Origin of the sequence: Streptomyces sp. NPDC007872 (assembly GCF_042868165.1) — a bacterium.
Lineage (GTDB): Bacteria > Actinomycetota > Actinomycetes > Streptomycetales > Streptomycetaceae > Streptomyces.
On sequence record NZ_JBIAEA010000005.1, the window covers coordinates 562,025 to 675,816 of the forward strand.

A 113,792-nucleotide genomic window follows, 5' to 3' on the forward strand; every position below is an offset into this window, starting at 1 on the left:
CATCCTCGCCGTCTCGCCCCGGCGGACCGACCGCGGCGGGATGAGCGCGATCAACCGCGGCTTCCTCGTCTCGGCGGTGGTCTCCCTCGCGCTCGTCGCCGTCGCCGCCTTCACGTACCTGCCGTCCACCTACGCCGGCCTGGAGGGCGTCACCGAGCCCGGCCTGCGCGAGCACGGGGGCGACCCGCGCGTCCTCGCCCTGGTCGCCGTCGCCCTCGGCATCGTCCTGGCCGCGCTCATCCAGCAGCTCACCGGCTACTTCACCGAGACGAGCCGGCGGCCCGTGCGGGACGTCGGCAGGTCCTCGCTCACCGGCCCCGCGACCGTCGTCCTCGCGGGCGTGGCCCTCGGCATGGAGTCCGCCGTCTACACGGCGCTCCTGATCGGGCTCACCGTCTACGGGGCGTTCCTGCTCGGCGGGACCTCGGTCGTGCTGGCGCTCTTCGCGGTCGCGCTGGCCGGGACGGGCCTGCTCACCACCGTCGGCGTGATCGTCGCGATGGACACCTTCGGACCGGTCGCGGACAACGCCCAGGGCATCGCGGAGATGTCCGGGGACGTCCGGGGCGCGGGCGCGCGGGTCCTGACCGACCTGGACGCGGTCGGCAACACGACCAAGGCCGTCACCAAGGGCATCGCCATCGCCACCGCCGTCCTGGCGGCCTCGGCGCTCTTCGGCTCGTACCGGGACGCCATCGCCACCTCGGTCGCGGAGGTGGGCGCGCGGGCGGGTGGGCTCACCCTCTCCATGGACATCTCGCAGCCGAACAACCTCTTCGGCCTGATCCTCGGCTCCGCGGTCGTCTTCCTCTTCTCGGGGCTCGCGATCAACGCCGTGTCCCGGTCGGCGGGATCGGTGGTGTACGAGGTGCGGCGGCAGTTCCGCGACCACCCCGGGATCATGGACCACACCGAGAAGCCGGAGTACGGGCGGGTCGTCGACATCTGCACCAAGGACGCGCTGCGCGAACTCGCCACGCCCGGGCTGCTCGCCGTGACGGCCCCGATCGCGGTGGGCTTCGCGCTCGGCGTCGGCCCGCTCGGCGCGTACCTCGCCGGGGCGATCGGCACGGGGGCGCTGATGGCGGTCTTCCTCGCCAACTCCGGCGGCGCCTGGGACAACGCGAAGAAGCTGGTCGAGGACGGGAACCACGGCGGCAAGGGCAGTGAGGCGCACGCGGCGACCGTCATCGGGGACACCGTCGGCGACCCGTTCAAGGACACGGCGGGGCCGGCGATCAACCCCCTCCTGAAGGTGATGAACCTGGTCGCGCTCCTCATCGCCCCGGCCGTCGTGCGGTTCGGGCACGGGGACGACGCGAATCCCTGGGTACGGGCGGCCGTCGCCGCGGTCGCGCTGCTCGTGGTCGTCCTCGCCGTGCTCCTCTCCAAGAGGCGCTCCGTGGAAGCCGCCTGACCGGGTGGCCGCTTGACGGGGCGTCCTCCTGACGGGGCGTCCGTCTGACGTGGCATCCGTCTCATTCACGGAGACGGCGGGGTACGTGAGCGGTCTCTCCCTTGGTTCAAAAGACTTCAATACGGGACGAATCAGTCGTACGAAAGGTGGAAGTAGCCCGTTCGGCGTGTATGTTCCGGGGCCGAGAGCCTTGGAAGGGACCGATCCGGTGAACAAGAAGCTTGCGGCCGCACTGTCCGGCGGCGCGGTACTGGTGCTCGCGCTGTCGGGTTGCAGCGACGACGAGGGCAACAAGGTGGAGGACTGGGCGAAGACGTTCTGCGACCAGGCCAAGCCCCAGATCCAGAAGCGGGCCGACGCCCACCAGATCATCATCTCGACGGCGGCCGACAGCAAGCCCGCCGAGATCCAGGCCGCGGACTCGAAGGCGTTCCAGGACATCGCCGACGCCGACCGCGCCCTCGCCAAGGCCGTCGAGAGCGCCGGCGCCCCGCCCGTGGAGAACGGCGAGAAGATCAAGCAGGACGCGGTCAAGGAGCTCAACGAGACCGCGGTGGCCTACGAGGGCCTCAAGAAGCAGGTCGACGCGCTGGACCCGTCGAACCAGCAGAAGTTCGCGGACGGCCTCCAGAACGTCGCCAACGGGCTGACCAGGATCGAGAAGATGGACCAGAACGCCCTGGCCAAGCTGGAGGGGGGCGAGATCGGGCAGGCGATGGCCAAGCAGCCCGGCTGCCAGAAGCCCACCGCCTCGACCCCGCCGAAGCCCTCGGGCTCCGCCTCCCCGGGGGCCGGCTCCACCGCGGACGCGGGCGGCGCCGCCGAACCCACGGGGAAGGCCTCCGCGGAGCCGGACGGCAAGGCGCCCGCCGGGCCGAGCGACAAGGCGTCCGCGAAGCCGAGCGCGAAGGCCACGGCCACCAAGAGCGAGGAGTAGGCCTCCCGGCTGTTTCGACGGGGCGGTCGTCCGACGGGGCGGTCGTCCGATGGGGCGGTCGTCTGACGGGGCGGCCGTTCCGATGTCGGTAACCGCCGTCGTCCCGACGCCGGTGGCCGTCGTCCCGACGCCGGTGGCCGCCGTCCCGATGTCGGTGGCCGCCGATGTCGGTGGTGGCCGTCACAATGGGCGGGTGAGTACGACCAGCCTGACTTCCCGCCTCCCGGCGCCCGCGCACGCCGCCCGTCTGCGCGAGGCGCTGCTCGCCGCCGACTTCACCGCCGACGGCCTGCTCGACCTGCTCGGCGCCCCCGCCTACGCGGCGCTCGCCCGCAGCGAGACCGTGCCCGCCCTGCGCGCCACCGGCGGCGGCACCCCGCTGGAGACCCTCGTCCGGCTCTTCCTGCTCCAGGAGCCCGTCGAGCACGCCCGGGCCGCCGCCGCGCTCCCGCTGGACGAGGCCGTCGCCGACGGCTGGGTGGTCCGCGAGGACGACACCGTGCACGCCACCGTCGACGTCCGGCCCTACGGCGGGCCCGACGGCGAGGACTGGTTCATCGTCTCCGACCTGGGCTGCGCGGTCGGCGGCGCCGGAGGCATCGGCAAGAAGGACGAGGGGGTCGTCCTCGGCGTCGGCGGGGCCTCCACCACCCTGGCCGGCATCACCGTCCGCACGCCGGTCTCCGCCGCGCTCGACCTCGGCACCGGCTCCGGCATCCAGGCGCTGCACGCCGCCCAGCACGCCACCCGGGTCACCGCCACCGACCTCAACCCACGCGCCCTGGACTTCACCCGGCTCACCCTCGCCCTCTCCGGGGCCGCGGAGGCCGAGCTGGTCGCGGGCTCGCTCTTCGAGCCGGTCGGGGACGACACGTACGACCTGATCGTCTCCAACCCGCCGTTCGTGATCTCCCCCGGTGCCGGACTCACCTACCGGGACGGCGGAATGGGCGGCGACGACCTGTGCCGCACGCTCGTGCAGCAGGCGGGCGAGCGGCTCGACGACGGCGGGTACGCCCAGTTCCTCGCCAACTGGCAGCACGTGGACGGCGAGGAGTGGCAGGAGCGGCTGCGGTCCTGGGTGCCGCGCGGCTGCGACGCCTGGATCGTGCAGCGGGAGGTCCAGGACGTCACCCAGTACACCGAGCTGTGGCTGCGGGACAGCGGCGACCACCGGGGCGACCCGGCCGCCTACCGGGCCGCGTACGCCCGCTGGCTCGACGAGTTCGAGGCCCGCAAGACGCGGGCGATCGGCTTCGGCTGGATCACGATCCGGCGGAACGGAGCGGTGGCCTCCGGCGCGGTCGAGCCCTCGATCGTGATCGAGGAGTGGCCGCACCCGGTCGAGCAGCCCCTCGGGCCCGCCGTCCGCGCCCACTTCGAGCGCCAGGACTACCTGCGGACCCACGACGACGCGGCCCTCCTCGCCGACCGGTTCGCGCTCGCGCCCGAGGTGGTCCAGGAGCAGGTCGGCCTGCCCGGCGCCGAGGACCCGGAGCACGTGGTGCTCCGGCAGAACCGGGGGATGCGCCGCGCGACCCGGGTGGACCACGTCGGCGCCGGGTTCGCCGGCGTCTGCGACGGCACCCTCAGCGCGGGCCGCATCCTCGACGCCATCGGCCAGTTGACGGGCGAGGACCCGGTCCTGCTGCGGGACCGCACCCCGCAGGCGATCCGCCTCCTCGTCGAGGAGGGCTTCCTGCTGCCCGTCGGCGAAGGGGCGGCGCAGGAGGGCGTCTGACGCGGAAGGAGGGCGTCTGACGCGGATCGAGCCGGGTCGACACCGGCCGACCCCGCGCCGGCTCGTCGAGGACGAAGTGCTGCTCCGGGCCGGGCCGTTCCCGCCGAGGGCGTCGACGCGCTGTTCGCGGGGCTGGAGAGCCGGGACCGCCGTCCTCGTCCTCGGCCGGGTGGAGCGCCGGGTCCGTGCCGTCGCCCCCCTCGCCCCCGCCTGAGGGCCCTCCTCCGAAGGACCGGGCAGACACGTTCCGTTTCCTCGGTACCGCCCGGCCCGCGGCCGTCGGCGGAGCGCTCTCCCACCGGGCGCCGTCCGACCGGGCCGCCCCGCCGGTGTCCGTCGGAACACTGCCGGTCGGACCGCTCCTCCAGGTTCTCCGCTTCGTCTGCCCGGACAGGAACCGGGTGTCGCCGACGACTGCTTCCACTTCGTCGGAAACGCCGTCCCCGCGGCTTCCGCCTCCCGCGGGTACGGCGGCACGACGGCCGTCGCCGACGAGGGCCGGTACGACCCCTTCGGCGCCGTCCTGCTCCCGCCCCGGCACAGGACCCGCTCCGGGCCGGACGAGCCCTCCCGTACGTCCTCGACGCGATGCGAGGAGGGAAGGGAGTGACATGAGTGACAGGAGAGGGGGCAGGTGGGGGAGCGGCAGGTCGAAGGAGGGGCGAGGGGCAGGTCACTACCGGCCATCTTCGTGAAACCCGGCCGGGTGGCCCACGGCGTTCACCCGGAGTTCGCGCCCGCGTCTTCCGGGGGTGCGAGCCTCCCCTCCGGGAGACGAACACCGCAGGCGAACGGGGTGGGGTACGGGTATGGAGAGCGGGCCGGCGATCTTCGCGGGAGCGGCGTTCACGCTGTTCGGAGGCGCGCTGCTGCTGTGGACCACCGTGCGCGTGCTGCACCGCGAGCCCGTCGCCCTCGGCGTCCCCCCGCGCGCCGCCGTCGCGCTGACGAGCCTCTCCGGCGCCGCCTCCCTCGCCCTCGGCGTCTGGTGCTTCGGCCGCCTCTGAGCACCCTCCGGGCACTCCGCTCCGGTACCGTCGCCGATCCCCGGCGCGCATCCCTCGCCCCGCCGGTCCGGGAGTCCGGGCGGCAGGAATGCCAGGACTCGGGTTACCGTTCGAGTGGCCGTTGCGGGCTTTCGCCGTTTGACACGGGGGCGGGTTGTACCGTCACACTCCGCAGCGACGGGAGCGTCACCGTCCGTGCCGCTGCCGTGCGTGCCGGCGCCGTACGGGCCCGGTGCGCGTCCCGTACGTGCGCCCCGTACGTGTCCAGAGAGTGCCGAACCGGAGAGAAGAGCGAAGTTGTCCCCGACCAGCGAGACCGCACACGGCGGCCGCCGACTCGTCATCGTCGAGTCGCCTGCCAAGGCGAAGACGATCAAGGGCTACCTCGGCCCCGGCTACGTCGTCGAGGCGAGCGTCGGGCACATCCGCGACCTCCCCAGCGGCGCCGCCGAGGTGCCCGAGAAGTACACCGGCGAGGTGCGCCGCCTCGGGGTCGACGTCGAGCACGACTTCCAGCCCGTCTACGTCGTCAACGCCGACAAGAAGGCGCAGGTCAGGAAGCTCAAGGAGCTGCTCGCCGAGTCCGACGAGCTCTACCTCGCCACCGATGAGGACCGCGAGGGCGAGGCCATCGCGTGGCACCTCCAGGAGGTCCTGAAGCCCAAGGTCCCGGTCCACCGGATGGTCTTCCACGAGATCACCAAGGACGCGATCCAGGCCGCCGTCGCCAACCCGCGCGAGCTCAACCAGCGCATGGTCGACGCCCAGGAGACCCGCCGCATCCTCGACCGCCTCTACGGCTACGAGGTCTCGCCGGTCCTGTGGAAGAAGGTCATGCCCCGGCTCTCCGCCGGCCGCGTGCAGTCCGTCGCCACCCGGCTCGTCGTCGAGCGCGAGCGCGAGCGCATCGCCTTCCGCTCCGCCGAGTACTGGGACCTCACCGGCACCTTCGGCACCGGCCGCACCGGTGACGCCTCCGACCCGTCCTCGCTGGTCGCGCGCCTCGCGTCGGTCGACGGCCGGCGCGTCGCGCAGGGCCGCGACTTCGGCCCCGACGGACGCCTGAAGACCGCGAACGTGCTCCACCTGGACGAGCAGAACGCGCGGGCGCTCGCCGCCGCGCTGGCCGACACGGCGTTCGCCGTGCGCTCGGTCGAGTCGAAGCCGTACCGCCGCTCCCCGTACGCCCCCTTCCGGACCACGACCCTCCAGCAGGAGGCGAGCCGCAAGCTGGGCTTCGGCGCGAAGGCGACCATGCAGGTGGCGCAGAAGCTGTACGAGAACGGCTTCATCACCTACATGCGTACGGACTCCACGATCCTCTCCGACACCGCCGTCTCGGCGGCCCGGGCGCAGGTCACGCACCTGTACGGCGCCGACTACCTGCCGGAGAAGCCGCGCGTCTACGCCGGCAAGGTCAAGAACGCGCAGGAGGCGCACGAGGCGATCCGGCCTTCGGGTGATCGTTTCCGCACTCCGGCGGAGACCGGTCTGACCGGCGACCAGTTCAAGCTGTACGAGCTGATCTGGAAGCGGACCGTCGCCTCCCAGATGAAGGACGCGACCGGCAACTCGGTCACCGTGAGGATCGGCGGCCGGTCCTCCGACGGCCGCGACGCCGAGTTCAGCGCGTCCGGCAAGACCATCACCTTCCACGGCTTCATGAAGGCGTACGTGGAGGGGGCCGACGACCCGAACGCCGAGCTCGACGACCGCGAGCGGCGCCTGCCGCAGGTCGCCGAGGGCGACCCGTTGACCGCCGAGGAGATCACGGCGGACGGCCACGCGACCAAGCCGCCGGCCCGCTACACCGAGGCCTCGCTGGTCAAGGAGCTGGAAGAGCGCGAGATCGGCCGCCCGTCGACGTACGCCTCGATCATCGGCACCATCCTCGACCGCGGCTACGTCTTCAAGAAGGGCACGGCGCTCGTGCCGTCCTTCCTGAGCTTCGCCGTCGTCAACCTCCTGGAGAAGCACTTCGGGCGGCTCGTCGACTACGACTTCACCGCCCGCATGGAGGACGACCTCGACCGCATCGCGCGCGGCGAGGCCCAGGCCGTGCCGTGGCTGAAGCGCTTCTACTTCGGCGAGGGCGCGACCTCCGGCGAGGGCGGCGCGGCGGACGCCGGGAACGGCGACGGCGACCACCTCGGCGGCCTCAAGGAGCTCGTCACCGACCTCGGCGCCATCGACGCGCGGGAGATCTCCTCCTTCCCCGTCGGCAACGGCATCGTGCTCCGCGTCGGCCGCTACGGCCCGTACGTCGAGCGCGGCGAGAAGGACGCCGAGGGCCACCAGCGCGCCGACGTCCCCGACGACCTCGCGCCCGACGAGCTGACCGTCGAGCTCGCCGAGGAACTGCTCGCCAAGCCGAGCGGCGACTTCGAGCTGGGCACCGACCCCGCCAGCGGCCACCAGATCGTCGCGAAGGACGGCCGCTACGGCCCGTACGTCACCGAGATCCTGCCCGAGGGCACTCCGAAGACCGGCAAGAACGCGGTCAAGCCGCGCACGGCCTCGCTCTTCAAGTCGATGTCCCTCGACACGGTGACCCTGGAGGACGCGCTCAGGCTGATGTCCCTGCCCCGGGTCGTCGGCGCGGACGCCGAGGGCGTCGAGATCACCGCGCAGAACGGCCGCTACGGCCCGTACCTGAAGAAGGGCACGGACTCGCGGTCGCTCACCGACGAGGAGCAGCTCTTCACGATCACGCTCGACGAGGCCCTCGCGATCTACGCCCAGCCGAAGCAGCGGGGCCGGGCCGCGGCCAAGCCGCCGCTGAAGGAGCTGGGTACCGACCCGGTCAGCGAGAAGCCCGTGGTCGTCAAGGACGGGCGCTTCGGCCCGTACGTGACGGACGGCGAGACGAACGCGACGCTGCGGACCGGCGACAGCGTGGAGACGATCACGCCCGAGCGCGGTTACGAGCTGCTCGCGGAGAAGCGGGCCAAGGCGCCGGCGAAGAAGGCCGCCAAGAAGGCGCCGGCGAAGAAGACCGCCGCGAAGAAGACCGCCGCCAAGAAGACCGCGGCGAAGACGGCCACCACCGCCAAGAAGACGGCGGCGAAGAAGACGACGGCCACGAAGAAGACGGCGGCGGCTTCGGCCGCGGAGAAGGCCGAGTAGGCGGAACGGGCGCCGCGTCGGGCGTCTCGTGACGACGGTGAAGGGGCGGAGACCACCGGTCTCCGCCCCTTCACCGTTCCTCCCGCATTCCTCCTGTCACAGCCTCGTCCGGATGTTCGGGCGCAGGCCGCGGGGAGGAAGTGCGTCCGGATAGGGTGGACGGATGACGCGAGCAGAGCAGCCAGACCGTCTCGGCGATTCCGACGCCGCACTCGTCGCGGATTCCCGGGAGCGCGCCGTACGCGCCCTCTTGCGCCACCAGCCGCTGCGCCGGCTGTGGAGCGCCCACCTGCTCGGCAGTACCGGCGACGCCCTCGCCCTCCTCGTCCTGGTCCTCCTCGGTTTCCAGGCGGCCGTGACGGAGGACGCGCTCGGGGGCGGCTACCGGGGGGCCGCGTTCGCCGTGGCCGCCGTCGTCGGCGCGCGCCTCGTCGCCTCCGTCCTCTTCGGGGCCGTCCTCCTCGGACCGCTGATCGCGCTCACCGGTCCCGGCGGGAAGCTCGACCGGCGCTGGACCATGATCGGCGCCGACGGCGTGCGGGTCGCGCTCCTCGTCGTCGCGCCCCTGTGGATCGACTGGACCCCCGGCAGCGCCCTCTGGTACCTGCTCGGCACCGTCTTCGTCACCGGCGCGGCCGAACGGCTCTGGACGATCAGCCGCGAGGGCGCCGCGCCCGCGCTGCTGCCCGCCCCGCCCCTGGAGGGCGCCGCCGTACGGCCGCTGCCCGACCACCTCGGCGCGCTGCGCCGGCTGTCCCAGCGCACCGGCTTCCTCGCCGTCCCGGCCGCCGCCGTCGTCCTGCTCGCCGCCACGCTGGTCGGCGAGCTGCTCGGCGTCGGGCTCGACTGGTTCTCGCTGCACCGGGCCGCCCTCGGCTCGTACGTCGCTGCCGGCCTGTTCGCCGCCTCCGTCACCGTCCTGTACGCGATGGCGCTGCCCGGCGGGGAGACGCCCCGGCCCCGTTCGCCCCTGGAGGGCCTGCGTCGGCCGTCCGTGAAGAAGGGCGACCCGAGGAAGGGCGATCCGAAGGACGGTGGCCCGAAGGATGGTGGCCCGAAGAACAGTGGTGCGGACAAGGGCGGCGCGGACAAGGGCGGCAAGGGCGGTGCCGCCGGGAAGGCCGGCCGCACCGGGATCCTGACCCCCCTCGTCCTGGCCTGCGCCACCGTCGCCGGGGCGATCGCCGCGGCCGCGTCCGTCGCCGTGCTCCACGCGGACGACCTGGGCGGCGGCCCCGTCACGTACGCCCTCCTGATCCTGGCCCTCAGCGGCGCCACCGCCGTCGGCATCCGCACCGCGGGCTCCGTGCTGCCCGTCCTGTCCCGGCGCCGGCTGCTCGCCCTCGCGATCACCGTCACCGGGGTCGCCCTGATCGCCGCGGGCCTGGTCCCGGACACGGCGACCGTCCTCTTCCTCGCCGTCCTCGCCGGATACGCGGCCGGGGTCGCCGCGAACACCGGCCACGTCCTGATCGACCAGGAGGCCGAGGAGCCCCGCCGGGCCCGGACCACCGAGCACCTCCAGGCCACCGCCCGCCTCGCGATGGGCATCGGCGCGCTCGCCGCCCCGCTGCTCGCCGCCGCGATCGGACCGCACCGGATCGGCTCCGGCAGCTCCGTCCTCGCGCACGGCGGCGCCGCCTTCACGCTCGCGCTCGTCGGCGCCCTGCTGCTCCCGGTCGCCGCGCTCGTCCTCGCGAAGACCGACGACCGGGCGGGCGTGCCGCTCCGCCGCGACCTGCGCGACGCGCTGCGCGGCTCCGACCCGGCCCAGGCGCCGTCCCCGACCGGCTTCTTCCTCGCCCTGGAGGGCGGCGACGGCGCCGGGAAGTCCACCCAGGTCCAGGCGCTCGCCGACTGGATCCGCGCCAAGGGCCACGAGGTCGTCGTCACCCGCGAGCCCGGCGCCACCCCGATCGGCAAGCGGCTCCGCTCGATCCTCCTCGACGTCTCGTCGGCGGGACTCTCGAACCGGGCCGAGGCCCTGCTGTACGCGGCCGACCGCGCCGAACACGTCGACTCCCTGGTCCGGCCGGCCCTGGAACGGGGCGCGATCGTCCTCTCCGACCGGTACATCGACTCCTCCGTCGCCTACCAGGGCGCGGGCCGCGACCTGTCCCCGACCGAGATCGCCCGCATCTCCCGCTGGGCGACCGACGGCCTCGTCCCGCACCTGACCGTCGTGCTCGACGTCTCCCCGGAGACGGCGCGGGAACGATTCACCGAGGCGCCCGACCGGCTGGAGTCCGAACCGCCGGAGTTCCACGCGCGCGTACGGGCCGGTTTCCTCGCCCTCGCCGCCGCCGACCCCGCCCGCTACCTCGTCGTCGACGCCGGCCAGGAGCCGGAGGCCGTCACCACCGTCGTGCGCCACCGGCTCGACCGGATGCTCCCGCTCTCCGAGGCCGAGGTGAAGGCCGCCGAGGAGGCCCGCCGGAAGGCCGAGGAGGAGGCGCGGCGCAAGGCCGAGGAGGAGGCCGCCCGCAAGGCCGAGGAGGAGCGCCTGGAGCGCGAGCGCCAGGCCCAGCTCGCCAAGCTGCGCGCCGAGGAGGAGGAGCGCAAGCGGCGCGAGGAGGAAGAGGCGCGCCGCCTGGAGGCCGAACGGAAGGCGGAGGAGGCCCGCCGGAAGGCCGAGGAGGAGCGGATCGCCGCCGAGCGTGCCGCCGAGGAGGAGCGCAGGCGCCTCGCGGCCGAGGAGAAGGCCCGCAAGGAAGAGGAGGAGCGGCTCCGCAAGGAGGCCGAGGAGGAGGCCCGGCTGCGGGCCGAGGCCGAGGCGCGCCGCCTGGAGAAGCAGCGCAAGGCCGAGGAGGCGCTGCTCCGCGCCGAGGAGGCCCGCCGCGCCGCCGAGGCCGCCGCCGCGGCGAAGGCGGCGGAGGAGGCCGCGGCGAAGGCGGCGGCGGAGCGGCTCGCGGCCGAGGCGGCGGCGAAGGCAGCGGCCGAGCGTGCCGCCGCCGAGCGCGCCGCGGCGGAGCAGGCGGCGGCCCGGCGGGCGGCCGAGGCGAAGGAGGCCCGGGAGAAGGCCGCCCGCGAGCAGGAGGCCCGGGAGAAGGCGGCCGCGGAGAAGGCGGCCGCCGAGGCCGAGGCGGCGGCCGAGCGCGAGGCCCGCGCGAAGGCCGCGGAGACGGCGGAGAAGGCGGAGCGGAAGAAGGCCGAGGCTGCGGCGAAGGCCGCCGCCGAGCGTGCCGCCCGCGCCGCCGAGGTGTCGGCGAACGAGGTCACCGTGCCGACGCCGGTCGTGAAGCCGGATGTGAAGTCGGACGTGAAGCCGGACGGGGGCCGTCCGGGTGCCGGGCGCTCCCCGGAGAAGGACGCCTCGAACGCTTCTTCGGCCGCCACGACTGCCTCGGACGCCCCGACCGTCTCGCCCGAAGAGGTCACCGTGGCCACGCCGATCGTGCGGCCGGAGGCGGAGACGCGGCCGGAGGCGGAGACCCGTCCCGAGGCGGAGACCGCCGTGCTGCCGCAGATCCGCGAGGACCGGGGCGCGGACGAGACGGCGGTGCTGCCGCAGATCCGCGAGGACCGGGGCGCGGACGAGACGGCGGTGCTGCCTCCCGTACGGGATTCCCGGAACACCCGGAGCCCTCGGAGCACCCGGGCCCCGCGGGATCCCCGGACGCCCGGTCCCGCCGCCGACGACCGGCTGCCGAAGGACTTCTTCCGCGACGAGCGGGCGGGCGGTTCCGCCGGCGCGTCCCAGGAGGAGCCGTACGGGGCGGACGACCGCACCAGGGAGCTGCCCCAGCTCGACGAGAACGGCCGGCCGCGCCGCTCCGACTGGGCCGAGGAGACCCCGCTCGACGACCTGCCGACGCTGGCGGACGAGCTGTTCGGCCCGCACGAGGACGAGGAGGAGGGGCCCCGGCGGCGCCGCTGACGCCGCCCGGTCCTTCCGGACCTTCCGAGCCCTCCGGCCGGGGACCTTCGGGTTCCCGGCCGGAGGGCTCTGCGCGGGGCCGACGGAGGTCGGCAGGGCCGGCGCGGGGACTGACGGGGGCCGACGGGGCTGACGACGGAGGCCGGCCGAGGCCGTCGGGGCCTGTCGGGAGGCTGTCAGGGCCTGTCGGGGTCTGTCGGGGTCTGTCAGAGGGCTGCCCCACAATGGAGGGCGTACCTGAGGAGGGGCAGACATGGCCGTATGGGACGACCTGGTCGGACAGACCCGGGTCGAGGAGCAGCTCTCCGCCGCCGCGCGCGACGCCGACGCGTTCGTGACCGCCCACGAGGCCGGCGAGTCCGTCCCCGAGGCCTCGAAGATGACCCACGCCTGGCTCTTCACCGGTCCGCCGGGGGCCGGCCGGGTCGACGCCGCGCGGGCCTTCGCGGCGGCCCTCCAGTGCGTGAGTCCCGACCGGGCCCTCGGCGGAACGCCGGGCTGCGGCTTCTGCACCGGCTGCCACACGACGCTGGTCGGCACCCACGCCGACGTCACGACGGTCTCCGCCGTCGGTACGGAGATCCTCGTCCGCGACATGCGCGACACCGTCCGCAAGTCCTTCACCGCACCGGCCAACGGCCGCTGGCAGATCATCCTGGTCGCCGACGCCGAGCGGCTCAACGAGCGGTCGGGCAACGCCGTCCTGAAGGCGGTGGAGGAGCCCGCCCCCCGCACCGTCTGGCTGCTCTGCTCCCCTTCCCTGGACGACGTGCTGCCCACGATCCGCTCCCGCTGCCGCCACTTGAACCTGCGCACCCCCTCGGTGGAGGCCGTGGCCGACGTACTGGTGCGGCGCGACGGCATTGAGCCCGGGGTCGCCCTGGCCGCCGCCCGCGCCGGGCAGGGGCACGTCGGCCGGGCCCGCCGGCTCGCCACGGACGAGCGGGCCCGCGCGCGCCGCGCCGTCGTCCTCAAGCTGCCGATGCGGGTCGCGGACATCGGCGGCTGCTTCAAGGCCGCCCAGGAGCTGATCGACACGGCGGCCGAGGACGCGAAGCAGGTCGCGGAGGAGATCGACACGAAGGAGACCGAGGAGCTGAGGGCGGCGCTCGGGGCGGTGCAGGGCGGGCGGATGCCGCGCGGCACGGCCGGGATGATGAAGGAGCTGGAGGAGAACCAGAAGCGGCGCGGCCGCCGGACCCAGCTCGACACCCTGGACCTCGCCCTCACCGACCTGACCGGCTTCTACCGGGACGTGCTCGCCCTCCAGCTCCGCTCCCGCACGCCCCTGACGAACGAGGACGTGCGGGACGCCCTGGAGACCGTCGCCCGCGACACCACCCCGGAGCGGACCCTCCGCCGCATCGAGGCCGTCCTCGCCTGCCGCGAGGCCCTCGACCGGAACGTGGCGCCGCTGCTCGCGGTGGAGGCGATGACGATGGCGCTGCGGTAGCGGTACGCGGACGGGTACGGGAACGGGTACGGGGGCAGGGGCGCGGTGACGGGCGTCCGGGAACGGCCCCTGTGCGGCCCGTGCGCGACCCGTCACGATTGGACACGTTCCGTACCGGTCCGGATACGCTCCGGGGATGGACTCCAGGCGCTTGCTCCGTACGTCCGCCGTGGCCCTCGCCGCGGCCGGTCTGATCCTCTCCGGCTGCTCGGGCGGGAGCGACGCCGCCGCGCCCCGCGGGACGGCCCAGGGCCGGTCGGCGCCCTCGGCCGCGCCCGAGGCGCTGAAGGAGTTCTACGCCCAGAAGCCGAAGTGGCGCGACTGCGGCGTGACCGGCTTCCAGTGCGCGACCCTGAGGGCCCCGCTCGACTACGCGAAGCCGGAGGCCGGGGAGATCGAGCTGGCGGTCTCCCGGGTGCGGGCCACGGGCCCGGGGAAGCGGCTCGGCTCGCTCCTGGTCAACCCCGGCGGGCCGGGCGGCTCCGCCGTCGGCTACCTCCAGGGGTACGCGGGCGTCGGCTACCCGGCGCCCGTCCGCGCCCGCTACGACATGGTGGCCGTCGACCCGCGCGGAGTGGCCCGCAGCGAGCCGGTCGAGTGCCTGACGGGCCCGCAGATGGACGCGTACACGCAGGTCGACCAGACCCCCGACGACGCGGCCGAGACCGACGCGCTCGGCGCGGCCTTCAAGGACTTCGCAGCCGGCTGCGCGAAGCGCTCGGAGAAGATCCTGCCGCACGTCTCCACCGTCGAGACGGCCCGCGACATGGACGTCCTGCGGGCGGTCCTCGGCGACGAGAGGCTCCACTACGTGGGGGCGTCGTACGGCACCTTCCTGGGCGCCACCTACGCCGAGCTCTTCCCCGGCCGGGTCGGCCGGCTCGTCCTCGACGGGGCGATGGACCCCTCGCTCTCCGCGCTCGACCTCAACCGCGACCAGACCGCCGGCTTCGAGACCGCCTTCCGCGCCTTCGCCGCCGACTGCGTCGGCAAGCCGGACTGCCCGCTGGGCACCGGGTCGGTCCCGGAGGCCGGCGAGGCGCTGAAGAAGTTCTTCCGCGACGTGGACGCCGAGCCGCTGCCCACGGGGGAGAGCCGGAAGCTGGGCGAGTCCCTCGCCACCACGGGCGTGATCGCGGCGATGTACGACGAGGGCGCCTGGCCCCAGCTCCGCGAGGCCCTCACGCAGGCGAAGGGCGGCCAGGGGGCGGGTCTCCTCGCGCTCGCGGACAGCTACTACGAGCGCGAGCCGAACGGCGAGTACGCCAACCTCATGGCCGCCAACGCCGCCGTGAACTGCCTCGACCTGCCGGCCGCCTACCGCGGCCCGGCCGACGCGGCGAAGGCCGTCCCCTCCTTCGAGAAGGCCTCCCCGGTCTTCGGCGCGGGCCTCGCCTGGGCGGCCCTCAACTGCACCTACTGGCCGTCCCCGGCCACCGGCCGCCCCCACCGCATCGCCGCCGAGGGCGCCGCCCCGATCCTGGTCGTCGGCACCACCCGCGACCCGGCCACCCCGTACAAGTGGGCCGAGTCCCTCGCCGGCCAGCTCTCCTCCGGCACCCTCCTGACCTACGAGGGCGACGGCCACACCGCGTACGGCCGGGGCAGCGACTGCGTCGACACGGCGATCAACACCTACCTCCTCGAAGGCACCCCTCCGAAGGACGGAAAGCGCTGCTCGTAGGCCCTCCCCGGGGGTGGTCGGACCATCCCCGGAAACTGTGTAGACTTGGCGACGCCGCTGCACCCACCATGGGACCGCACGGCTTGCCGCCTTAGCTCAGTTGGCCAGAGCAACGCACTCGTAATGCGTAGGTCTCGGGTTCGAATCCCGAAGGCGGCTCGGATCAACCCCAGGACTCACTCGCCGTGACCTGGGGTTTTTTCATGCTGTGATCGTGGTTCCGTCGGCGTGCCAGGTCAGAGGTGGGCCCCTGGTGGCCGGCCGGGTGAGACGTGCGGGACCCGGGCTACGCCTTGAAGACGCCCCGGTTGAGGCGCAGTGTCGCCACGACGGCGGTGATGGCGGTTGCCGTGATGACGGCCGTGCCCATGATCGAGTCGGTGGCGGCGAGGATGCCGCCGAAGCCGGCCACGCCCAGTGCCGCGCCCACCGCGAGGGACGTCTCCTGGAGGGCCGCGGCGCGTGCGACGTCCTTCGGTGGGACGCTGCCCAGGAGGTAGGCGTCGCCGGAGGCCATGGAGACGCCGACGCCGAGGCCGATCAGGAAGCTGGCGGGCCACAGGCCGACGAAGGCGGCCACGACGAGGCCGGCGGCGCAGGTGGCCAGGCTGACCTGGAGCATGTGCACCGCGGTGAAGCGGGCCTGGAGCTTGTGGAACGCGAATCCGCCGAGGGAGACCCACAGGGCCAGGACCGACACCGGCAGGATCGACAGGAGCGAGTCGGCCTCCGCGCTGAACAGGAAGACCGATCCCGTGTAGGCGGCGGAACTCACGACGAGCGCCAGCGAGGGTGCGCCGAGCCGGGAGAAGCTGAGCATGCGCACGTCGATCAGCGGGTCGTGCGAGCGGAGCTGCCGGAGGCAGAAGACCGCCAGGACCAGGCAGCCCGCGACCGTCGCGAGGACGCGTCCGAACGCGGCGCCGTGGCTCTGCAGACCGGCCACGAAGAGTCCGAAGCCCACGAAGGCGAGGGCGGAGGAGGCGATGTCGACCTTGGCCGACGAGGCCTGTCCCAGGGTGACGCCGCGCAGCAGCGCGGTGGCGAGCACCCCGCACACCAGGGCGACGGCGGCGGGCAGCCAGAAGAGCGTCGCGTAGGCGTCCATGCCGACGAACGCCCGGCCGATCAGGGGACCCGTACCGGCTCCGACGCTGTACGTGGTGATCCACAGGGAGTAGCCGAGGGTGCGCTCCGACGTCTCGGGCAGTCCGCCGATGACCGAGGCGACGCTGGAGACGATCAGCGCGTAGCCGAAGCCCTGGACGAACCGGCTCGCCGTCCACGTCGCCGCCGAGTCCAGTAGTGCGGGGCTCGCCCCCGCGAGGGCGAAGACGAAGAGGCCGGTCGCCAGCGTCACGCCGGGGCCCAGGCGCGCGCCCAGGCGCGAGCCGAGGACGACGCTGGAGGCGAGGGCGATCGTGTACCCGTCGATGAACCACAGGCGCCACGAGTCGGTCAGGACCGGCAGGTCGTGGGCGACGGAGTTGAACAGCGTGGAGTCCACGCCGCCCAGGAACATGGGGACCAGCAGCAGCGGGAAGAGGACCTTCTTCGACACGGCGGTGGACCGTGCCGGGGCAAGGACGGTTCCGGTCAAGGCAGACCTCGTCTCAGTGGGCTTTCCCGGGCGGGTGCGGCAGGAGGACTCCTGCGGCGACGCCCGGCAGGACTGTGGGATCCGCCGTCGGTCTTCTCCCTCCGGGGCCGGTGGGGCGTGTGCGCGCCGCAGGGCGCTCGGGGCCGGTTCTCGAGGGCGCCATGAAGTCTCCGGGTCGATGGGGAACCGCCTTGGGTGGTTCTACCAGTCCGTGATCCTCGCGGCAACCGGCCGAGCCGGTTCCATCGCCTGCCCGGGGCGTCGCGTGCGGGACGTGCCGGGGCCGGCCCCGCGGATACGGCCGGGGCCGGCGTGGCCTCACCTGTGCGGCGACGGGTGCGGGTGCCCTACATGCCCCGGGGGGAGGGGAATTCGCGGTTGCTGAGGTACTGCGGGCGCGGCGCGTCCGCGGCGTAGGGGGCTCCCAGCGTGTTCTCCACGCTGTTGTAGACGATGAAGACGTTCGAGCGCGCGAACGGCGAGAGGTTGCCGTTGGAGCCGTGCAGCAGGTTGGAGTCGAACATCACCGCGGAGCCGGCGGGGCCCGTGATCTGCTCGATCCCGTGCTCCTCCGCCATGCGCGTCAGGTGCGCGCGGTCCGGGGAGCCGACGCTGGGGGCGGCCACGCGGAGCGACTCCTTGTGGTAGTCCTGCGGGGTGGCCCCGACCGTGGGGACGAACGTCTTGTGGGTGCCGGGCATGACCATGAGCGGGCCGTTGAACGGGTGGTTCTCGGTGAGGGAGATCGAGACGCTGAACGCGCGCGGCCGGGGCATGCCGTCCTCGGAGTGCCAGGTCTCGAAGTCGGAGTGCCAGTGGAACGGGGCGCCGCCGAACCCCGGCTTGTAGTTGACCCGGCTCTGGTGGACGTAGACCTCGGAGTCGAGCACCTGGCGGGCGATGTTCGTGAGCCGGGGCGACCGGAGCAGCTCGGCGAAGATCTCGCTGACCTTCTCGACCTCGAAGACGGAACGGACCTCGTCGGAATCCGGTTCCAGGATGACGCGTTCGCTCGCGCGCAGCTCCGGGTCCTCGCCCAGGCGCCGGAGTTCGGAGAGGTAGAGGTCCACCTCCTGCGGGGAGAGCAGGTCGTCGAGGACCAGATAGCCGTCGGACTCGTACCGGTCGAGCTGCTCGCCGTCGAGCGGGCCAGGAGCCCCTCCCCACACCGACGGGTCCGTCCGCGGCCGGGGAACGGCCTCGCCGAGGACTCGGGTCGGATACAGGTCGGGGCGCTGAGCGACAGTCATGTGCTGTTCTCCTTTTCAGGGGAGCGGCGGCCTTTTCTGCCCGCACGGGGGCGCAATCGGGGGCGCGATTCGGCTCGCGGGCGAGGTGCCGGAATTCCAGGGCCCTTCTGTCCCGCGGCTCACCGGTTCGTCCCCCGGTCCTTCGATACTGCAAGCCCGCGGAGGGCGAAGGAAGGGTTCCCGAGTGTCCTGAATCGTCCTTGACCCAATCAGGACCGCGCATCGCGCCGTCCGTTCACGGGGCGTGGACGCGGGAGTGCCGTGCCCCCGAACAGCGCGGAACCGCCCCGAGCGGTTCTCTTGCTTGTCCTCCGCAGAGGAACTGGCTAGGGTGGTTCCATGTCCGGCAGACGTTTCCCCGAGTTCCGTCTCGGCAAGGTGCTGGCGACCAGCTTCACGGCGACCCTCACGGAACGCCGCGGCGAACCCGTCGAGCGCGTTCCCGTTCCCGAGCGACTGGTCGACTGGCTGGCGGTCCACGGGCTCCGGGTCGACGCGTGCAGCGAATCCCAGTGGGAGCGTGCCCGGCAACTGCGGGAAGCGATCCACGAGGCCGCCACCGCCGTCGCGACGCGGGCTCCCCTTCCCGCCGCGGCCGTGCGGATCATCAACGACCGCAGTACGGGCGGCCGGGCCTCGGCGGTCCTCTCGCCCCGCGGCGGGCAGGAGTGGCACCTGGATTCCGCCTCCGTCGAGGACGCCCTCAGCGTGATCGCCGCCGACGCGGTCGACATCGTCTCGGGCGCGCGCGAGGGGAGGATGGCGCTGTGCGCGTCCCCGACGTGCCGGGCCGCCTTCTTCGACACCAGCCGGGGCGCCACGCGCAGGTGGTGCGAGATGAACACCTGCGGGAACCGCGAGAAGAAGGCGCGTTTCCTCGCCAACAAGCGCCAGGCCCCGAGCCGCGCCGACTGAGGCCGAGCCGGCCGCGGTTCCGCCCCCACACCCCTGCCACCTGGCCGTTTCCTCCTGTCGGGGGAGGCGACCGACGCGGTCCCACGGTGGCCGGAACGCTCCGTGTAGAGCCATTGCGAACGGGTAGCCGCACCCTCGTCGCTCACCGCGACCGCGTCCAACGCCGGGCCCTGACCTGCGCGTTGGAGGCGGCCCGCGCTGCGGAGTGCTGCTCGCGAGTTCGGAAAGCCGCCGCTCGACGGCCGTCGGGCGCTGTTGACGACGAGGGCAGGGCGTCGTCGCCACCAGACTCCCGCATCCCCTCGTCCCGTCACCGTACGCAGGTGCAGAGGGGGAGACATGCTGGACGTCCTGGGAATCGACGCCACGTCGGAAGTGGTCTACCGCGAGATGCTGGCGCATCCGCAGGAGGGCGTGGCCGAACTGGTGCGCAGGCTGGAACTGACCGAACGGGAGGTGCGGACGGCACTCGACACCCTCGGCGAGCTGGCCCTGGTGTGGCACTCGCCCGAAGACCCCCAGAGCTTCCACGTCGTGGATCCCCACCTCGCCGCGGAGATCCTGCTCGCCAGGGAGCGGGCCGAGCTCGCGGCGCAGCAGCAGCGCGTGCAGGAGGCCCAGGCCGCCGCCGTACAGCTCAAGTCGGAGTTCACCCAGGAGGGTCCCAAGGACGAGGTGCACCGCCTGACCGGGGTCGACTCCGTACGCGACTACCTGACGGCGCTGCACGACAAGGTCCAGGACGAGCTGCTGACCCTGGCGCCGGGCGGGGCGCAGACGGAGGACAACCTGCGCAGCTCGCGCCCGATCGCGGACGCCCTGCTCGCGCGCGGGGTGCGGATGCGCACCGTCTACCTGGACAGCGTCCGCAACGATCCCCCCACGGTCGCGCACGCGGACTGGCTCGCCGAACGCGGCGGCCGCATACGCACCGTGCCCGCGCTGCCGAACCGCCTGATCATCTGCGACAAGAAGATCGCCATCGTCGCCGTCGACCCGGACGACACCTCGGCCGGGGCGGTGGTCCTCCAGACGGCCGGCGTGGTGGCGTCCCTGTACGCCCTCTTCGAGAACGTCTGGCAGACCGCCCGGCCCATGACGGAGGCCGCCCGGCCGAGTGACGGACAGGACCTCAGCCCGCAACAACTGGAAGTCCTGCGGCTGTTGTCCCTCGGCCACACCGACGACTACGTCGCGGCGCGTCTGGGCGTGTCGGGCCGCACGGCGCGCCGGATCGCCACGAAGCTCATGGACCACCTCGGCGCCCGAAGCCGGTTCCAGGCCGGTCTGCACGCGGCTGCCAGGGGCCTCATCCGGCCGTGACGGCCCGTACGTCACCGATCGACGAGCAGCCGGAGGGGAACGGCCAGACGAACAGGACGTCCCACTCATGTACCTCGTACAGCTCACCCTCGCGCCCCCGGGCGACGCCCACCCGCCCGCCGAGCTCGCGCGGGCGCTCCACGACGCGGCGCCGGACGTCGTCGAACACGCCGGCGTTCACACCCCGACGCGGTCCCGCCTCGTCGTCAGCCTCTTTCTCCGCGCCGCCTCCCTGGACGAGGCCGAGGCGGCGGCGCAGCGGATCTGGCAGCGCGCGACCGCCAGTCGCCCCCTCCTGGCCGCCTGGTCGCTGCGGCGGGCCGAAGTGCCCCTCCATCCCTACGACGCGGGGTGAGGCTACGACGCGGGGTGAGGCCTGCTCCTCCCGGCGTCCTTGCCGCGCGCCGCCGCCGCCCGTGCCGCGCGCCGCCCCCGTCCGTGCCCGAGCGGTGCGGTGCGGTGCGGTGCGATGTGGGGAACTCGTATACGCATTTTCGAGTTTCCCAAACGTCCACACCGGAGAATGTCGCGATCGCCGTGGCCCTGTGACCGGATGACCAATCCGATCGCCGTCCTGAACAGGTCAGGACCGATTTAGGTCAGCCGTCCGCCCTTCCCTCTCCGCTCCGCACCTCGCAGACTCGTTATTGCCGGACAGCAAACCAGCGAGAAGGGCGAGTCATGAAAGAGCGCGTGTTCGTCTCCGACAGTTCTCCGGTGGAGAGGTTAATTCCCTGCCTCTCACCCGAGGACGACGGCGGGTGGCAGTGACCGTATGACGACCTCGAAGAACAGTGTCCAGGGACATTCGATGGCGGACCTCGCCGAGGAGTACGGCACCCCGCTCTTCGTCTACGACGCGGACGTCCTCGCGGACACGTACCGCACGTTGCGCGGCCTGCTCCCCGGTGCCGCCGACATCTTCTACTCGCTCAAGGCGAACCCGAACGTCAGCGTCTGCGCCCTGTTGAACTCGTTCGGCGCGGGAGCCGAGGTCTCCTCCCACGCCGAGCTGGCCACCGCCCTGCGGGCGGGGGTCGACCCCGGCGACATCATCTTCCTCGGCCCCGGCAAGGACGAGCGGGAACTCACCGCGTGCGTCGAGGCCGGCATCCACGCGATCGTCTGCGAGTCGCTGGACGAACTCGAACTGCTCGACTCGCTCCTGGCGGCGGCGGGACGCGACGGCTTCCCGGTGCTCCTGCGGGTCAACCCGGCCTTCGGCAGCAAGGGGTCCGGGCTCGCCATGGGCGGCAAGCCCCGGCAGTTCGGCATCGACGAAGCCGAACTGCGCGGTTCCGGGCACCGCCTCGCGGCCCTCCGCAACATCCGGGTGAAGGGCGTGCACGCGTACATGGGGACGCGGTTCCTCGACCACGAGGACGTCGTCGAGAACACCCGGCGCATCCTCGCCACCGCGGAGGACCTGTCCGAAGAGCTCGGCTTCCCCCTGGAGACGGTCGACTTCGGCGGCGGACTCGGCGTCGCCTACTTCGACAACGAGAAGGACCTGGACCTCGACGCGCTGGGCGCCGGCCTCACGGAGGTCATCACCCCCTTCTCGGCGCGCCACCCGGGCTGCCGGATGATCATGGAGCTGGGCCGCTTCCTCACCGCCACGGCCGGTACGTACGTCGTCCGCGCCCGCTACGTGAAGGAGTCCATGGGGGAGAGCTTCGTGGTCGCCGACGGCGGCACGAACCACCACATGGCGGCCGTCGGCGTCGGCAGCTTCGTCAAGCGCAACTTCCCGGTCCGCCACCTGGAGGACCGGGCCGGGGGAGCGCCGCGCCCCTACAGCGTGACCGGGCCCCTGTGCACGCCCAACGACGTGGTGGCCAAGAAGGTCCCCCTGCCGGAAGTGCGGCCGGGAGACCTGCTCGCGGTGGAGCGGTCCGGGGCCTACGGGCCGACCGCCTCGCCCGGCCTCTTCCTGAGCCACGGCTTCCCGGCCGAGGTGCTCGTCCGCGACGGGCGCGCCCACCTCATCCGGGAGCGCGACACGACGGAGGACCTGCTGGCGAAGCAGCACCTCGTCGACCTCCGGTCCACGTCCGCCTGAACGCGTGGTCCGTGCGGGCACGTGGTCCGTGCGGGCACGTGGTCCGTACGGATATCCGGTCCGAATGAACACCCGGCCCGAATGAACACCCGATCCCGATGAGAAATCGATGCGAATGAAAACCGCAGCGAAGCAGGTCGCGCGAGTCGGACTGGACGTACTCGACCGCTCCGAACTCCGCCGCCTCGTCGAACGGCCCTGGTTCTTGCGCTTCAGTTTCGCCCCGGAGGAAATGGCCCACGCCGACACCCTCGGCGAAGACCGCCGCCTGGAATTCCTGGCCGGGCGGTTCGCCGCCAAAGAGGCCCTCTTCAAAGCCCTGGGAATCGGTTTCCTGCAAGGTGTGGCGCCACGGGAGATCTGTGTGGAGCACACCGCACACGGCGCCCCCGTCGTCCACCTCCGCGGACGAGCCGCGCACCTGACCCCGTCATCCGTCTCGGTCTCCATCACCCACAAGCAGAACGTCGTGGCCGCCGTCGCCATCAGCCTCCCCGAGGCCATGGGCGCGACCGCCGACGACGCCACCGGCGAAGCCGCCGGGAACGGACGAACCGAACCCCCCGTACCGAAGGAGCCCGACGCCGTGCCGCCACCCGACACCTCCGCGACCCGTACCCGCGACGAGCGGGAAGAGCGGACCACCGCCTTCCTCCGCGTACGCGTCGGCCAGGAAGAGGCCCACTACGGGGGCAACCTCGTCGACGGCGCGCGCATCCTGCGCCTGTTCGGCGACCTCGTCACCGAGATCACCGTCCGCACGGACGGCGACGAGGGGCTGCTGGCCCAGTACAGCGACATCCGCTTCTCCGCGCCCGTGCGGCCCGGCGACTACATCGAGGCGCGCGCACGGCTGGTGCACCGGACCCGGCTGCGCCGCGTGGTCGAGCTGGAGGCGCACAAGGTCCTCCGCGCCAGCCCCGAAGGGGCCGACAGCGCCTGCGAGCTCCTCGACGAGCCCCAACTCGTGTGCGCCGCGACCGCCACCACCGTCGTGCCCCACCACCGGGCGCGCACGGCGACCGCCCGCACCCCCGCGGCCGAGGAGGCCTGATGCCCCGCACTCCGCAGCTCCTGCACGAGATACTGGACCGAGCCGCCGACCGCGCTCCGGAGTCGGCCGCGCTGAGCTCGCGCGACCGCGGCCTCACCTACCGGGAACTCGCGAACGCCACCACCGCCCTGGCCGCCCGCCTGCGGCGCGAGGGCCTGCGGCGCGGCGACCGGATCATCGTCACCGCCTCCGACGGCATCGGCATCGCCGTCCTGGTCTACGCCGCCTCACGCGTCGGCGCCGTCTTCAGCGTGCTCCACGAGCAGGTCCGCGGCGGGCCGCTGGAGCACGTCCTGCGCGACTGCGAGCCCGCGCTCCTGGTCTCCGACGACCCCGGTGCCGGACGGACCGCCGCCGAGCACGGCGTCCGCTCCCTCGCGCTCGACGAGCTCGTGCGCACGGCACTCGACGCGGACGCCGCCGAGGCCGCCGCCCCCGCCGGCCCGGGCGCCCCGAGCGTGGACCCCGTCAGCCTGATCTACACCTCGGGCACCACCTCCCTGCCCAAGGCCGTGGTCAGCACCCACCAGCAGGTGCTCTTCGCCGCCACCGCGATCCAGGAGTGCCTGGAGTACCGCAGCGACGACGTCGTCTACTGCCCGCTCCCGCTCTCCTTCGACTACGGCCTCTACCAGGTCTACCTCGCGGCCCTCGCCGGCGCCCGGCTCCACCTGGCCACGGTCGCCGAGGTCGGCCCCCCGCTGCTGCGCAGCCTGGAGGAGGCGGGCGCCACCGTCCTGCCCTCCATGCCCTCCGTCTCGGACCGGCTCGCCTGGCTGCTCGGCCGCAGCAGCGGGGGCCCGAGCCGCCTGCGCCTGCTCACCAACACGGGTGCGGCGCTCTCCGAGCCCACCATGACCGCGCTGCGCGCCGCCCTGCCCCACCTGCGGATCCAGGTGATGTACGGCCTCACCGAGTGCAAGCGCACGGCGATCATGCCCCCCGACGGGGACCTGGACCACCCGGGCTCCTGCGGGCTGCCGCTGCCGGGCACCGAGGTGTTCGTCATCGACGACGACGGCGGCCGGCTGCCCGCGGGAGAGGTCGGCCAGATCGTCGTCCGCGGACCCCACGTCATGGCCGGGTACTGGCGCCGCCCCGAGCTGACCGCCGAGCGCTTCCCGCGCACGGAGGGGCTGTTCCCCGAGCTGCGCACCGGCGACTACGGCTGGCAGGACAAGGACGGCTACCTCTACTTCTCCGGCCGCCGGGACGACCTCTACAAGGAGCGCGGGTTCCGCCTCAGCACCACCGAGGTCGAGGCCGCCGCGACCCGGGTCGACGGAGTGACCTCCGCCGCCGTGCTGCCTCCCGAGGGCAAGCGGAACGCTCTCCTCGCCGTCGTCGCGGACATCACCGCCGACCAGGTGCGCGAGGGCATGCGGGACCACATCGAGCCCTTCAAGATCCCGCGCCGCTGCGTCCGCCTCGACGCCCTGCCCACCAACGGCAACGGCAAGGTCGACCGCAAGAAGCTGGCCGCCCTGGTCGCACAGGACCCGCCCGCGTCGGCCACCACCGAGGCCCTCCAGGCGCGCCTGTCCCACTGACCCCCTCGTACGCCCCGCCGGGGCGACGCCCGAGAACCACGATCATCCGACCCACGTGAGGAACCGACCATGGACCGCCAGCACGTCGTCACCGCCCTCGAGAACGCCCTCACCGACGTCCTGGAGCGCCCCGTCACCGGTCTCACCGGCGACGTGAAGCTCTTCGCCGACCTGCACCTGGACTCCACCACCATGCTCGAGATGCTCATGTTCCTGGAGGACTCCATCGGCCTGGTCGTCGACCCGGAGGAGCTGGACGCGGACGACTTCGTCTCCGTGGACACCTTCACCGACTTCGTCCTCGCCACGCGGGGCGAGCAGGTCGCGGCATGACGCTGACCCAGCCCGACCTCGACGTCTTCACGACCCTGGAGTCCGAGGTACGCAGCTACTGCCGCAACTGGCCCACCGTGTTCGACCGCGCGCACGGCAGCCGGATGTACGACGAGGCCGGGCGCGAGTACCTCGACTTCTTCGCCGGGGCCGGCTCCCTCAACTACGGCCACAACAACCCCGTGCTCAAGCGCGCCCTGCTCGACTACCTGGAGCGCGACGGCGTCACCCACGGCCTGGACATGTCCACCACGGCCAAGCGCGCGTTCCTGGAGAGCTTCCAGAACACGGTGCTGCGCCCGCGGGACCTGCCCTACAAGGTGATGTTCCCGGGCCCGACCGGCACCAACGCCGTCGAGGCCGCCCTCAAGCTGGTGCGCAAGGTGAAGGGGCGCGAGACGGTCGTCTCCTTCACCAACGCCTTCCACGGCATGTCCCTGGGCTCCCTGGCCGTGAGCGGCAACGCCGCCAAACGGGCGGGCGCGGGCGTCCCGCTCGTCCACACCGTCCGGATGCCCTTCGACCGGTACGCGGAAGGGGCGACGCCCGACTTCCGGTGGTTCGAGCAGATGCTCGTGGACCGCGGGTCGGGGCTCGACCGGCCGGCGGCGGTGATCGTCGAGACGGTCCAGGGCGAGGGCGGCGTCAACGTGGCGCGTCCCGAGTGGCTGCGCGCCCTCGCCGGGCTCTGCCGCCGGCACGACATGCTGCTGATCGTCGACGACGTCCAGATGGGCTGCGGCCGCACCGGCGCCTTCTTCTCCTTCGAGGAGTCGGGCATCGTGCCGGACGTCGTCACCGTCTCCAAGTCCATCAGCGGCTACGGACTGCCCATGTCGCTCTGCCTCTTCCGGCCGGAGCTCGACGTGTGGGAGCCGGGCGAGCACAACGGCACCTTCCGCGGCAACAACCCGGCCTTCGTCACCGCGGCCGCCGCCCTCGCCACCTACTGGGGCGACGACGCGCTGGAGCGGCGGACCCTGGCGCACGCCCGGACCATCGAGGCCGCGCTCCGCGAGACCGCCGCGCACCACAGCGGGTCGGTCTGCCGCGGCCGCGGGATGGCCTGGGGCCTGGAGCTCGCCGACTCCGGGCACGCGGGGCGCGCCGCGCGCCGCGCCTTCGAGCTCGGGCTCCTCGTGGAGACCGCCGGGGCCCGCGACGAGGTCGTGAAGCTGCTGCCCCCGCTCACCGTCACCCCCGACGACCTCGACGAGGGACTGCGCACCGTGCAGCGCGCGGTCCACGAGACGGCGTGACCGGCGCTTGCCGCTGATTCGGCAGACACCCCGACAGACGACCCGAGAGACGCCCCGAGAGAAAGGCTCCGAACCGGCATGACGACCACCACGCCCTCCGCGACCGCCACGGAGCGGGACACCGCCGAGAAGAAGCGGACCGTCTTCCGCGCACCGGTCCCCCAGGACGCACCCGCCGTGTGGAAGATGGTGGAGGACACCCCCGGCCTGGACTCCAACAGCATCTACTACTACTCGCTGTGGTTCCGGGACTTCGCCGACGGCTCGCTGGTCGCGACCGTGGACGACGAACTCGTCGGCTTCCTCACCGGCTACCGCCGCCCCCAGGAGCCCGACACCTACTTCGTGTGGCAGACCGCCGTCAACCCGCGCCACGGCATCCCGTTCCTCGGCGTCAAGCTCTTCCAGGAGGCGGCCGACCAGCAGGTGGCCGACGGCGCCCGGTACGTCGAGGCCACCGTCTCCGCCGAGAACAAGGCGATCATCATGGTGCTGAAGCAGTACGCGAAGAAGCACTCGGCCTCCGTCGAGACCCGCGTGCTCTTCCCCGGCTCCCTCTTCGCCGACGGCGAGGACCACCACGACGAGGTCCTGTACCGCATCGGTCCGCTGACCGCCGGCTGAACCGGGCCGCCCGTCACCGGCCCGAGCAGCACCGCATCCGACGACCGGGAGCCGACCACCATGACCACGCACCCCACGACGACCACGCGACCCACGACACCACACCCCACGACACCGGACCTCACGACACCGCACCTCGACATCGGCGACACCCGCTTCCGCATGGACTCCGAGGAGGTGCGGAAGGCACGGGACGCCCACTGGTACGCGCGTACGGACTGGGGCATCGCCGTCCTGCGGTACGAGGACAGCACCGCCCTCCTGAAGAGCCCCCTGCTGACGCAGGGGTCGGCCAAGTGGCCCGCCCAGCACGGAGTCGTCGAAGGCCACTTCGACGAGTGGTGGCGGAAGACCCTGCTGGTGCTGGAGGGCGACGAGCACCACCGGATCCGCCGCCTGGTGAACCCCGCCTTCTCGGCGCGCCGCGTGGCGCCCCTGCACGCGAAGTTCCAGGCCCTGGCGAACGGCCTGGTGGACGAGTGGATCGACGACGGGCGCACCGAGTTCGCGAGCCGGTTCACCGCGCCGTACGCGACCCGGATCCTGTGCGTGATGCTGGGCATCGACGAGAACGACTGGAAGGAGATCCACGAACTCGCCTCCACGATCGGCCTCGGCCTCGGCGTCACCATCCAGGAGAACATCGCCCGGATCGACCGGGCCGTCGTCGAGCTGACCGAGTACGCCGAGTCCCTGGTCCGCAGCCGCAGGGAGTCCCCCAGGGGCGACATCCTGAGCACCCTCGTGGAGACGAGGGACGAGGACGCGGGCAAGCTCTCCGACGAGGAGCTCATCAACCTCGTCATCCTGCTGATCTTCGCGGGCATCGACACGACCCGGAACCAGCTCTCCCTGGCCGTGCAGGCCTTCGCCAAGCAGCCCGACCAGTGGGAGAAGCTGGCGTCTGACCCCGAGCGCTACGCCGTCGCGGCGACCGAGGAGGCGCTGCGCGTCAACCCGATCGGCCGCTGGATCTCGCGCGAAGCGGCGGAGACGTTCCAGTACAAGGAGCGCACGATCGAGAAGGGGACCACGCTCCACCTCTTCACCAAGACGTCGGGCACCGACCCGGCCGCGTTCGACGACCCCGACCGCATCGACCTCGACGCCGAGCGCCCCCCGCACTTCGCGTTCGGCGGCGGACTGCACCACTGCCTGGGGCACTTCGTCGCCCGCGCGGACATCGGGGTGGCCCTCTCGACGCTGGCCACGCGCCTGACCGACCTGCGCGTGGAGGAGGACGCCGAGTGGCTGCCCGACTCCGGCAACACGGGGGCGGTCGTGCTGCCCCTCACGTTCACCCCGCGTTCCCGCACCGCGTTCCCGAACCGCGCTTCCGATCGGAGGAATCCATGAAGATCATCGTTGACGAGGGCAAGTGCCAGAACCACGGCCTGTGCGCCATCTCGGCGCCGGACCACTTCGAGCTCGACGCCGAGGGGAAGCTGACGTACCGGGAGACGTTCGGCGAGGAGGACCTCGACGCGGTCGAGGACGCCGTCGACTCGTGCCCCCTCCAGGCGATCGTCGCGGACCGTGACGCCGCATGACCGGCGCGGCACTGCGCATCGGCATCGTCGGCTCCGGCATAGCCGGCCTGCGGGCGGCCCAATCGGTCCTCGCCCGTGAAACCGGTGCCAGGATCACCGTCTTCGGGGACGAGGCCCACCGCACGTACAACCGGCCGGGACTCACGAAGAAGCGGTACCCGCCGTCGGCCGGCCTCGGGGCGGCCCTCACCGAGGACCTGAGGGTCGGAGGGGCCGAGACCGGCGCGCTCGACTGGCGCCTCGGCACCCGCGTCGAGGCGGCGGACCTGCGCGACGGGGTCCTGCACCTGAGCACCGGCGAGACCTTCGCCTACGACGGCCTGGTGGTCGCCTCCGGGGTGCGCCCGCGGACCACCGCCGCCGGCGGCGAGGAGTGCGCCCGGCACGTGCACAGGACGCTGCGCGGCCTGGACGACGCGCACTCCGTCCACCGGGAGCTCCACAGGAGGGAGGCGGTGACGATCGCGGGCGCCGGGTTCGTCGCGTGCGAACTGGCCTCGCTCGCCGCCGAGTACGGCTGCGACGTCGTCATGCTCGAGGCGAGGGGGCACGGACCCTTCGAGGGCGTCCTGGGCGAGGACGTCGCCCGCGCGCTCGCGCGGTGGGTCACCGCGCACGGCGTCACCCTGCTGACGGGCGGGGACGCGGAGGAACTCCTCTGCGACCGCTCGGGGAGGCCGTCCGGAGGCGGGCGCCCGGCGTCGCCCCCCGGGGTGGCGTCCGAACGGCCGCTCTTCATCGAGGCCATCGGCAGCGTCCCCAACGTGGAATGGCTGGACGGGAACGGCCTGGACCTGTCCGACGGGGTGCGGGTCGACGCGTACATGCGCGTACCGGGGCACGAGGGCGTCTTCGCGGCCGGTGACGTCGCCCGCTATCCCGATCCGTGGGGCGCGGAGAACCCGACCCGCATGGAGTTCTGGAAGAACGCGATCGACACCGGCAACATCGCCGGAAAGGCGCTGGCGTCGTCCCTGGGACACGAAGCGGGGACGTCCGGGATCGCGTACTTCCCGAGCACGGCCACCGAGATGTTCGGACTGCGCCTCCAGATCGCGGGAAACCCCAGGAACGCGGACTCCGTGGAGATCGTCCGCGGCGACCTCGAACGCCCCGGTGACGGCGTCCTCGTCGCGTACCTGCGGGAGGGCGTGACCGTCGGGGCGGCCTACCTGGACGAGGGGGCCCGGTTCAACCGCCTCTACATCGAGCTCCTGAAGTCGCTGAGAACGCGCTAGCCCGTCGCTTTCGCCCCGTCCGTCACCACACCGTCACCACCACACCGTCACCACACCAGGAATCCGAGAAGGATCAGGAGGAACATCATGCAGGTTCGCAGGATTTCGGAGATCGAAGGCACCGACCGCGATGTCACGGCGGCGAGCGGCGCGTGGCGCAGCAAGCGCATCCTGCTGGCTTCGGACGGATTCGGGTACTCGGTCTCCGAGACCGTCGTGTACGCCGGAACCGAGACCGACATCTGCTACGCGAACCACGTGGAAGCGGTCTTCTGCATCTCCGGGAAGATGATCCTGGTCGACCGCGACGAGGGCGAGGAACACGTCATCACGCCCGGCACCCTCCACATCCTCGACGACGCCGACAACCACACGATCAAGCCCGTCGAGGACAGCACGTTCCTGTGCATCTTCACCCCGCCCCTCACCGGCCGTGAGGACCACGACGAGAACGGGGTCTATCCGCTGATGACGGACGAGATGGTGGAGGTCTAGCAGGCCGCGTCGCGGCCCCCGCGCGTCACCGGAGTGCCCGCCGGTCCACCGGCGGGCACTCCGGTGACGCGCGTCCGGGACGATGCCCGGGAGGCGCGCCCCGGCCCCCGCCGCCCTGCCCGGCGAGGCCACCGCCACGCGTCCCGCCGTCGTCGCCCTGCCCCCGGGCGCTTCCGGCCACCTCCCCGAGGACGCCGACGCCGACGCCGACGCACTCCCGCACGCCGCGCACACCTCCGCACGCCGCGCACACTCCCGCCCCCGGGCACCGTGACGTCGTACATCAGCGCCGTCCACACGAAGTGCGGCGTCGACAACCGCGTGCGGGCCGCGCTGTTCGCGTACGGGACAGAGGTCCTGGCGGCCTGAACCGGCGAACCCCTTCCGCGCGCACGCGCAGGACGGGCACGGGCCCGCCCGCTCCGTGAGCACCCCATCTCCTCGCGCACGCGCGCACGCGCGCGGAAGGGGTTCGCCCTTGCCGGAGGCATTGGTCTAGTCCAAACTGATCATCGACGAAGCCTCTGCAGAGTCGGCCGTGCACGGCCCGCCGGGCCGCCGCCGGTCATGATCGACAGGACGCGGTCATCGATGAGGGGGATGCCATGTCGGAGCGGGCGTCGGCCACGGGGGTTCCCGGGGGTGATCCGGACGACGGGCCGGGACCGTTCGGCGCGCGGCTCCGGGCGCTGCGCAGACGGGCCGGGCTGAGTCAGGAGACGGCCGCCGCGCGGGCCGGGATCAGCACCCGGGCACTGCGCGACATCGAGTGCGGGCGGGTCCGGCGGCCCCAGGCGCGCACCCTCCAGCGGCTCGCCGGGGCGCTCGGCCTCACCGGCGACGAGCCGGCGGACCTGCTGGCCGCCGCCCGCGCCGGGGCGCCGCGCGGTGCCGGGCGGCCGCGGCTCCTCATCCTCGGCCCGCTCTCGCTCCGGCGCGGCCGGACCCCCGTCCCCGTCACCAGCCCCATGCTGCGCCGCCTCCTCGGGCTGCTCGCGCTCAAGCACCCCGAGCCCGCCACCCAGCGGGAGATCACCGACGTCCTCTGGCCGTCCGGGCCGCCCAGCTCCCACCAGAGCCTCGTCCACACCTACGTCAGCCAGGTCCGCCGGCTCCTCGAACAGGACGGCCCGTCGCCCGGCGTCGTCCGGACCCCCGTCGGCTACCTCCTCGAAGCACCCCGGAACCAGATCGACCTCGGCCACTTCGACGAACTCCTCGACCAGGCCGAGCGCCTGCACCGTACGCCCGACCCGGCGTCCGCCCACGAGGCGCTGACCCAGGCCCTGCGCTGGTGGCGGGGCCCGGTCCTCGCGGACGCCGACCCCGTGCTGCGCCAGCACCCCGCCGCGGTGGTCGCCAACGAGCGGCGGGTCAGGGCCGTCCTGCTCCACGCCGACACCGCCCTGCTGCTGCGCCGGCCCGAGGAGGCCGTCCCGGTGCTGTGGGACATGGTCAACGCCGAGCCCCTCCACGAGGGCCTGCACGCCCGGCTGATCCTCGCCCTCGCCAGCCGCGGCGAACAGGCCGCCGCGCTCGGCGTCTTCAGCCGGCTGCGCGACCGCCTCGACGACGAGCTGGGCATCGCGCCCGGCGCCGAGGTCCGCGACGCCCACCTGCGGGTCCTGCGCCAGCAACTGCCCCTCGCCCGCCGCCCCGGCCGCCCCGGCCCGCGCCCCGACCGCCCCGCGCCCTCCGGCCGCACCGACCCCGCCGGACCCCTCCCGGCCCAACTGCCCGCCACGGCCGGGCCCTACGTCGGACGGCGGCGGCAGATGCGGGAGCTGGACGCCCTCGTCTCACCCGACCCGGCGGCCCGCGCGCACGTGATGGCGGTGGTCGGCGCGCCCGGGGTCGGCAAGACCGCCCTCGCCAAGCACTGGGCGCACGCCCGGCGCGAACACTTCGAGGACGGGCAGCTCTTCGTCGACCTGCGCGGCCACTCCCCGCTCCCGACGCTGCGCCCCGGCGACGTCCTCGCGCAGTTCCTCCGCGCCCTGGGCGCCCCGCCCGGCGGGCTGCCCGCCGACGAGGACGAGGCCGCCGCGCTGTACCGCACGCTGCTCGCCGACCGGCGGATGCTGATCGTCCTCGACAACGCGCGCGACGCCGAACAGGTCAGGCCGCTCATCCCCGGCGCCCGGGGCTGCGCCGTGGTGATCACCAGCCGCAGCCGGCTCGCGGGCCTCGTCGCCAGCGACGGCGCCCACCAGCTCGTCCTGGACGTCCTCGACCCGGAGGAGGGCCGCGGGCTGCTCGCCGCCACCATCGGCGAGAGCCGGGTCGCGGCCGAGGAGGAGGCGGCCCGCAGGCTCGTGCGGGTCTGCGGCGGCCTGCCCCTCGCCATCCGGATCGCCGGGGCCAACCTGCTCGCCCGCGACGTCCGCATCGCCGACCACTGCGCCGCCTTACCCGGCGACGACATGCTCAGCCGCCTGCGCGTCGAGGGCGACCGGCGCTCGACCGTACGGGCCGCCTTCGACCTCTCGTACCGCGCGCTCCCGGCGGCGGGCCGGCGGATGTTCCGGCTGCTCGGCCTGATGCCGGGACCCGACCTCACCGTGGACGGCGCCGCGGCCCTCGCGGACACCACCTCGGCCGAGGCGGCCGGACTCCTCGCGGTCCTGACCGACGCCCACCTCGTACGGGAACGGGCGGCCGGCCGGTTCGGACTCCACGACCTGCTGCGCTCGTACGCCCGCGAGCTGGCCGGCCGGGACGAGGCGCACGCCGCCCGGCAGCGGCTCTTCGACTGGTACCTCTACCACGCCGACGCGGCGGCCCGGCTGCTCCACCCGGCGGAGGCGGCCGCGTCCGCCGGCGCGGCCGGGCCCTCGGCCGCGCTGGTCTTCTCGGACCACGGCGGGGCCTCGGAGTGGCTGGACGACGAGCGGGAGAACCTGGCCGGAGCCGTCCTCCAGGCGTCCGGAACCGGCTTCACCACCGTCGCCTGGCGCCTGGCCGAAAGTCTCCACCCCTACCTCTCGACGAGGATGTACACGGGCGACTGCCTCAAGGTCGCGACCGCCAGCCTGTTCGCCGCCGTCGCCGACGGCGAGCCGCGGGCCCAGGCCTCCGCCCAACTGCGGCGCGCCGAGTGCCACCGGGCGCTGGGGAACGACGCGCAGGCCCTGGAGCTGTTCGGCAGCGCCCTGGACCTCGCGCGGCAGGCCGACTGGACCGAGGGGCAGGTCCTCGCCCTGCGCCGCATCGGCGCCGCGCACCAGGAGAACGGCTCCGCGCGCCTGGCCTCCGGCTACCTCTCCCGGGCCCGCGAACTCGCCCGGTGCGGGACCGGCGCCGGCGCCGCCGAGGGCCTCGACCTGCCCGGGTGACGGTCCGCCGGTGCGGCGGCTTTCGGCCAACTACCGTTTTGTTGCGGGAAGTTGAACGTGCGGAAGGACAAGTACTCCGGCAGTTGCCACAGTTCTGCCGGTTGCCACGGGCATACCTGCGGCGGGCGCCGGAAGCACAGGTGGGCACCGGTGCGCCCGTCCCCGGGCGGGCCTCCGGAGGCCGCCGGTCCTCTGGTCCGGCTGTAGGGGGTCGCCCAGTCCGGGGCCATACGGTGTGGCCGCACCGCAAAGCCGTTGCCCGAAGCGATCCCCACGTCATACCGAAGCGATCCACACGCCATACCGAAGCGATCCACACGCCATACCGAAGCGTTCCGGAGCCGCCGCCCCCCCGGACGGGCTCCCGCACCGTTCCCGCACCCTCCCCTGCCGACCACATCCGTGCGACCAGAACGAGGTGACGATGGAAACCGCGACACAGATCCCACGCCAGGAAGCCCGCAGGGCCGCCCCCGTGGACGATTTCGTGGTCACGTTCTACGAGCGGGCCGTCGGGCGCGCCGACTTCAGCCCCGCCGGGATCGCCGAGGAGCTGGGCGTCCCGCGCCACCGGGCCGAGCAGGCGGTCGCCGTGCTGCGCGAACTGCGCCTGGTCAAGCCCGCCGAGGACGGCACGGGCCGGCTGGTCGCGGTCAGCCCGGAGGCCGCCCAGATGGAGCTGCTCGTCCCCCTGGAGCGGGAGATCCTCGACGGACGCCGCCGCCTCGCCGGGTTCAAGGGGCAGCTCAGCTCCTTCGCGGCCGCGTTCGAGAAACAGTCCCGGGCCCGCGCCGAGTCGGTGGTGATCACCGACGACCGGGAGGAGATTGAACTGCGCCTCCTCGAAGCCGCCCAGGCCTGCACCACCGAGGTCCTGGTGATGCAGCCCTGCGTGGCCCGCGAGACCCCCGAGCTGCGCCTGGCCCGCCCCCTCGTCCTCGACGTGCTGCGGCGCGGCGCGCAGGGGCGGATCCTCTACCCCCACACCGCCCGCGGCGACTCCGACACCCGCGCGCACCTCGGCGAGATCCTGCCCGCGGGCGGCCGGGTGCGCACCACCAAGGAGGTGCGCGACCGCTTCCTGGTCTTCGACCGGAAGACGGCCTTCATCCCGGCCGGCGAGGGCGAGGCCATCGCCGTCGTCTACGACGGCGCGGTCGCGTCCTTCCTCGCCGGGCTGCACGCCCGGGTCTGGGAGTCCGCGTTCGACTTCGACTCCGGGGCGTCCGGCTACGCCGGGACGATGGGGGACCTGAAGGCGACCCTGCTCGCCCTGCTCGCCTCCGGCGCCAAGGACGAGGCCATCGCCCGCCGGGTGGGCATGTCCGAGCGGACCCTCCGCCGCCACGTGGCCGCGATCATGCAGGAGCTGTCGGCCGGCAGCCGCTTCCAGGCCGGCGTCCTCGCCGCCCGGGCCGGCCTGGTCGACCTGACCCTGGAGAGCGCCGCGTGAGCCGCTACGACCACGTCGACCTGACCCCGGGGAGCCCCGCGTGAGCCGCTACGACCACGTCGACCTGACCCCGGGGAGCCCCGCGTGAGCCGCTACGACCACATCGCGTACACCCCGTCCGTACGCAAGGCCCAGGAGGAGATGGGCAGTGCCACGGCGGCCGGCCGGCGCCTGCGGGAGCCGGACGGGGGGCCCGAGCCGCTCACCGCCGACGCGGCCGGCTTCATCCGGGGCCTGGACGGCTTCCTGTTCTCCAGCGTGAGCGAGAGCGGCTGGCCGTACATCCAGTTCCGGGGCGGCCCGCCGGGCTTCGTCCACGTCCTGGACCCGCGCACCCTCGCCTACCTGGACGTCCGGGGCAACCGGCAGTACATCACCACCGGCAACCTGCGCGGCGACGACCGGGTCGCCCTCTTCTTCATCGACCACGCCCGCCGGACCCGCCTCAAGCTGTTCGGCCGCGCCACCGCCGTGCCGGCCGGCGAGGACCCCGCGCTCGCCGCGCGCCTGGACGCGACGCGTACCGAGGGAACGGTCGAACAGCTCGTCACCGTCCGGGTCGAGGCCTTCGCCTGGAACTGCCCCAACCACATCACCCCCCGCTTCAGCCAGGAGGAGCTCTCCGAGGTCCTGGCGCCGGTCCGCGGCCGCCTCGCCGCCCTGGAGGACGAGAACGCGGCCCTGCGCGCGGAGCTCGCCGCGCTGCGGGGGGACGGCGGTCCGCCTTCTCCCTGAGGCCCGGGGGATCGTTGCGCCGCTCCGTCCACTGACCGAATTCGGCAGCCGGTTCCGGGCATTGAGGGAACCCCTCCCCGGGGGTCAGTCTGGAAACAGCGAAGAACCCTCGAAGCGAACGGAGAAATCGCGCGATGGTCAGCGACGTGATCGACCGCAACGACCGGTTCCGGGGAATCCTGGACCGGCTCGCCACCAAGTCGATCGACGACTACTACAACCCGTACCGGCTGTTCGAGTGGCCGGACCGGCTCCCCGAGGACATGTGGTGGATGAGCCCCGAGCTCACCACCACGTACGGTACGGAATGGGCCGAGAAGCTCACTCCGCAGCAGCTCCACGCGCTTTCCAAGCACGAGAGCATCAATTTCTACAGCCTCAATGTGCACGGCATCCGGGAACTGCTCATCGAGGTGGTCAACCGGATCCACACCGCCGGTTTCGAAACGCCGTCGGAGTTCTTCCACCACTTCATCGGTGAGGAGAACGAGCACATGTGGTTCTTCGCCGAATTCTGCCTCCGCTACGGCGGGAAGATCTACCGGCAGCCGGCCGGCGGCGCGGAGGCGGCCGCCCCCTCGGACAAGATCCAGAGCCTGCTGGTCTTCGCCCGCATCCTGATCTTCGAGGAGCTGGTCGACCACTTCAACTCGGCGATGGCCGAGGACGAGCGGCTGCACGAGACGATCCGCGGCATCAACCGCATCCACCACCAGGACGAGTCCCGGCACATCGCCTTCGGCCGCGAACTGGTCAACCTGCTCTACCTCGACCTCAAGCAGACCGCCACCGAGCAGGAGCTCGACGAGGTCTCCACCTATCTGCGCCGCTACATGAGGCACAGCTTCGAATCGCTCTACCACCCCCAGGTCTACCGCGACGCCGGCCTGGAGCGCCCGCACGAGCTGCGCCGGGCCCTCCTTGAGTCCCCGGCCCGCGCCGAGGCCGAGCTGCGCACCTTCCGCAAGACCGCCAGGTACCTCGAGAAGACGGGAATCGTCCGATGAACCGCCTGACCGGGAGCGACGGCGCGCCCGCGCTCGCCATCCTCGGGCCCGGGGCCACCCGGCTCGTCCGGGAGCTGGACGGGGTCTTCGCCGGCTGGGGGCTCGCGGACGGCGCCGAGGAGATCAGCGCCCCGCCGCTCTTCCCGGTGACCGACCTGGAGAAGTTCGACGTCTACACCAACTTCCCCCACCTCGCCTGGGTCGCCGGTTCGCTCGACCTGGCCGACGACCAGTTCAAGCCGGTGGAGGGGAAGTTCGGCCCCGGCGCGGTGGCCGAGGCGCGGTACGGGCTCCCGCACGCCACCTGCTACGGCGCCTACCTCTTCCACGAGGGCGGGCAGGTCGCCGACGACGCCCTGGTGACCCTGGTCAACCGCTGCTTCCGCAACGAGGACCACTACGGAGGCCTGCGCCGCCTCGCCAGCTTCCAGATGCGCGAGATCGTCGCGCTCGGCGGCTTCGAGCACACCCAGCGCGTCCTGACCCGCTTCACCGGACGCATCCAGGCCTTCGCCGCCGCGCTCGGCATCGAGCTGGGCAGGGAGGCGGCGAGCGACCCGTTCTTCCGGAACGACGGCGGCCGCGCGCTGATGCAGAAGCTCAGCCCGGTCAAGTACGAGTTCCAGTACGGCGACCTGGCGATCGCCTCCGTCAACACCCACCGCAACTTCTTCGGCGAGCGCTGCGGGATCCGGCTGGAGTCCGGCGAGCACGCCTACACCTCCTGCGTGGCCTTCGGCCTGGAGCGCTGGCTCGCCGTCCTGACCGAGCACTTCGAGGAGGACCTCGACGCGGCGCTCGACGCGGTGCGCGAGGCCGCCGCGGCCACGAGCACCGCCGCCGCCGAAGCGCCGTGACCCGGCCCCTGATCGGCGTCGACCTCGTCCCCCTCTCCCGGGTCCACGCCCTCCTCGCGACCGGAACCGGCCCTGACTCCGGCACCGGCACAGGACCCGGCCCCGGAACCGCAACCGGCACCCACCCTGGTACCGGCCCCGGAACCGCCCCCACCCCCGGGCCCCTCCTCACCCGCCTCCTCTCCGCCGAGGAGCTCGCCGCCTCCCGGACCCCCGACGGCGCGCCCGACCCGTCGGGGATCGCCGGGCGCCTCGCCGCCAAGGAGGCCGTCTTCAAGCTCCTCGGCTCCGTCGGGAGGCCCGTCCCCTGGCAGGGCATCGAGGTCCTGCGCGGCCCCGGCGGCCGGCCCGGGGTCCGGCTCTCCGGCCGGGCGGCCGAGCTGGCCCGTACCGCCGGGATCGGCCCGATCGACGTGAGCATCAGCCACGACGCCGGCTTCGCGATCGCCGTCGCCGCCGCCACCACCCCGTACGACCGCACCTCCCCCGCACGACCGCACGACCGCCCCGTTCCGCTGGAGCAGTGACCCCGAAGGGAAACGCCATGAGTTCCGCAGGTATCGACAAGGTCCGGGACTGGATCCTCGGCCGTCACCCCGAGCGCACCGAGCTCGCCTCCGACGTCGACCTCATCGAGAGCCGGCTCGTCGACTCGCTCGCCTTCGTCGAGCTCGTCTACACGATCGAGGACGCCGCGGGCGTCGAGATCGACTTCGACAACATCGACATCGACGACTTCCAGACCCTCGCCAGCATCGAGAAGGCCTTCTTCGCCTGATCCCGCTCCGCCCGATCCCGAGGAGGGGTCTTCATCATGGATGCAGTCTCGTACACCGCCCAGTGGATGGCCGCGGCCCGCGCCGAGGAGTCCGAGCGCGAGGACGCGCTGTTCGTCGACCCGTTCGCCCGCGACCTGGCCGCCCCCCGCGGCTTCGAGCTGATCGAGCGCTACGCCGGCGGCGGCCTGCTGCCCTTCATCACCATCCGCACCCGCTTCCTGGACGACGCGATCAAGGACGTCCTCGCCGAGAGCGGGATCCAGCAGGTCGTGCTGATCGCGGCCGGCATGGACACCCGCGCCTTCCGGCTCGACTGGCCGGACGGCATCGAGCTCTACGAGGTCGACCACGCCCTCCTGATCGCCGAGAAGCGCCGCCGGCTCGACGCCCTCGGGGCCGAGCCGCGCGTCGACCGGCGCGAGGTCTCCGCCGACCTCACCCAGGAGTGGCTGCCCGCCCTGGAGGCCGCGGGCTTCGACCGCGACCGCCCGACCCTGTGGGTCGCCGAGGCGCTGACCTTCTTCCTCACCGAGGAGCAGGCCGCCGGGCTGCTGCGGCTGCTCGCCTCCGCCTCGGCCCCCGGCAGCCACCTGGCCTTCGACATCCTCGGCCGCGCCCTGCTGCGCAGCCCGTTCTCGAAGCGCTTCCTGGACACCCTCGCCGCCGACGGCACGCCGTGGATCTTCGGCACCGACGAGCCCGAGGAGTTCCTCACCGCGAACGGCTGGAAGACCACCGACCTGCGCGAGCCGGGCCAGCCCGGCGCCGGCGAGGGCCGCTGGCCGTACGACGTCCAGCCGAGGGACCGCCGCGGCGCCAACCGGCTCTGGCTGATCCGCGCCGAGGTCGTGAAGTCCTGATGGCCGACACGACCACCGACCGCCGGATCACCCTGGAGCGGATCGAGTCGTACCTGCCCGAGCGCAGCGTACGGATCGAGGAGCTGGGCGAACGGCTCGGACTGCACCGGGCGCAGCTCGGCGTGTTCCGCAAGTTCTACGGCCTGGACCGGCTCCGGTACGACCCCGAGCTCCCGCTCCTCGACCTGCTGCGGCCCGCCGCGCGCGGCGCCCTGGCCGCCCTCCCGGAGGGCGGCCGGGTGGACTACCTGGCGTACGCCCACGTCACCCAGGCGGTCGCCCCCGCCGACGTGGACGTGGCGCGCCTGGTCGGCGACGACCTCGGGCTCGCCGACACCGAGGCGTTCGGCCTCAGCCACCAGGCCTGCGTCAGCAGCCTCGGCGCCATCGAGGTCCTCGGCGAACTGCTCCGCGCCGAGGGCGGCGAGGGCGCGTACGCCCTGATGGTCACCGGCGAACAGGCGTACTCGCCGGTCGTCCAGCACGTCCCCAACACCTCGATCATGGCCGACGCCGCCGCCTCCTGCCTGATCACCCTGGACGGCGAGGGGGACGTGGTCCGCTCCTTCGCCACCCGGACCCTGGGCGAGTACGCCCAGTGGCTGGAGCTGACCCCCGAGCAGAACACCGAGTTCGGGGAGCAGTACGGCGGCCGGATCGCCGAGGTCATCCACCAGGCGCTGGAGGAGGCCGGGCTGACCCTCGACGACGTCGACCTGGTCATCCCGCACAACGTCAACAAGCTGGCCTGGCGGCAGACGATCAAGGAGCTGGGGGTGGAGCCGGAGAAGGTCTTCCTGGACAACGTCCCCCGCTACAGCCACACCTTCGCCTCCGACGTCTTCGTCAACTACACCACCCTGCGCGACGAGGGCCGCCTGGTGGACGGCGCCCACTACCTCCTCGTCTCCGTCGGCCTGGGCGCCACCTTCGGCGCCATGGTCATCACCCACCGGGCGGGGGGCGGTTCCCGATGAACCGTCAGGAGCTGATCCTCACCATCGAGAAGGCGCTCGGCGAGGTCCTGGAGCGGCCGGTCACCGGCCTCACGGAGGAGACCGCGCTCTTCGACGAGCTCCAGCTCACCTCCCTCGCCGTCCTGGGACTCCTCATGACCGTCGAGGAGGCGACCGGGATCTCGGTCGACCCGGAGGCGCTCGACATCGACCACCTGCGGACCGTGGGCTCCTTCGCCGACTACGTCGAGGCCGCGCTCCGCGCAGAGGAGGGGACGCCATGAGCGGACTCGCCGTCCGGGCCGCCGCCGCGGTCCGCGCGCCCGAGGCCCGGGAACCGGACGACCGGGCGGCCGCGCTCGGCTACTTCCACGACCTGCTCGCCCCCTTCGGGGAGAAGCCGGACGAGGAGCTGTTCGACGGCGGCCGGCACGTCCGGCACCGCGACCTCGCGGACCTGCTCGTCGCCGACGAGGGCGTCGGCGCCAGCAGGCCCGAGCTCCTGATCGTCACCCACGCCCTCCCGGACGTGGTGCCGTTCACCGCCGTCGCGCCGTACCTCACCGACCGCCTCGGCGGCCGGGCGGCCAACTTCGCGATCGCCCAGCAGGGCCTGGCCGCGCCCTTCACCGCCCTGCGGATCGCCTCGGCGTACGCGAAGGCGGGACGGGCGGCGGAGGTCGTGATCGCGGTCCTCGAACAGACCACCCTGCCGACGCCCTTCCCGCTGGTCCGGGAGACGCCGCTGGTCGACTCGGCCGCGGCGCTCGTCCTCGGCACCTCCACCGGGCAGGGGGACGGCCCCCGGTTCGTCCGCGCCCACGCGGCCGGTTCGGCGGCGGACGCCCTCGGCCGGGAGCTCGGGGAGGACGGCACGCTCCTCGTCCTCGGCCCCTGGGTGACCGGGGACCTCCCCGACCACGGCGGTCCGGTGCACCGGGTGGCCCCGGGCGGCTACTGCACCAGCCTCTGGCTGGACCTCGCCGACCACTGGGGGGAGTGGGGGCGCGAGCACCGGCGGATCGTGCTGTGCGACACGGACCCGCGCTCGGGCCGTACGCACGTGGCGCTCTTCGCCGGCGACGGGGGCTGACCCCGTCGGCCGCCCGGAAGGCCGTCGCGCTCCCGCCCCCGACGGAAGCGCGACGGTCCGCCCGCGGCCACCCCCTCCGTACCGGAAACGCGAGGGCCCCCGCGGCCGCCTTCCACGGCTCTCGCGGAAGGCTCCGGACCGGCCCTCGCGGAAGGCTCCGAACCGGCTCTTGCAGAAGGCTCCGACAGACACCCGACGCGGCACCCGAAGGGAAGGCTGGAACACCATGACCACGGCTGAGGAGCGGACCATCAGGCTGGACTCCGCGCGGGCCGGGAGAGGCCCGGCGACCTGGGGCCAGCGGGCCATCTGGGGCGTCGTCACCCGGCTCGGCGACGACGCCCCCCGGTACAACCTGCCCGTCCACCTCCCCGTCTCCCCGCCCCGCCCGGTGGACCGCGTGCTCGCGGACCTGACCGAGCTGCTCCTGCTCCACGACAGCCTGCACACCCGCTTCCTGCCGGACGGCGAGGACGGTCTCGAACAGGTCGTGGACGGCAGCGGCGAACTCCCGGTGGAGGTCCGCACGGGCCCGGCGGAGCGCTCCGCCGAGGACGGCGCCGCCTTCCTCGGCGAGCTGGCCGGACGCCCCTTCGACCACACCCGGGAGTGGCCCCTCAGGGTCGGCCTGATCGAGTCCGGCGGCCTGGTCCACCGGCTCGTCCTGACCGGCGCGCACACCGGCATGGACTACTGGGGCCTCGGCCGGCTCCTGCGCGACCTGGAGTCCGTCCAGGCGGGCGAGACCGCCGCGTCGCTGCGCGCGTCGCGCCCCGCCCTCCAGCCCCTTGAGGCCGCCGAGGTCCAGGCCTCCCCGCTCGGCCGCCGCCGCGACGAGGCGGCCCGCCGCTACTGGGTCGAGCAGCTCACCGCGGGCCCCCGGCGGATCGTCCGGGAACCGGCGGCGCCGGAGCTCGCGGACGATCCGGACCGCGGGTTCCCCAACGCGCTGCTGCGCTCGCCCGCCCTCGCCGTCGCCGTCGGGCGGGTCGCGGCGGAGCTGGAGGTGAGCGACGCCGCCGTCCTCCTGGGGGCGGCCTCCCACCAGCTCGCCCGGATGTCCGGGAGCGGCGACGTGCTCTTCCAGGTCGTGGTGGGCAACCGCTTCCAGCCGTCCGCCGCCGCCTCCGTCAGCACGGTGGCGCAGGAGGCCCTCTTCCGCCTCACGGACGCGGACCGGGACTTCGAGGACGCGGTGCGCCGGACCCGGTCCGTCGCGTTCAGCGCCTTCCGCCACGCCGCGTACGACAAGTGGGCGCTCGACCGCGAGGTGGCGCTCCTCGTCGAGAAGGGGGAGGCGGCCGACCACTCGTACTGGTGGAACGACACCCGCGACCCCGGCGTAGGGCCCTTCGACGGCGTCGAGAGGCCGAAGGCCCCGCTGAGCGAGCTGATCGGACGGACCGAGCTGAGCTGGCCGACGGAGTTCCCGGCCCGCAGGAACGTCTCGGCGGCGGTGGACGTGCTGACCGCCCCGGGCGCCCTGGACCTCGCCATGACCGCCGACCCGGCGGTCCTCGACCGCGCGGGCATGGAGCGCTTCCTGCGCGGGGTCGAGCGGCTGGTCGTCGCTGAGGCGATCGCGCTGGGGGACTGATGACGCCGCTGACGGAGAAGAGGTACGCGGGGATCGCCTGGACCGAGGCGGGCTACCGGGTCGAGGTCCTGGACGGCACCGGCCGCCGGGTGGCGGAGCCGCGCGACTGGGGCGCCGCCCGGGTCGCCGAACTCATCGCCTGGCTGCGGGAGTTCGACGGCGGGCCGGCCCCGGCCGTGGTCCTGGACAGCACCAACGGCCTGCTCGACGGCCCCATGACCGCCGCCGGCCTGGAGGTCTACCGGGCGGACCCCTGGCTCCTTCCGCCCCGGCCGGGCTTCGGCTCCGTCCCGGCCGGACAGCTCGCGGAACGGGCCCTGGCCGCGCCGGGCGAACTGGCCCGGGTGACCGCCGAGGGCGGCACCCTGACCGGCCGCGCCGAGGAGTACTTCGACGGCGTACGGCGCGGGGAACCGGCGCAGAAGGCCCTGACGGCGGCCGGGCGCTGCTTCGAGCACGGCCGCCGGGACGTCCCGAAGGTGGCGCTCACCTTCGACGACGGCCCCGACCCGGTCTTCACCCGGCAGGTCCTGGAGATCCTGGACCGCTACGGGGCCCGGGCGACCTTCTTCTGCGTCGGCCACCACGTCGCCGCGCTGCCCGACGAGGTGCGCCGGATCGTGGCGGGCGGCCACGGCCTCGGCAACCACTCCTGGTCGCACCCCTTCCTGTTCGACCTGACGCCGGGGCAACTGCGCGAGCAGATCGACCGGACGACGGAGGAGCTGGACCGGGTGGCCGGCGCGGCCCCGGCCTGGTTCCGGCCGCCGTACGGGGCGCTGAGCCCCGAGGTGCTCGCCGCCCTGGCCGAGCACCCGGCCACCCTGACGATGTGGGACGTGGATGCCCGCGACTGGTCGCGGCCGGGGCCCGAGCAGATCGCCAAGACCGTCCTGGAGGGGGTCGGCCCCGGCTCGGTGGTCCTGATGCACGAGGGCGCCGGGGACCGCAGCCAGACCGTGGCGGCCCTCCCGGCGATCGTCGAGGGCCTGCTCGCGCGCGGCCTGGAGCCGGTCGCCCTGGACGAACTCGCCCCGCCGCCCCGCACGGGCCCCGAAGGCGCCTGAACCACCCCGCGCACCCCGACCGACGACCGGAGGACTGAAGGGTCATGGAAGAACGCTTGGCAGAGCCCGCCCGGACGGCGGCGCCCCCGCCGACGAAGGACGACGGGCCGCCCCCGGGCGGGCCGGGGAGGCCGGAGACACCGGAGACGCCGCCGCCCGGAGAACCGGGGAAGCCCGGTGCACGGGCCTCGGGGCCCTCCCCGGACGAACCGGCGATCTGGTCCCGCAACTTCCGGTACTACTTCACCGCCCGCAGCGCCGGCCTGCTGAGCTGGGCCATGCTGCCGGTCGCGGTCGCGGCCGGTCTGCTCAGCGGCGGGTACGGCCTGGACACGGCCGGGTACTCGATGGCCTTCCTGGTCGCCCCGTTCGCCGGCCTGGTGCTGTTCGGCGGGGTGCTCGCCGACCGGTTCACCGCCCGCCGGATGATGATCATCGCGGACCTGGCCAACCTCACCGCCCACGTCCTGCTGGCCCTCCTCTTCCTCCACGGCATCGACCACCTCTGGCAGTTGTACGCGCTGCTCGTCGTCGCCGGCACCGCCAACGCCCTGTTCCAGCCGGGCGCCTCCTCGACCGTCCCCCTGGTCTCCCGCGACGTCCAGGGCGCCAACGGCGTGCTGCGCACCTCCGAGGCGATCACCGGCCTCGGCGGCCCGGCGCTCGCCGGCGCCCTGGTGGGCTTCGGGTCCACCGGCTGGGTCATGGTGATCTCCGCCGTCGCCTACGGCACCAGCGCGATCTGCCTGTTCGCCCTCCGGCTCGGCGTGGTGCCCGCCCCGCCGGCCGGCGAGAGCCTGTGGCGCAACCTGGCGGTCGGCTGGCAGGAGTTCCGCTCCCGGAGCTGGCTCTGGGGCGTCATCCTGATCTGGATGTTCTACGCGGTGCTGTCCTGGGGGCCGCAGCTCTCGGTGGCCGCCGGCGTCATCGTGCCCGAGCACGGCGCGAGCGCCTTCGGCCTGATCAACGCCGCGCTCGGCGCCGGCACCGTGGCCGGCGGGCTCCTCGCGATCCGCTACAAGCCCCAGCGGCCGCTCGCCGCCGGGGCCGTGGCGATGATGGCGTACCCGCTCTACCCGCTCGGCATCGTGCTCGGCTGGCCGGTCTGGCTGCTCATCGCCGCCCAGGTCCTGGTCGGCGCCGGCATCGGCGTCTGGGGCGTCATGTGGGCCACCAGCGTGCAGACGCAGGTGCCGGGCGAGGTCCTCAACCGCGTCCACGCCTACGAGGTCGCCGGGTCCGTCGGCATGTACCCGATCGGCAGCGCGCTGGCCGGGCCCGCCGTCGGCGCGTTCGGCACCGACACGGTCCTCGTGGTCGGCGTGGTGGTCTCCTTCCTCACCGCCACCGCCCTCCTGGCGACCCGCCCGATCCGCACCCTGCGCCGTGTCCCGGACCGCGCCTGACGGAACCGGCGCGCCCGCTTCCGGCCGGGACCGCGCGCCCGCTTCCGGCCGGACCCGTACGCCCGCGCCGGACCGGGCCCGTACACCGGTCCCGGTGCGCGCCCCGGCTCCCGTGCCCGACGGGGTCCGCACGCCCCTGCCCGGCCGCCGGATCCGCACGCCCGTCGACGGCGTGCACCACCTGGCCGCCCGGAGCGAGGAGGTGCTCGGCGCGCTGCCCGTCGCCGCCGCGGACCGGGCGGCCGCGGCGGGGCTGCCGCCGTGGCGGGCCGTGGAGCACCTCGCCTCGCGGACCCTGCTGCGGTTCCTGCTGCGGGAGGCCGGCGAGGACGCCGGGGACGGGCCGGTCGCCGCGCTTCCGGGCGGCCGCCCGTACCTGCCCGGCCGGCCCGGCCCGGGGGTGAGCCTCTCGCACTCCGCGGACTGGGTCGCCGCGGCCGTCGGCCGGGGCCGGGACGTCGGCGTCGACGTCCAGGTCCCGGCCCCCGTCGGCGACCGCCTGCTGCGGCTCTGCTGCCTCCCCGGGGACGCCGACGCCCTGGCCGCCCTGCCCGAGGACGCGCGCAGGCTCGGCTTCGCCCGGGTCTTCGCCGTCCAGGAGGCCTGCGTGAAGGCCCTGGGCGAGGGCCTCTCCGGCCGCCCCTGGACCGTGCCGGTCCCCCTCGACCCCCGCACGGGCGCCTGGCACCGCGTCCACTGGTCCGCGCCCCACGGCGACCCCCACGACGGCCGCGACGCGGTGCCGGTCGCCTGCGCCTGGACCGAGCCGGTGTCCCGGCGGGCGGGCGCCGGTGGCGGTGAGGGCGCCCGACCCCGTACAAACACCCGTACGAGCACCTGAAGGTGACCGGCGGGACGAGGGAGAAGCGTGAGCACTGCGGAGTTGGACGTCACCGAGCGGACCCGGCTGCGGAGGATGCGGGAGCAGGGGAGCCACGGGCGGGCCGATCTGGACGCGGTGCTGGCCGCCGGGTTCCTGTGCCACCTCGGGGTCGTCGTCGACGGGACGCCGATGGTGGTGCCCACCGCGTACGGGGTGGAGGGGGACCGGCTCTACCTCCACGGGTCGGTCGCCAGCCGCAGCCTCGTCCGCGCGCCCGACGCCACCGTCTGCGTGACGGTCACCCACGTCGACGGGCTCGTCCTCGCGCGGTCCGTCTTCGAGCACGGGGTGAACTACCGGTGCGCGATGGTCTACGGGGTCCCCCGGCTCGTGACCGACCCCGAGGAGAAGCTGCGGGGCCTGCGGGTGCTGACCGAGCAGAGCGCGCCGGGGCAGTGGGAGTACGCGCGGAAGCCCAGCCGCAAGGAGCTGGCCGCGACCGCCCTCCTCGTGCTCGACCTGACCGAGGCCTCGGTGAAGACGCGGAGCGGGCCGCCGGACGACGGGGACTCCGAGGACGCGGCGCTCGGGCTGTGGGCGGGGGTCCTGCCGGTGGTGACCGCCTTCGGGCAACCCGTCACCGATCCCGCCCTGCCCGAGGGCTTCGCGCCGCCCGCCCACGTCGCCTCCCGCGCGGGGCGCGCCGCGGGGCAGTAGGCGGAGGGGGCCGGGTCCGTACGCGTGCGCGCGAAGTCCGGGTCCGTACGCGTGCGCGCGGAAGGGGCGGCGGGGCCGTCGTGCCCCGCCGCCGGATTCCGCTCCCGCGCGCGCGTGCGGTCAGTCGCCGTGGCCGGTGCCCCCGCTGCCGAAGCCTCCGCTGGAGATGCCGCCCCACTTGCGCTTCTCCTCGTCCGGCGGCTGGGGCGAGGTCTCCGTGCCGGAGTGGTTGAGCTGGTACGGCATGAGCCGGTGTTCGCCGTCGGTGTGCGGCATCTCGGCCCCTTGGCGGTACTCGCTCGCCTCGCCGGGCAGGGAGCCGTCGTCCGGCCGGTGCGGATGCTCCTCGGTCTTCGGCGGGGCCGACTCGCGGTTCCGGACGCGGATGCCGAACGCGAACGCGCCGATGAGGACGGCGACGACGATGAGGCCGCCGAGAACCTGCGCCAGACCGGACTGCCAGACTCCAGCCGCCAGGTTCTCTGTTGCGCTGAGAGTGTTCATGTCTACGGATTACCCGATTCCGCTTCTTTGGATGCGCCGCGCGGGAATCTCTTCGGATTTATCTGAAACATCTGCCCGCTCCCGTCGCGTCAATGAGGTGTACGGCGACCCCACGGCATGACCGCACGACACGACCGCACGCCGTGACCGAGATGCCGCGACCGAGACGAGGAGGGGCATGAGAAAGTCCCGGGCGAACGAGTTCCTGGAGTTCGCCTCCGCGCGCACGGGGCCCCTGTTCCGCTCGGCTTGCCTGCTGACCAGCGGCGACACCCATCTGGCCGAGGACCTCACCCAGGAGACGCTGGGCCGGATGTACGCCCTGTGGGGCCGCGTGGCACGGATCGGGAACCCCGCCGCGTACGCCCAGACGGTGCTCGTCCGCACCTTCCTCAGCCACCGGCGGCGCCGCTCGGCCACCGAGCGCCCGCTCGGCGAGCTGCCCGACCGCGTCGCCGAGGCCGGCGGGGACCCGGCGCTCCGGATCGCCCTCCTCGACGCCCTTGCCGGGCTCGCGCCCAAGGACCGGGCGGTCGTGGTGCTCCGCTACTGGGAGGACCGCAGCGTCGAGGAGACCGCCGAGGCCCTGCACGTCAGCTCCGCGGCGGTCCGCACCCGGTCCGTACGGGCCCTCGCCAAGCTGCGGGAGCGGCTCGGCGGCGACCTCGCCGAACTCGCCGTCCGCTGACCGGACCCCGCCCCCGTTCCCCACCCCTTCCGCCCCGAACCCGAGACGGTGATCCCGCATGCCCCGAAACGAAGACCCGCAGCACGACGGCCCCCACGACGAAGGCGACGACGGCTTCGAGGAGGAGCTCGGCGCCGTCCTGCGCCGCACCGGCGGCGCCTTCGCCGCCGACGACCGGCGCGGGCTCGTCGAGGGCGGCCTCCGGCGCGGCCGGCGCCGCCTGGTGCGCCGGAGGCTCGCGGTGGCCGGCAGCGCCCTCGCGCTCGCCGCCCTGGGCGTCGGCGGGGTGTACGGAGGCCTGCTCTTCGGCCCCACCGGAGCGGCGGACACCGCGTCCGTGGCGACGGCGCCGAAGCCGACCTCCACCACCGGGCCGCCGGCCGACATCGCGCACCTCCCCGTCAAGGAGCTCGCGGCCGTCCTCAAGGCCCACACCCCCGCCGGGCGGTGGAGGATCGACGACGAGGACGGGGTGGGCCAGAGCGTGCTCGGCGTGTACGACGACGGACACGGCAAGGCCGCCGTCTCCGTCTCCCTCGCCCGCGCCCACGGCGCCGGCGAGGCGGGTGAGGGCATGGTCACCTGCCCCGACAAGGCCCACGCCCCCGACGTCGAGTGCACCACCGAGAAGCTCCCCGGCGTCGGCCGGCTGATGCTCCTCCAGGGGTACGAGTACCCCGACCGGCGCGAGGAGACCAAGAACTGGCGGGCGACCCTGCTCACCCGGACCGGCTTCCTCGTCGACGTGAACGAGTACAACGCACCCGCCGAGAAGGGCGCCCCGGTCAGCCGGGAGAACCCGCCCTTCACCCCCGCCCAGCTCAAGGCCCTCGTCACGGCCGACGCCTGGAGATCACTGCTCGCGAAGCTGCCCGAGCCGCCGCGGCCGACCGCGCCCCCGAGCACGCCGGACGAGCCCTCCGCCGACGCCCTCCAGGCCACCCTGCGCTCCCTCCTCCCCCGGGAGGCGAAGGTGAAGGACAAGGGCGGGCAGAGCGGTTACGGGTACGTCGTCGTCGACGACGGCAGGGGCCGGAGCCTCGTCGAGATCAACGTCCAGACCGGCATGGCCGACGTCGCCGCCCACCTGCACGGCATCGGGGCCACCACCCTGCCCGACGGCCGCCTGGTCGGCGTCACCCAGGAGGCCGCCGAGAAGGGCGGCGAAGGCGTCGTCGCGCGGACCGTCGACACCCTCACGCCCGACGGCTTCCGGGTCGTGATCACCACCCTCAACTCCGACGGTTACCGGGCCCCCGCCACGCGCGCCGAACCCGCGCTGACCGTCGAGCAGTTGAAGACGATCGCGCTGAGCCCGAAGTGGTGGAAGACGATCAAGTAGGACCGTGGGGGAGGCGTACGGGGGCGAACCCGGCCCCCGTACGCCCTACTTCGCGTCCGAGTACCGCTCCACCGTCGCCGTCGTGAACGGGAACCGCACCGGCGTCTCCCCGAACGTGATCCTCCCCGCCTCGTCCCCGGCCGCCCGGATCGCCTCCGTGACGGCCTCCGCCTCCTGCGCCGGGCAGTGCACGATCACCTCGTCGTGCTGGAAGAAGACCAGCTCCGCCCGCATCCCGGCGAGGGAGCGCCGTAGCGCCGCCAGCATGAGGAGCGCCCAGTCGGCGGCGCTGCCCTGGACGACGAAGTTGCGGGTGAAGCGGCCCCGCGCCCGTGTGTTCCCCGAGGCGTACCCGGGCGTGAACTCGCCCTCCTCCGCGACCGGTTCCTCCCCGCCCTCCTGGGGCAGGCCCGCCTCCTCGGCGTCGCCCGCGCCGGCCGCGCGCGGGCTGGTCCGGCCGAGCCAGGTGCGCACGAGCCGGCCCTCCTCGCCCGCCCTCGCCGCGTCGTCGACGTACGCCACGGCGAGCGGGAAGCGGCGGCGCAGCGCCGCCAGGTTCTTCAGGCCGTCGCCGCTGGTCTGCCCGTAGACCGCCCCCAGGAGCGCGAGCTTGGCGTGCTCGCGGTCGCCGGAGAAGGCGCGGGCCGAGAGCCGGGTGTACAGGTCGTCGGGGTGGCCGGCGACCTCCATCAGACCGGGGTCGCGGGAGATCGCGGCGAGGACGCGCGGCTCCATCTGGTCGGCGTCGGCCACGACGAGCCGCCAGCCCTCGTCGGCGACCACGGCCCGCCGGATCACCTTCGGGATCTGGAGGGCCCCGCCGCCGTTGGTCGTCCAGCGCCCGCTGACTGTCCCCCCGGGCAGGTACTCCGGCCGGAACCGGCCGTCCCGCACCCAGTCGGCCAGCCAGGACCAGCCGTGCGCCGTCCAGATCCGGTACAGCTTCTTGTACGCGATCAGCGGCTCCACCGCCGGGTGGTCGACCTGCGCCAGCTCCCAGCGGCGCGTGGACCGCAGCCTGACGCCGGCCTGCGCGAAGGCCTTCACCACGTCGGCGGGCAGGTCGGGCCGGACGCGGCGGCCGAGGGCGGCCGACACCTCGTCCGCGAGCTCGGCCAGGCGGCGCGGCTCGCCCCCGCCCGCGTACCGCTCGCCGAGCAGTTCGTTCAGGAGCTCCCGGTGCACGTCGGCCCGCCACGGCAACCCGGCCCGGTGCATCTCGGCGGCCACCAGCATCCCCGCCGACTCGGCGGCCGTGAGCAGCCGCATCCTGCCCGGGTGCTCGGCCAGGCCGTGGCGGCGCAATTGCTCCGCGTAGACCGCGAGGAGCCCCTCGAAGGGCACGGAGGCCGCCCGGCGCGGCTCGAAGAGCGAGTCCTGCGGGCCGGGCCCGGCGGTGCGGGGCGGCGGGTCGGGCGGCACCGGCGCGTTCCGCAGGCGCGCCCAGGCGGCGGCCGCCGAGCGGGGCTCGCCGAGCCGCCCCTCGTGCCCGAGGAGCAGTTGCTCGGCGCCCTCCACGTCGTAGCACCGCTCGACCCGCACCCCGGCGGCGAGCAGCCTCGGGTACACCCCGGCCGTCGACCGCCACACCCACCGGGCCACCTCCGGCCGGCCCCGCACGGCCGCCACGAGGTCCGGCTCGCGCCGCACCGGCCCGGCGGGCGCCCCGTCCGGGCCGAGGGGCGCGAGCAGGGCCCCGTCCCCCTCCTCCTCGGCGGCCAGCGCCCACCTCTCGTTCATGGGGGCGAGTCTGGCAGCCGCCACTGACAGACCCGGTTCTCCTACGCTGTGGCGCGGACACCGGAATCGAACGTGGAGGGGGAGGACGATGTACGCGAGGTCCCTGGGGGACGACGGGGCGGAGCTGTGCCCGCTCGAACCGTGGCAGGCGGACGAGTTCCTGGCGCACATGGACCGGGGGCGGGAGTTCATCGGCGCGCGCAACGCGCTCCCGGACGTCGTCACCGACCTGGAGTCCAGCCGGGCCTTCCTCCGGACGTACGCGGAGAGGACGGCGGCCGACACGGGCCGCATCCACGGCATCCGGCTCGACGGGACCCTGGTCGGCGCCGTGATCCTCCGGACGCTCGACACCGCGCACGGCACGGCGGAGGCGGGCTGCTGGCTGGAGCCGGCCGCGACGGGCCGGGGCCTGGTGACCCGGGCGGCGCGGGCGCTGGTCGACTGGGCGATCGAGACGCGCGGGATCCACCGGGTGGAGTGGGTCGTCTCCTCCGACAACGCGCCGAGCATCGCCGTGGCCCGCCGCCTGGGCATGACCCGGGACGCGGTCCTGCGCGAGAGCCACCCCCACCGGGGCCGCCGCCACGACGAGGAGGTCTGGTCGGTCCTGGCGCCGGAATGGCGGGCGGCGAAGGCGGCGGGAACGGCCGGCTGAAGGACGAGGGGACCGGGGCGGCGACCCGGCTCCGACCCCGGTCGCCGCCCCGTCGTCCCACCATGACCGGTCGCCGGACGGCCCGCCACGCGAGGAGGACCGGGGCCGGGGGCGCCCGGCGGGGGCTGAGACCATGGGGAGGGGAACGGGCACCGGGACGGAACGGGACGCGAGGACGGCGTGGGCACCACCATCGACAAGGCCTTCGAGGCGCTGTACGCGAGCGACGACGGGTCGCTCGACACGGCGGCCTCGCTGCTCGCCGCCGACCGGGGCGCCGACACGGAACTGGCGCGGCGCGGCGAGGAGTTCGTCCGGACGCTGTGGGGGCGCGGCTGGCAGCCCGCGGACCTGGTCCGCACGGCCCGCCGGGACCTGGCGGAGGAGCACGTACGGCTCCTCGCGGGCCTGATCAGGACGGAGACGGCGGGGTACGGGCGGCTGCCGCACCGCTGGGCGGCGCAGGTGGCCGAGCTGCCCGAGGGGCCCGGCCGCCCGGCGGACCGCTTCTCGTACGCGACCGCCGTCCTGGAGCTGTACCGGCTGCTCGTCCGGCTGCCGCGCCTGGACGCGGTCGGGCCCGCGCCGGGGGAGGCGCTGCCGCCGCCGGTCGCGGGGGAGCCCCGGATGCTGGGCCGGATCAGGGCGCTGCTCGCGAAGGCGGAGGCGACCGGGTACCCCGAGGAGGCGGAGGCGCTGACGGCCAAGGCGCAGGAGCTGATGGCCCGGCACAGCCTCGACGAGGCGTCCCTCGCGGCGGGGGCGCCGTCCCCGGAGGCGCCCGGGGCGCTCCGGATCGGGGTGGAACCGCCGTACGAGCAGGCGAAGGCGATCCTGCTGGACGCGGTGGCGACGGCGAACCACTGCCGGGCGGTGTGGAACGAGGCGCACGGCTTCTCGACGGTGGTCGGCTTCGAGTCGGACCTGGACCCGGTGGAGCTCCTGTACACCTCGCTGCTCGTGCAGGGGACGGCGGCGATGACGCGGGCGGAGGCGGAGCAGCGGGCGGGCGGCCGCAAGCGCACGAAGTCCTTCCGGCAGTCCTTCCTGCTCGCGTACGCGAACCGGCTGGGCGCCCGGCTCTCGGCCACCTCCCGCCGGGTGGCCGCCGAGGCCCCCACCCTCCTGCCGGCCCTCGCCTCCCGCGAGGCGGCGGTCACCACCCGCACGGACGAACTCTTCCCCGAGACCCGCACCACCCGCGTCCGCGCCGCCTGGGACGAGGCGGGCTGGACCCACGGCGCGACGGCCGCCGACCGAGCGACCCTCCACCCGCAACGCCACCGGGTGGAGGGCGGCGCGTAGGCCTGCGGCCCCGCCGCCGGACCACCCGCGCGGGACCCCGAACCCCTCCGCCTCCGAACCCCTCCGCCTCCGAACCCTTCCGTCTCCGAACCCTTCCGGCACCGGGCACCCGCCCGGCCGGGGCGCCCACCCCGCACGGCTCCCGGCCCGGCCACTCCGGGGCCCGGTCTCCGACGAGGCCCGGTCTCCGACGAGGCCAGGGCACCCGCCCGGCGCGGGCACCCACCCGGCCCTGTCGGGCCCCGGCCCGGCTCCGGCCCCGGCCTGGCCCCGGTCCGGCCTTCTTCCCGGGCTCCGTCCCGGTGGGCCCCGGCCCTTGCCCGGCCCCGGCCCTTGCCCGGCCCCGGCCCTTGCCCGGCCCCGGCCCTTGCCCGGCCCCGGCCTTGCCCGGCCCCGGCCCTTGCCCGGCCCCGGCCTTGCCCGGTCCCGGCCATGTCGGGCCCCGGCCCTGTCGGGTCCCGGCCCCGGTCCGGCCTTCTTCCCGGCCCTCGCCCCGGCGGGCCCAGGGACTACGCCCCCGCCGGCACCCCCACCCGCCCCCGGCAGGGTTTCGGGAAGGGGCGGGGTGGGGGACCCAATGGTCGTTTCGTGACGAATCGTACGGATACGCTTCCCGCATGAGCTGGCTTCGGGCCTTGAAGGGGACCGCCCGCTCCGGGCTCACCGTCGAGCGGCGGCGGCTGGAGCCGGCGGGGGCGGCGCGGGGCGCGCTGGGGCTCGCGCTCGTCGTCGGGTTCTCGCTCGCCCTCTTCGGCCCCGCCGTCGCCGTCTCCTCCGCCTTCGGCGCCTTCCAGGCCGCCATCGCCACCTTCCAGCGCTCCTGGCGCCCCCGCCCCACCCTCGCCCTCGCCTCCGGCGCCAGCCTCGCCGCGTCGACCTTCGTCGGCTACCTCGTCGGCGCCCACGACGGGTTCTTCCTCGCCCTGCTGCTCCTCTGGACCTTCCTGGCGGGGCTCGCCTGGGCCGCCGGCCCCACCGCCGGCCTCATCGCCTCCTCCAACGTGGCGATGATGCTGGTCACGGTCACCCTCCCCACCTCCGTCGCCACCGCCGCCGGCCACGCCGCCGTGATCTTCGCGGGCGGCGTCGTCCAGGCCGCCCTGGCCGCCCTCCTCCCGGCCCGCCGCTGGGGCGCCCAGCGCGACGCCCTCGCGGACGCGCTCGCCGCCGAGGCCGACTACGCCCGCCGCCTGCGCCACGACCCGGTCGCCCCCTTCGACCCCGCCCCGCTCATGACCGCCCGCAACGCCGCCGCCGTCACCCCCCGCCAGGCCCGCCGCCGCCCGGCCGAACTGCACGGCTCCCGGGGCCTCGCCGAACGCATCCGCCCCGTCCTCGCCTCGCTCGCCGACCCGGCCGTCGGCGTCCCGGGGGAGGGCCCGCAGCGGGACCGGGTCCGCGAGCTCCTCGACGCGGCCGCCGCCGTCCTCGACGCCGCCGCGCACGCCATCCGCCACGGCGACCCGGTCGCCCTGCCCGCCCCCGCCCTCGCCGCCCTCCGCACCCCCGGCACCGGCTCCGTCCTCACCGGCCCGCCCCGCCGCGCCGCCGTCCGCCTCACCGCCCTCCTCGGCGACGTCCTGGAGACCGCCGAGCCGCACACGGAGACGTCGGTCCGCACGGGCGTCGCCCGCTCCCGCCCCACCCTCCTCCGGCTCGCCCCCCTCGTCCTCGCCCAGGTCCGCGCCGAGCTGCGCCACGAGTCCCCGGTCCTGCGCCACGCGATCCGCGTCTCGGTGGTCACCGCCGCCGGCTACCTCCTCGGCACCGTCCTCCCCTTCGGCCACGGCTACTGGGCCCCGATGGCCTCGGTCATGGTGATGCGCCCGGACTTCTCGCAGACGTACGCCCGCTCGGTGGCCCGCTTCGGCGGCACCCTGGTCGGCGTCGGCCTCGCGACGGCGGTCGTCCGCTCGGCGCACCCGGGCGCGTACCTCTCCGCCGCACTCGCGGTGCTGTGCGCCTTCGGGATGTACCTGCTGATGCGGACGGGGTACGCGGCGAGCCAGGTCTGCGTCTCCGCGTACGTCGTCTTCCTGCTCGGCACGGCCGGCGAGGGAGTGGACCAGACCGTACGGGAGAGGGTGCTGCTCACCCTCCTCGGCGGGCTCCTCGCGATGCTGGCGTACGCCGTCTACCCGGCCTGGGAGACGCCCCGGCTGCGCGGCCTGCTCGCGGACTGGCTGGAGGCCGTCGGACGGTACGCGGCCGTCGCCGCCGCCGGGTACGCCGACCCGGCGGGCCCGGCCGACCCCGTCGTCCGCGACGCGCTCCTGAGGACCCGCGCCGCCCGGGTCGCCTGGCAGGAGGCCCTGGAGCGCGCGGCGCACGAGCCGGTGCGCCACCGGGGCCTCTCGCACGCGGCGGTGGAGCAGGCCGAGCACGCGCTCGGGGAGTTCGGCCGGGTGGCGATGCTCATGGAGGCCCACCTGCCCGACCGGGGTGCCGCGCCCCTCCCGTACGCCGCCGTCCTCGCCGAATCCCTGCGCCGCTCGACCGGGCGGGGCGCGAAGCAGGTCCGGGAGCGCGAGGAGCCGACCTGGGACGACCTGCGGGAGACGGTCGACGCCTGGTCCGACGAACCACCGGACCACTTCCTGCTCCACAAGGGCGCCGTCCTGCTCCTGGAGAGCCTGGACGAACTGGCCACGGCCCTCTCGGAGACCACCCCGAGCCGCTGATTCCGAAGGGATTCCGGCGCCGTGTCACCCGACGCCGGGGCGTACGGAGTTGAGAAGGGTGAGGGTCGCGGACGGTCGCGGCCCCGGGATCCCGGGAGCACTCGGATGAAGAAGCACCTGCCGGCCACCGCCGCCGTGGCCGTGGCGGCCGTCGCGGCCTCCCTGGCACTCGCGGCGCCGTCCGCCGTGGGAGCGGCCCCCGCGCCCGCCACCGCGACCACGACCACGGTCGCCGTCCCCGCCAGGACCGTCACCGCCCCCGCCCCCGCCCGGATCCGTACAGTCCATCCCGGCGAGCGCGTGGACGCCGGACGGGGCTACACCGTCTGGCTGACGAGGGAGGGGAAGCACTGGAACGGCCCGGAGGAGTACGAGAACTTCCGCAGCGTCGTCGACGGCAACATCGACCGCTCCGAGCCCGGCGTCAGCCACCAGAGCGAGGGGACCGCCGAGGGCGTCTTCCACTCGGGCCTCTACTACGGCACCACCAGGGCCGGACGCGTCGAACTGACCGGCTCCGGGGGCCGCAGGACCGTCGCCACCCTCCTCGCGCTGCCCGGCCGCCCCGACTGGGGCGTCTGGTACGCCCACACCCCGGCGCCCACCGGGAAGGAGGGCCTCGCCGTCGCGCTGTACGACCGCCGGGGCGCGCTCCTCGCCGACCTGCCGGCCGGGCCCTTCTGAGCCGCCGGCCCACGACGCGCGGCGGGGCCCGGCACGGGGCGGGCCCCGCCGCGCCCCCCTTTCCGTCCCCACCGATCGCGAGGTCCGACACCGTGCCGCACGAGTCCGCCACCGGAGACGACGACCCCGCCGCCGGAGACGACGGGTTCACCGGGTTCGCCGTCGCCGCCTGGCCCCGCCTGGTCCGCACGGCCCAGCTCCTGACCGGGGACTTCCACGAGGCCGAGGACCTGGTGCAGACGACGCTCGCCAAGGTGTACGGGCGGTGGCGGCGGGTCCCCCGGGACGAGGTCGACCTCTACGTCCGCCGCGCGCTGATCAACAACAACCTCAGCCGGATCCGCCGGAAGCGGGTCGCCCACCTGCTGACGCCGGCCCTGCCGGACTCCCTCCGCCACACCTCCGGGGGCCACGCCGAAACGGTCGAACAGCGCACCGCCCTCTTCGCCGCCCTCGCGGACCTCACGCCCCGCCAGCGCGCCGTGGTGGTGCTCCGGTACTGGGAGGACCTGACGGAGACGGAGACGGCGCGCGTCCTCGACTGCTCGGTCGGCACGGTCAAGTCCCACGCCCGGCGCGGCCTGACGGCCCTGCGCACCCACCCCCGCCTCGCCCCCGCACCCGGTACCGGTAACGCACCTGATACCGGTACCGATGCCGCACCCGGTACCGATGCCGCACCCGGTACCGATACCGGCCGGGCTCCCGCCTCCGCCCCGCCGTCCCCCGCCCCCTCCGGAGCCCGCCGATGACCCCCGAGCCCTCTCCCGACCCCGGCCCTGAGCCCGACCCCGCTCCCTCCCCCTCCCCCTCCCCCTCCCCCTCCCCCTCCCCCTCGCCCCCCTCCGACCAGGAGCACCTCCGCCACCTCCTCGCCCAGGCCGTCCGTGACGTCGTCCCCGGCCCCGTCCCCCTGGCGGCCGTCCGGCGCGCGGGTCTGGCGCGGCGGCGGCGCCGGGCGGCGGGCCTGTCGGCGCTCTCGGTGCTGGGCGCCGCCGCGGCCGTGGCGGCGGTCGTGGTCCTGACCCCCGTGCGCCCGTCCCCGCCCGGCCCCGCCCCCGCCGCCGCGCAGCCGAGCACCGCCCGGACCCCGTCCCGTACCCCGCCCCCGAGCCCGCCCCGCGCCCCGGACCCGTCACCGGTCCGGGTGGTGGCCCCCGGCGAGCGCGTCGACGCCGGGCAGGGGTACACGGTGTGGCTGACGGAGGAGGGCAAGCACTGGAACGGCCCGGAGGAGTACGAGAACTTCCGCAGCGCCGTCGACGGCAACGTCGACGCCTCCGCGCCCGGCGTCAGCCACCAGAGCGAAGGGGGCCCGGCGGGCGCCTTCCACTCGGGGCTCTACTACGGGACCCGTACGGCGGGCCGGGTCGAGCTGACCGCCCCCGGGGGCCGCACGGTCCTCGCGACCCTCCTCGAACTGCCCGGCCGGCCCGGCTGGGGGGTCTGGTACGCGCACACCGGACCGGGCGTCGGGGAGACCGCCGTGACGCTGTACGACCGGGCGGGGAAGCGGCTCGCCGACCTCCCCGGCTGAGGGGCCGGAAAAGCGCATACCGGCAGGTGGCACGCTCTGTCGCGTATCCGCTACAGCACCCCGCGTGCACGTGCATCTGCTCACGCAGCCGCATATGAACACGGCTATGATCCGAGCAAGTTGACACCTGCACCAAGCAACTCGGGAGCTACCAGTGCATCCTGCGCATCACGCGTACAACGGCATGGCGGCCACCGAGCTGCGCGGTGTCGTGTGGCAGAAGAGCAGGCACAGCAACTCCCAGGGTTCGTGCGTGGAGTTCGCAAAACTTCCGGGGGGAAACGTTGCCGTCCGCAATTCCCGTCATCCCGACGGGCCCGCGCTCGTCTACACGCCCGCCGAGATAGAGGCGCTCCTGCTCGGCGTGAAGGACGGGGAGTTCGACCACCTGGTGTGAGCGCGCAGGACGTACGGGGAAGGGCCCGGCGGTCACCGCCGGGCCCTTCCCCCTGCCTACGTCTCGGCTACTCCGGTCCGATCCGGAACAGCGCCCACACCACCTTGCCGCGGAGCGTCCCCGCCAGTGGGTGCCAGCCCCAACTGTCGCTGAACGAGTCCACCAGGAACAGGCCGCGCCCCGACTCGGCGGAGAAGTCCTCCTCGCCGCCGCGCGCCTCCGGGCTCTCCACGCTGGGGTCGCGCACGGCGCACACCAGGCGCGAGGCCCAGCGCATCAGGTGCAGGCGGACCGGCGGGCCCTGGACGTCGTCCTGACACGCGTCCGAGGGCACCGCGTGGCGCAGCGCGTTGGTGACGAGCTCGGAGACCACCAGGGCCACGTCGTCGAAGCGCTCCGACAGCTCCCAGCGGTCGAGCGTCGCACTGGTGAACTTCCGCGCCCCGCCCACGGCTTCGTACCGCGCGGGGAGCGCACAGGAGGCGGAGGTGGAGACGGCGCCGGGATCGAGCGGCGGAAGGCCCTGCCGTAACGGCTCGAGCACGGTCGATCCATTCGTCCCCATGCGAGGCACTCCCGGGAATCGCGACTGTGGTGCGACAACACGAACGAGTACGCGGCTGCGCGGGCCCCATGGTTCCGAATGCGACCCCCGGATGCAAGGGCAGATGCACGTGCACGCGCCGGGCCTGTCCTTTCCTGTGCCTAATCTGTGCATAAGTCGTCCGCGCCGGGTCCACTCCCGGAAGGGAACTTCCCCGGATCTGCACGCACTGTGCCCGTGGATGCCCGGAACTCGCCGCCTTTCCGTAATCGAATGTGTACGCGCTGAAGCGTTTGGTGGCAGAATCCGGGGCTCGACGGGGATGCGACGGGGGATTCGACGGGGGTCGACACCGTAAAGGGGAGGCTGGGGCCGTGACCGCAGGCGAATCGGGCGGAGCGAACGGAAGCGTGGTGCGGCGCATCCTGCTGGGCTCCCAGCTCAGGCGGTTGCGCGAGTCGCGCGGCATCACCCGGGAGGCGGCCGGTTACTCGATCCGCGCGTCCGAATCCAAGATCAGCCGCATGGAGTTGGGACGCGTGAGCTTCAAGGCCAGGGACGTCGAGGACCTGCTCACGCTCTACGGGGTCGGGGACGAGGCCGAGCGCGGCGCCCTCCTCGGCCTCGCCCGCGAGGCCAACGTCGCGGGCTGGTGGCACAGCTTCGGCGACGTCCTGCCGGGCTGGTTCCAGACGTACATCGGGCTCGAAGGCGCCGCCTCCCACATCCGCGTCTACGAAGTGCAGTTCGTCCACGGCCTGTTGCAGACCGAGGAGTACGCCCAGGCCGTCGTCACGCGCGGCATGCCCGACGCCCCGCGCGCCGAGATCGACCGCCGGGTCGCCCTGCGGCTCGAACGCCAGAAGGTCCTGGTCTCCGAGCGCGCCCCGCAGGTGCACGCCGTCCTCGACGAGGCCGCGCTGCGCCGCCCGTACGGCGACCGGGCCGTCATGCGCGGCCAGTTGAAGCACCTCATCGAGGTCTCCGAGCATCCCGGCGTCACGCTCCAGGTCATGCCGTTCAGCTTCGGCGGCCACGCCGGCGAGAGCGGCGCCTTCACGATGCTGAGCTTCCCCGAGTCCGACCTCTCCGACGTCGTCTACCTGGAACAGCTCACCAGCGCCCTCTACCTCGACAAGCGCGAGGAGGTCGCCCAGTACCGGCGGGTGATGGAGAAGCTCCAGCAGGACGGGCCCGATCCGGCCGAAAGCCGGGACATCCTCCGGGGTCTCCTCCAACTCTCCTGACGCATCAGTACGATGACGCCACATCAGGCGTACGGGATTCGTACATCAGTCGCATCGCGCGGGTAGCGGGTAGAGGGGTCTCCACCATGTCGCACTTCACCGACCTGGCCCACCAGTACATCGACGGCGAGTGGAAGCCGGGCAGTGGCTCGTGGGACATCATCGACTTCAACCCGTACACCGGGGAGAAGCTCGCCTCGATCACCGTCGCCACCGTCGCCGAGGTCGACCGCGCCTACCGGGCCGCCGAGCGCGCCCAGACCGCGTGGGCCGAGACCAACCCGTACACCCGCCGGCTCGTCTTCGAGCGCGCGCTGCGGATCGTCGAGGACCGCGAGGAGGAGATCGCCGAGACGATCGTCGCGGAGCTGGGCGGCACCCGCCTCAAGGCGGCCTTCGAGCTGCACCTCGCCAAGGAGTTCTTGCGCGAGGCGGTCCAGCTCGCGCTGCGCCCCGAGGGCCGCATCCTGCCCTCCCCGGTCGACGGCAAGGAGAACCGCGTCTACCGCGTCCCGGTCGGCGTCGTCGGCGTCATCTCCCCCTTCAACTTCCCCTTCCTCCTCTCGCTCAAGTCGGTCGCGCCCGCCCTCGCGCTCGGCAACGCCGTCGTCCTCAAGCCCCACCAGAACACCCCGATCTGCGGCGGCACCCTCGTCGCCAAGGTCCTGGAGGAGGCCGGGCTCCCGGCCGGTCTGCTGAACGTCGTCGTCACCGACATCGCCGAGATAGGCGACGCGCTCCTGACCCACCCGGTCCCGAAGGTCATCTCCTTCACCGGCTCCGACAAGGTCGGCCGGCACGTCGCCACGGTCTGCGCCGAGCACTTCAAGCACGCCGTCCTCGAACTCGGCGGCAACAGCGCCCTGATCGTCCTCGACGACGCCGACGTCGACTACGCGGTCGACGCGGCCGTCTTCAGCCGCTTCGTGCACCAGGGCCAGGTCTGCATGGCGGCCAACCGCATCCTGGTGGACCGCACCCTGGAGGCGGAGTTCACCGAGAAGTTCGTGGCCAAGGTGAAGACCCTGCGCGTCGGCGACCCGGCCGACCCGGCCACCCACATCGGCCCGCTCATCAACTCCCAGCAGGCCGAGTCCGTCTCCTCCCTGGTCGACCAGACGGTCGCCGCCGGCGCCACCGCCCTGCTGCACGGAGCGACCGACGGCAACCTCGTCTCCCCGTCCGTCCTCACCGGCCTCGCCGCCGACTCCCCGGTCCTGAGCCAGGAGATCTTCGGCCCGGTCGCCCTGATCGTGCCCTTCGACGGCGAGGAGGAGGCCGTCCGGATCGCCAACGGCACCCCGTACGGCCTCAGCGGCGCCGTCCACACCGGGGACGTCGAGCGGGGCGTACGGATCGCCAAGCGCATCCACACCGGCATGATCCACATCAACGACGGCACCGTGCACGACGAGCCGATCGTCCCCTTCGGCGGCGAGAAGCAGTCGGGCGTCGGGCGGCTCAACGGCGACTCGATGGTGGACTCCTTCACCACCCAGAAGTGGATCTCGATCCAGCACGGCCGCAGCCGCTTCCCCTTCTGACCGGGGCCGGACCCGAGCCGGATCCCGTCCGGACCCGAGCCGGACCCGAGCCGGATCCGATCCGGGATTCCTTTGCGGACCGTACCTGTCCGCAAGCCTCCGTAACGTGCTCCGTGTCGGAAGAACCCGGCAGAACCCCGGCACGGGGCACGTACGGAAGGCGGACGTCATGGTTGCTCTTGTTCCCGCAGGGACCCCCGGCGACGAGCGCGGCACGCTCCTCGACTTCGTGGAGGCCCAGCGCGCCGCGCTGCGCCGCGCCGTCCTCGGCCTGACCGAGGAGCAGGCGGCGAGCACCCCCAGCGCCAGCGAGCTGAGCCTGTCCGGGCTGCTCAAGCACGTCGCCGAGGTCGAGCTCAACTGGCTCCGGCTCGCGCAGCAGCGGCCCAACGAGAGGCAGCGGACCCGGGAGACCTGGGGCGAGGCCTTCCGGCTCGTGGACGGCGAGACGATCCCGGAGACCGTGGCGTTCTGGGCGGACGTGGCCAAGCAGACGGAGGACTTCGTCCGCTCGGTGCCGAGCCTGGACGAGACCTTCCCGCTGCCGGAGGCGCCCTGGTTCCCGAAGGACGGGCGGGTCACGGTCCGCTGGATGGTGCTCCACCTCGTCCAGGAGATGGGACGGCACGCCGGCCACGCCGACATCATCCGCGAGAGCATCGACGGCAAGGGCTCCTTCGAGCTGATCGCGGCGGAGGCGGAGGCGTCGGGGCGGTGATCGCCGCGCGTACCCTGGTCGGGATCGACCAGGAGGTACGTGGGATGTCGGCCATCCGTCTTCTCGTCCTGGGCGCGGTGCGGCAGCACGGCCGCGCCCACGGCTACCAGGTGCGCAACGACCTGGAGTACTGGGGCGCGCACGAGTGGTCGCACGCCAAGCCCGGCTCGATCTACCACGCGCTGAAGCAGATGGCGAAGCAGGGACTGCTGCGCGCGCACGAGGTCGCGCCGAGCGCGGCCGGCGGCCCGCCCCGCGTCGAGTACGAGCTGACCGAGGCGGGCACGGAGGAGTACTTCGCGCTGCTCCGCGCGGCGCTGACCACCTACGACCAGAAGGTGGACGTCCTGTCGGCGGGCATCGGCTTCATGGTGGACCTGCCCCGCGCGGAGGCGGTGGAGCTGCTGCGCCGGCGGGTGCGGGCGCTCGACGAGTGGCGGGCGGCGGTCACCGACTACTACACGCCGGAGGGCGGCCCGGGGCAGCTCGGGCACATCGGCGAGATCATGCACATGTGGATCGGCTCGGCCGACGCGGGCAAGGAGTGGACGCTCGGCCTGATCGAGCGGATCGAGGGCGGGGCGTACGTGTTCGCGGGCGAGGGCGACCCGTTCGTGGGGGTACTCGCGGAGGGCGAGGAGAACCCGTACGCGACCTGAGGGGCGCGGGGTCCGTCCACGGGTCCCACCCGCAAGCCCGTCCACAGGCCCGCCCACGACTCAGGTAATCAAGTTTGACTAAGGACCTGCGAGGGCATACCTTGCTCCGTCGGTGGCGCCTGGTCAAATTTGACTAGGCAGGTTTCGGGAGGAGACGGATGACGGCGGAAGCGATCCGCGTGGAGGGCGCGCGGAAGCGGTACGGAGACAAGGACGCCCTGGACGGACTCGACCTCGCCGTCGGGCGCGGCACCGTCCACGGCCTCCTCGGCCCCAACGGGGCGGGCAAGACCACGGCGGTGCGGATCCTGGCGACCCTGCTCCGGCACGACGCGGGCCTGGTCCGCGTCGCCGGGCACGACGTGCGCACCGAGGCGAGGGAGGTGCGGCGGCGGATCGGGCTCCTCGGCCAGCACGCCGCCCTCGACGAGGAGCTGGGCGGCCGGCAGAACCTGGAGATGTTCGGCCGGCTCCACCACCTGGGCGCCCGGCGCGCCGGGACCCGCGCCGACGAGCTCCTGGAGCGCTTCGGCCTCGCCGGCACCGGACGCAAGCCCGTCCGGCAGTACAGCGGCGGCATGCGGCGGCGGCTCGACCTGGCGGCGTCGCTGATCACCGAGCCGGAGGTGCTGTTCCTCGACGAGCCGACCACCGGACTCGACCCGCGCGGACGCGCCGAGGTCTGGGAGTCGGTGCGCTCGCTGGTGGGCGGCGGCACGACCGTCCTGCTCACCACGCAGTACCTGGAGGAGGCCGACCGGCTCGCCGACCGGATCTCGGTCGTGGACCGGGGGCGGGTCGTCGCCGACGGCACCGCCGACGCGCTGAAGGCCCGCGTGGGCGCGGACCGGATCGACGTGGTCGTACGGGACGCCCACCGGCTCGACGAGGCGGCGGCCCTCCTCCCGGCGGCGCGCGCCGAGGTGGCCGTGGACGCCGACCGGAGGCTGCTCAGCGCCCCCGCGGCCGACCGCACGGCCGCGCTCGCCGAGACCGTGCGGGCGCTCGGGGCGGCCGGGATCGAGGCGGAGGACATCGCCCTGCGGCGCCCGACCCTCGACGAGGTCTTCCTGCACCTGACGGGCCGCGAGGACGGGGAGGTGGCGGCATGAGCGCCGCGTACGCGGTGGGCGACTGCTGGACGATGACCCGCCGCGAACTGGCCCACTGGGCCCGGCAGCCGGTGCAGGTCCTGGTCGGCCTCGTCTTCCCGGTGATGATGCTGCTGATGTTCGGCCACCTGGTCGGCGGCGGGCGGGCCGTCGACGGCGACTACGTCGACTACCTGGTGCCCGGCATGCTCGCCCTGACCATGGTCTTCGGCCTCGAAGGCACCATGACGGCGGTCACCCGGGATCTCGACAAGGGCGTGATCGACCGCTTCCGCGCCATGCCGATGACCGACGGCGCGGTCCTCGTCGGACGGGCGGCGGCGGACATGCTCCAGTCGGCGGTGGGACTGCTCCTGATGACCGGCGTGGGGTACGCGATCGGCTGGCGGGCGCACGGCGGCCCCGGGGCCTTCCTGGGCGCGCTGGGGCTGCTGCTCCTGCTGCGCTTCGCGATGCTGTGGATCGGGATCCTCCTGGCCCTGGTCGCGGGGCGGGCGGAGCTGGTGCAGGCGGTCCAGATCCTGGTCTGGCCCTTCGGCTTCCTCTCCAACGCCTTCGCCTCGCCCGACGCGATGCCGGGCTGGCTCGGCACGCTCGTGGAGTGGAACCCCATGTCGGCGACCGCGACGGCGGTGCGCGAGCTGTTCGGCAACCCGGGCGGCGAGCCGGGGCACCTGACGGCGGCGGTGGTCTGGCCGCTGCTGCTCCTCGCGATCTTCTTCCCGCTGGCGGTACGGAAGTTCGGCCGGCTCGGGCGGTAGCGCGGGCCGTGCTCACGTCAACGGCCGTCCGTCCTCGTCCAGTTCGAGCTGCGGGCGGCCGGTGACGATCAGCCAGGCCGGGAGCGAGGCCAGGCAGAGCAGGGCGAGCATGGCGGGGGAGGCGGCGAGGACGGCGCCGGTGAAGAGGCTGATCCAGCCCTGCCGGGTGGTGGCGAGCAGCACCCCGAGGACGGCGGAGGAGATGGCGACGGCCGGGTGGACCTCGGGGACGAGCGCCTGGGTGAGGAGGCCGAAGGCGGCGCCGATGAAGACGGCGGGGAAGATCCGGCCGCCCCGGAAGCCGCAGGCGGCGGCGACGAGGAGGGCGACGAGCTTGACGACGGCCAGCTTCGCCAGCTCGCCCGAGGACCAGCCGCCGATGTTCGCCGTGAGCTCCTTGATCTCCTCCAGACCCTTGAAGAGGGTCAGGTGCCCGCCGAGGGCGCCCAGGAGGCCGAGGACGAGACCGCCGGCGGGCAGCATCAGCAGGGGGTGGCGCAGGCGCCGGAAGACGGCGTGGACGTACGGGAAGAGGAAGCAGGCGGCGAGGCCGAAGACGGCCGCGGCGGAGGCGATCACCAGGGACGCGAGGAGGTCGCCCCAGTCGGGGTCGGTCAGCGGCGGGAGCCCCAGGGCGAAGGTGGGCTCGGCCAGCAGTTGGGTGGTCATGGCGCCGGCTCCGGCGGCGACCAGCGGGGCGAACAGGCGGTCCCAGAGGGACCCGGGGCCCGGGTGCCCGGCCAGGGCCTCGGAGATGACGAGGGCGGCGGCGACCGGGGTGCCGAAGAGGGCGCCGATCGTGGCGGCCGAGGCGAGCGAGACCCAGGCGATGCCGGGCACGGCGGGCGCGGCCTTGCGGCCCAGCCAGTACGCGAGCGCGATGTTGGAGGCGATGATCGGGTTCTCGGGGCCGAGGCTCACCCCGCCGGCGAGCGCGAGGGTCCCGGCGACCAGCAGCCCCGGCACCGCCCCCGGGGTGATCGGCTTCCCGCCGAGCCCGGTGGTCGCCGGGTCGGGCCCGGCGTGCCCGGGCGCCTTCCACACGACCAGGCCCACGGCGACGCCGGTCGCCGTGAGCATGACGATCATCCAGAGCGAGGAGTACCCGCCGACCCCGAGGGCGTCGGGCAGGTCCTCCCAGAGCACGTGCTTGAACTCCTCCGAGAGGGCGCTGACCCCCAGGAAGAGCAGGCTCGCCAGGACCCCGACCACGAGCGCGGGCAGGATCTGCGGCAACAGGACCCGCAGCGGGGCCTCGTCGGCGGCGGGGGACGGCGCGGCCGGGGCGCGATCGGTGGACACGGCCCCACCATAGGGGAGCAAAAGCCGCGAACCGTCTAGGGCCTGTCCGGCGGATCGGCCCCGGCCGTGATCCGCCGGACGGGCCCTGGGTCCGGCCGGGCCTTCCCGGGCACCCGTCACCAGGTGTCCCGCCGCCCCGGCCGCGCCCCGGAGCCCCTCACACCCGGGGCGCGATCACCACCGCCGTACCGTAGGCGCAGACCTCCGTCCCGACGTCCGCCGCCTCCGTCACGTCGAAGCGGAACGCCAGGACCGCGTTCGCGCCGCGCGCCCGCGCCTGCTCCACCAGGCGTTCCATCGCCTGGTTGCGGGTCTCCACCAGGGTCTTCGTCAGACCCTTCAGCTCCCCGCCGATCATCGACTTCAGGCCCGCGCCGATCTGGCTGCCCAGGTGCCGGGAGCGGACGGTCAGCCCGAAGACCTCGCCGATCACCTGCCGGACCTCATGGCCGGGGACGTCGTTCGTCGTCACGACCAGCACTTCGGGATGCGGCCCCTGGCCGCCCCCGTACTCCTCGATGCCCATCGGCATGCACCTCCTGATCACCTACCTTCTGCCCCGCGGGACCCCTCCGCATCCCGTGGGGGGCCGGGTGGAACCGGGGGAGCCCGGCCCACGTTGATAGCTTGGGGCAGCCCGTCCCCACGCCCCCACCGACCGCAGGAGCCCGGAACCCGTGAACACGCTTGCCCTCGGACCGAGCTGGCTGGACCCGGACTATCTGATCCAGACCTTCGGTCTGATCGGTGTCCTGGTGATCGTCTTCGCCGAGTCCGGACTCCTCATCGGGTTCTTCCTGCCCGGTGACTCCCTCCTCTTCACCACCGGCCTGCTCGTCACGACCGGGAAGCTGGACACGCCGCTGTGGCTGGTCTGCACCCTGGTGGTGGCCGCCGCGGTCATCGGCGACCAGGTCGGCTACCTCTTCGGCCGCAAGGTCGGACCCGCCCTCTTCAAGCGCCCCGACTCCAAGCTGTTCAAGCAGGAGAACGTCGAGAAGGCGCACGAGTTCTTCGAGAAGCACGGCCCGAAGTCCCTCATCCTGGCCCGCTTCGTCCCGATCGTCCGCACGTTCACGCCGATCATCGCGGGCGTCAGCCGGATGAACTACCGCTCGTTCATCACGTTCAACGTCATCGGCGGCGTGCTGTGGGGCGCCGGAGTGACCCTCCTCGGCGCCTCCCTCGGCAAGATCGACTTCGTGCACCAGCACATCGAGATGATCCTCGTCGGCATCGTCCTGATCTCCGTGGTCCCGATCGTCATCGAGTACCTCCGGGCCCGCTCCCAGTCCAAGAAGGCCCGCGCGGCCGGGGGCGGCGACCACGACGCCCCCGGCACCCCGCAGCAGGCCCCCCGCGGCCGCCACGCCAAGCGCTGACGACCGACGGACACAGCCCTGGAGCAAAGCCCCTAGAAGCCCCTGGTGCGCTTCGCGGCCCGCCTGGCCGCCGCCGCACCGGGGGCCCGCAGGAAGAGGCGGGCCAGCTCGCTCCCCAGGTTCACCCCGATCGCGATCGCCAGCGCCAGCGCCGCCGCCTTCGCCAGGGACGCGAACCCCTGGTCCAGATTGTGCTGGGCGATCGCCAGCACCCCGAAGTACGTCGCCGAACCGGGCAGCAGCGGCCCGATCGCCGCCGTCACGTACGGCAGCGACGACGTGTGGTGGTACCGGGCGATCAACTGCCCGAAGAGCCCCACCAGACCCGCCGCCACCGCCGTCGCCATCACCGCGGAGCCGCCCGCGGTCACCGCGATCGACGCGTACACCACCCACGCCACCCCGCCGTTCAGCGTCACGAACAGCACCGTCGCCCGCGACTGCTGCAACAGGATCGCGAAGGTCGCCGACAGCGCCATCGACGCCAGGATCTGCGTCACCGGCCGCTCCACCGCCCGCAGCGCCCCCTCCGGGTTCAACTGCGCGTCGAACTGCACCGCCAGGTACAGCACCGACAGCACGCCCACCACGATCGCCACGAAGAAGTACATGACCTCCAGGAGCCGCGCCGAGGCCGTGATGTAGAAGCCGGTCAGACCGTCCTGCACGGCCGCCACGAGCGCCCGCCCCGGGATCAGCGCGAACAGGCCACCGGTGATCACCGCCGACGGCCGCAGGTCCGCGTGCAGCAGCGTCAGGAGCACCCCCATCGCCGCCGGCGGCATCGCCGCCACCAGGAACTGGTAGAACTCCGGCAGCCCCCGCCCCGCGCACAGCCACGCCAGCCGGTCCCCGAGCACCGCGCCGAGCGCCGCCACCAGGAAGACCGTCAGACCGCCGCCCAGCAGCACCGACGCCGCCCCCGCGAGCACCCCCGCCGCCGTCGTCAGCGCCCAGCCCGGATACGGGTGCCGGTTGCGCCGGATCTCCGCGAGCCGCCGGTACGCCTCCTCCGGCGCCACCTCGTGCGCCTGCTCGTCGTGCGCCGGCGCGTTGATGTCCGCGATCAACTGGTACACCGCCGCGAGCCGCGTGTAGTCCGTGCCCCGCCGCCGCACCGTCCGGTTCGCCGTCACCGGGTCGTCCACGAGCGACGGCTGGTACGTCACCGACAACAGCGTGAACGTCACCGTCGGCTCGCACCGGTCGAGCCCGTACGAACGGCAGATCGCGAACATCGCCGCCTCGACGTCCTCCGCGCCCTCCCCGCCCGCGAGCAGCAGCTCGCCGATGCGCAGGGTCAGGTCGAGGACGCGCGGCACCGACGGCCCCGACTCGTCCCCCTTGCGCGGCGCCTCCGGCACCGGCCGCTCGCCCACCGGAAGCCGCAGCATGGTCCGCATCCGGTCCTGCCACGGCGCGTCCCGCGCCAGACGCACCAGCGGCACCCCGTACGCCGGCGTGAAGGCGGGCGGCGAGTTCTTCGCCGAATACGTGGCCGGGGGAGCGAACGCCGAACCCTCCGGCTCCCGCTCCGGCTCGGGCTCCGCCCGCAGCCCCGACGGCAGGGCGAACTCGGAGGTCGGGTGCTCCTCCTCCGGTGGCGCGGGCCGCTCCACCCCGGCCGGCGGGACGAACGCGCTCCGCGCCTCGTCCGACTGCGGTTTCCGGTCCTCCGGGACCTCCTCGACCCCTTCGTCCCGCACGTCCATCGAGCCGCCCGGCTCCGCCACCACTCTGCCGCCCCGCTCTCCCTAGGAGGAATCGTGGCTTCCAGTATGGGCGCGCGGCGTACGGACGTGCGACGACCGGGCCACGCGCACGCGAAGGGCGGCGCACCCCCGGGGGTGCGCCGCCCTTCACACGCTCAGGACCGGAACCGGTGCGACGGCCCCGGAACCGGCTCAGTGGCCGCCCTGCTCCTTGGCGCGCGCGTACGACTTCTCGATCTCGGCCTCGGCCTCGGCGCGACCGACCCAGTCCGCGCCCTCGACCGACTTGCCCGGCTCCAGGTCCTTGTAGACCTCGAAGAAGTGCTGGATCTCCAGGCGGTCGAACTCCGCCACGTGGTGGATGTCCCGCAGGTGCTCCATGCGCGGGTCCGTGGCCGGCACGCACAGCAGCTTGTCGTCGCCGCCCGCCTCGTCCGTCATGCGGAACATGCCGATGGCGCGGCACTTGATCAGGCAGCCCGGGAACGTGGGCTCGTCCAGGATGACGAGCGCGTCCAGCGGGTCGCCGTCCTCGCCGAGGGTGTTCTCGACGTAGCCGTAGTCGGTCGGGTAGGCCGTCGACGTGAAGAGGCGACGGTCCAGACGGATGCGACCGGTCTCGTGGTCGACCTCGTACTTGTTCCGCGATCCCTTGGGGATCTCGATGAGAACGTCGAACTCCACGGGTGGCTCCTCCTGAATCAACACAAGTGAATGCTCGCGACACAGCGCGGTGGTTAAGTGTCCCTCACGCACGTGTGTGATCGCGAAAGGGGCTGGTCAGCAATGCCCGAGCCGAGGACCTGGCAGCTCACGGCGGGCTCCGCCGCCCTCGGTCTGGCCCTGGCCGCCGCGGCGGTGACCGCGGCCGGCCCGTGGGACTCGGGCCAGCGTACGGCCGAGCGGGTCCGTGCCGCCGCCCCCGCGGCGGGTGGCGCACGTCACGCCCCGCCCCCCGCCCCCGCCGCGCCCCGCCGCCCCGCGCCCGCCCCCAGCGCCCCCGGCGTCCTCGCCGCCCTGCACCCCGCCGCCCCCTCCGCCGGCCCCGCCGACGGACAGCCCGGCGAGCGCCCCGCCGACCTCGCCGCCGTCCTCGTCCCCCTCCTCGCCGACCCCGGCCTCGGCCCCCTCCGCACCGCCTCCGTCGTCGACACCGCCACCGGCAGGCAGCTCTACGGCGAGGGCGCCACCACCCCCATGACCCCCGCCTCCACCGTCAAGATCGCCACCACCGCGGCCGCCCTCTCCGCCCTCGGCCCCGACCACCGCATCGCCACCACCGTCACCGCCGCCCCCGACGGCAAGGCCGTCACCCTCACCGGCGGCGGCGACCCCACCCTCGACGACACCCGCCTCGAGGCCCTCGCCACCGACACCGCCCGCGCCCTCAAGGCCCGCGGACACACCTCCGTACGCCTCGCCTACGACGCCGGCCTCTACACCGGCCCCGCCGTCCACCCCATCGGCCCCAACGAGAACATCGCCCCCGTCACCGCCCTCATGACCCGCGCCGGACGCCTCGACGACAGCCCCAGCGGCCCCGCGCCCCGCAGCGCCGACCCCGCCCGCGCCACCGCCACCGCCTTCGCCGGCCTCCTCGCCGCCGCCGGCGTCCGGGTCACCGGCGACCCCGCCCCCGGCCCCACCCCGAAGGCCGCCCCCCTCGCCCGTACGTACTCCGCCCCCCTCGCCGACCTCGTCGAACGCACCCTCACCCACAGCGACAACGACCTCGCCGAAGCCCTCGCCCGGCAGACCGCCCTCGCCCGCAGGCTCCCCGCCGGCTTCGACGGCGCCGGAAAGGCCGTCCGCGCCGAACTCACCGCCCTCGGCCTCCCCGTCGCCGGAACCCGCTTCGCCGACGGCAGCGGCCTCGACCGGAACGACCGCGTCTCCGCCGCCCTCCTCACCGGCCTCCTCACCCGCGCGGCCGACCCCGCCCGCCCCGCCCTGCGCCCCCTCCTCACCGGCCTCCCCGTCGGCGGCTTCACCGGCACCCTCGCCGACCGCTTCGACACCGCCCCCACCGGAGCCGGCCTCGTCCGCGCCAAGACCGGCACCCTCACCGGCGTCAACACCCTCGCCGGCACCGTCGTCACCCCCGACGGACGCCTCCTCGCCTTCGCCTTCCTCGCCGGCCGCACCCCCTCCCCGCAGCAGGCCCAACCCGCCCTCGATCGCCTCTCCGCCGCCCTCGCCGGTCAAGACCCGTCATAACGGGACCCGTACCGAACACACACCGAACGCGCCCCGAGACCGTACGGTTGACACATGACGAGCATCGGTGGAGCAGGCACAGCCGGGATGGTCGACTGGAACCTCGCGGTCGCGACCGCGACCCGCCTCGTGCGACCCGGACCCGAAGTCGGCCGCGACGAGGCCCGCGAGGTCGTCGCCGAACTCCGCAGGCACGCCAAAGCCTCGGAGGAACACGTCCGCGCCTACACCCGCATGGTCCCCGAGGGCCACGAACCCCCCGACACCCCCGTCCTGATCGTCGACCGCGCCGGCTGGATCAAGGCCAACGTCGCCGGCTTCCGCGAACTCCTCACCCCCCTCCTCGGCAAGATGCAGGAACGCCGCTCCACCGTCCCCGGCAGCGCCGTCCTCGGCGCCGTCGGCGGCAAGGTCACCGGCGTCGAACTCGGCATGCTCCTGTCCTTCCTCGCCTCCCGCATCCTCGGCCAGTACGAGACCTTCGCCCCCGCCGGCCGCGCCCTGTCCACCGGCACGAACGGCCCCGGACGCCTCCTCCTCGTCGCCCCCAACATCGTCCACGTCGAACGCGAACTCGAGGTCTCCCCGCACGACTTCCGGCTCTGGGTCTGCCTCCACGAGGAGACCCACCGCACCCAGTTCACCGCCGTCCCCTGGCTCCGCGACCACCTCCAGGGCGAAATCCAGTCGTTCCTCGCCGCCACCGACGTCGACCCCGGCACCTTCGTCGAACGCCTCCGCGAAGCCGCCCAGACCCTCGTCGGCGGACGCCCCGAGGGCGAGGAGGGCGAACCCGCCCCCTCCCTCGTCGAACTCGTCCAGTCCCCCGAACAGCGCGAGATCCTCGGCCGCCTCACCGCCGTCATGTCCCTCCTCGAAGGCCACGCCGACTACGTCATGGACGGCGTCGGCCCCCAGGTCGTCCCCTCCGTCGCCGAGATCCGCGAGAAGTTCCAGGCCCGCCGCGCCCGCGGCGCCTCCCGCCTCGACCTCGCCCTGCGCAAGCTCCTCGGCCTCGACGCCAAACTCCGCCAGTACCGCGACGGCGAACGCTTCGTCCGCGCCGTCGTCGACCAGGTCGGCATGGACGGCTTCAACCGCGTCTGGACCTCCCCCAACACGCTCCCCACCAAGAGCGAGATCGCCGCCCCCGCCGACTGGATCGCGAGGGTGCACCGTAAGGCAGACTCGTGAGACGCGTGGGGCGGACGGCACGGGAACACCGGTCGCCCCTCCGCCAATCACCCGTCCGAGGGACCCTGACCACGGGGTGAGGCGTGCAATGCTCGGGTAACGGCCGGGTTTCTGTCACCATCGACGCACTCTGAGTGACCGAACCCCCCATTCCGACCGTTAAGACTCCGACCGAGGCACCCCAACCCCATTCACGAAGGGCACCGGACATGGGTCCCCATCCTGCGGTCGCGGCGATACGCCTGGCGGTCCGCCGCGTACTCCACGACGTCCTCACCGAACACCGGGCGGAGCAGCCCGCCGAGCACCGGAACGGCACTCCCCCCACCGCGCCCGACGCGCACGCCCCCCTCGTGCTCGTCGCCTGCTCCGGAGGCGCCGACTCCATGGCGCTCGCCTCCGCCCTCGCCTTCGAAGCCCGCAAACTCCCCGTCCGCGCCGGCGGCATCACCGTCGACCACGGCCTCCAGGACGGCTCCGACACCCGGGCCGCCGAGGTCGCCGAACGCATGACCGCGCTCGGCCTCACCCCCTCCGAGGCCCTCACCGTCACCGTCGGCCGCGAAGGAGGCCCCGAGGCCGCCGCACGCGACGCGCGCTACGCCGCCCTCGACGCCGCCGCCGAACGCCACGGCGCCGCCGCGGTCCTCCTCGGCCACACCCGCGACGACCAGGCCGAGACCGTCCTCCTCGGCCTCGCCCGCGGTTCCGGAATCCGCTCCCTCTCCGGCATGGCCGCCGTCTCCGGCGCCACCCGCCGCTACCGGCGCCCCTTCCTCCAGCTCGACCGCCAGACCGTCCGCAAGGCCTGCGTCGCACAGGAACTCGCCGTCTGGGACGACCCCCACAACACCGACCCCGCCTACACCCGCTCCCGACTCCGCCACGAAGGCCTCCCCGCCCTGGAGAAGGCCCTCGGCAAGGGCGTCGTCGAAGCCCTCGCCCGCACCGCCCAGCTCTCCCGCGACGACGCCGACGCCCTCGACACCTGGGCCGCCGACGCCGAGACCACCGTGCGCGACGAGGCCGGCGCCCTGGAATGCGCCAAACTCTTCGGACTGCCCCCCGCCGTACGACGCCGCGTCCTGCGCCGCGCCGTCATCGCCGAGGGCGCCCCCGCCGGATCCCTCTTCGCCCGCCACATCGAGGAAGTCGACCGCCTCGTCACCGGCTGGCGCGGCCAGGGAGCCATCAACCTGCCCGGCCGCGTCGAAGCCCGCCGCCAGGGTGGCAGACTGGTCATCCGGCAAGGCTGACGCACGCTGCAACGAAAGTGACCCGGGTGAACGAGAAGGACATGGGCACCGACCTCCAGTCGGTGCTCATCACCAAGGAAGAGATCGACGCCAAGCTGGCAGAGCTGGCCGCGAAGATCGACGCGGAATACGCGGGCAAGGACCTGCTCATCGTCGGCGTCCTCAAGGGCGCCGTGATGGTGATGGCGGATCTGGCTCGCGCCCTGTCCACCCCCGTCACCATGGACTGGATGGCCGTCTCCTCCTACGGCGCCGGCACCCAGTCCTCCGGCGTCGTCCGCATCCTCAAGGACCTCGACACCGACATCAAGGGCAAGCACGTCCTGATCGTCGAGGACATCATCGACTCCGGCCTGACCCTGTCCTGGCTCCTGTCGAACCTCGGCTCGCGCGAACCCGCCTCCCTGGAGGTGTGCACCCTCCTGCGCAAGCCCGAGGCCGCCAAGGTCGCCATCGACGTCAAGTGGATCGGCTTCGACATCCCCAACGAGTTCGTCGTCGGCTACGGCCTCGACTACGCCGAGAAGTACCGGAACCTCCCCTTCGTCGGCACGCTCGCCCCGCACGTCTACGGCGGCTGATCCCACGGCCGTACGGGGAACCCGCACCGCCTTCCCTCCGTTGAACCACGGGAAGGCGGTCGCGGGCGACGATGCTGAGGTACCGTCCGAAGAACAGCTTTTTCACACAGCAGTACTCACAGCAGCATTTTCCTACGGGCAGGAGGGACGGAGCGCTGTCGCTCCGTATGGATGGACGTGAAGCGATACTTCCGTGGGCCGGTCATGTGGATCGTGCTGGCCGTCCTCGCCGTGGTCGTGCTGATGCAGGTCGTCGGCTCGTCCGAGGGCTACAAGACGGTGGACACCGGCAAGGTCGTCCAGGCGATCGACAAGAACCAGGTCAAGCAGGCAAAGATCACCACCGGTGACGAGCAGCTCATCAAGATCGAGCTCGTCAAGGGCCAGAAGATCGACAAGAGCGACAAGATCCAGGCCAGCTACATCGGCAGCCAGGGCGTCGCCCTCGCCGACAAGCTCCAGGAGAAGTTCGAGGCCGGACAGATCGAGAAGGGCTACACCGTCTCCCCGACGAAGCAGTCGCCCTTCGTCTCGATCCTGCTCTCCCTCCTCCCCTTCGTCCTCATCGTGGTCGTCTTCCTCTTCCTGATGAACCAGATGCAGGGCGGCGGCTCCCGCGTCATGCAGTTCGGCAAGTCCAAGGCGAAGCTCATCACCAAGGACACGCCGAAGACCACCTTCGCCGATGTCGCCGGCTCGGACGAGGCCGTCGAGGAACTCCACGAGATCAAGGAATTCCTCCAGGAGCCCGCCAAGTTCCAGGCCGTCGGCGCCAAGATCCCCAAGGGCGTCCTGCTCTACGGCCCCCCCGGAACCGGCAAGACGCTCCTCGCGCGCGCCGTCGCCGGCGAGGCCGGGGTCCCGTTCTACTCGATCTCCGGTTCCGACTTCGTCGAGATGTTCGTCGGCGTCGGCGCCTCCCGGGTCCGCGACCTCTTCGAGCAGGCCAAGGCCAACGCACCGGCCATCGTCTTCGTCGACGAGATCGACGCCGTCGGACGCCACCGCGGCGCCGGCCTCGGCGGCGGCCACGACGAGCGCGAGCAGACCCTCAACCAGCTCCTCGTCGAGATGGACGGCTTCGACGTCAAGGGCGGCGTCATCCTGATCGCCGCCACGAACCGTCCCGACATCCTCGACCCGGCGCTCCTGCGCCCCGGCCGCTTCGACCGGCAGATCGCCGTCGACCGCCCGGACATGCAGGGCCGCCTGGAGATCCTCAAGGTCCACCAGAAGGGCAAGCCGGTCGCCCCGGACGTCGACCTCGGCGCCGTCGCCCGACGCACCCCCGGCTTCACCGGCGCGGACCTCTCCAACGTCCTCAACGAGGCGGCGCTCCTCACCGCCCGCAGCGACCAGAAGCTGATCGACAACAAGGCGCTGGACGAGGCGATCGACCGCGTGGTCGCGGGCCCGCAGAAGCGGACCCGCATCATGTCGGACAAGGAGAAGAAGATCACCGCGTACCACGAGGGCGGCCACGCCCTGGTCGCGGCGGCCTCGCCGAACTCCGACCCCGTCCACAAGATCACCATCCTGTCCCGCGGCCGCGCCCTGGGCTACACGATGGTCCTGCCGGACGAGGACAAGTACTCCACCACCCGCAACGAGATGCTCGACCAGCTCGCCTACATGCTGGGCGGACGCGCCGCCGAGGAACTGGTCTTCCACGACCCGACCACCGGCGCCGCGAACGACATCGAGAAGGCCACCGCCACGGCCCGCGCGATGGTCACCCAGTACGGCATGACCGAGCGCCTCGGCGCGATCAAGTTCGGCGGCGACAACACCGAGCCCTTCCTCGGGCGCGAGATGGCGCACCAGCGCGACTACTCGGAAGAGGTCGCGGCGCTGGTCGACGAAGAGGTCAAGAAGCTCATCGAGACCGCCCACAACGAGGCCTGGGAGATCCTCGTCGAGAACCGCGACGTCCTCGACAACCTGGTCCTCGCCCTCCTGGAGAAGGAGACGCTGGGCAAGGAGGAGATCGCGGAGATCTTCCGCCCCATCGTGAAGCGCCCGGCCCGCCCGGCGTGGACCGGCTCCTCCCGCCGCACCCCCTCCACGCGCCCGCCGGTCCTCTCCCCCAAGGAGCTGGCCCTGACGAACAGCGCGAACGGCTCGGCCACCCCGGTGGAGACCACCAAGGGCATCGACATCGCCCCGGTGGACCCGCCGTCCCCCGAGGACTGACCCCGGCGGACCCGGAATGGATCCCGCGCCCCCACAGGTTTTAGCCTGTGGGGGCGCGGCCATGCGCGCACACAGTCAGACGGAACGAGGCAAAGATGACCGACCCGGTGACGCTGGACGACGAGGGCAGGATCGGCGACTTCGACGAGAAGCGCGCCGAGAACGCCGTACGGGAGCTCCTCATCGCGGTCGGCGAGGACCCGGACCGCGAGGGCCTGAGGGAAACGCCGGCACGAGTGGCGCGAGCGTACAGGGAACTCTTCGCGGGCCTGTGGCAGAAGCCCGAGGACGTGCTGACGACGACGTTCGATCTGGGGCACGACGAGATGGTCCTGGTGAAGGACATCGAACTGACGTCGCAATGTGAGCATCATTTGCTCCCCTTCCATGGCGTAGCTCACATTGGTTACATTCCGGCTGAAACGGGCAAGATCACGGGCCTGTCCAAGCTGGCGCGTCTCGTGGACGTCTTCGCCCGCCGCCCGCAGGTGCAGGAGCGCCTGACGACGCAGATCGCCGACTCCCTGATGGACATCCTCGAAGCGCGCGGCGCGATCGTCGTCATCGAGGCCGAGCACATGTGCATGTCGGTCCGCGGCATCCGCAAGCCGGGCGCGAAGACGACGACCTCGGCGGTACGTGGACAACTGCGCAACGCCACGACGCGCGCCGAGGCCATGTCCCTGATACTGGCCCGCTGAGGTCGGGCGGGGCCGGGCGCGGAACCGCGCAGTGCGCGGTGGCGTCCGTTCAGGCGTTCGGAAGGTCGTGGCGCCTGAGGGAGGACCCGCTCGTGTCGGTGCAAGCTGCCCGTTATCTGTATCTCGCGCGGCACGGGGAGGCGACGGCGGACGAGAGCGGGTTGTCGGAGGACGGGCGGCGGCAGGCCGGGTTGCTCGGGGAGCGGTTGCGGGGGGTTCCGCTCGCCGCCGTGCATCACGGGCCGCTCGCGCGGGCCGAGGAGACGGCGCGGCTGGTCGGGGAGCGGCTCGACGGGGTGCCGCTGCGGTGTTCCGCGGCGGCCGGGGACTACATCCCCTACGTGCCCCGGCGCGAGGAGCTGCCGGCGGAGTCGGCCGACGCCATGCTCGACCGGCTGGCGCGGTTTCCGGCGAAGGAGCGTGAGCAGGGGCCCGGTCTGGCCCGGGAGGCCCTTGGGCTGTTCACGGGGCCCGTGGACGGGGACGAGCCGCGGCACGAGCTCGTGGTGACCCACGCCTTCCTCGTCGGCTGGCTGGTCCGGGACGCCCTGGACGCTCCGCGGTGGCGGTGGCTGGGGATCAACCAGGCCAACGCCGCGCTGACCGTCGTCCGGTACGCGCCCGGCCGGCCCTCGTCCGTCCTGCTCTTCAACGACACCGGGCACCTTCCCGCCGAGCTGCGGTGGACCGGGTTTCCGCCCGAGCTCAGGGTCTGAGCGGCGGGAGCTCCGTCACTGTGCGGTCGACGGCCCGTTCTCGTCGTCCTCGGGGAGCTTGCAGACGCGCTCCAGGAAGAAGGCGGCGGCGATGACGGCCAGGCCCGCCAGGACCGCGAAGGCCGCGTAGAGGGCCTGGTCGCGGCGGGCCGGGACGTCGAGGAAGCCGAGGAGGAAGACGCCCGTGCCGCCGTACATGCCGGCGACGAGGGCGGCGACCAGGGCGCTGGCCTGGCCGAAGACCACCGCGCGGGCCGCCATCAGGGGCTCGACGCCCTTGGCGCCGGGGCGGCGCTCCCGCTGGGCCCTGAGGCGGGCGCGGATCGAGAGGGCGGTCGCGGTGAGGACGACGGCGATCACGGCGAGGACGACGGGCGCGGCGACCGGCACGCTCGGGAGGGAGCCGACCGCGTCCCAGAGCCGGGCGCCGCCCCAGGAGAGGACGCCGGCCGCCAGGAACAGTCCGGCGAGCACCTTCAGCCGCAGTTGTTTCACCGGGTGTCCTTCGTGTGGTCGCGGGCGGTCTGGCACGAGCCTAACGACTACTCGGGCAGACGGAGTTCCAGGTCGGTACGGAGGGTGACGCCCTCGTCGCCGGCGGCGGAGAGGAGGTCGGCGACCGGGCCGTGGCCGGGGAGCCGGGCCTCGGGGTCCACGTCGTGCCAGGGGGCGAGGACGAAGGCGCGCTGGTGGGCGCGGGGGTGGGGCAGGGTGAGGACGGGGTCGTCGGAGACCACGTCCGCGTACGCGACGATGTCGACGTCGATGGTGCGGGGGCCCCAGCGCTCCTCGCGGACGCGGTGGAAGGCCTCCTCGACGGCGTGGGCGCGCTCCAGGAGGGAGGAGGGCGGCAGGGTCGTCTTCACGAGGGCGACGGCGTTGAAGTACGAGGGCTGGCTGCCGGGGTCGACGCCCCAGGGCTCGGTCTCGTAGACGGGGGAGACGGCCTTGACCCGGAGGCCGGGGGTGTCGGCGAGGGCGTCGACGGCGCCCTGGAGGGTCTCCAGGCGGTTGCCGAGGTTGGCGCCGAGGGCGAGGACGGCCCAGCGGGGGTTGGAGAGGGTGGTGTCCGCGGCGTCGACGGTCTCGACGACGGAGGCGGGTACGGGCTGGACGGTCGGGTCGCTCTGCGTCGCTTTCATCGTCGGCTCCGGGTGATCGTGACGGTGACGTCGTCGAAGGGCACGGTGATGGGCGCGTCCGGCTTGTGGACGACGACCTCCACCTCCTGTACCCCGGCGTGGCTCAGGCACTGCTGGGCGATGCGTTCGGCGAGGGTCTCGATGAGGTCGACGGGTTCGCCCTGGACGACGTCGACGACTTCCTCGGCGACGATTCCGTAGTGGACGGTCTTCGTGAGGTCGTCCCCGGCGGCGGCGGGACGGGTGTCCAGGCCGAGGGTCAGGTCCACGATGAAGGTCTGTCCCTCCTCGCGCTCCTTGGGGAAGACGCCGTGGTGGCCCCGGGCCTTGAGGCCGCGCAGCGCGACACGATCCACGCGAATCACTCCTGCTGTCGTAGTTCGGGTGGCCACGCAGCCGGGTGCGGACGGCCGGGTGTCCGTCGTCGAATCTACCCGCGAGGACCGACAGGGCATGCCCGTGGGGGGCCGGGGGTGGATGGAACCGCAGGTCAGAGGGGTGGTTCGGGGTCGTCCGGGGCGTCGTCCAGGGTGGGTTCTGCGGAGTCGGGGTCGTCGGTCTCGGCGAGGACGGGGGAGGCGTGGTGGGACCAGATCCGCCAGCCGTCGGGGGTGCGGCGGAAGACGTTGGTGGCGACCACGAGCTGTCCGACGAGGGGTCCGAGTTCGGCGCCGTCCTCGGCGGGGCCGCCGCTGAGGATGTTCTCGGTGCAGGTGACGAGGGCGGTGTCGCCGGCGAGGGAGACGTGGAGGTCGGTGAGGAAGAACTGGATGTAGTCGGTGTTCGCCATGATCAGGGCGTACGAGCGGAGGACCTCGCCGCGGCCGGTGAGGACGGGCCAGCCGGGGTGGACGCAGGTGACGGGGGTGGCGTCGTCGTCGAGCCAGAGGCCGGAGACGGTGTCGAAGTCGCCGGTCTCCATGGCCTCGTAGAAGGCGGTGTTGGCGGCTTCGACGGCCGCTTCGTCGGTGGCGGGGGTCACCTGGCTCCTTCGATCGCGCGGGCGACCCGGACGGCGTCGGCGGTGGCGCGGACCTCGTGGACGCGGACGGCCCACGCGCCCGCGTGGGCGGCGAGGGCGGAGACGGCGGCGGTGGCGGCGTCGCGTTCGCGGGCGGGGGGCGGGGCGGCTCCCTCGTGGGCGAGGACGTGGCCGAGGAAGCGTTTGCGGGAGGCGGCGACGAGGAGGGGGCGGCCGAGGGCGTGGAGCTCGGGGAGGCGGGCGACGAGGGCGAGGTCGTGGGGGGCGAGCTTGGCGAAGCCGAGGCCGGGGTCGATCACGATGCGGTCGGGGTCGACGCCGCCGTCGACGACGGCCTCCAGGCGGGTGCGGAGTTCGGTGAGGACTTCGGTGACGACGTCGTCGTAGACGGCGAGGCTGTTCATGGTGTCGCTGAAGCCGCGCCAGTGCATGACGACGAAGGGGACTTCGGCGGCGGCGACGGCGGGGACCATGCCGGGGTCGGCGAGGCCGCCGCTGACGTCGTTGACGAGGACGGCGCCGGCGTCGACGGCACGGGCGGCGACGGTGGCGCGCATGGTGTCGACGGAGACGGTGACGCCTTCGGCGGCGAGGCCGCGGACGACGGGGACGACGCGGCGGAGTTCTTCCTCCTCGTCGACGCGGGGGGCTCCGGGGCGGGTGGACTCGCCGCCGACGTCGACGAGGTCGGCGCCCTGGGCGACGAGGTGGAGGCCGTGTTTGACGGCGGCCGTGGTGTCGAACCAGCGGCCGCCGTCGGAGAAGGAGTCGGGGGTCACGTTGACCACGCCCATGACCGCGCAGCGGTCCCACTCCGGCAGGCCCCGGGCCGTGCCCCGGCCGATCGTCGTACTCATGGGACCAGCGTAGGGCTCGGGGCGGGGTCAGGCGGCGCGGGCCTCGTGTTCGGCGGGGGCGGCCGGGGTGAGGTGGGCGCAGGGGCGGGGGGCCGGGGCGGGGCGGCGGCGGGTGAGGGGGCGGGGCAGGGAGAGGTTCACGAAGCCTTCGGCCTGCATGGCGGCGAAGCCGATGCGGGGGAGGTCGCGGCTGGTGCGGTAGACGACGAAGCGGGGTTCCCAGCGGGGCCGGAACTTGGCGTTGAACTTGTAGAGGGACTCGATCTGGAACCAGCGGGAGAGGAAGACGAGGAGCCCGCGCCAGAGGCGGAGGACGGGTCCGGCGCCGATCTTCTCGCCGCGGGCGAGGGCGGCGCGGAACATGGCGAAGTTGAGGGAGACGCGTGCGATGCCGAGGGCGGGGGAGGCCTGGAGGGCGGCGACGATGAGGAGCTCGTTCATGCCGGGGTCGGCGGAGCGGTCCCGGCGCATGAGTTCGAGGGACATGCCGTCGCGGCCCCAGGGGACGAAGTGGATGATCGCCTTGAGTTCGCCGTAGGGGGAGTCGGGGTCGCCGTCGTCCTGTTTGTGGGCGGTCGCTATCACGGCGTCTCCGTCGCCGGGGGTGCCGATGCGGCCGAGTGCCATGGAGAAGCCGCGTTCGGTGTCGGTGCCGCGCCAGTCGGCGGCGGCGCGGCGGATGCGGGCGAGTTCGGTGTCGTCGAGGTCGCGGACGCGGCGGACCCGGGTGGTGTAGCCGTTGCGTTCGATGCGCTTGACCATCTGGCGGACGTTGCGCATGGCGCGGCCGGAGAGGGAGAAGTCGGCGACGTCGACGACGGCCTCGTCGCCGAGTTCGAGGGCGTCGAGGCCGGTTTCGCGGGTCCAGACCTGGCCGCCGGTCTCGGAGCAGCCCATGACGGCGGGGGTCCAGGAGTGGATCTTGGCTTCGTCCATGAAGCGTTCGATGGCGCCGGGCCAGGCCTCGACGTCGCCGATGGGGTCGCCGCTGGCGAGCATGACGCCGGAGACGACGCGGTAGCAGACGGCGGCCTTGCCGCTGGGGGAGAAGAGGACGCCCTTGTCGCGGCGGAGGGCGAAGTGGCCGAGGGAGTCGCGGCCGCCGTGCTGGTCGAGGAGGGCGCGCAGGCGGGCCTCGTCGTCGTCGGTGAGGCGGGCGGCGGGGTGTTCGGGGCGGAAGGCCAGGTAGATGGTGGTGAGGGCGGTGAGCATGCCGAGGGCGCCGAGGGAGTAGCCGACGGTCCAGTCGACGCCGTGGGTGTAGGCGACGGGGCCTTCGACGCCGAAGAGTCCGTACAGGACGTGTTCGAGGCGGTCGGCGAGGCTGGGGCTGCCGAGGGTGCGGCGCGGGTGGGCGCTGACGATGACGAGGCCGAGGGCGAGGGATCCGGCGCCCATGACGACGAAGTTGGCGAGGGCGCGCCAGCGGCTGCGGGGGTCGGGGAGGGCGGCGAATTCGCCGCGGTGGCGGAGGAGGAGGGCGAGGAGGGCGAGGGAGAGGAGGGCGCCGAGGACCGAGTGGCGCCAGACGAACTGGGCGGTGGCGCCGAGGGGGAGGAGGACGACGGCGGCCCGCCAGGCGCGGCGCTTGTGGCGCTTGAGGCCGTGGGCGAGGAGCAGGAGGAGGACGCCGGCGCTCAGGGAGAGGGCGGCGGAGAGGGGGCCGAGGGTGCCGGGGAGGACTTCGGCGAGGGCGTGGACGCGGCTGGCGCGGAAGCGGGGGAAGACCCCGGCGGCGATGTCGAGGAGGCCGACGAGGGTGCAGGCCGTGCCGACGAGCGAGGGGACCTTCTCGGGCCGGGGGCCGCGGAGAATCCGGCGTACCCGAACCGGAACCAATCCTCTTTTGTCCCCATCTAGCGTGACAGACATGGCTTCCCGTACTTCCCGTGGTCCTGCGCAGGGTCTTTGACTCCGGTCGGGCCCTGCGGCGCGTTCGGCGGGCCGTTCCGGTCGGTGCGCCTTCTAGGACGGCGTCGTACGGGGCCGGGTTCATCGGTTCACAGGAAATTCTCGGAAAGAAGGCTCGGTCGTCCCATGGGTCTCACCAGTACCAAAGTTCTCGTGCTGGCGGTCGTGGTGGCCGTGGCGCTGTTCCTGGCCACGGTCCTGCTGTGGCCGCGCCTCGCGCGCGGCGGGTGGCGGTCGGTCACGGGCCGGGTGGGGCTGCTGCTCGTGACCCAGGTGACGCTGTTCGCGGCGGTGGGGCTGGCGGCGAACCGGTCGTTCCTGTTCTACGGCTCGTGGGCGGATCTGTTCGGGCAGGAGCAGGACATGGGCGTGGTCGTCGACCACGCGGCCGCTTCGGAGGACGTGCGGGTGGTGGGGACGCAGGCGCTCGACGTGCCGGGCGGCGGGCGCCGGGAGGTCGGCGGGCAGATCCAGAAGGTGGTGGTGGCGGGGGAGCGGTCGAAGATCGTCTCGCCGGCCTATGTGTACCTGCCGCCGGAGTACTTCCAGGAGCGGTACGCGAAGCGGACGTTCCCGGCCGCGGTGGTGCTCACGGGGTACCCGGGGGCGGCGGAGAACCTGATCAAGGGGCTGAAGTACCCGAGGACGGCGTACCTCCAGGCGAAGGAGGGGCGGATGCAGCCGATGATCCTGGTGATACTGCGTCCGACGGTGGCGCCGCCCAGGGACACCGAGTGCGTGGACATCCCGGGGGGTCCGCAGACGGAGACCTTCTTCGCCCAGGACCTGCCGAAGGCGGTCTCGGAGACGTACCGGGTGGGGACGAAGCCCCGGAACTGGGGCTTCATGGGGCACTCGACGGGGGGCTACTGCGCGTTGAAGATCGCGTTGCGCCATCCGGACCGGTTCGCGGCGGGGGCGGGCTTCTCGGCGTACTACCGGGCGGCGGAGGACGTGACGACCGGTGACCTCTTCCGGGGGGACGACCGGCTGCGCAAGCGGGCGGACCTGCTGTGGAGCCTGGACCACCTGCCGCAGGGGCGGTCGTCGTTCCTGGTGACGTCGTCGAAGAAGGGCGAGGGGAACCTGAAGGAGACGCGGGAGTTCATCCGGAAGGTGAAGAGCCCGGCGGACGTCTCGTCGATCGTCCTGGAGAGCGGCGGCCACAACTTCAACACGTGGAACCGGGAGATTCCGCCGGGCCTTGTGTGGATGGGCGGGAAGCTCAGCGCGAACTGAGCCTCCCGCGGGATCCGGGGGATCCGGGGGATTCCGGCCGGTTCCGAGGGTTACGCGGCCGAGGCCCGGCGCAGGGCGCGGTGGACGCCGGCCGGGGTGAGGACGCCGAGGGGGCTGCCGTCGGCGTCGGTGACGGTGAGGCGGCCCGTGTCGTGCTGGAGGAGGACGGCGAGCGCCTCCTTGAGGGAGGTGCCAAGCGGTACGGGGGCGGGGTCGCCCTCCCCGGGGCCCCCGGCCGGCACGGGGTCGAGGTCGGCCTCGCCGACGGGGGTGACGGCGAGGCGCTTGAGGCCGCGGTCGCTGCCGACGAAGTCCGCGACGTACGGGGTGGCGGGGGCGCCGAGGACGGTGGCGGGGGTGTCGAACTGTTCGATGCGGCCCTGTCCGTAGACGGCCATGCGGTCGCCCATGCGGACGGCCTCCTCGATGTCGTGGGTGACGAGGAGGACGGTCTTGCGGACGGTGGCCTGGAGGGCGAGGAACTCGTTCTGGAGGCGTTCGCGGACGACGGGGTCGACGGCGCCGAAGGGCTCGTCCATGAGGAGGACGGGCGGGTCGGCGGCGAGGGCGCGGGCGACGCCGACGCGCTGGCGCTGGCCGCCGGAGAGCTGGGCGGGGTAGCGGGAGCCGTAGGTGGCCGGGTCGAGGCCGACGAGGTCGAGGAGTTCGGCGGCACGCGCGCGTGCGGCCGCCTTCTTCCAGCCGAGGAGGGCGGGGACGGTCGCGGTGTTGTCGAGGACGGTGCGGTGGGGAAAGAGCCCGACCTGCTGGATGACGTAGCCGATCTTGCGGCGCAGGGCGACCGGGTCGACGCCCGCGATGTCCTGTCCGTCGACGAGGACGCGGCCGGAGGTCGGCTCGACGAGCCGGTTCACCATCATCATCGTGGTCGTCTTGCCGCAGCCGGACGGGCCGACCAGGGTGACGAGTTCGCCCTCGGCGACCTCGAAGGAGAGGTCGTCCACGGCGGTGGTGCCGTCGTCGTACCGCTTGGTCACGTGCTCGAACCGGATCATGGTTCCCCATTCTGGCCCCTGGACGGCGGGGGTGTGTGAAGGGCGTGTTGCCGCATTGTGGCGGACTCCGGCGATTGTCGGTGGTGGGGGTTAGGGTCGTCCACACATGCGTTCGGGTGGGTGGGGTACCGGGGGGAGGATGATGAGTGCGCCGAACTGTCTGGTCGCGAACGACTGGATCTGCGGGGAGTACCTGCGCACGCGCCGCGAGGAGCTGACGGACGCGCTGCTCCAGCATGTGGGAATCACGGCCGTCTCGGTGCTGATCGCGCTCGTCGTCGCGGTGCCGCTGGCGCTGCTCGTGCGGGCCAGGCCCCGGTTCGCCGGTCCGGTCCTCGGTCTGACGACCCTGCTCTACACGGTCCCGTCGCTGGCGATGTTCTCGCTGCTGCTGCCGTTCTTCGGGCTCTCGGCGGCGCTCGTGGTGACCGGCCTCGTGCTGTACGCCCTGACGATCCTCGTGCGGAACACGCTGGCGGGGCTCGCCGCGGTCCCGGCCGAGACGCGGGAGGCGGCCCGGGGCATGGGGTACGGCTCGCTGCGGCTGCTGTGGGCGGTCGAACTGCCCCTGGCGCTGCCGGTCCTGATGGCCGGTGTGCGGATGGCGACGGTGTCCACGATCGCGCTGACGACGATCGGCTCGGTCGTCGGGCGCGGCGGTCTCGGCAATCTGATCGAGGACGCCCTGCCCACCTTCTTCAAGGCGCAGGTGCTCGCCGCCTCGGTGCTGTGCGTGCTCCTCGCCGTCGTCGCCGACCTGCTGCTCCTGGGCCTCCAGCGGCTCCTGACGCCCTGGGCCCGCATACGGACCGCGCCGGGAGGTGGGTGAGGTGGGGGTCGTGACGGACGCCTGGGGCTGGCTCACCACCGGCGCGCACTGGACGGGCGACGGCGGCGTGGGGCAGCGGCTCGCCGAGCACGTGTACGTGAGCGGGCTCGCGCTCCTGATCGCCTCGGCGCTCGCGCTGCCGCTCGGCCTGTGGCTGGGCCACCTGGGCCGGGGCGGCGCGCTCGCGGTGAACGTGTCGAACGTGGGCCGGGCGGTGCCCGTCTTCGCGGTCCTCGCCCTGTTCATGGTGTCGCCCCTGCGGAACGCCGGATACGTGCCGACCGTGGTGGCCCTGGTGCTGTTCGCGATGCCCCCGCTCCTCACCAACGCCTACGTGGGGGTGCGGGAGGTGGACCGGTCCGCGGTGCGGGCCGCCCGGGGCATGGGGATGACGGGCGGGCAGGTCTTCCTCCGGGTGGAACTGCCGCTCGCCCGGCCGGTGGTGATGACCGGCGTCCGCTCGGCCGCCGTCCAGGTCGTCGCCACGGCCACGGTCGCGGCGATGGTCGGCCAGGGCGGTCTCGGCCGGATCATCACGGCCGGGTTCGCCACGTACGACACGGGGCAGGTGGTGGCGGGCGCCGTGCTCGTGGCCCTGCTCGCCCTCCTGGTGGAGGGCGCGCTCGTGGGCGCGGACCGGCTCCTGTCGGGGCCGGGGCAGGCGCGCGCACCGAAGGACAGAACGATTCGATGAAGCCGACTGGATGGGTGATCTCGTGAACAGGGTCTCGCGTATCGCGGGCGCGCTGCTGGGTACGGCGGCGCTGACGGCCGCCCTCGCGGCGTGCGGCGGTGACAGCCTGGAGGACGGAAAGAAGGGCTCCGACGGTTCGGGGAGCTCCGGCGGAGGGTCCAAGGGCTCCCTGGTGGTCGGCGCGGCCGCCTTCACCGAGGCCAAGGTCCTCGCGGAGCTGTACGCCCAGTCGCTGCGGGACGCCGGATACTCCGTCTCGATCACCACCGTGAAGAACCGCGAGCTGTACGAGCCCTCCCTGGAGAGCGGCGAGATCGACGTCGTCCCGGAATACGCGGCGACGATCGCGGAATTCCTCAACGCGAAGGCGAACGGGCCGAAGGCGCCCGAGGAGAAGCCGGTCGCCTCGGGCGACGCGGCGGCCACGGTCGAGGCGCTGCGGAAGCTCGCGGAGCCGCGCGGCCTGAAGGTCCTCGCGGTCGGAGGGGCGGTCGACCAGAACGCCTTCGCGGTGGCTAAGGAATTCGCCGAGAAGAACAAGCTGAAGACGCTTTCCGACCTCGGTGCCTCCAAGATCAAGGTGAAGATCGCCGCCGGTGACGAATGCGCGGTACGCCCCTTCTGCGCCCCCGGTCTGAAGAAGACCTACGGGATCGACGTGGCCGGGATCGACCCCAAGGGCGTCGGCACCCCGCAGGCCAAGCAGGCCGTCAAGGACGGGGTGGACCAGTTGGTCCTGACGACCACCACGGACGCCACGATCGAGAACTACGGACTCGTCTTCCTCACCGACGACAAGAAGCTCCAGAACGCCGACAACGTGCTGCCCGTGGTCAACGCCAAGGACGCCGGTTCTCCCGAGATAGCCGCCGCCCTCGACAAGATCACCAAGGTGCTCACCACAGCGGATCTCGCCGAACTCAACCGCAAGGTGGATGCCGAGCGGGCGAAGCCGGAGGACGTCGCCAAGGAGTATCTGACGGCGAAGGGGCTGCTCAAGAAGTAGGCGCGGGGCGGGGGGAGTCGGCCCGAAACGGAACCGGAAGGGCCGATATCCACTTCCGGTGGCGAGAAGTGGCCAAGAGATTGCCGGGCCGACCCCCCACGTGACGCCTACGCACGGTAAATTTCAGGCCATGCCACGTGGACGCCACCGCCATTCCCCGCCTCTGCACAAGCTGCTGCCGCCCTCCGCGGTCGCCGGCGCCGCGGTCGTGTGCGCCGCGGCCGCCTGGCTGCCCGGAGACCTGGTGGTCGTACGGCTCCTGACCGCCGCCGCGGCGGCCGCGGCCGTCACCGGCGCCGTCCTCATGCGCAGTTGGGACCGGGGCGCCGGGCTGCGCGTCGCCGAGACCGAGCGGGCGCGCGCCGCCGACCAGTGGAAGGCCGAGGAGCGGGTCGCCGAACTGGAGTCCGACCTCGACGAGTCCCGCGCCCTGCGCGCCCGGCTCGACGCCAAGCTCCGCGCCAAGCGCGTGGAACTCGCCGGGCTGCGCGGCGAGCACGCCGACCTGCTCCGCCGCTACGCCACCGCCGAGACCGAGCGGGCCAGCGCCCTGGAGGGCCGCCGCGTCCTCGCCCTGGAGAGCGCGGGCGGCGACGCCAAGGCCCTTCCGGCCGCCGGCTCCACGCCCACCCCCGAGGCCTTCCGCCGCGCCGCCCAGGCCCTGCGCGACCTCCCGCGCAACGCCGCCGCCCAGCAGGCCCGCCGCACCGCCGAGGCGGCCCGCGCCCGCGACCTCGCCGAGCGCGCCCGGGAGACGGAGGAGCCGCAGGGGAAGCACGCGGCGGCCACCGGGACCGAGCAGCACACCCGGCCGGCCGCCCTCGCGCTCCCGCCCGCCCCCGCTCCCGCGCCCGTCCCGGTCGCCGCCGCGATCGTCCCGTACGCCGCGCGCAGGTCCGCCCCGCGCCCGGAGGGCGGCTTCGACTTCTTCGGCACGCAGAAGACGGCGGACGCCATCGAGGCCGTGCAGAACACGGACCTCGCCGACGTCGTGGGCGAGGAGGTCCTGGCCGCCGGGGCCGCGCTCGGCACCCCCGCCCCGGCCGCCGGGCCCGCCGCCGGCATCGGCACCCCCGTGCCGCCGCGGACGGTCGGCCAGGTCATCGACCTGACCGCGCACGACGAGACGGAGCAGCTCGACGTGGCGGAGCTGCGCGGGGCCGTGAACTCGTGACGCACCGCCTCGCCGACTTCCCCGCCGGTGAGGCCGCCCGCCGCCGGGACGAACTGCTCGCCCTGTGCGCCCAGGCCTTCTGCGGCGCCCCTTGGCACGAACCGCCGCTCGGCGCCGTGCGGACCGTGGAGCGGCTGCTCGGCTCGGCGGCCGGGCGGCCCGACTTCCGGGCCGTCGCCGCGTTCGGCCCCGACGACGAGCTGCGGGGCTTCACGGCCGGCTGGACCGACACCGTCCTGACCGGCCGCGAGCCCGCCTTCGAACTCGCCGAACTCGTCGTCGCCCCCGCCCACCAGGGCCTGGGCACCGGCCGCGCCCTCCACGACGCGATCCTCGCGGACCTGGCCCCGGGCTCACGCCTTCTGATGACCCTCGACGTACCGGAGCTGACGAAGCGGTACGAACGCTGGGGCTGGAGCATGTACGACCGGCGCACACCGGGCACGTCGGGGCACGCGTACGCGGTGATGCGCCGCGAGGACGGATAGCGCCGGATTCTACTCGCTCTTCTTGTCCTGCTTTGTCTTGCTCTATTTGTCGATGTCGCCGACGACGAAGAAGAGCGAGCCCAGGATCGCCACCATGTCGGAGACCAGCGTCCCCGGCAGCAGCTCGGCGAGCGCCTGGATGTTGTTGAACGAGGCCGAGCGCAGCTTCAGCCGGTACGGGGTCTTCTCGCCCTTCGACACCAGGTAGTAGCCGTTCACGCCGAGCGGGTTCTCGGTCCACGCGTACGTGTGGCCCTCCGGCGCCTTCAGGACCTTCGGCAGCCGCTGGTTGACCGGCCCCGGCGGCAGCTCCTCCATCCGGTCCAGGCAGGCGTCCGCCAGGTCCAGGGAGTTGTGCGTCTGGTCGAGCAGGCACTCGAACCGGGCCAGGCAGTCGCCCTCCTCCCGCACCGCCACCCGCAGGACGTCCGCCAGCTCCCCGTACGCGAGGTACGGCTCGTCGCGGCGCAGGTCGAAGTCCACGCCCGAGGCGCGGGCGATCGGCCCCGACACCCCGTACGCGTGGACCGCCTCCCGCGACAGGACCCCGATCCCGCGCGTGCGGCCCCGGAAGATCTCGTTGCCGAGGACGAGCCGGTCGTACACGTCCATCCGCGACCGCACGTCCGCGACCGCCTGCCGCACCCGCCCCGTCCAGCCGGCCGGCAGGTCCTCCTTGAGGCCGCCGACCCGGTTGAACATGTAGTGCATCCGGCCGCCGGACGCCTCCTCCATCACCGCCTGGAGCTCCTCGCGCTCCCGGAAGGCGTGGAAGACCGGGGTGATCCCGCCCAGTTCGAGGGGGTACGAGCCGAGGAACATCAGGTGGTTGAGGACCCGGTTCAGCTCGGCGAGGAGCGTACGGGTCCACACCGCGCGCTCCGGGACCTCCATGCCCAGCATCCGCTCGACGGCCATCACCACGCCCAGCTCGCTGGAGAAGGCGGAGAGCCAGTCGTGGCGGTTGGCCAGCATGACGATCTGCCGGTAGTCCCGCGCCTCGAAGAGCTTCTCGGCCCCCCGGTGCATGTAGCCGACCACCGGCTCGGCCGACCGGATCACCTCGCCGTCCAGGACGAGCCGGAGCCGGAGCACGCCATGGGTCGAGGGATGCTGCGGCCCGATGTTCAGCACCATGTCGGTGCTCTCCGCCGCGCCGCCGATTCCGACCGTCGTCTCCGTCATGCGGCCAGTATCTCCCGTACGGGACGCACCCCTACGGCCCGTCCGCCGGCGGCACCCGCCGGGTCAGCCAGAGGAAGTCGCCGAGACCGCCCCGGGCGGTCAGCTCGGCCGCCTCGCCGGCCGAGGACAGGGCCCTGAGGTACCCGGCGGGGTCGGCAGAGGCGAGCGCGAGGGGCGGCCGGTCCCCGGTCACCCCGAGCCGCCGCAGCGCCTCCCGCTGCGCGACCAGCTCCGTGTCCGCCCCGCCGGGCGAGGCGGCCGCGCACGCGTCGAGCGCCACGTGGGACGTCAGGTCGCAGGAGCCGTCCGGGACCGGCGGGACCTCGCGGCCCGCCCGGAAGCCGGTCAGGGAACCGAAGGGCGGCCGGGAGCCCCGTACGTGCGCGTAGTCCACGGCCACCGCGCGGCCCGCCGCCAGACAGGACACCGCCGACGCCCAGGCCTCGTCGCGGGGCCGCCCGATCTCGGCCCGCGCGCCGGGCTCCCGCAGCGGCCACCAGCGCTCCAGCCACTCCGCGTCCACCCCGGAGACGGGCGCGCCGAGCCGCTCCGTACCGTCGTCGCGCACCTCCACGTACCGGGCCGTGCCCGTCGCGTCCGCCTCGGCCACGTCCACCGGCACGTTGTCCAGCCACTCGTTCGCGAAGAGCAGCCCCCGCGCCCCGCGCGGCGGCCGGTCCGTCCACTCCACCCGGGGGTCGAGCCCGTCCGGGCGACCGGCGCGCTCCACCGCGTGCGCCCGTACCGAGAGACCGCTCCCGGCGGTCGCCGCGAGCACCCCCGCGAGCAGCTCCCCGCGCCCCGCGCCCACGTCCACGAGGTCGACCCCGTCCGTCCCCAGCTCCTCCGCGACCTCGCCGAGGAGCCGGGCCACGGCCCCCGCGAAGAGCGGGGAGGCGTGCACCGAGGTGCGGAAGTGCCCCGCGGGCCCCTCGGGCCGCAGATAGAAGCCCCCCGGGCCGTACAGCGCCCGCTCCGTGGCCTCCCGCCACCCCTGCCACCGCCGCGTCTCGTCCGTCACGGAACCCAGTGTCCACCTCGGGGAGTACGGTCTCCGGGGCAAGGATCGACCCCACGGTTGATCCCCGAACCCTTCCGCTTCCCTACGCTGGGTGACGTGCAGCGCCTCTACGACTTCCTCCGCAGACACCCGACGGGCGTCGACACCTTCTGGGCCGTCGTCCTCCTCGGGTTCTCCCTGCTGTGGGTGGGGTCGACCTACCCGACGGTCCGTCACCCCGTCGCGTACGGCGTCGTCGCCGCCCTTTTTTCCCTGGTCGTGGCCCTGCGCCGGCGGGTCCCCGAGAAGATGCTGCTGCTCACCGTGGCCCTCGGCCTGACCCAGCTCGCCCTCGGCCTGGAGCCGTTCCTGGCCGACTTCGCCATGTTCGTGATCGTCTACACGGTCGCGGTGCACGACGGACCGCGCTGGGCGTCCCGGCTCGCCCTCGCCGGCGGACTGGGCGCCGCCACGCTCTCCCAGCTCAGATGGCCGCTGGACGACCCCTCCACCTCCGGCCCCGCCCGGGTCTTCTTCACGGTCATCATGACCGTGCCGTTCGCCCTCGCCTGGGTCCTCGGCGACTCCCTGCGCACCCGCCGCGCCTACTTCGCGCAGTTGGAGGAGCGGGCCTCCCGCCTGGAGCGGGAGCGCGAGGCCCAGGCCAAGGTCGCGGTCGCCGCCGAGCGGGCCAGGATCGCCCGCGAGCTGCACGACGTCGTCGCGCACAACGTGTCGGTGATGGTGGTCCAGGCCGACGGCGCCGCCTACGTCATGGACTCCTCGCCGGAGACCGCGAAGCAGGCCCTGGAGACCATCTCCGGCACCGGCCGGCAGGCCCTCGCCGAGATGCGCAGGCTCCTGGGCATCCTGCGCACCGGGGAGCACCAGGAGGCCGGGGAGTACGTGCCGCAGCCCGACGTGGGCCAGATCGAGGACCTCGTCGAGCAGGTCAGGAACGCCGGACTCACCGTCGACTTCGCGATCGAGGGGAGCCCCCGCCCGCTGCCCAGCGGCGTCGAGCTCACCGCGTACCGGATCGTGCAGGAGGCCCTCACCAACACCCGCAAGCACGGCGGCCCCGACGCGGGCGCCAGCGTCCGCCTGGTCTACTTCGACGACGGCCTCGGGCTCCTCGTCGAGGACGACGGCCGGGGGGCGCCGCAGGAGATGTACGAGGACGGGGGCGCCGACGGGCGGGGCCACGGCCTGATCGGCATGCGGGAGCGGGTCGGCATGGTCGGCGGCACCCTGGACGCGGGCCCGCGTCCGGGCGGAGGCTTCCGGATCAGCGCCCTGCTCCCCCTCAAGCCCGCCCACTGACGACCCCTAAGGAACAAGCCCCATGGCCATTCGCGTGATGCTCGTCGACGACCAGGTGCTGCTGCGCACCGGTTTCCGCATGGTGCTGGCCGCCCAGCCCGACATGGAGGTCGTGGCGGAGGCGGGCGACGGCGCCGAGGCCCTGGAGGTGCTGCGCTCCACGGCGGTCGACGTCGTCCTGATGGACGTGCGCATGCCGCGCCTGGACGGGGTGGAGGCGACCCGGCGGATCCGCGCGCAGACCGACCCGCCGAAGGTGCTGATCCTGACCACCTTCGACCTCGACGAGTACGCGTTCTCCGGCCTGAAGGCGGGGGCGAGCGGCTTCATGCTGAAGGACGTGCCGCCGGCGGAGCTGCTCGGCGCGATCCGCTCGGTGCACAGCGGGGACGCCGTGGTGGCGCCCTCGACCACCCGCCGCCTCCTCGACCGCTTCTCGCCGATGCTGCCCTCCACGGGCCGGGAGCCCGAGCACAAGGAGCTGGGGCGCCTGACCGACCGGGAGCGGGAGGTGATGCTGCTGGTCGCGCAGGGCCTGTCGAACGGCGAGATCGCCGCCCGCCTCGTCCTCTCCGAGGCGACGGTGAAGACGCACGTGGGCCGCATCCTGACCAAGCTGGGCCTGCGCGACCGGGTCCAGGTGGTGGTCCTGGCGTACGAGTCGGGGCTGGTCAGGGCGGGCGGCGGCGGGGCGGCGTAACGCCGTGTCTCCGGAGCCGTGCCTCCCGGAGCCGTGCCTCCTAGCGCAGGACCGACTCCAGGAAGTCGCTGCCGAGCCGGGCGGTGACGGCCACGTCGAGCTGGTGCAGGACGTACCGGCCGCGCCGCTGGGTGGTGACCAGACCGGCCTTCTTCATGACCGCGAGGTGGCGGGAGACCTCGGGCGGGGTGATGCCGTACGCGTCGGCCAGCTCGCTCGTCGTGTACGCGCCCCGGGCGAGGCTGCGGCAGAGCCGCATCCGCATCGGGTGGGCGATGGCCTCCAGGCGCAGCTTGACCGCCTCCACGGGAGCTCCGCCGCCGAGGTCCCGGGCGGGCACGGGGTACTGGATCACCGGCTGCCAGCCGGGCGCGTGCAGCGCGAAGAGGTGCGGCCAGCCGAAGGCGGTCGGCAGAAACGTCACGCCCGTGCCCCCGGCGGCGGTGCGGCCCTGCACCAGCTTGTCGACGACGATCCGGGAGCCCCGCTCGTCCTCCTCCAGGGTCATCGAGGAGGAGGCGTCGGCGACGGCCTCGGCCAGGCCCTTGCGGCGCATCAGCTCGGTCTTGTGGCGGGCGTCGGCGGCGAGCTGGATCCGGACGCGGCGCCAGGTGTCGGCGAAGAAGGCCTCGTCGCAGTCCTCCAGGAGCCGCCGGACCCACGCGCGCGTGCCGGGCGGGTCCACGAGCATCCGCTCCACGAAGGCGGCCTGGCGCGGGCCGCGCGCGGCGGCCAGGTCGAGGGCGCGGCGGCGCATCCGGTCGTCGACGAGCGGCGAGGGGGCGCCGTGCGTGTAGTGGCTGGCGCAGGAGATCTCCAGGGCCGCGCCCACGTACTTCTCGTCGTCCATCCGGTCGAGGTCGTCCAGCTCCTCGGCGAGGGTCTCGCGGGGGCGGGCGGGCAGCAGGACGTCGGACCGGGTGGAGCGCCACATGAAGTCGGCCTCGTGGAGGCGGTCCGCGAGCTCCGGCTTCAGGGCGGCGGCCGTGGCGGTGGTCCAGGCGTGGAGCCGGGCGTGGTGCGCGGGCTCCGCCAGGGCGTGCAGGGCGGCGCCCAGCTCGGCCAGGGGCGAGGGGCAGAAGGAGATCCGCTCGTGCGGCAGTCCGGTGATGTCGATGGTCACGCTCACCGTGCCATGGTGCGGGACGGACCGGGGGCGGTGTCGCGCCGATTGACGGGAGCCGTCAACCGACGCCCGCGGGCGGGCCCGCCCGCCGTTTGACGGGGCTCGTCAATCGGCGGGCCGGGGCGCCGGGGAGCGGCGCACGGTGGGGACATGAACGCGATGCACCAGTACCTCTTCGACGCCTACCGCGCCGCCCGGGTCGGCGAGCCGCCGCCCCCGGAGCCCGGCACCCACGACCTCGCCGTCCTGCGGGCGCTCCGCGACCGGCGCCGCTTCGAACGGGTCCTCGCGGGCCGCCCGGCCCGGGGCGGCCTCCGCAGGGCGCTGCGCCGCGCGGGCGCGTTCGGCACGGGCCTGTTCCGGACGGCTCGGTCTCGTACGGCTCGGTCTCGTACGGCTCCGTCCCGTACGGGTCCTTCCCCCACGGGTCCTTGCCGTACGGCCCCGGTGGCGGGGTGCCACCCGGCCGACTGAGGCACCGGGGTGCCCGTCAGCCCCCGGAACCGGCCCCCGGCAGTCGCGACAGGAAGTCCCGCACCGCCTCCCGTACGTCCCGCGCCGTCCACTCCAGGCCCGGCCCCGCCACCGTCAGCTCGGTCCGGGCGGTCCCCGGCGGGCCGCCCGCGCCCGGGGCGGACCAGCGGCGGAAGAGGACGGTGCCGGTGGCCTCGGTCTGGGCGAGGGCCGCGGCCGTCAGGACCTCCGGGGAGTACGGCAGCCAGACCTGGAACTGGTGGGTGTGCGGGACCTCGGGGTGGACCCGGAACCAGCCCGTGCCCGCCTCCGCGAACGCCTCACGGAGCGCACCGGCCACCACGCGCGCGTGGGACACGTACGCGGGCAGCCGGGGCAGCTCGACGTCCAGGCCCCGCAGCGCGGAGAGCGCCGCCGGGTACTGCTGGAAGACCTGGCCCCCGTACCGGTGCCGCCAGACCCGGGCCTCCTCCATGACGTCCTCGGGCCCGGCGAGCGCGGCCCCCGACTGGCCGCCGAGGGACTTGTAGAACGACACGTACACGCTGTCGGCGAGCCCCGCGATCTCCGCGAGCCCCCGGCCGAAGCGGGACGGGCACTCCCACAGGCGCGCCCCGTCGAAGTGGACGACCGCGTCCCGCTCCCGGGCCGCCTCCACCACCTCCGTCAGCTCCTCCCAGGTGGGCAGCACGAAGCCGGCGTCCCGCAGCGGCAGCTCCAGCATCAGCGTCCCGAACGGCTCCGGGTGGTCCCGCACCTCCTCGGCCGTCGGCAGCCGGGGCGCGTCGGTCGGGTGGACGGTGCGGAGCCCGGACACGGCCCCGAGCGCCCCGCCCTCGTGGACCTCCGGATGGGCGAGCGGGTGGAGGGCGACGACGGGGCTGCCGGTGCGCCCGGCCCAGCAGCGCAGCGCCACCTGCTGGGCCATGGTGCCGGTCGGGAAGAAGACGGCGGCGGGCATGCCCAGCTCCTCGGCGACCCGCCGCTCCAGGGCCTCGACCACACCGTCGCCGTACGCGTCGGGCGCCGCCCCGCCGTGTCCGGCGGCCTCCGCCCATCCGGCCAGCTCGCGCAGGTGCTCCCCGACCGTGCCGTCCACGGGGGCGTGCCACAGCTTCCGGGCGGCCCCGCCCCACACCTTCGCCCGGTGCAGCCGGGCGGCCTCCTCGTCGCCGGGGTCCACGGGGCCACCGGTTTCCACAGGTTCCGCAGTTTCCATGGGGCGATCATCACACCGCCGCCCACAGCCTGTGGACAGCCACGGAAGGGCACGTGTCCCTGGCGTAGCATGACCAGAAATCGTCCGGTACCCGCCGAGGACTGGAACGGAAGGCCGTCCCCACCGTGAACGCAGCACCAGCGCCAGAGCCCCGAGCCGAGGACCGACCCGCCCGGCTCACCGTCGGAGTCGTCGGCGCGGGCCGGGTGGGCCCCGCCCTCGCCGCCTCCCTCCGGCTCGCGGGACACCGCCCCGTCGCCGTCTCGGCGGTCTCCGACGCCTCGCGGCGCCGCGCCGCCGCACTCCTGCCGGACGTGCCGGTCGTGGAGCCCGCGCGCGTCCTCGCCCTCGCCGACCTGGTCCTGCTCACCGTCCCCGACGACGCCCTGCCCGGTCTGGTCGAGGGCCTCGCGGACACCGGGGCCGTACGGCCGGGCCAGTTGCTCGTCCACACCTCCGGGCGGTACGGGGCGCGGGTCCTCGATCCCGCCCGCCGGGCCGGAGCCCTGCCGCTCGCCCTGCACCCCGCCATGACCTTCACCGGCACCGCCGTGGACGTGCAGCGGCTCGCCGGGTGCTCCTTCGGGGTGACCGCGCCCGAGGAGCTGCGGCTCGCCGCCGAGGCCCTGGTCATCGAGATGGGCGGGGAGCCCGAGTGGATCGCCGAGGAGGCCCGCCCGCTCTACCACGCGGCCCTCGCCCTCGGCGCGAACCACCTGGTCACCCTGGTGGCCCAGTCGATGGAGCTGCTCCACAAGGCCGGGGTCGCCGCCCCCGACCGGATGCTCGGCCCCCTCCTGGGCGCCGCCCTGGACAACGCCCTGCGGTCCGGTGACGCGGCCCTGACCGGCCCCGTCGCGCGCGGTGACGCCGGCACGGTCGCCGCCCACGTCGCCGAACTGCGCAAGCACGCGCCCGGCACCGTCACCGGCTACCTGGCGATGGCCCGTACGACCGCCGACCGGGCGCTCGCCCACGGCCTGCTCAAGCCCGAGCTGGCCGAAGACCTGCTGGGGGTGCTCGCCGAGACCCCGGCGGGCACGACCGGCACCACCGGATCCCCCGACGGGCCGCAAGGAGACGACAGATGAGCCCGCTCGCCCACGACCGGGCCCCCGACCCGAACCCGGACCGGGAACCGGCTTCCGGCCGGGCTTCGGCTTCCGACCCGGTCTCGGCTTCCACCCCCGGCCCGGCTTCCGCCTCCCACTCGGCCTCCGATCGGGCCTCGACCCCCGACCGGGCCTCGGCCTCCGGCTCGGCTTCCGCCCCCGGCCACACCACCCCCAACCGCACCGCCCCCGGCCGGCCCGGTCGTCACCGGCCCGCCGGGCTGGTTCCCACGGCCGGGGACCTCCGGGACGCCGTCGCCCGGCACGGCCTGCCCGGGAGCAACGCCGTGGTCATGACCATGGGCGCCCTCCACGAGGGCCACGCCACCCTGATCCGCGCCGCACGCGCGCGCGTGGGGGAGGAGGGCTTCGTCGCCGTCACCGTCTTCGTCAACCCGCTCCAGTTCGGCGCGGGCGAGGACCTCGACCGCTACCCCCGCACCCTGGACGCCGACCTGGAGCTGGCCTTCGACGCGGGCGCGAGCGTCGTCTTCGCGCCCTCCGCGGACGAGGTCTACCCGGGCGGCGAGCCGCAGGTGCGGATCACCGCGGGCCCCATGGGGGAGCGGCTCGAAGGCGCCTCCCGGCCCGGCCACTTCGACGGCATGCTGACCGTCGTCGCCAAGCTGCTCCACCTCACCTCCCCCGACCTGGCCTTCTTCGGCCAGAAGGACGCCCAGCAGCTCGCCCTGATCCGGCGCATGGTCCGCGACCTGAACTTCCCGGTCGAGATCGTCGGCGTGGAGACCGTCCGCGAGGACGACGGCCTGGCCCTCTCCAGCCGCAACCGCTACCTCTCGGCCGGGGAGCGCCGCACCGCCCTCGCGCTGTCCCGCGCGCTGTTCGCCGGCCGGGAGCGGCTCGCCGCCCAGGAGGCGCTGCGCGCGCGTGCCGCCGCCCTGCCGGGCGTCCGGGACCGGGCCGAGAACCGGGCCGAGGCGCTCTCCAGGCTCGGGGAGGCCCGGGCCGCCGCCGACGCCCACGCGGTCGCGCAGGCCGCCGAGTGCGCCGGCGCCGGAGCCGTACGGGCCGCCGCCCGCGCCGTCCTGGACGAGGCGGCCGAGGCGGAGCCGCCGCTCACCCTGGACTACCTGGCCCTCGTGGACCCGGCGGACTTCACCGAGGTCCCCGACGACCACCAGGGGGAGGCGGTCCTCGCCGTCGCCGCGCGCGTGGGGAGCACGCGGCTCATCGACAACATCCCCCTGGACCTCGGAGCCGCCACGTGACCGGAATACGGCTGCACGCCCCCGAACCGGGCTGGGCCATCGACGCCGACGTCGTCGTGGTCGGCTCCGGTGTCGCCGGACTCACCGCCGCCCTGCGCTGCACCGCCGCCGGGCTCCGTACGGTCGTGGTCACCAAGGCCCGGCTCGACGACGGCTCCACCCGCTGGGCGCAGGGCGGCATCGCCGCCGCGCTCGGCGAGGGCGACACCCCCGAGCAGCACCTCGACGACACCCTCGTCGCGGGCGCCGGGCTGTGCGACGAGCGGGCCGTGCGGACCCTGGTCACCGAGGGCCCCGACGCCGTCCGCCGCCTCATCGAGACCGGCGCCGACTTCGACAAGACCTCCGAGGGCGAGATCGCGCTGACCCGCGAGGGCGGCCACCACCGGCGCCGGATCGCCCACGCGGGCGGCGACGCGACCGGCGCCGAGATCTCCCGCGCCCTGGTCGAGGCGATACGCGACCGGGGCGTGCGCACCGTCGAGCACGCCCTCGTCCTGGACCTCCTCACGGACGCCGGGGGACGCACGGCCGGCGTGACCCTGCACGTCATGGGCGAGGGCCGGCACGACGGCGTCGGCGCGGTCCACGCGCCCGCGGTGGTCCTCGCCACCGGCGGCATGGGCCAGGTCTTCTCGGCCACCACCAACCCGCCGGTCTCGACCGGCGACGGCGTGGCCCTCGCGCTGCGCGCCGGGGCCGAGGTCTCGGACCTGGAGTTCGTCCAGTTCCACCCGACGGTGCTCTTCCTGGGCGCGGGCGCCGAGGGCCAGCAGCCGCTGGTCTCCGAGGCGGTACGGGGCGAGGGCGCGCACCTGGTCGACGCGGACGGGGTCCGCTTCATGCTGGGGCAGCACGAGCTGGCCGAGCTGGCCCCCCGGGACGTCGTCGCCAAGGCGATCACGCGCCGGATGCAGGAGCACGGCGCCGAGCACATGTACCTCGACGCCCGGCACTTCGGGGCGGAGATGTGGGAGCGGCGCTTCCCGACGATCCTGGCCGCCTGCCGCGCCCACGGCATCGACCCGGTCACCGAGCCGATCCCGGTGGCCCCGGCCGCCCACTACGCCTCCGGCGGCGTCCGCACCGACCTGCGGGGCCGGACCACCGTCCCCGGCCTGTACGCGTGCGGGGAGGTGGCCTGCACGGGCGTCCACGGCGCCAACCGGCTCGCCTCGAACTCGCTCCTGGAGGGCCTGGTCTTCGCCGAGCGGATCGTCGAGGACGTCGTGGCGGCCGCCCCGCGCGCGGCGGGCGCCCCGGTGCCGCACCCGGCCCCTTCGGTCCTGCCACTGCCCGCGACGGACGCCCGGACCCGCATCCAGCGGACCATGACGAACGGCGCCGGGGTGCTGCGCTCGGAGGCCAGCCTCCGGGAGGCCGCCGACGCCCTCGACGCGCTGCACGAGGAGGCCGTGGCGGGCGGCACCGACGACAGCAAGGCCGCCGAGCCGGGCGTGGACTCCTGGGAGACCACCAACCTGCTGTGCGTCGCCCGGGTCCTGGTCGCCGCCGCCCGCCGCCGCGAGGAGACCCGCGGCTGCCACTGGCGCGAGGACCGCCCGGACCGCGACGACGCGCACTGGCGCCGGCACCTCGTCGTACGCCTGACGCCGGGGCGGACGCTCGACGTCCGCACGACCGACACGTACGACTTCCCCGCCACCGTCACCGCCTGACCCTTCCTTCCCCCCACCGTCGACGCCCCCAGGGAGCAGCAAGTGAGCACGCCCGAGGAAGCCCGTCCCGAGCCCGTGGACGTCCCCCTCATCCAGATCAGCGCCCCCGGCGCGGACGCCGAGGAGGCCGGCGGCTGCGGCGACGGCTGCGGCTGCGGCGGCGAGGAGTTCGAGTGCGGGCTCGACCCGGCGCTCGCCGAGCTGCTCGCCGACGCCGGCCTCGACCCGGTGCAGGTGGAAGATGTCGCGCACCTGGCGATCGCGGAGGACCTCGACGGCGGGGTCGACGTGACGACCGTCGCGACCGTCCCCGAGGACGCCGTGGCCACCGCCGACTTCACCGCCCGCGAGGCCGGCGTGGTGGCCGGCCTGCGGGTCGCGGAGGCGGTCCTGTCGATCGTCTGCACCGACGCGTTCGAGGTCGAGCGGCACGTCGAGGACGGCGAGCGCGTCGAGGCCGGGCAGAAGCTCCTGAGCGTCACCGCCCGCACCCGCGACCTGCTCACCGGCGAGCGCAGCGCGCTCAACATCCTGTGCCGCCTCTCCGGCATCGCCACCGCCACGCGCGCGTGGGCGGACGCCCTGGAGGGCACGAAGGCGAAGGTCCGCGACACCCGCAAGACGACGCCGGGCCTGCGCGCCCTGGAGAAGTACGCGGTCCGCTGCGGCGGCGGCGTCAACCACCGCATGTCGCTGTCCGACGCGGCCCTGGTGAAGGACAACCACGTGGTGGCGGCCGGAGGCGTCGCCGAGGCCTTCAAGGCCGTGCGCGAGCTGTTCCCCGACGTGCCGATCGAGGTCGAGGTCGACACGCTGCACCAGGTCCGCGAGGTCCTGGACGCGGGCGCCGACCTGATCCTGCTCGACAACTTCACCCCGGGCGAGACCGAGGAGGCCGTGGCGCTCGTCGCGGGCCGTGCCGTCCTGGAGTCCTCGGGCCGCCTCACCCTGGAGAACGCGGCGGCGTACGCGGCGACCGGCGTCGACTACCTGGCGGTCGGCGGCCTCACCCACTCCTCCCCGATCCTCGACATCGGCCTCGACCTGCGCGAGGTGCGGGTCTGATGCTGCTCACCATCGACGTCGGCAACACGCACACGGTCCTCGGCCTCTTCGACGGGGACGAGATCGTCGAGCACTGGCGGATCTCCACGGATCCGCGCCGGACCGCCGACGAGATGGCGGTCCTGCTCCAGGGCCTCATGGGCATGCACCCGCTGCTCGGCGTCGAGCTGAGCGACGGCATCGAGGGGATCGCGATCTGCGCGACGGTCCCCTCGGTCCTGCACGAGCTGCGCGAGGTCACCCGCCGGTACTACGGGGACGTCCCGGCGGTCCTGGTGGAGCCGGGCGTCAAGACGGGCGTCCCGATCATCACCGACAACCCGAAGGAGGTCGGCGCGGACCGCGTCATCAACGCGGTCGCGGCGGTCGAGCTGTACGGCGGCCCGGCGATCGTCGTCGACTTCGGCACGGCGACGACGTACGACGCGGTCACCGCGCGCGGGGAGTACGCGGGCGGGGCGATCGCGCCGGGCATCGAGATCTCGGTGGAGGCGCTCGGCGTGCGCGGGGCGATGCTCCGCAAGATCGAGCTGGCCCGCCCGCGGAACGTGATCGGCAAGAACACGGTCGAGGCGATGCAGTCGGGCATCATCTACGGCTACGCGGGCCAGGTCGACGGCGTGGTGGCCCGGATGAAGCGCGAGCTGGTCGGCCCGAAGGGCGACCCCGACGACGTGACGGTGATCGCGACGGGCGGCCTGGCCCCGATGGTCCTCGGCGAGTCCACGGAGATCGACGAGCACGAGCCCTGGCTGACCCTGATCGGCCTGCGCCTGGTGTACGAGCGGAACGTGTCGCGCATGTAGCCCGCGCGGCCGCCTCCCGGGGCGGCCGCACGGCCGGAGGGCCCCGCACGGGACGACCCCGGTGCGCGGGCACCGGCCCCGCGCACCGGGCCCCGCACCGCCGAACGGCTGCCCCGCGGCGCGCCATAATGATCGGTAAGCGAAAATTGTCCGATTAGCGCGTACCGTCGGCCCATGCCCACGCCATACGGATCCCGTGGCGGCATGGTGTTCGGCGCGGACGAGCTGCGTGTGCTCCGCCGCGCCCTTGCCAGCGCCCTTCACCCCGCCCCCCTTCAGGACGAGGACGTCCAGGACTGCCTGCGCCTGGCCGAATCCGTGGACGAGGCGGTACGCGAGGCCGGTCGGCTGCGCGCCTTCCTCCTCGCGGACCTGGCCCGCTACCGCGAGGCCCTGCCGGGCTCCCTCAGCGGCTACCTGGAGCTCCTCCGGGACGCGCTGGCCGCCGGGTACGACCCCGGGGCCGACGACCTCGCCGCCCTGCGGGCGCTGCGCCGCAACCCCGCCGCCGCCGAGCTGCTCGCCCGCTGCCAGGGCCTCGCCGAACGCTCCGTACGCGCGCGCCTGGCCCGGGTCGTCCAGGCCACCGCGCCCGCGGCGGACCGTGCCCCCCGGACCCGGCTGCTGGCCCTGCCCGGCGGACGCGCGGCGGCCGACGAGCCCAAGCCGACCCCGCCCGTCCCGGCGGAGCGCCCGGTGCCCAAGCCCTCCGAGGTGTTCCCGCCGCGCCGGCGGCCCGTTCCGCCGCCCCCGCCCGAGGAGCGGGCCGCCGGATAGCTACCCTGTTCGTCATGGAATACGTATCCGCGCTCCTGCCCCCCGTCGTGATGGCCGCCTTCTTCATCGGCCTCGTCGTCACGATCGTCAAGAGCCAGGGCGGTCCGAACAAGGCCAAGGAGGACGCGATCGTCGACGCCGCGCTCGCCCGCGCCGAGGCCGCCCGCCAGGCGGACGGTTCCCCCGCCTCCTGACCCCACCGGGGCCCGCGCCGTCCGGGACGTACGGCCTCACGGGGCCGTGCGTCCTTTTTTGCCCGGCCGCGCCCCGTTCCCCTCGGTTTTCCGCCGTCAATCGACGCTTATGGACGCTTTGCGCACTATGGTGGCGCTGTGCCCCGTCCTTTGGGAGAGCTCGAAGACGCCGTCATGACGCGCGTGTGGCAATGGAACCGCCCGGTGACCGTCCGGGAAGTTCTGGAGGACCTCCAGCAGGAACGGTCCATCGCCTACACCACCGTCATGACCGTCATGGACAATCTCCATCAGAAGGGCTGGGTCCGCAGGGAAGTCGAAGGCCGCGCCTATCGCTATACGGCGGTCTCCACCCGCGCCGCCTACGCGGCCGCACTGATGAACGAGGCGTGGAGCCGGAGCGACAATCCCGCCGCCGCCCTCGTCGCCTTCTTCGGCATGATGTCGCCGGATCAGCGCGAAGCCCTCGACGACGCCATTCGCGTCGTCCAGCGGGTCACCCCGCTTCCCGCGTCCCCGCCCGCCCCGCCCGAGGAGGGCGCCGGGGGAACCGGGCCCGAGGAGCGATAGCGTCCCCCCATGTCGTCGTCCGCATCCCCGGCCGCCTCTCCGGCCGCCAAAGCCGTCACCGTCCGCCGGGCCCGCACCACCGACGTCGCGGCGGTCCGCCGACTCGTCGATCCTTTCGTCCGGCGCGGCATCCTGCTCGACAAGGCGACCGTCACCCTTTACGAGTCCATCCAGGAGTTCTGGGTGGCGGAACGCGACGAGGACGCCGCCGTCGTCGGCTGCGGCGCACTCCACGTGATGTGGGAAGACCTCGCCGAAGTGCGCACTCTCGCCGTCGATCCCGAGTTCAGGGGAGCCGGCGTCGGACATCAGGTGCTGGACAAGTTGTTGCACACCGCCCGATGGCTCGGGGTGCGGCGGGTATTCTGCCTGACCTTCGAAGTCGACTTCTTCACGAAGCACGGCTTCGTCGAGATCGGCGAGACCCCGGTCGACGGAGATGTCTACAGCGAGCTCCTGCGTTCCTATGACGAGGGAGTCGCGGAGTTCCTCGGTCTCGAACGAGTGAAGCCGAACACCTTGGGCAACAGTCGGATGCTTCTGCACCTCTGACCCGGAACCCTATGTCCGAAACGCGCATGTTTCCCGCGCCGTCGGGGTTCTGAACCTCTCCCAGGGGTTTGTGTTTTCCCGGGAAAAGCGGTTTCCTTTCCGCGTACTGCATTTTCGATGAAAGGAAATCCGGTGGCACAGAAGGTTCAGGTCCTTCTTGTCGACGACCTCGACGGCGTCGAGGCGGACGAGACCGTGACGTTCGCGCTGGACGGCAAGACCTACGAGATCGACCTCACCACCGCCAACGCGGAAAAGCTCCGCGGTCTGCTCGAGCCGTACACCAAGAGCGGTCGGCGCACCGGTGGCCGCACCACCGGCGGCCGCGGCAAGGGCCGCGCCGTGGCGACGGGCAGCCCCGACACCGCGAAGATCCGCGCGTGGGCCAAGGAGAACGGCTACGAGGTCAACGACCGCGGCCGCGTGCCCGCCACGGTGAAGGCGGCCTACGAGGACGCGAACCGCTGAGGCGAAAGCTGCTGAGCCGCCGGCCCGCGGGCCCGCGCACTCAGCAGCCGCACCCGGTGGCACTCGACGGCGGCGGCGGCCACGAGCCGCACCAGGCAGGGGGCGCTCCCTCCGCCCCACGGCGCGGCCCGCACGGCCGGGAGCGAGGACTCGACCCCACGGCCCGGCACGGGGGCCCGCAGCCACACCGCGGCGTCCGGCGCCCCGGGGCCGTCCCGCCCCGGGGGACGGGGCGCGGTCATCCGGCCGCCGGTGCCGAGGGCCGCGAGGTCCAGGGCGATCCCGCCCCACTCCAGCCAGTCGAGCAGCCCCGGCAGCTCCTCCGCGCTCCCCGCGGCCACGAGCAGCCGCATCCGGGACCCGGCCAGGGCCACCGGCCCGGTCGCCGCGCCCACCCGGCGCAGGACGCCGCGGCCGGCCGCGGCGGGCAGCTCCAGGACGTCGAAGCGCAGCCCCGTGACCAGCGCCACCGGCGGGCCCGCCACCGTCGCCCAGCCGAGCCGGTCCTCGTACCAGCGCGCCGGGTCGTCGTCGAGCGGCACGCGGGGGGACGGGACGGTGAGGGCCATGCCCGGGGAACTCCCGCGAGGACGACTTGGTTACGCCCCGGAAGCCGTTTCGGACCCTTTACCGAACCGCTCCCGAACCGCTCCGCGGTGACGCACGGTCCCCCGCCGGACGCGCGAGGTGTCCGGGATGGGGTGTACGAGTGCATTCGAGCGCGCAAGGGTGTTCGCTGGTAGCGGAGGGAACCGGGGTGCTCGGCATGGAGTGTCGGTCCGCACGGGTAAGACATTCCTAGTGGAGAGGGGTGCCCCCGCGGGCTTCGGCGTCTCACGTTCGCCATCGGCGTACTGAAGGCGCGGCTAACTACTTGGCCTGCGGGAACATCGTCTCGCACCATCGGGTTGGAGCATTTGTCGGCTGTTCGGCAGCAGGTCTCCCCACGGACAAGGGGGTGATCCGGACGGATGTCGGCAGTTGGAATGAGCGGTCCCCGCTTGCGGGACTAAGCTGCGGAAGGACAGGGAGGGGATCGACCCCTAACTGACTGACCGCTCTGAGGAGCGATTAACGATGTTCGAGAGGTTCACCGACCGCGCGCGGCGGGTTGTCGTCCTGGCTCAGGAAGAAGCCCGGATGCTCAACCACAACTACATCGGCACCGAGCACATCCTTCTGGGCCTTATCCACGAGGGTGAGGGTGTCGCCGCTAAGGCCCTGGAGAGCCTCGGGATTTCGCTCGAGGCGGTCCGCCAGCAGGTGGAGGAGATCATCGGCCAGGGCCAGCAGGCCCCGTCCGGGCACATCCCCTTCACCCCTCGTGCCAAGAAGGTCCTGGAGCTGTCGCTCCGGGAGGCCCTCCAGCTCGGCCACAACTACATCGGCACCGAGCACATCCTGCTCGGCCTGATCCGCGAGGGCGAGGGCGTCGCCGCCCAGGTCCTCGTGAAGCTGGGCGCCGATCTCAACCGGGTCCGGCAGCAGGTCATCCAGTTGCTCTCCGGCTACCAGGGCAAGGAAGCCGCCACGGCCGGCGGTCCTGCCGAGGGCACCCCCTCGACGTCCCTGGTCCTCGACCAGTTCGGCCGCAACCTCACCCAGGCGGCCCGCGAATCCAAGCTCGACCCGGTCATCGGGCGCGAGAAGGAGATCGAGCGGGTCATGCAGGTGCTGTCCCGCCGCACCAAGAACAACCCGGTGCTCATCGGCGAGCCCGGCGTCGGCAAGACCGCCGTCGTCGAGGGCCTGGCCCAGGCGATCGTCAAGGGCGAGGTGCCCGAGACCCTCAAGGACAAGCACCTCTACACCCTGGACCTCGGCGCCCTGGTCGCCGGCTCCCGCTACCGCGGTGACTTCGAGGAGCGCCTGAAGAAGGTCCTCAAGGAGATCCGCACCCGCGGCGACATCATCCTGTTCATCGACGAGCTCCACACCCTCGTGGGTGCGGGCGCCGCCGAGGGCGCGATCGACGCCGCCAGCATCCTCAAGCCGATGCTGGCCCGCGGTGAGCTCCAGACCATCGGCGCCACCACGCTCGACGAGTACCGGAAGTACCTGGAGAAGGACGCGGCCCTGGAGCGCCGCTTCCAGCCCATCCAGGTCGCCGAGCCGTCGCTGCCGCACACCATCGAGATCCTCAAGGGTCTGCGCGACCGGTACGAGGCCCACCACCGGGTCTCCATCACCGACGAGGCCCTCGTCCAGGCCGCGACCCTGGCCGACCGGTACATCTCGGACCGCTTCCTGCCGGACAAGGCGATCGACCTGATCGACGAGGCCGGTTCCCGGATGCGCATCCGCCGGATGACCGCGCCGCCGGACCTCCGCGAGTTCGACGAGAAGATCGCCGGCGTCCGCCGCGACAAGGAGTCCGCGATCGACTCGCAGGACTTCGAGAAGGCCGCGTCCCTGCGCGACAAGGAGAAGCAGCTCCTCGCCGCGAAGGCCAAGCGCGAGAAGGAGTGGAAGGCCGGCGACATGGACGTCGTCGCCGAGGTCGACGGCGAGCTGATCGCCGAGGTCCTCGCGACCGCCACCGGCATTCCGGTCTTCAAGCTGACCGAGGAGGAGTCCTCGCGTCTGCTGCGCATGGAGGACGAGCTCCACAAGCGCGTCATCGGCCAGAAGGACGCCGTCATCGGTCTTTCGCGGGCGATCCGCCGTACGCGGGCCGGCCTGAAGGACCCGAAGCGCCCCGGTGGCTCGTTCATCTTCGCCGGTCCGTCCGGTGTCGGTAAGACCGAGCTGTCGAAGGCCCTCGCCGAATTCCTCTTCGGCGACGAGGACGCGATGATCTCCCTCGACATGTCGGAGTTCAGCGAGAAGCACACGGTTTCCCGCCTCTTCGGTTCGCCGCCCGGATACGTCGGCTACGAAGAGGGCGGCCAGCTCACCGAGAAGGTGCGCCGCAAGCCGTTCTCCGTCGTCCTCTTCGACGAGGTCGAGAAGGCCCACCCCGATATCTTCAATTCCCTTCTCCAGATCCTGGAGGACGGTCGCCTGACCGACTCCCAGGGCCGGGTCGTGGACTTCAAGAACACGGTCATCATCATGACGACCAACCTCGGGACCAGGGACATCTCGAAGGGCTTCAACCTGGGCTTCGCGGCCCAGGGCGACACGAAGTCCAACTACGAGCGGATGAAGGCGAAGGTCAGCGACGAGCTGAAGCAGCACTTCCGCCCGGAGTTCCTCAACCGTGTGGACGACATCATCGTCTTCCCGCAGCTCACCCAGGACGACATCCTCCAGATCGTCGACCTGATGGTCGGCCGCGTGGACGAGCGCCTGAAGGACCGGGACATGGGCATCGAGCTCTCCCAGTCCGCGAAGGAGCTGCTCGCCAAGAAGGGTTACGACCCGGTGATGGGCGCCCGGCCGCTGCGCCGGACGATCCAGCGCGAGATCGAGGACACGCTCTCGGAGAAGATCCTCTTCGGCGAGCTGCGCCCCGGTCACATCGTGGTCGTGGACACGGAGGGCGAGGGCGAGGAGCGCAAGTTCACCTTCCGCGGCGAGGAGAAGTCGGCCCTGCCGGACGCCCCGCCGGTCGAGGCGGCGGGCGGCCCCGGGCCGAACCTGTCCAAGGACGCGTGACGCCGCGCTGAGCCCGTAGCGCGCAGAAGGGGCGGCCCCGGAACCGGAAACGGTTCCGGGGCCGCCCCTTTTCCTCACTCGTCTTCGACGGTGAGCCGGTCGCCGAGGGCGGCGGCGCCGGACAGCTCGGCGGGGGGCGGGTGGTCAGCTCATGTGTGGATTTCGACCCCGGGTACGAGGTGCTCGGTGCCGGTGAACCGGTCACCGAGGCCTGTGACGGAGCTGAGCCGGGTCAGGGGTGCCAGCGGAGCGAGGTCGTGGACCCGTCCTTCGAAGCTGCCCATGAGCGTCAAGTGGACCAGGGACGGGAAGGTACGGGCGATGACGTCCAGAGGGGCACCGTCGTCGTCGCATCGCACCAACAGCTTCTCCGTCCGCGGCAGCCGCAACGACTGCGGGAACGCGGCCACGGCCTTCGCGTGCAGTACGAGCGACGAGAGCTCGTCCAGGACGGCCAGGACGTTCCAGTCCTCCCCGCCCGACGGGGCGGAGTGGTGGGCCTTCAGCATCCTGAGCCCGGTCATACGGCGGAGGAAGTCGATTCCCCCTTCGGGAAACCCGTCCAGTGTGAGGACCTCCAGCGCGTTCTCCGAGGGGAGGGGATCCAGGAACCGGGCGAAGGACCCCGGGATCCGCAGTCTCCGTGCCCCGCCGATCGCCTCGCGCAGCAAGGACATGCCGTAGGGGGTGATTCCCGCACGCAGGTCGAGGCCCTCGGGGCGCAACCCGAGACGCAGGATCTCCGCTGCCTGTCCGTCGGACACGACGGTGAAGTCGAGGGAGTCCGTGTCGAGCCGGGCGATGATCTCGTCCGTGTAGGCGGTCATCGGGAACCGGGTCCATCCCCACATGAGCTGGGAGCGCACCGGCAGGAACGGATGCCCGGCGAACCGGGCCAGGTAGGGCAGCGCGGCGTCATGGGTGATGTGGGTCGCCGTGATCACCACGGCCAGCGCCGACTCGTCGTCCAGGCCCTCCGGACCCGGCAGCAGGTCCAGGACCGCCCGTCCCGCCGACGCCAGCTCGCGCGCCTCGTTCGCCCCGCGCGGTGGGACGGCCTCCGCCGCCCGCGCCAGGATCCGTTCCCGGATCTCGGGTGCCACCTCCGTCGCGTGGTTCAGCGCCGTCGCCGCCACCACCAGCACCCGGAGGTGTGTGCAGCGGTCCGGGGCCGCGTCCGCCGCCTTCAGCAGCTCCTCGAAGATCTCCGCGCACTCGCGTGGGCGCGCGTGCCCGACGGCCATGCGGATGACGTCCTCCCACTGGTCGTCCGCCGCGTGCCGGGAGAGGACGCCGATGTCCCAGCGGTCCACGAGGGCCTTCGCGGCCAGGTAGTCCTGGAAGGTGCGGTGGACGAAGTCGACCGTGTCCTCGGTCGGCTCCCGCAGCAGTCCGCTGCGGTGGAGCAGGTGGGTGAAGACCGCGCCGGCGTCGTACCCCGCCGCCTCCGTGACCGCCGGTACCGCCTCCCGTACGACCGACTCCGCACGCGAGCGGTCCATCGTCGTGCGGCCGTTGAGCGTCAGCCAGTACGCGAGGCGCTGGACCAGTTGGATCTGGGGGGCGTCACCCAGGTCGATGCCGTACGGCGTCCCCATGTCCCGCTCGCGGTCCCGGCGCGAGAGCAGCATCGAGAGCGCCGCGTCGTACAGCGCCTTGCGGCCGCGCGGCAGGAAGCCGCGCCTGCCGTGGTGCAGGGCGCAGATCAGACCGCACATCAGGGGGTTGGTGGCGAGCCGGGCGACGTCCGGCGTCGTGCGCAGGGCGTCGAGGAGGGGTTGTTCGTACGGCGCGGCCCCGGGTCCGGCGGCCCTGTGCCAGCGGCGGACGAAGGTGGCGACCTCGGAGGAGGACATGGGGGTGAGGGTGAGTTCGGTGAAGCCGTCCGACGCGAGCCAGTCGTCGCGTACGGCGGTGGGGCGGGAGGTCACGAGCCAGCGGTTGCCGTCATAGGAGTCGAGGAGGTCGCGGAGCCAGCGGCGCGCCCGGTCGCGCTCGGCCTCGGGGATCTCGTCGATGCCGTCGACGAGGACCAGGCCGCGTCCGGCGGCGAGGACGCGGTCGGCCCAGCCGTCGGGCGGGGAGAGGGGACAGTCGACGGCGGAGAGGAAGCGGTCGGGGGCGGGGAGCCGCTCGCCGTGGCGGGTGAGGGCACGGAGGGGGAGGACGAAGGGGATCCGGCCGCGGAGGTACGCCATGTCGTCCGCGCCCTCCTCGCCCGAGGCGGAGACCGCCAGCCACTGGACGAGGGTCGTCTTGCCGGAGCCGGCCGTACCGCGCAGGAGCACCTTGTCGTGCCGGGCGAGGATCCGGTCGGCGCGGCTGTTCTCGGAGGAGCCGAGCAGACGGCGGGCGGAGACGAGGAGGGCGCGGTGCGCCTCGGCCGACATCGTCCTCAGCGCCGCCATCGTGGCGGGGGAGAGGGAGTCGCCCGGGGCCGCCGCGGCGATGTGGTCCGCCTCCCGGTCGGGGCGACCGTCCGGTTCCGCCGCCCCCACCCCCTGCAACGACAGGTACGCCACGTCCAGCGGCCACTTCTCCGGCGCGTCACGGAGGTCCACCCCGTGGATGGTCAGCCGGCCGTGCTTCTTCGCCAGGTGGGCGAGGTAGCGCCGCTCGAACTCCGCTTCCCGCGTGTCCGCCCGGGGGGTCCGGCGGATCAGTTCGTCCGTCTTCGCGAGGAGCTCGGCCTGGGCGCGGGTCTGTTCCACCAGGCTGCGGGCGACGAAGGTGGAGCGCTTGGTGAAGAACTCCAGGATGTGGAGGCAGGCCCACTCGGTCAGGGTCTCCAGGTAGAGGACCGAGTCGGTGGAGAGGCCGTCGGGGGCCGGCGCGGCGGCCCGCAGCCGGCGGGCGAGGTCGCGGTGGCCGAGGCGGACGGCCTGGACGTCGTCCATGTCGAGGTCGCCGAGGGCCAGCAGGTGCGCGGCCAGCGCGTCGGTGACGGCCTCGGTCTCGTCGGCGGGGAACGGCGGCTCCCCGTCCCCCCGCCGGGAGCGCTCGACCAGGGCGGCCGCCAGCCCGCGGACGTCCTTCTCGGTGAGGGCGCGCTTCTCGCCCCGGAAGGAGACGAGGCCGGAGAGCCGGACCTCGGCGCCCTTGGGGACGAGCCCCGCCCCGGGGCCCTCGGCCACCAGGAGCTTCTTCAGGAGCGGTCCGATCGCGGCCGAGGCGAGGCGCGTGCCGATGAGTGCCGGTTCCATGGTGACCCCCTGTGTTTCCGCGGAGCGGTCAGCGTAGTGGGGGAGGGGTCGGGGCGGGGGCCGGAGGTGTGACGCGGGCCGCTTTCCGGGGCCTTCTCAGAGGCCCGGGACCCTTTCCCGTGGCCCCCGTCACGTGACCCAGGCCGCATTCGGAATGCCTTTCCGAGTGACCCAGGTCCCATCCGAAACGGCCTCCGGGTGACAAGGCGCACAGGGGTTTCGAGGGGTACTAACCGGAATAGTGGTGAACATTGCCGTTTATTTCGGACTTATGGGTGCGAAGTGGCGGGCCGGAGGGTCCATCGGGTCCCCGGCCGGGCCCGGACCGGCCTCCTGGGCGGTCCGGGCTCCCGAGACATGCGGTTAAACCGGTTTCCTTGGTCTGATATGTCCGATTTCGAAGCCCCTGCTCCCGGTCGTCAAGACCTGGACTTTCCCCGTGATCGCTACGACGCCATGTCGTAGATGGGGTGTTTTGGCCTGGATGGGGGTCCGGGTTACCAAAGATGAGCAAGCCCGACGCCGCACCGAAAGCGCGTCGGGTCCCGTACTCCCCGGAGGTTGTCCCCCGTATGTCGAAGCGCGTTATGAACCCCGCCACCCGTGCCGCCGCCGTCGCTCTCGCCACTGCCGGCCTGGGGGCGTCGCTGGTGGCCGGAGCAGGGTCCGCCTTCGCCGCCGAGGGCAAGGCCGTCGTCCCGACCGCCGCGACCGCGTCCGCCGCCGTCGCCGCCCAGGCCGAGACCCAGGCGCACCTCGCCGCCCAGGTGAAGGCCGCCGCCGCGAAGACCGTCGCCGTCAAGGCGACCGCCACCAAGAAGGCCGTCACCGCCAAGAAGGCCCCGGCCTGGGTGAAGCCGGTCGCCGCCTACACCCTGAGCGCCAGCTTCAACCAGGGCGGCGCCATGTGGGCCCACAAGCACTCCGGCCAGGACTTCGCCGTTCCGGTCGGCACCCCGGTCAAGGCCGCCGCCGCCGGCACCGTCGTGAAGGCCGGCCCGTACGGCGGCGGCGACGGCCCCGCGTACGGCAACGCCATCGTGGTCAAGCACGGCAACGGCACGTACTCGCAGTACGCCCACCTGTCGAAGATCCAGGTCAAGATCGGCCAGAAGGTCGGCGCCGGCCAGAAGATCGCCCTCTCGGGCAACACCGGCAACTCCTCCGGCCCCCACCTGCACTTCGAGATCCGCACCACCCCGAACTACGGCTCCGCCGTCAACCCGGCCGCCTTCCTGCGCGCCCACGGCGTCGGCATCTGACCGGCCGACCCCCGCAGTACGTCTATGAGGCCCGGTGGGCCTCGTCGATGAGATCGAGGGCGACCTCGAGGACGGCTTCGTGCTTCTCCTCGGGGTCGCCCTCGACGTTCTGCATGAAGAACGTGCCCGCGTGGAGCGTGAAGACCGCGCTGATGCAGCGGACCTTCTCCTTGACGGGGAAGTCGTCGTCGTACAGCAGGCCGGTCAGCGACATCATGCGCTCCTTGAAGGTGAGCCCGACGCTCAGCTCGCGCACGGCGGCCTGGTTCTCCTGCATGAAGCGGAAGAGCGGCGCCGCCGCGAGCAGCGCCACCTGGTAGCGGCGCACGATCTCCCGCTTGGTCTCGATCGTGCG

105 protein-coding genes and 1 tRNA gene (2 of these 106 running past the window's edge) are annotated in these 113,792 nt (G+C 73.4%); 83 read left to right on the forward strand and 23 right to left on the reverse strand.

Annotated elements, in window-relative coordinates:
- From ACFYNX_RS21210 to ACFYNX_RS21250, 9 genes are all read left to right on the forward strand, one after another.
- Window positions 1-1,417, forward strand: partial view of a sodium-translocating pyrophosphatase gene (locus tag ACFYNX_RS21210; RefSeq protein ID WP_388663234.1) — the 3' portion only. Its footprint begins 920 nt before the window's first position; the window shows 1,417 of its 2,337 coding nt (coding positions 921-2,337); the start codon falls outside the window, past its left edge; its stop codon occupies window positions 1,415-1,417.
- A gap of 208 nt (window positions 1,418-1,625) precedes the next feature.
- The gene (locus ACFYNX_RS21215) at window positions 1,626-2,354 is read left to right on the forward strand and encodes a small secreted protein (protein WP_388663236.1); all 729 of its coding nucleotides are present in this window, start codon (window positions 1,626-1,628) and stop codon (window positions 2,352-2,354) included.
- Window positions 2,355-2,547: 193 nt separating this feature from the next.
- Window positions 2,548-4,095, forward strand: coding sequence for a methyltransferase (locus tag ACFYNX_RS21220; RefSeq protein WP_388663238.1), 1,548 nt, complete (start codon window positions 2,548-2,550; stop codon window positions 4,093-4,095).
- A gap of 809 nt (window positions 4,096-4,904) precedes the next feature.
- Entirely contained in the window at window positions 4,905-5,102 is a 198-nt protein-coding gene (locus ACFYNX_RS21225; protein WP_125657989.1) for a hypothetical protein, read from the forward strand.
- A 297-nt stretch (window positions 5,103-5,399) separates the two neighbouring features.
- Window positions 5,400-8,228 carry a type I DNA topoisomerase gene (topA, locus tag ACFYNX_RS21230; RefSeq protein ID WP_388663240.1) on the forward strand — a complete coding sequence of 943 codons (2,829 nt, stop codon included), beginning with the start codon at window positions 5,400-5,402 and terminating at the stop codon, window positions 8,226-8,228.
- A 163-nt stretch (window positions 8,229-8,391) separates the two neighbouring features.
- Window positions 8,392-12,105: a dTMP kinase gene (tmk, locus tag ACFYNX_RS21235; protein ID WP_388663242.1), complete on the forward strand. Its 3,714-nt coding sequence runs from the start codon at window positions 8,392-8,394 to the stop codon at window positions 12,103-12,105.
- A gap of 253 nt (window positions 12,106-12,358) precedes the next feature.
- The gene (locus ACFYNX_RS21240; protein WP_388663244.1) at window positions 12,359-13,558 is read left to right on the forward strand and encodes a DNA polymerase III subunit delta'; all 1,200 of its coding nucleotides are present in this window, start codon (window positions 12,359-12,361) and stop codon (window positions 13,556-13,558) included.
- A 136-nt stretch (window positions 13,559-13,694) separates the two neighbouring features.
- A complete protein-coding gene (locus tag ACFYNX_RS21245; RefSeq protein ID WP_388663246.1) occupies window positions 13,695-15,242 on the forward strand; it encodes an alpha/beta hydrolase in 1,548 nt (515 codons plus the stop codon).
- Window positions 15,243-15,327: 85 nt separating this feature from the next.
- Window positions 15,328-15,401, forward strand: a tRNA-Thr gene (locus ACFYNX_RS21250).
- Between the two features lie 127 nt (window positions 15,402-15,528).
- Here the strand turns inward: ACFYNX_RS21250 and ACFYNX_RS21255 are convergent.
- Together ACFYNX_RS21255 and thpD are read right to left on the reverse strand one after the other, a co-directional pair.
- Complete coding sequence (locus ACFYNX_RS21255; protein WP_388663248.1) at window positions 15,529-16,803, reverse strand: MFS transporter; 1,275 nt, start codon at window positions 16,801-16,803, stop codon at window positions 15,529-15,531.
- A 386-nt stretch (window positions 16,804-17,189) separates the two neighbouring features.
- Entirely contained in the window at window positions 17,190-18,092 is a 903-nt protein-coding gene (gene thpD / locus ACFYNX_RS21260; RefSeq protein ID WP_388663249.1) for an ectoine hydroxylase, read from the reverse strand.
- A 339-nt stretch (window positions 18,093-18,431) separates the two neighbouring features.
- Between thpD and ACFYNX_RS21265 the strand changes: the two genes are divergently transcribed.
- The 30 genes from ACFYNX_RS21265 to ACFYNX_RS21410 all read left to right on the forward strand — a co-directional run bounded on the left by ACFYNX_RS21265 (window position 18,432) and on the right by ACFYNX_RS21410 (window position 47,180).
- Entirely contained in the window at window positions 18,432-19,007 is a 576-nt protein-coding gene (locus tag ACFYNX_RS21265; RefSeq protein ID WP_388663250.1) for a CGNR zinc finger domain-containing protein, read from the forward strand.
- A gap of 339 nt (window positions 19,008-19,346) precedes the next feature.
- Window positions 19,347-20,330, forward strand: coding sequence for a LuxR C-terminal-related transcriptional regulator (locus ACFYNX_RS21270; RefSeq protein WP_388663251.1), 984 nt, complete (start codon window positions 19,347-19,349; stop codon window positions 20,328-20,330).
- A 67-nt stretch (window positions 20,331-20,397) separates the two neighbouring features.
- The gene (locus tag ACFYNX_RS21275) at window positions 20,398-20,685 is read left to right on the forward strand and encodes a hypothetical protein (protein WP_365539258.1); all 288 of its coding nucleotides are present in this window, start codon (window positions 20,398-20,400) and stop codon (window positions 20,683-20,685) included.
- A 420-nt stretch (window positions 20,686-21,105) separates the two neighbouring features.
- A complete protein-coding gene (locus tag ACFYNX_RS21280; protein ID WP_388663253.1) occupies window positions 21,106-22,392 on the forward strand; it encodes a diaminopimelate decarboxylase in 1,287 nt (428 codons plus the stop codon).
- A gap of 115 nt (window positions 22,393-22,507) precedes the next feature.
- Window positions 22,508-23,446, forward strand: a complete 939-nt coding sequence (locus ACFYNX_RS21285) for a 4'-phosphopantetheinyl transferase superfamily protein (RefSeq protein WP_388663255.1) — start codon at window positions 22,508-22,510, stop codon at window positions 23,444-23,446.
- On the forward strand, window positions 23,446-24,996 hold the full coding sequence (locus tag ACFYNX_RS21290) for a class I adenylate-forming enzyme family protein (RefSeq protein ID WP_365539250.1): 1,551 nt from the start codon (window positions 23,446-23,448) through the stop codon (window positions 24,994-24,996). Before ACFYNX_RS21285 ends, ACFYNX_RS21290 begins: the two co-directional genes overlap by 1 nt.
- Window positions 24,997-25,065: 69 nt before the next feature.
- Window positions 25,066-25,329 (forward strand): acyl carrier protein, encoded by a 264-nt coding sequence (locus ACFYNX_RS21295; protein ID WP_356105547.1) that lies wholly within the window; start codon window positions 25,066-25,068, stop codon window positions 25,327-25,329.
- Complete coding sequence (gene ectB / locus ACFYNX_RS21300) at window positions 25,326-26,588, forward strand: diaminobutyrate--2-oxoglutarate transaminase (RefSeq protein WP_388663258.1); 1,263 nt, start codon at window positions 25,326-25,328, stop codon at window positions 26,586-26,588. Before ACFYNX_RS21295 ends, ectB begins: the two co-directional genes overlap by 4 nt.
- Before the next feature lie 78 nt (window positions 26,589-26,666).
- A complete protein-coding gene (gene ectA / locus ACFYNX_RS21305) occupies window positions 26,667-27,212 on the forward strand; it encodes a diaminobutyrate acetyltransferase (RefSeq protein WP_365539244.1) in 546 nt (181 codons plus the stop codon).
- A gap of 60 nt (window positions 27,213-27,272) precedes the next feature.
- Complete coding sequence (locus tag ACFYNX_RS21310; RefSeq protein WP_388663261.1) at window positions 27,273-28,568, forward strand: cytochrome P450; 1,296 nt, start codon at window positions 27,273-27,275, stop codon at window positions 28,566-28,568.
- Window positions 28,565-28,762, forward strand: a complete 198-nt coding sequence (locus tag ACFYNX_RS21315) for a ferredoxin (protein ID WP_125657929.1) — start codon at window positions 28,565-28,567, stop codon at window positions 28,760-28,762. Before ACFYNX_RS21310 ends, ACFYNX_RS21315 begins: the two co-directional genes overlap by 4 nt.
- Window positions 28,759-30,000, forward strand: a complete 1,242-nt coding sequence (locus tag ACFYNX_RS21320; RefSeq protein WP_388663263.1) for an NAD(P)/FAD-dependent oxidoreductase — start codon at window positions 28,759-28,761, stop codon at window positions 29,998-30,000. The genes ACFYNX_RS21315 and ACFYNX_RS21320 overlap by 4 nt, the downstream gene beginning before the upstream one ends.
- 87 nt (window positions 30,001-30,087) lie before the next feature.
- Complete coding sequence (locus tag ACFYNX_RS21325) at window positions 30,088-30,495, forward strand: ectoine synthase (protein WP_365539235.1); 408 nt, start codon at window positions 30,088-30,090, stop codon at window positions 30,493-30,495.
- Between the two features lie 82 nt (window positions 30,496-30,577).
- Complete coding sequence (locus ACFYNX_RS21330) at window positions 30,578-30,769, forward strand: hypothetical protein (protein ID WP_388663265.1); 192 nt, start codon at window positions 30,578-30,580, stop codon at window positions 30,767-30,769.
- A 331-nt stretch (window positions 30,770-31,100) separates the two neighbouring features.
- A complete protein-coding gene (locus ACFYNX_RS21335; RefSeq protein ID WP_388663267.1) occupies window positions 31,101-33,830 on the forward strand; it encodes a BTAD domain-containing putative transcriptional regulator in 2,730 nt (909 codons plus the stop codon).
- 475 nt (window positions 33,831-34,305) lie between these two features.
- Entirely contained in the window at window positions 34,306-35,283 is a 978-nt protein-coding gene (locus ACFYNX_RS21340) for a LuxR C-terminal-related transcriptional regulator (RefSeq protein WP_260606908.1), read from the forward strand.
- Between the two features lie 84 nt (window positions 35,284-35,367).
- On the forward strand, window positions 35,368-36,018 hold the full coding sequence (locus ACFYNX_RS21345) for a pyridoxamine 5'-phosphate oxidase family protein (protein ID WP_365539226.1): 651 nt from the start codon (window positions 35,368-35,370) through the stop codon (window positions 36,016-36,018).
- Between the two features lie 134 nt (window positions 36,019-36,152).
- Complete coding sequence (locus ACFYNX_RS21350) at window positions 36,153-37,025, forward strand: diiron oxygenase (RefSeq protein ID WP_388663270.1); 873 nt, start codon at window positions 36,153-36,155, stop codon at window positions 37,023-37,025.
- The gene (locus ACFYNX_RS21355; RefSeq protein ID WP_365539220.1) at window positions 37,022-37,882 is read left to right on the forward strand and encodes a hypothetical protein; all 861 of its coding nucleotides are present in this window, start codon (window positions 37,022-37,024) and stop codon (window positions 37,880-37,882) included. Before ACFYNX_RS21350 ends, ACFYNX_RS21355 begins: the two co-directional genes overlap by 4 nt.
- Window positions 37,879-38,409, forward strand: a complete 531-nt coding sequence (locus ACFYNX_RS21360; protein ID WP_388663272.1) for a holo-ACP synthase — start codon at window positions 37,879-37,881, stop codon at window positions 38,407-38,409. The genes ACFYNX_RS21355 and ACFYNX_RS21360 overlap by 4 nt, the downstream gene beginning before the upstream one ends.
- Before the next feature lie 17 nt (window positions 38,410-38,426).
- Complete coding sequence (locus ACFYNX_RS21365) at window positions 38,427-38,660, forward strand: phosphopantetheine-binding protein (RefSeq protein WP_125667508.1); 234 nt, start codon at window positions 38,427-38,429, stop codon at window positions 38,658-38,660.
- Window positions 38,661-38,696: 36 nt separating this feature from the next.
- Window positions 38,697-39,521, forward strand: a complete 825-nt coding sequence (locus ACFYNX_RS21370; RefSeq protein ID WP_388663274.1) for a class I SAM-dependent methyltransferase — start codon at window positions 38,697-38,699, stop codon at window positions 39,519-39,521.
- Entirely contained in the window at window positions 39,521-40,498 is a 978-nt protein-coding gene (locus ACFYNX_RS21375) for a ketoacyl-ACP synthase III family protein (protein WP_365539211.1), read from the forward strand. Before ACFYNX_RS21370 ends, ACFYNX_RS21375 begins: the two co-directional genes overlap by 1 nt.
- Window positions 40,495-40,761: an acyl carrier protein gene (locus tag ACFYNX_RS21380; RefSeq protein ID WP_365539209.1), complete on the forward strand. Its 267-nt coding sequence runs from the start codon at window positions 40,495-40,497 to the stop codon at window positions 40,759-40,761. The genes ACFYNX_RS21375 and ACFYNX_RS21380 overlap by 4 nt, the downstream gene beginning before the upstream one ends.
- Window positions 40,758-41,570, forward strand: a complete 813-nt coding sequence (locus tag ACFYNX_RS21385; RefSeq protein ID WP_365539206.1) for a hypothetical protein — start codon at window positions 40,758-40,760, stop codon at window positions 41,568-41,570. The genes ACFYNX_RS21380 and ACFYNX_RS21385 overlap by 4 nt, the downstream gene beginning before the upstream one ends.
- Before the next feature lie 226 nt (window positions 41,571-41,796).
- The gene (locus ACFYNX_RS21390) at window positions 41,797-43,167 is read left to right on the forward strand and encodes a condensation domain-containing protein (protein WP_365539203.1); all 1,371 of its coding nucleotides are present in this window, start codon (window positions 41,797-41,799) and stop codon (window positions 43,165-43,167) included.
- Window positions 43,167-44,234, forward strand: coding sequence for a polysaccharide deacetylase family protein (locus ACFYNX_RS21395; protein WP_365539201.1), 1,068 nt, complete (start codon window positions 43,167-43,169; stop codon window positions 44,232-44,234). The genes ACFYNX_RS21390 and ACFYNX_RS21395 overlap by 1 nt, the downstream gene beginning before the upstream one ends.
- A 44-nt stretch (window positions 44,235-44,278) precedes the next feature.
- A complete protein-coding gene (locus tag ACFYNX_RS21400; RefSeq protein ID WP_365539198.1) occupies window positions 44,279-45,640 on the forward strand; it encodes an MFS transporter in 1,362 nt (453 codons plus the stop codon).
- A 94-nt stretch (window positions 45,641-45,734) separates the two neighbouring features.
- Window positions 45,735-46,481: a 4'-phosphopantetheinyl transferase family protein gene (locus tag ACFYNX_RS21405; RefSeq protein ID WP_388663278.1), complete on the forward strand. Its 747-nt coding sequence runs from the start codon at window positions 45,735-45,737 to the stop codon at window positions 46,479-46,481.
- A gap of 75 nt (window positions 46,482-46,556) precedes the next feature.
- Entirely contained in the window at window positions 46,557-47,180 is a 624-nt protein-coding gene (locus ACFYNX_RS21410; protein WP_388663433.1) for a pyridoxamine 5'-phosphate oxidase family protein, read from the forward strand.
- Between the two features lie 120 nt (window positions 47,181-47,300).
- On the opposite strand, the gene ACFYNX_RS21415 is transcribed toward ACFYNX_RS21410, so the two are convergent.
- Window positions 47,301-47,684 (reverse strand): DUF6479 family protein, encoded by a 384-nt coding sequence (locus tag ACFYNX_RS21415; protein ID WP_388663280.1) that lies wholly within the window; start codon window positions 47,682-47,684, stop codon window positions 47,301-47,303.
- A 178-nt stretch (window positions 47,685-47,862) separates the two neighbouring features.
- On the opposite strand from ACFYNX_RS21415, the gene ACFYNX_RS21420 reads away from it, so the two are divergent.
- Together ACFYNX_RS21420 and ACFYNX_RS21425 are read left to right on the forward strand one after the other, a co-directional pair.
- Window positions 47,863-48,372, forward strand: a complete 510-nt coding sequence (locus ACFYNX_RS21420) for a SigE family RNA polymerase sigma factor (protein WP_365539189.1) — start codon at window positions 47,863-47,865, stop codon at window positions 48,370-48,372.
- Between the two features lie 58 nt (window positions 48,373-48,430).
- Window positions 48,431-49,714, forward strand: a complete 1,284-nt coding sequence (locus ACFYNX_RS21425; protein ID WP_388663282.1) for a hypothetical protein — start codon at window positions 48,431-48,433, stop codon at window positions 49,712-49,714.
- A gap of 45 nt (window positions 49,715-49,759) precedes the next feature.
- On the opposite strand, the gene ACFYNX_RS21430 is transcribed toward ACFYNX_RS21425, so the two are convergent.
- Window positions 49,760-51,454 (reverse strand): bifunctional 3'-5' exonuclease/DNA polymerase, encoded by a 1,695-nt coding sequence (locus tag ACFYNX_RS21430; RefSeq protein ID WP_388663284.1) that lies wholly within the window; start codon window positions 51,452-51,454, stop codon window positions 49,760-49,762.
- 88 nt (window positions 51,455-51,542) lie between these two features.
- Between ACFYNX_RS21430 and ACFYNX_RS21435 the strand changes: the two genes are divergently transcribed.
- The 7 genes from ACFYNX_RS21435 (at window position 51,543) to ACFYNX_RS21465 (ending at window position 58,716) form a co-directional block, all read left to right on the forward strand.
- Window positions 51,543-52,112 (forward strand): GNAT family protein, encoded by a 570-nt coding sequence (locus ACFYNX_RS21435; RefSeq protein ID WP_365539182.1) that lies wholly within the window; start codon window positions 51,543-51,545, stop codon window positions 52,110-52,112.
- A 180-nt stretch (window positions 52,113-52,292) separates the two neighbouring features.
- Complete coding sequence (locus tag ACFYNX_RS21440; protein WP_388663286.1) at window positions 52,293-53,417, forward strand: DUF2786 domain-containing protein; 1,125 nt, start codon at window positions 52,293-52,295, stop codon at window positions 53,415-53,417.
- 617 nt (window positions 53,418-54,034) lie between these two features.
- Window positions 54,035-56,098 (forward strand): FUSC family protein, encoded by a 2,064-nt coding sequence (locus tag ACFYNX_RS21445; RefSeq protein ID WP_365539177.1) that lies wholly within the window; start codon window positions 54,035-54,037, stop codon window positions 56,096-56,098.
- A gap of 105 nt (window positions 56,099-56,203) precedes the next feature.
- Window positions 56,204-56,782: a hypothetical protein gene (locus ACFYNX_RS21450; protein ID WP_388663288.1), complete on the forward strand. Its 579-nt coding sequence runs from the start codon at window positions 56,204-56,206 to the stop codon at window positions 56,780-56,782.
- 92 nt (window positions 56,783-56,874) lie between these two features.
- Window positions 56,875-57,534, forward strand: a complete 660-nt coding sequence (locus tag ACFYNX_RS21455; RefSeq protein ID WP_388663290.1) for a SigE family RNA polymerase sigma factor — start codon at window positions 56,875-56,877, stop codon at window positions 57,532-57,534.
- Entirely contained in the window at window positions 57,531-58,319 is a 789-nt protein-coding gene (locus tag ACFYNX_RS21460; RefSeq protein ID WP_388663292.1) for a hypothetical protein, read from the forward strand. Before ACFYNX_RS21455 ends, ACFYNX_RS21460 begins: the two co-directional genes overlap by 4 nt.
- A gap of 184 nt (window positions 58,320-58,503) precedes the next feature.
- On the forward strand, window positions 58,504-58,716 hold the full coding sequence (locus ACFYNX_RS21465; protein ID WP_030219358.1) for a DUF397 domain-containing protein: 213 nt from the start codon (window positions 58,504-58,506) through the stop codon (window positions 58,714-58,716).
- Between the two features lie 67 nt (window positions 58,717-58,783).
- On the opposite strand, the gene ACFYNX_RS21470 is transcribed toward ACFYNX_RS21465, so the two are convergent.
- Window positions 58,784-59,281 carry an ATP-binding protein gene (locus tag ACFYNX_RS21470; RefSeq protein WP_365539170.1) on the reverse strand — a complete coding sequence of 166 codons (498 nt, stop codon included), beginning with the start codon at window positions 59,279-59,281 and terminating at the stop codon, window positions 58,784-58,786.
- A 353-nt stretch (window positions 59,282-59,634) separates the two neighbouring features.
- Between ACFYNX_RS21470 and ACFYNX_RS21475 the strand changes: the two genes are divergently transcribed.
- The 6 genes from ACFYNX_RS21475 to ACFYNX_RS21500 all read left to right on the forward strand — a co-directional run bounded on the left by ACFYNX_RS21475 (window position 59,635) and on the right by ACFYNX_RS21500 (window position 65,301).
- The gene (locus ACFYNX_RS21475) at window positions 59,635-60,507 is read left to right on the forward strand and encodes a helix-turn-helix transcriptional regulator (protein ID WP_365539168.1); all 873 of its coding nucleotides are present in this window, start codon (window positions 59,635-59,637) and stop codon (window positions 60,505-60,507) included.
- An 86-nt stretch (window positions 60,508-60,593) separates the two neighbouring features.
- Window positions 60,594-62,051 carry an aldehyde dehydrogenase family protein gene (locus ACFYNX_RS21480; RefSeq protein WP_365539166.1) on the forward strand — a complete coding sequence of 486 codons (1,458 nt, stop codon included), beginning with the start codon at window positions 60,594-60,596 and terminating at the stop codon, window positions 62,049-62,051.
- 169 nt (window positions 62,052-62,220) lie between these two features.
- Entirely contained in the window at window positions 62,221-62,769 is a 549-nt protein-coding gene (locus ACFYNX_RS21485; RefSeq protein ID WP_388663295.1) for a DinB family protein, read from the forward strand.
- A gap of 44 nt (window positions 62,770-62,813) precedes the next feature.
- Complete coding sequence (locus ACFYNX_RS21490; protein ID WP_388663297.1) at window positions 62,814-63,428, forward strand: PadR family transcriptional regulator; 615 nt, start codon at window positions 62,814-62,816, stop codon at window positions 63,426-63,428.
- A 158-nt stretch (window positions 63,429-63,586) separates the two neighbouring features.
- Complete coding sequence (locus ACFYNX_RS21495; protein ID WP_388663299.1) at window positions 63,587-64,540, forward strand: ATP-binding cassette domain-containing protein; 954 nt, start codon at window positions 63,587-63,589, stop codon at window positions 64,538-64,540.
- Complete coding sequence (locus tag ACFYNX_RS21500) at window positions 64,537-65,301, forward strand: ABC transporter permease (RefSeq protein WP_388663301.1); 765 nt, start codon at window positions 64,537-64,539, stop codon at window positions 65,299-65,301. Before ACFYNX_RS21495 ends, ACFYNX_RS21500 begins: the two co-directional genes overlap by 4 nt.
- Before the next feature lie 12 nt (window positions 65,302-65,313).
- On the opposite strand, the gene ACFYNX_RS21505 is transcribed toward ACFYNX_RS21500, so the two are convergent.
- Both ACFYNX_RS21505 and ACFYNX_RS21510 read right to left on the reverse strand, forming a co-directional pair.
- Window positions 65,314-66,603 carry an ion channel protein gene (locus ACFYNX_RS21505; RefSeq protein ID WP_388663303.1) on the reverse strand — a complete coding sequence of 430 codons (1,290 nt, stop codon included), beginning with the start codon at window positions 66,601-66,603 and terminating at the stop codon, window positions 65,314-65,316.
- A gap of 157 nt (window positions 66,604-66,760) precedes the next feature.
- The gene (locus tag ACFYNX_RS21510; RefSeq protein ID WP_125666984.1) at window positions 66,761-67,129 is read right to left on the reverse strand and encodes a YbjQ family protein; all 369 of its coding nucleotides are present in this window, start codon (window positions 67,127-67,129) and stop codon (window positions 66,761-66,763) included.
- Window positions 67,130-67,280: 151 nt separating this feature from the next.
- Here ACFYNX_RS21510 and ACFYNX_RS21515 point away from each other — a divergent pair, with 151 nt between their 5' ends.
- Complete coding sequence (locus tag ACFYNX_RS21515) at window positions 67,281-67,985, forward strand: VTT domain-containing protein (RefSeq protein WP_365539150.1); 705 nt, start codon at window positions 67,281-67,283, stop codon at window positions 67,983-67,985.
- Between the two features lie 32 nt (window positions 67,986-68,017).
- Here the strand turns inward: ACFYNX_RS21515 and ACFYNX_RS21520 are convergent, their stop codons facing one another.
- Both ACFYNX_RS21520 and ACFYNX_RS21525 read right to left on the reverse strand, forming a co-directional pair.
- A complete protein-coding gene (locus ACFYNX_RS21520) occupies window positions 68,018-69,721 on the reverse strand; it encodes a threonine/serine exporter ThrE family protein (protein ID WP_388663305.1) in 1,704 nt (567 codons plus the stop codon).
- Between the two features lie 168 nt (window positions 69,722-69,889).
- Window positions 69,890-70,381: an inorganic diphosphatase gene (locus ACFYNX_RS21525; RefSeq protein ID WP_015034462.1), complete on the reverse strand. Its 492-nt coding sequence runs from the start codon at window positions 70,379-70,381 to the stop codon at window positions 69,890-69,892.
- Window positions 70,382-70,483: 102 nt separating this feature from the next.
- On the opposite strand from ACFYNX_RS21525, the gene dacB reads away from it, so the two are divergent.
- The 7 genes from dacB (at window position 70,484) to ACFYNX_RS21560 (ending at window position 78,555) form a co-directional block, all read left to right on the forward strand.
- Entirely contained in the window at window positions 70,484-71,914 is a 1,431-nt protein-coding gene (gene dacB / locus ACFYNX_RS21530; RefSeq protein WP_388663307.1) for a D-alanyl-D-alanine carboxypeptidase/D-alanyl-D-alanine-endopeptidase, read from the forward strand.
- Window positions 71,915-71,968: 54 nt separating this feature from the next.
- On the forward strand, window positions 71,969-73,108 hold the full coding sequence (locus ACFYNX_RS21535) for a zinc-dependent metalloprotease (RefSeq protein ID WP_388663309.1): 1,140 nt from the start codon (window positions 71,969-71,971) through the stop codon (window positions 73,106-73,108).
- Between the two features lie 209 nt (window positions 73,109-73,317).
- On the forward strand, window positions 73,318-74,364 hold the full coding sequence (tilS, locus tag ACFYNX_RS21540) for a tRNA lysidine(34) synthetase TilS (protein WP_388663311.1): 1,047 nt from the start codon (window positions 73,318-73,320) through the stop codon (window positions 74,362-74,364).
- 41 nt (window positions 74,365-74,405) lie between these two features.
- Window positions 74,406-74,945 carry a hypoxanthine phosphoribosyltransferase gene (gene hpt / locus ACFYNX_RS21545; RefSeq protein WP_030219931.1) on the forward strand — a complete coding sequence of 180 codons (540 nt, stop codon included), beginning with the start codon at window positions 74,406-74,408 and terminating at the stop codon, window positions 74,943-74,945.
- Between the two features lie 171 nt (window positions 74,946-75,116).
- A complete protein-coding gene (gene ftsH / locus ACFYNX_RS21550) occupies window positions 75,117-77,138 on the forward strand; it encodes an ATP-dependent zinc metalloprotease FtsH (RefSeq protein ID WP_365539139.1) in 2,022 nt (673 codons plus the stop codon).
- A gap of 95 nt (window positions 77,139-77,233) precedes the next feature.
- A complete protein-coding gene (gene folE / locus ACFYNX_RS21555) occupies window positions 77,234-77,839 on the forward strand; it encodes a GTP cyclohydrolase I FolE (protein ID WP_388663313.1) in 606 nt (201 codons plus the stop codon).
- A 92-nt stretch (window positions 77,840-77,931) separates the two neighbouring features.
- The gene (locus ACFYNX_RS21560) at window positions 77,932-78,555 is read left to right on the forward strand and encodes a histidine phosphatase family protein (protein WP_388663315.1); all 624 of its coding nucleotides are present in this window, start codon (window positions 77,932-77,934) and stop codon (window positions 78,553-78,555) included.
- A 15-nt stretch (window positions 78,556-78,570) separates the two neighbouring features.
- Here the strand turns inward: ACFYNX_RS21560 and ACFYNX_RS21565 are convergent, their stop codons facing one another.
- The 6 genes from ACFYNX_RS21565 to ACFYNX_RS21590 form a co-directional block, all read right to left on the reverse strand.
- Window positions 78,571-79,050, reverse strand: coding sequence for a DUF3180 domain-containing protein (locus tag ACFYNX_RS21565; RefSeq protein ID WP_365539130.1), 480 nt, complete (start codon window positions 79,048-79,050; stop codon window positions 78,571-78,573).
- A gap of 47 nt (window positions 79,051-79,097) precedes the next feature.
- Window positions 79,098-79,697, reverse strand: a complete 600-nt coding sequence (folK, locus tag ACFYNX_RS21570) for a 2-amino-4-hydroxy-6-hydroxymethyldihydropteridine diphosphokinase (protein ID WP_365539127.1) — start codon at window positions 79,695-79,697, stop codon at window positions 79,098-79,100.
- Entirely contained in the window at window positions 79,694-80,053 is a 360-nt protein-coding gene (gene folB / locus ACFYNX_RS21575) for a dihydroneopterin aldolase (RefSeq protein ID WP_365539124.1), read from the reverse strand. Before folB ends, folK begins: the two co-directional genes overlap by 4 nt.
- Before the next feature lie 134 nt (window positions 80,054-80,187).
- Window positions 80,188-80,619, reverse strand: coding sequence for a nuclear transport factor 2 family protein (locus ACFYNX_RS21580; protein ID WP_388663436.1), 432 nt, complete (start codon window positions 80,617-80,619; stop codon window positions 80,188-80,190).
- 56 nt (window positions 80,620-80,675) lie between these two features.
- The gene (gene folP, locus ACFYNX_RS21585) at window positions 80,676-81,536 is read right to left on the reverse strand and encodes a dihydropteroate synthase (RefSeq protein WP_388663317.1); all 861 of its coding nucleotides are present in this window, start codon (window positions 81,534-81,536) and stop codon (window positions 80,676-80,678) included.
- Window positions 81,537-81,563: 27 nt separating this feature from the next.
- Window positions 81,564-83,408 (reverse strand): phosphatidylglycerol lysyltransferase domain-containing protein, encoded by a 1,845-nt coding sequence (locus ACFYNX_RS21590; RefSeq protein WP_388663319.1) that lies wholly within the window; start codon window positions 83,406-83,408, stop codon window positions 81,564-81,566.
- A gap of 165 nt (window positions 83,409-83,573) precedes the next feature.
- Here ACFYNX_RS21590 and ACFYNX_RS21595 point away from each other — a divergent pair, with 165 nt between their 5' ends.
- Window positions 83,574-84,686, forward strand: a complete 1,113-nt coding sequence (locus tag ACFYNX_RS21595; RefSeq protein WP_365539114.1) for an alpha/beta hydrolase-fold protein — start codon at window positions 83,574-83,576, stop codon at window positions 84,684-84,686.
- 50 nt (window positions 84,687-84,736) lie between these two features.
- On the opposite strand, the gene ACFYNX_RS21600 is transcribed toward ACFYNX_RS21595, so the two are convergent.
- Window positions 84,737-85,702, reverse strand: coding sequence for an ABC transporter ATP-binding protein (locus ACFYNX_RS21600; RefSeq protein ID WP_388663321.1), 966 nt, complete (start codon window positions 85,700-85,702; stop codon window positions 84,737-84,739).
- A gap of 142 nt (window positions 85,703-85,844) precedes the next feature.
- On the opposite strand from ACFYNX_RS21600, the gene ACFYNX_RS21605 reads away from it, so the two are divergent.
- The 5 genes from ACFYNX_RS21605 (at window position 85,845) to ACFYNX_RS21625 (ending at window position 89,893) form a co-directional block, all read left to right on the forward strand.
- Entirely contained in the window at window positions 85,845-86,531 is a 687-nt protein-coding gene (locus ACFYNX_RS21605; protein WP_365539798.1) for an ABC transporter permease, read from the forward strand.
- A gap of 1 nt (window position 86,532) precedes the next feature.
- Window positions 86,533-87,225: an ABC transporter permease gene (locus ACFYNX_RS21610; protein WP_365539109.1), complete on the forward strand. Its 693-nt coding sequence runs from the start codon at window positions 86,533-86,535 to the stop codon at window positions 87,223-87,225.
- A gap of 10 nt (window positions 87,226-87,235) precedes the next feature.
- Window positions 87,236-88,231, forward strand: coding sequence for an ABC transporter substrate-binding protein (locus ACFYNX_RS21615; protein ID WP_365539106.1), 996 nt, complete (start codon window positions 87,236-87,238; stop codon window positions 88,229-88,231).
- A gap of 130 nt (window positions 88,232-88,361) precedes the next feature.
- Window positions 88,362-89,405 (forward strand): hypothetical protein, encoded by a 1,044-nt coding sequence (locus ACFYNX_RS21620; RefSeq protein ID WP_365539104.1) that lies wholly within the window; start codon window positions 88,362-88,364, stop codon window positions 89,403-89,405.
- Window positions 89,402-89,893 (forward strand): GNAT family N-acetyltransferase, encoded by a 492-nt coding sequence (locus tag ACFYNX_RS21625; RefSeq protein WP_388663324.1) that lies wholly within the window; start codon window positions 89,402-89,404, stop codon window positions 89,891-89,893. Before ACFYNX_RS21620 ends, ACFYNX_RS21625 begins: the two co-directional genes overlap by 4 nt.
- 42 nt (window positions 89,894-89,935) lie before the next feature.
- Here the strand turns inward: ACFYNX_RS21625 and ACFYNX_RS21630 are convergent, their stop codons facing one another.
- Both ACFYNX_RS21630 and ACFYNX_RS21635 read right to left on the reverse strand, forming a co-directional pair.
- Window positions 89,936-91,078: an NADH-quinone oxidoreductase subunit D gene (locus tag ACFYNX_RS21630; RefSeq protein WP_388663326.1), complete on the reverse strand. Its 1,143-nt coding sequence runs from the start codon at window positions 91,076-91,078 to the stop codon at window positions 89,936-89,938.
- A gap of 31 nt (window positions 91,079-91,109) precedes the next feature.
- Window positions 91,110-92,099: an SAM-dependent methyltransferase gene (locus tag ACFYNX_RS21635; RefSeq protein WP_388663328.1), complete on the reverse strand. Its 990-nt coding sequence runs from the start codon at window positions 92,097-92,099 to the stop codon at window positions 91,110-91,112.
- Window positions 92,100-92,195: 96 nt separating this feature from the next.
- On the opposite strand from ACFYNX_RS21635, the gene ACFYNX_RS21640 reads away from it, so the two are divergent.
- Window positions 92,196-93,401 (forward strand): sensor histidine kinase, encoded by a 1,206-nt coding sequence (locus tag ACFYNX_RS21640; protein ID WP_388663330.1) that lies wholly within the window; start codon window positions 92,196-92,198, stop codon window positions 93,399-93,401.
- Between the two features lie 22 nt (window positions 93,402-93,423).
- Entirely contained in the window at window positions 93,424-94,101 is a 678-nt protein-coding gene (locus ACFYNX_RS21645; protein WP_388663332.1) for a response regulator, read from the forward strand.
- 40 nt (window positions 94,102-94,141) lie between these two features.
- Here the strand turns inward: ACFYNX_RS21645 and ACFYNX_RS21650 are convergent, their stop codons facing one another.
- Window positions 94,142-95,224, reverse strand: coding sequence for a DUF5937 family protein (locus ACFYNX_RS21650; protein WP_388663439.1), 1,083 nt, complete (start codon window positions 95,222-95,224; stop codon window positions 94,142-94,144).
- A gap of 153 nt (window positions 95,225-95,377) precedes the next feature.
- Here ACFYNX_RS21650 and ACFYNX_RS21655 point away from each other — a divergent pair, with 153 nt between their 5' ends.
- Window positions 95,378-95,701, forward strand: coding sequence for a hypothetical protein (locus ACFYNX_RS21655; protein ID WP_388663334.1), 324 nt, complete (start codon window positions 95,378-95,380; stop codon window positions 95,699-95,701).
- Window positions 95,702-95,717: 16 nt separating this feature from the next.
- Here ACFYNX_RS21655 and ACFYNX_RS21660 read toward each other — a convergent pair whose 3' ends face one another.
- Entirely contained in the window at window positions 95,718-96,920 is a 1,203-nt protein-coding gene (locus ACFYNX_RS21660) for a threonine aldolase family protein (RefSeq protein ID WP_388663336.1), read from the reverse strand.
- A gap of 125 nt (window positions 96,921-97,045) precedes the next feature.
- Here ACFYNX_RS21660 and ACFYNX_RS21665 point away from each other — a divergent pair, with 125 nt between their 5' ends.
- The 10 genes from ACFYNX_RS21665 (at window position 97,046) to ACFYNX_RS21710 (ending at window position 105,372) form a co-directional block, all read left to right on the forward strand.
- A complete protein-coding gene (locus ACFYNX_RS21665; protein WP_388663338.1) occupies window positions 97,046-98,011 on the forward strand; it encodes a Rossmann-like and DUF2520 domain-containing protein in 966 nt (321 codons plus the stop codon).
- On the forward strand, window positions 98,008-99,261 hold the full coding sequence (gene panC / locus ACFYNX_RS21670; RefSeq protein WP_388663340.1) for a pantoate--beta-alanine ligase: 1,254 nt from the start codon (window positions 98,008-98,010) through the stop codon (window positions 99,259-99,261). The genes ACFYNX_RS21665 and panC overlap by 4 nt, the downstream gene beginning before the upstream one ends.
- Window positions 99,258-100,940, forward strand: a complete 1,683-nt coding sequence (locus ACFYNX_RS21675; protein ID WP_388663342.1) for an L-aspartate oxidase — start codon at window positions 99,258-99,260, stop codon at window positions 100,938-100,940. Before panC ends, ACFYNX_RS21675 begins: the two co-directional genes overlap by 4 nt.
- Before the next feature lie 42 nt (window positions 100,941-100,982).
- Window positions 100,983-102,005, forward strand: a complete 1,023-nt coding sequence (gene nadC, locus ACFYNX_RS21680; RefSeq protein WP_365539081.1) for a carboxylating nicotinate-nucleotide diphosphorylase — start codon at window positions 100,983-100,985, stop codon at window positions 102,003-102,005.
- Complete coding sequence (locus tag ACFYNX_RS21685) at window positions 102,005-102,811, forward strand: type III pantothenate kinase (protein WP_356539043.1); 807 nt, start codon at window positions 102,005-102,007, stop codon at window positions 102,809-102,811. The genes nadC and ACFYNX_RS21685 overlap by 1 nt, the downstream gene beginning before the upstream one ends.
- A gap of 204 nt (window positions 102,812-103,015) precedes the next feature.
- Window positions 103,016-103,588: a hypothetical protein gene (locus ACFYNX_RS21690; protein WP_365539795.1), complete on the forward strand. Its 573-nt coding sequence runs from the start codon at window positions 103,016-103,018 to the stop codon at window positions 103,586-103,588.
- Between the two features lie 14 nt (window positions 103,589-103,602).
- A complete protein-coding gene (locus ACFYNX_RS21695; protein WP_125666003.1) occupies window positions 103,603-103,782 on the forward strand; it encodes a hypothetical protein in 180 nt (59 codons plus the stop codon).
- 138 nt (window positions 103,783-103,920) lie between these two features.
- A complete protein-coding gene (locus ACFYNX_RS21700; RefSeq protein ID WP_388663345.1) occupies window positions 103,921-104,352 on the forward strand; it encodes a BlaI/MecI/CopY family transcriptional regulator in 432 nt (143 codons plus the stop codon).
- A 9-nt stretch (window positions 104,353-104,361) separates the two neighbouring features.
- The gene (locus ACFYNX_RS21705; RefSeq protein ID WP_388663347.1) at window positions 104,362-104,904 is read left to right on the forward strand and encodes an amino-acid N-acetyltransferase; all 543 of its coding nucleotides are present in this window, start codon (window positions 104,362-104,364) and stop codon (window positions 104,902-104,904) included.
- A gap of 132 nt (window positions 104,905-105,036) precedes the next feature.
- Window positions 105,037-105,372, forward strand: coding sequence for an Lsr2 family protein (locus ACFYNX_RS21710; protein WP_365539072.1), 336 nt, complete (start codon window positions 105,037-105,039; stop codon window positions 105,370-105,372).
- Here ACFYNX_RS21710 and ACFYNX_RS21715 read toward each other — a convergent pair.
- Window positions 105,351-105,941, reverse strand: coding sequence for an SCO3374 family protein (locus tag ACFYNX_RS21715; RefSeq protein ID WP_388663349.1), 591 nt, complete (start codon window positions 105,939-105,941; stop codon window positions 105,351-105,353). The genes ACFYNX_RS21710 and ACFYNX_RS21715 overlap by 22 nt on opposite strands.
- 508 nt (window positions 105,942-106,449) lie before the next feature.
- Here ACFYNX_RS21715 and ACFYNX_RS21720 point away from each other — a divergent pair.
- The gene (locus ACFYNX_RS21720; RefSeq protein ID WP_053646569.1) at window positions 106,450-108,972 is read left to right on the forward strand and encodes an ATP-dependent Clp protease ATP-binding subunit; all 2,523 of its coding nucleotides are present in this window, start codon (window positions 106,450-106,452) and stop codon (window positions 108,970-108,972) included.
- A gap of 149 nt (window positions 108,973-109,121) precedes the next feature.
- On the opposite strand, the gene ACFYNX_RS21725 is transcribed toward ACFYNX_RS21720, so the two are convergent.
- Window positions 109,122-112,175, reverse strand: coding sequence for an NACHT domain-containing protein (locus ACFYNX_RS21725; protein WP_388663352.1), 3,054 nt, complete (start codon window positions 112,173-112,175; stop codon window positions 109,122-109,124).
- A 572-nt stretch (window positions 112,176-112,747) separates the two neighbouring features.
- Here ACFYNX_RS21725 and ACFYNX_RS21730 point away from each other — a divergent pair.
- Window positions 112,748-113,437, forward strand: a complete 690-nt coding sequence (locus tag ACFYNX_RS21730) for a M23 family metallopeptidase (RefSeq protein WP_125667470.1) — start codon at window positions 112,748-112,750, stop codon at window positions 113,435-113,437.
- Between the two features lie 22 nt (window positions 113,438-113,459).
- On the opposite strand, the gene ACFYNX_RS21735 is transcribed toward ACFYNX_RS21730, so the two are convergent.
- Window positions 113,460-113,792, reverse strand: the 3' portion of a protein-coding gene (locus tag ACFYNX_RS21735; RefSeq protein ID WP_125667471.1) for a TetR/AcrR family transcriptional regulator. Its footprint extends 225 nt past the window's final position; only the last 333 of its 558 coding nucleotides appear in the window; the start codon falls outside the window, past its right edge; its stop codon occupies window positions 113,460-113,462.

Coding starts and splice junctions, on each gene's coding strand:
- ACFYNX_RS21225 (WP_125657989.1), top strand. CDS start 4,905: ATGGAGAGCGGGCCGGCGATCTTCGCGGGAGCGGCGTTCACGCTGTTC.
- tmk (WP_388663242.1), top strand. CDS start 8,392: ATGACGCGAGCAGAGCAGCCAGACCGTCTCGGCGATTCCGACGCCGCA.
- ACFYNX_RS21240 (WP_388663244.1), top strand. CDS start 12,359: ATGGCCGTATGGGACGACCTGGTCGGACAGACCCGGGTCGAGGAGCAG.
- ACFYNX_RS21245 (WP_388663246.1), top strand. CDS start 13,695: ATGGACTCCAGGCGCTTGCTCCGTACGTCCGCCGTGGCCCTCGCCGCG.
- thpD (WP_388663249.1), bottom strand. CDS start 18,092: ATGACTGTCGCTCAGCGCCCCGACCTGTATCCGACCCGAGTCCTCGGC.
- ACFYNX_RS21265 (WP_388663250.1), top strand. CDS start 18,432: ATGTCCGGCAGACGTTTCCCCGAGTTCCGTCTCGGCAAGGTGCTGGCG.
- ACFYNX_RS21270 (WP_388663251.1), top strand. CDS start 19,347: ATGCTGGACGTCCTGGGAATCGACGCCACGTCGGAAGTGGTCTACCGC.
- ACFYNX_RS21275 (WP_365539258.1), top strand. CDS start 20,398: ATGTACCTCGTACAGCTCACCCTCGCGCCCCCGGGCGACGCCCACCCG.
- ACFYNX_RS21280 (WP_388663253.1), top strand. CDS start 21,106: ATGACGACCTCGAAGAACAGTGTCCAGGGACATTCGATGGCGGACCTC.
- ACFYNX_RS21285 (WP_388663255.1), top strand. CDS start 22,508: ATGAAAACCGCAGCGAAGCAGGTCGCGCGAGTCGGACTGGACGTACTC.
- ACFYNX_RS21290 (WP_365539250.1), top strand. CDS start 23,446: ATGCCCCGCACTCCGCAGCTCCTGCACGAGATACTGGACCGAGCCGCC.
- ACFYNX_RS21295 (WP_356105547.1), top strand. CDS start 25,066: ATGGACCGCCAGCACGTCGTCACCGCCCTCGAGAACGCCCTCACCGAC.
- ectB (WP_388663258.1), top strand. CDS start 25,326: ATGACGCTGACCCAGCCCGACCTCGACGTCTTCACGACCCTGGAGTCC.
- ectA (WP_365539244.1), top strand. CDS start 26,667: ATGACGACCACCACGCCCTCCGCGACCGCCACGGAGCGGGACACCGCC.
- ACFYNX_RS21310 (WP_388663261.1), top strand. CDS start 27,273: ATGACCACGCACCCCACGACGACCACGCGACCCACGACACCACACCCC.
- ACFYNX_RS21315 (WP_125657929.1), top strand. CDS start 28,565: ATGAAGATCATCGTTGACGAGGGCAAGTGCCAGAACCACGGCCTGTGC.
- ACFYNX_RS21320 (WP_388663263.1), top strand. CDS start 28,759: ATGACCGGCGCGGCACTGCGCATCGGCATCGTCGGCTCCGGCATAGCC.
- ACFYNX_RS21325 (WP_365539235.1), top strand. CDS start 30,088: ATGCAGGTTCGCAGGATTTCGGAGATCGAAGGCACCGACCGCGATGTC.
- ACFYNX_RS21330 (WP_388663265.1), top strand. CDS start 30,578: ATGCCCGGGAGGCGCGCCCCGGCCCCCGCCGCCCTGCCCGGCGAGGCC.
- ACFYNX_RS21335 (WP_388663267.1), top strand. CDS start 31,101: ATGTCGGAGCGGGCGTCGGCCACGGGGGTTCCCGGGGGTGATCCGGAC.
- ACFYNX_RS21350 (WP_388663270.1), top strand. CDS start 36,153: ATGGTCAGCGACGTGATCGACCGCAACGACCGGTTCCGGGGAATCCTG.
- ACFYNX_RS21355 (WP_365539220.1), top strand. CDS start 37,022: ATGAACCGCCTGACCGGGAGCGACGGCGCGCCCGCGCTCGCCATCCTC.
- ACFYNX_RS21365 (WP_125667508.1), top strand. CDS start 38,427: ATGAGTTCCGCAGGTATCGACAAGGTCCGGGACTGGATCCTCGGCCGT.
- ACFYNX_RS21370 (WP_388663274.1), top strand. CDS start 38,697: ATGGATGCAGTCTCGTACACCGCCCAGTGGATGGCCGCGGCCCGCGCC.
- ACFYNX_RS21375 (WP_365539211.1), top strand. CDS start 39,521: ATGGCCGACACGACCACCGACCGCCGGATCACCCTGGAGCGGATCGAG.
- ACFYNX_RS21380 (WP_365539209.1), top strand. CDS start 40,495: ATGAACCGTCAGGAGCTGATCCTCACCATCGAGAAGGCGCTCGGCGAG.
- ACFYNX_RS21385 (WP_365539206.1), top strand. CDS start 40,758: ATGAGCGGACTCGCCGTCCGGGCCGCCGCCGCGGTCCGCGCGCCCGAG.
- ACFYNX_RS21390 (WP_365539203.1), top strand. CDS start 41,797: ATGACCACGGCTGAGGAGCGGACCATCAGGCTGGACTCCGCGCGGGCC.
- ACFYNX_RS21395 (WP_365539201.1), top strand. CDS start 43,167: ATGACGCCGCTGACGGAGAAGAGGTACGCGGGGATCGCCTGGACCGAG.
- ACFYNX_RS21400 (WP_365539198.1), top strand. CDS start 44,279: ATGGAAGAACGCTTGGCAGAGCCCGCCCGGACGGCGGCGCCCCCGCCG.
- ACFYNX_RS21410 (WP_388663433.1), top strand. CDS start 46,557: ATGCGGGAGCAGGGGAGCCACGGGCGGGCCGATCTGGACGCGGTGCTG.
- ACFYNX_RS21415 (WP_388663280.1), bottom strand. CDS start 47,684: ATGAACACTCTCAGCGCAACAGAGAACCTGGCGGCTGGAGTCTGGCAG.
- ACFYNX_RS21420 (WP_365539189.1), top strand. CDS start 47,863: ATGAGAAAGTCCCGGGCGAACGAGTTCCTGGAGTTCGCCTCCGCGCGC.
- ACFYNX_RS21425 (WP_388663282.1), top strand. CDS start 48,431: ATGCCCCGAAACGAAGACCCGCAGCACGACGGCCCCCACGACGAAGGC.
- ACFYNX_RS21430 (WP_388663284.1), bottom strand. CDS start 51,454: ATGAACGAGAGGTGGGCGCTGGCCGCCGAGGAGGAGGGGGACGGGGCC.
- ACFYNX_RS21435 (WP_365539182.1), top strand. CDS start 51,543: ATGTACGCGAGGTCCCTGGGGGACGACGGGGCGGAGCTGTGCCCGCTC.
- ACFYNX_RS21445 (WP_365539177.1), top strand. CDS start 54,035: ATGAGCTGGCTTCGGGCCTTGAAGGGGACCGCCCGCTCCGGGCTCACC.
- ACFYNX_RS21450 (WP_388663288.1), top strand. CDS start 56,204: ATGAAGAAGCACCTGCCGGCCACCGCCGCCGTGGCCGTGGCGGCCGTC.
- ACFYNX_RS21460 (WP_388663292.1), top strand. CDS start 57,531: ATGACCCCCGAGCCCTCTCCCGACCCCGGCCCTGAGCCCGACCCCGCT.
- ACFYNX_RS21465 (WP_030219358.1), top strand. CDS start 58,504: ATGGCGGCCACCGAGCTGCGCGGTGTCGTGTGGCAGAAGAGCAGGCAC.
- ACFYNX_RS21470 (WP_365539170.1), bottom strand. CDS start 59,281: ATGGGGACGAATGGATCGACCGTGCTCGAGCCGTTACGGCAGGGCCTT.
- ACFYNX_RS21480 (WP_365539166.1), top strand. CDS start 60,594: ATGTCGCACTTCACCGACCTGGCCCACCAGTACATCGACGGCGAGTGG.
- ACFYNX_RS21485 (WP_388663295.1), top strand. CDS start 62,221: ATGGTTGCTCTTGTTCCCGCAGGGACCCCCGGCGACGAGCGCGGCACG.
- ACFYNX_RS21490 (WP_388663297.1), top strand. CDS start 62,814: ATGTCGGCCATCCGTCTTCTCGTCCTGGGCGCGGTGCGGCAGCACGGC.
- ACFYNX_RS21495 (WP_388663299.1), top strand. CDS start 63,587: ATGACGGCGGAAGCGATCCGCGTGGAGGGCGCGCGGAAGCGGTACGGA.
- ACFYNX_RS21500 (WP_388663301.1), top strand. CDS start 64,537: ATGAGCGCCGCGTACGCGGTGGGCGACTGCTGGACGATGACCCGCCGC.
- ACFYNX_RS21510 (WP_125666984.1), bottom strand. CDS start 67,129: ATGGGCATCGAGGAGTACGGGGGCGGCCAGGGGCCGCATCCCGAAGTG.
- dacB (WP_388663307.1), top strand. CDS start 70,484: ATGCCCGAGCCGAGGACCTGGCAGCTCACGGCGGGCTCCGCCGCCCTC.
- ACFYNX_RS21535 (WP_388663309.1), top strand. CDS start 71,969: ATGACGAGCATCGGTGGAGCAGGCACAGCCGGGATGGTCGACTGGAAC.
- tilS (WP_388663311.1), top strand. CDS start 73,318: ATGGGTCCCCATCCTGCGGTCGCGGCGATACGCCTGGCGGTCCGCCGC.
- hpt (WP_030219931.1), top strand. CDS start 74,406: ATGGGCACCGACCTCCAGTCGGTGCTCATCACCAAGGAAGAGATCGAC.
- ftsH (WP_365539139.1), top strand. CDS start 75,117: ATGGACGTGAAGCGATACTTCCGTGGGCCGGTCATGTGGATCGTGCTG.
- folE (WP_388663313.1), top strand. CDS start 77,234: ATGACCGACCCGGTGACGCTGGACGACGAGGGCAGGATCGGCGACTTC.
- folK (WP_365539127.1), bottom strand. CDS start 79,697: ATGAAAGCGACGCAGAGCGACCCGACCGTCCAGCCCGTACCCGCCTCC.
- ACFYNX_RS21580 (WP_388663436.1), bottom strand. CDS start 80,619: ATGGAGACCGGCGACTTCGACACCGTCTCCGGCCTCTGGCTCGACGAC.
- folP (WP_388663317.1), bottom strand. CDS start 81,536: ATGAGTACGACGATCGGCCGGGGCACGGCCCGGGGCCTGCCGGAGTGG.
- ACFYNX_RS21590 (WP_388663319.1), bottom strand. CDS start 83,408: ATGTCTGTCACGCTAGATGGGGACAAAAGAGGATTGGTTCCGGTTCGG.
- ACFYNX_RS21595 (WP_365539114.1), top strand. CDS start 83,574: ATGGGTCTCACCAGTACCAAAGTTCTCGTGCTGGCGGTCGTGGTGGCC.
- ACFYNX_RS21600 (WP_388663321.1), bottom strand. CDS start 85,702: ATGATCCGGTTCGAGCACGTGACCAAGCGGTACGACGACGGCACCACC.
- ACFYNX_RS21605 (WP_365539798.1), top strand. CDS start 85,845: ATGAGTGCGCCGAACTGTCTGGTCGCGAACGACTGGATCTGCGGGGAG.
- ACFYNX_RS21615 (WP_365539106.1), top strand. CDS start 87,236: ATGGGTGATCTCGTGAACAGGGTCTCGCGTATCGCGGGCGCGCTGCTG.
- ACFYNX_RS21620 (WP_365539104.1), top strand. CDS start 88,362: ATGCCACGTGGACGCCACCGCCATTCCCCGCCTCTGCACAAGCTGCTG.
- ACFYNX_RS21630 (WP_388663326.1), bottom strand. CDS start 91,078: ATGACGGAGACGACGGTCGGAATCGGCGGCGCGGCGGAGAGCACCGAC.
- ACFYNX_RS21645 (WP_388663332.1), top strand. CDS start 93,424: ATGGCCATTCGCGTGATGCTCGTCGACGACCAGGTGCTGCTGCGCACC.
- ACFYNX_RS21655 (WP_388663334.1), top strand. CDS start 95,378: ATGAACGCGATGCACCAGTACCTCTTCGACGCCTACCGCGCCGCCCGG.
- ACFYNX_RS21660 (WP_388663336.1), bottom strand. CDS start 96,920: ATGGAAACTGCGGAACCTGTGGAAACCGGTGGCCCCGTGGACCCCGGC.
- panC (WP_388663340.1), top strand. CDS start 98,008: ATGAGCCCGCTCGCCCACGACCGGGCCCCCGACCCGAACCCGGACCGG.
- ACFYNX_RS21685 (WP_356539043.1), top strand. CDS start 102,005: ATGCTGCTCACCATCGACGTCGGCAACACGCACACGGTCCTCGGCCTC.
- ACFYNX_RS21690 (WP_365539795.1), top strand. CDS start 103,016: ATGGTGTTCGGCGCGGACGAGCTGCGTGTGCTCCGCCGCGCCCTTGCC.
- ACFYNX_RS21695 (WP_125666003.1), top strand. CDS start 103,603: ATGGAATACGTATCCGCGCTCCTGCCCCCCGTCGTGATGGCCGCCTTC.
- ACFYNX_RS21705 (WP_388663347.1), top strand. CDS start 104,362: ATGTCGTCGTCCGCATCCCCGGCCGCCTCTCCGGCCGCCAAAGCCGTC.
- ACFYNX_RS21715 (WP_388663349.1), bottom strand. CDS start 105,941: ATGGCCCTCACCGTCCCGTCCCCCCGCGTGCCGCTCGACGACGACCCG.
- ACFYNX_RS21720 (WP_053646569.1), top strand. CDS start 106,450: ATGTTCGAGAGGTTCACCGACCGCGCGCGGCGGGTTGTCGTCCTGGCT.
- ACFYNX_RS21725 (WP_388663352.1), bottom strand. CDS start 112,175: ATGGAACCGGCACTCATCGGCACGCGCCTCGCCTCGGCCGCGATCGGA.
- ACFYNX_RS21730 (WP_125667470.1), top strand. CDS start 112,748: ATGTCGAAGCGCGTTATGAACCCCGCCACCCGTGCCGCCGCCGTCGCT.